Source organism: Bacillus sp. Brlt_9 (genome assembly GCF_051948935.1).
In the GTDB taxonomy this organism is placed as follows: Bacteria; Bacillota; Bacilli; order Bacillales; family Bacillaceae_G; genus Bacillus_A.
In genome coordinates this window covers 748,996-863,481 of sequence record NZ_JAYJLO010000002.1, presented here as the reverse complement: position 1 = coordinate 863,481, position 114,486 = coordinate 748,996, and the positions used below count along the sequence as shown (strand labels likewise).

The following is a 114,486-nucleotide window of genomic DNA, read 5'->3' as shown; positions in this document are numbered from 1 at the left end:
GGCTCACTCCTTTTTATAATAAATCTGCTGCTAGTTGAGCTAAATTAGATCGCTCCCCTTTAACAAATTTCACATGACCACTAATACGTTGCTCTTTAAACTTCTCTACAACATATGTTAAACCGTTATTATACTCATCCAAATACGGATGGTCAATTTGCTGAGGATCTCCCATTAATACGATTTTACTTTTTTCTCCTACCCTTGTTAGTATCGTTTTCACTTCATGCTTCGTTAAATTTTGCGCTTCGTCAATTATAATGAACTGATCTGGAATACTTCTTCCGCGTATATAGGTAAGGGCCTCTACTTCAATCGAACCCATTCCAGCTAAAATAGCATCTAACTCTCCTGGCTTTTTCGTATTAAATAAATACTCTAGATTATCAAAAATCGGTTGCATCCACGGTCTTAACTTTTCTTCTTTTTCTCCTGGTAAATAACCGATATCTTTTCCGACCGGAACAATTGGCCTTGCAACGAGTAGTTTTTTATATAACCCTAAATCTTCCGTTTGCATGAGTCCCGAAGCTAAAGCTAGCAATGTTTTTCCTGTACCAGCTTTCCCCGTCAAGGTTACTAGCGGAATATCTTCACGAAGCAACAATTCTAATCCCATAATTTGCTGCACATTTCGTGGTCGTATTCCCCATACTTGTTCATTGTGAAAAATAAGTTTTTTTACCTTCTTACCTAAATGATCCACAATGCCAAGTGCTGAACTAGATCCCCCTAATGCATCTTTCATTACTACAAACTGATTTGGATAAAAAGGATGATTTGCAATTTCGGATAAAGGCAATTCACCTTTTTCATAAAAATAATCCAATTGCTCTTTTGATATATACCCTTCTAAAAATCCTGAATATATATTGTCTACTTCAATTACACGGTCGCTTAAATAATCTTCCGCTTTCAAACCAATTGCATCGGCTTTTACCCTTACAAGCACATCTTTACTTACTAAAATAACAGACTTCCCGTCCTCTTTTTCTTGTTCTTCTAAAGATAGATTTTTTGCTACAGCTAAAATTCGATTATCATTTGTCTTTTCTACAAAAATATCTTGTAGTTGGACAAATGAGCGATGGTTTAATTCAATACGAAATGTACCGCCGTTTTCTAGCGGAATACTTTCATGCAGCTTTCCTATTTCACGAAATTTGTCTATTAACTTAGATACATAACGAGCGTTTCGTCCTACTTCATCCATGTAACGTTTTTTCGAATCAACCTCTTCTAATACAACTGCTGGAATCACTACTTCATTGGTTTCAAATGAAAAAATAGATAAAGGATCCTGCAAAAGTACATTCGTATCTAACACATAAATTTTATCCAACCTGTTACCCCCTGACTCCACTTTTAAATTTGTAGAACAAGGGTTTCATCCATAAAATATGGACGAACCATTGTTATAATTATATGTACCGTATAAACGAGGTAGAATCGAAATTTATAGCCATTAAACCTTTTACTTATTTTTTATTCATTTCTATTCAATATATTACTTTTAATTATAATTATTAACATAAAATCACAATAACTGATTAAAAAAGTTTATAACTGCCTTTCTTACTTATCACTTTGATAATTCTTTTATCCCTACTAACACTTGGTTATCCAGCTTTTTCGCTGCACGAATATCATATGTTTTTTCATACGTTGGTTCAGTTGCAAGTTTCGCTCCATAAAACATAACATCACGTACTTCTTGTACATTTACTTCTATTACAGTTAATTTTAGAGGAATGCCTTCCATTCTATCAGTCAAAATTTTACCTGCACCACTTATGGAAAATACGGATTCATTCGCCATTATAGTCAATACCACCCCAGTACTATGCCGTATATTTTCCACAATACGTGAACGTTGATCTACTGCAAATCGAATACTAGTTTCACTCACTGCATATACCCAAGAAATAGCACTTACGTTAGGAACTTGTTTTTCAAAATCTGTTGTTGCTACCATAACAATACACTCTTTACGTAACGTTTGTACCAAATCATCTGTTAATGTAGGCTCTACTACATTCGCCATATTTCCACCTCCAAATATACTTAATATATCCTTATCATAACTTATTTTTCGAATTGCGAAAATATTATTTTTTCCCACTATTATTCAAAAACATTATACTTCCATGATATACTTATACTGATAGAATTCGTATTGAGGTGACGAAATGAGAGTCAAATGTATGATTTGTGATAAAAAAGATATGTTAGATGATGAAAATCCTATGGCAAAAAAACTGCGTAATCGCCCTATTCATACATATATGTGCATGGAATGTTCGGAACGAATTGCTGAGCGTACTATAGAACGCCATGCGAGTGGTAATTTCCGATTATATCGTGATAAAAAAGTAGAAGACGATTGGTAAAACTCAAATAAGTCCTTATCTATATGATTAAGGACTTATTTGTATTTTTCTGGTTCACGATTCATTTGGTCCAAGAAACAATCAATAGCTTCTAATGGAAACCTTGCAGATTTTCTTTCCCCATTGATTTCATATGAAATCAAATACATTTCTTCTTTCTTTTCAACTTCCACATTCTTTAATTTGTGCTCTTCATATATCATATTTTGAAATAGTAAATACGTTTCTCTTGCTGCGTTATCATCTGGACGTGCTTCGGCAACTGTTTTAATTGTTAACCAATTATATAATGCATCTTGTACTGAACGCATAAAACTCCGCCTCCTCATCCTGCTTTTTGTTGTCTCGCTTGATGTAATCGCAACCTATAAATCCCAAGCACAACTGCCGCTACAACAAGCCCCTCTCCAACAGGTAAAAAAACTGCAAAGAAAGTTAAAACTGTACATCCAATCGCTAACGATATATATATCACTATATTTTTTACTATTGATAGTTTTCTTGCAAAACCTAAATTATACACAAGTGCACTTAATATAATAATAACGCCATACAGTAACCACATCCCTAGTTCTGGATTTTCATCAACTTTACATAATTTTGCAAAAAACGACATCCTTTCTAACATCATTCATCCCCCTTTCTCACAAAAAACAAATTTTATTTATGTACTTAATACAAGAGTAACCCGCAAAAAAAATACTGTCCACAAAAAAGAGTAAATATTCCAAAAATAAATACGATAAAAAAAACAGCTACCCCTCAAAGGTAGCTGTTTTAACATTTTACGCTTCTACAGATTTCTTTTTCTTAGCAGCTCTTTCGCGCTCGCTCTTATCAAGAATCTTTTTACGTAAACGAATTGATTCTGGAGTTACTTCACAGAACTCATCATCGTTTAAGTACTCTAGTGACTCTTCTAAAGTCATTAAGCGTGGTTTTTTCATTGTTGAAGTTTGATCTTTCGTTGCAGAACGAATGTTAGTTTGTTGTTTCATTTTTACAACGTTAACTGTTAAGTCATTCTCACGAGTGTGTTCTCCAACAATCATACCAGCATATACTTCTGTACCTGGTTCAACGAAGATTACACCACGGTCTTCAACTTGCATAATACCGTATTGTGATGCTTTTCCTGTTTCAAGTGAAACTAGAACACCTTGGCGACGTCCACCAACTTGTCCAGCGTGTACTGGTTGGTAGCAATCGAATGTATGGTTTAAAATACCGTAACCACGAGTTAATGTTAAGAATTCTGTTGTGTAACCAATTAAACCACGTGCTGGAACCATGAAAGTAAGGCGAACTTGACCGTTTCCGTTATTCACCATATCTAACATTTCACCTTTACGTGCACCCATAGATTCCATAATAGAACCAGTGTATTCTTCAGGTACATCGATTTGTACGCGCTCTACAGGCTCACATCTTACGCCATCAACTTCTTTAATAATTACTTCTGGCTTAGATACTTGTAGTTCATAACCTTCACGACGCATGTTTTCAATTAGGATAGATAAATGTAATTCTCCACGTCCAGATACGATCCAAGCATCAGGAGAATCTGTATTATCTACACGTAAACTTACATCTGTTTCTAATTGTGAACGAAGACGCTCTTCAATTTTACGAGATGTGATGTACTTACCTTCACGACCTGCAAATGGACTGTTATTTACAAGGAAAGTCATTTGTAGTGTTGGCTCATCAATACGTAATAATGGTAACGCATCTTCATGCTCAACTGGACATACTGTTTCACCAACGTTAATGTCTTCCATACCTGAAACGGCTACTAAGTCACCAGCTTTTGCTTCTTCAATTTCTTGTCGTTTTAATCCAATGTAACCGAATAATTTTGTTACACGGAATTGTTTTACACTTCCGTCAACTTTCATTAAAGCAACTTGTTGTCCTACTTTCATTGTACCGCGGAATACACGGCCAACCCCAATACGTCCAACATAGTCATTGTAATCAAGAAGTGCTACTTGGAATTGAAGTGGCTCTTCGCTGTTATCGATTGGCGCTGGAATATGTTCAATAATTGTATCAAATAATGATTTCATATTCTCTTCTTGATTTGCTGGGTTTGAATCTAAGCTTGCTGTTCCGTTCATTGCTGATGCAAATACAACTGGGAACTCTAATTGATCTTCGTTTGCACCAAGTTCGATGAATAAATCGATTACTTCATCAACTACTTCATCAGGACGAGCGAAGTCGCGGTCAATTTTGTTTACAACTACGATTGGAGTTAAGTTTTGCTCAAGAGCTTTCTTTAAAACAAATCGTGTTTGTGGCATACAACCTTCATATGCATCAACAACAAGTAAAACACCATCAACCATTTTCATGATACGTTCTACTTCTCCACCGAAGTCAGCGTGACCTGGTGTATCTAAAATGTTAATTCTTTTATCTTCATAGTGAATCGCTGTATTTTTTGCTAAAATTGTAATACCGCGTTCTCTTTCTAGATCATTTGAATCCATTGCGCGCTCTTCAACGTGTTCGTTCGCACGGAAAGTCCCCGCTTGACGTAATAACTGGTCAACAAGTGTTGTTTTACCATGGTCAACGTGGGCAATAATTGCTATATTACGTAAATCTTGTCGTTTTTTCAACATGTCCAACTCCTAATGTCTTTTTAATCCTTCTCTATTATAAGAGCGAAGGGGATACAATAGCAATTAAAATAAAATCAAGAATGAAAATATAGTTGTATTCTTACTTTTGTGAAAGTAAAATGAGATTGGAGGGTGAAGAAATGGAACACATTCAATATCGCTTTTTATTAACTGCAATTATCGGTGTTATCTTCTTAATCGGTATCGGCATTATGGTTGCTGAAAAGAGTCCAATCGGTGTTATTATTTGCATTATCGGCACATTTGTTACAGTTGGATACGGTTTTGTAACAAAAAGAAAAATGCGTAAATCGCAATAACGTCAAAAAGTAAGAAGCGTGTATACAGCCTCTTACTTTTTTTATTACTCCGATATAAACGATAACACCTCTTCATACACCCCTGGTTTCGCAACTAATACGCTGCTCTTCTCTATAATAGAAAGCGTTTCTCCAGAGAATGTTGTCACCTTGCCTCCAACTTCCTCCACTATTATCTGTCCCCCACCAAAATCCCATGGTGATAATCTTGGCGTTACATATGCATCTATTCTCCCTGTTGCAACATATACCATCTCTAATGCGGCACAGCCATATGACCTTGTGCCCCTTGCTTTCTTAACAAGTGCCATCATACTCTCCATATTAAGTAATGGATTGTCGGTAAGCCATATCGCATTTAAAGCTACAATCCCCTGCTCTACAGTCCCTTTTTCTAATAAAGGTATTGGTACTTCATTGCAAAAAGCTCCAGTCCCTTTTAGCGCATGATATAATTCATCATGAACTGGATCATAAATAAGTCCAATTTTTCCGATACCGTTCTCATAAATTCCAATTGAAATTGCAAAATTTCTCTTTTGATGAACAAAGTTCATCGTGCCATCAATTGGATCAATTAACCAAACAACCCCATCAGAAGAAGTTACCTCATCTCCATAACCTTCTTCCCCTAAAATATTATGATTCGGGAATGTCTCTTTAATTTTCCCAATTAAAAACTGTTCTATTTCTCGGTCCATATTTGTTACTAAATCAGCTGCATTGGATTTCGTTTCTATAATAAGTGCTTTTTTCATTGATGCCATTAAACGCTCTCCCGCATCTCGAATCCACTGTTTGGCGTGTGCATCGATGTCTTTCCATACTTCTTGCATGTTTAAACACTCCGATCTATACTGTTCACAGAAAAAACGAACCCTTTATAAGGTTCGCACCAACTAATTTTTTATACATATACTATTATTACGCTTCTAAACGAATCATTTCAAGTCTTAACACTTCTAACTTTTGTACACACTCTTCTTTTTTCTGTTTATCATCTTCCATCATCGCATCATATAAAGTTGCTAATTCATAATCTAGCTCCAAACGTAGCACCGGAATTCTCTTTTCAGCATCTGTTCTCTTTAACGCATTAATCACCTGTCTCATATTATTTGCCTCCTCCCAATATTCGTCTGCCCTCGGACTAGAATTGATTCAATTTTCTGATTTTTTGTTTTATACTATACTATGTTGGATAAATCATCTATGCAACAAAATTATATTTTTTTATTTAAATTTTTTTGTGCTGTTTTTTTTATGAATAGTACAAGCTATGCTAAAATAAAAGCAAAATAGGAGTTGGAGGAACAATCATGACACTACAAACATTCAAATCAACTGATTTTGAGGTCTTTACAGTTGATGGTCTCGAAGAACGAATGAGTGCAATTAAAACGAACATTCATCCTAAGCTAGAAGCTTTAGGGGAACAGTTTGCAGCATATTTATCAAAACAAACTGATGAGAACTTTTTTTATCATGTCGCAAAACATGCACGTCGTAAAGTCAATCCACCAAACGATACTTGGGTTGCTTTTTCAACAAATAAACGAGGATATAAAATGCTGCCACATTTCCAAATTGGATTATGGGGTACTCATGCCTTCATATACTTTGGTTTAATCTATGAGTGTCCACAAAAAGTGGAGACGGCTCACGCCTTCTTAGAACATTTAAATGATTTAAAAACAAATATTCCAAATGACTTCGTTTGGTCCATTGACCATACTAAACCAAGTGTAAAATTACATAAAACACTTGGAACAGAAGACTTACAAAAGATGATTGAACGTCTAGCTACTGTGAAAAAAGCAGAATTATTAGTTGGTATCCATATATCACCAGAGGAGTTTTCAGCAATGACCAACGAACAATTCCTTGCTAAGATTGAATCTACGATGCAATCACTCCTTCCTTTATATGCGCTTTGTAATCGATAGTAGAAAACGGACAATTTATATTGTCCGTTTTTAGTTGTTATCACATTATATCACTTCAGTTTTTATTTTTCAAAATATTTTTTATACTTTCACAAGCTTTTGTTCTTCAGTTTCTTTCGCCCTTTGAATCGCACGGTATATTGAATATCCACTTACTTCTTGAAATTCCTTATCAATTTTCTTTTCTTCTGCTTTCGATGGAACAATCTCTTTAAAACGACGATATAATCCCATTAATTCTTCCCTTGTAATTCCTTTTTCATATGCTTTCTCAATCGCTTCATAAAACTTCACAATTGCAACCATTTCCTCATTTGACCAATCATAATCTAACGGATATTGATATTCCATTTTGCACCTCATTCATCATTTCTTCTTATTTTCAATATGCTATCTTAAAGGGGTTTTTTATTCTTCACTATAGCCACTTTGCATTATACACTATTTATTCTTTATGATGGAATTCTCTTCCTCTGTACGTAAGTTCGAAATAACTATTTAACTTATCCACTGTAAAAATATTTTTTTCTATACATCTATAATTATTGGTGATATAATGCTTTTGTTTTATAAAAAATAAAGTGAACCTACCATCTCAAAAACACTTTTGTGAATGGCAGAAAAACAAGTCTCATACTAATAAGGTCTTAACTTTTTTAGTACAGGATTATATAAAACAAATTATACTAAATATTAAAAAGAAGAAGGGGTGTATAGATTGTCCCAATACGAAACACCATTGTTTACCGCTTTAGTTGAGCACAGTAAGCGAAATCCAATTCAATTCCATATTCCTGGTCATAAAAAAGGACAAGGCATGGATCCTACATTTCGCGAATTTATTGGGCATAATGCATTAGCAATTGATTTAATTAATATTGCGCCACTCGATGATTTACATCATCCAAAAGGTATGATTAAAGAAGCACAAGATTTAGCAGCCGCTGCATTCGGTGCAGACCATACTTTTTTTTCCATTCAAGGTACAAGTGGCGCAATTATGACAATGGTGATGAGCGTTTGCGGTCCTGGTGACAAAATTCTAGTACCACGAAACGTGCATAAATCAGTAATGTCAGCTATTATTTTCTCAGGTGCAAAACCGATTTTTATGCATCCTGAGATTGATCCAAAACTTGGTATTTCACATGGAATTACAATTCAATCTGTCAAAAAGGCACTTGAAGAGCACTCAGATGCGAAAGGCTTACTTGTTATTAACCCAACATACTTTGGCTTTGCTGCGGATTTAGAACAGATTGTACAATTAGCACATTCTTACGATATCCCTGTACTCGTTGATGAAGCTCATGGTGTTCATATTCATTTTCACGATGAATTGCCGATGTCAGCGATGCAAGCTGGAGCTGATATGGCAGCAACAAGTGTTCACAAATTAGGAGGATCTTTAACACAAAGTTCTATTCTTAATGTGAAAGAAGGCCTTGTGAACGTAAAACATGTTCAATCTATTATTAGCATGCTTACGACTACATCAACTTCTTACATCTTATTAGCATCTCTTGATGTTGCTAGAAAACGTCTTGCTACAGAAGGAACTGCACTCATAGAACAAACAATACAATTAGCAGCACAAGTTCGTGATGCTATAAATGATATTGAGCATCTTTACTGTCCTGGGAAAGAAATGCTAGGTACGGATGCTACTTTTAACTATGATCCTACAAAGATAATTGTATCTGTAAAAGATTTAGGTATTACAGGCCATCAAGCTGAAGTATGGCTGAGAGAGCAATATAATATTGAAGTAGAACTCTCAGATTTATACAACATACTATGTCTTGTCACTTTCGGGGATACAGAAAGTGAGACGAATACACTTATTGCAGCATTACAAGATTTAGCAGTAACATTTAGAAATAAAGCTGATAAAGGTGTTCAAATACAAGTAGAAATTCCCGAAATACCAGTGCTAGCACTTTCTCCTCGGGACGCTTTTTATTCAGAAACAGAAGTCATTCCATTTGAAAATGCAGCCGGTCGTATTATAGCTGATTTCGTTATGGTTTATCCGCCAGGGATTCCAATCTTTACTCCGGGGGAAATTATTACACAAGATAACTTAGAGTATATTCGTAAAAACTTAGAAGCAGGTTTACCTGTACAAGGTCCTGAAGATATGACATTACAAACATTACGTGTAATTAAAGAGTACAAGCCTATCAGTTGATAGGCTTTTCTTTCACCCTTTTTTCCTTTTCTCATACGATATTATGTAATGTAACGTATAGGTGGGGATACTATTATGATTGTAATAGGCCGTTCTATTGTACATCCTTATATCACAAATGAATATGAGCCATTTGCAGCTGAGAAACAACAAATTTTATCTATAATGGCAGGAAATCAAGAAATCTATTCCTTCCGAACATCTGATGAACTCAGCTTTGATTTAAACTTGCGCGTTAATATTATTACTTCTGCATTAGAACTTTTTCAAAGTGGATTTCAGTTTCGCACATTTCAACAATCCTTTTGCAACCCTCAGTATTGGAAAAGAACGTCACTTGGAGGATTCGAGCTCCTTCCAAACATACCCCCTTCCATTGCCATACAAGATATTTTCAAAAACGGAAAACTATATGGAACTGAATGTGCCACCGCGATGATTATTATTTTTTACAAAGCTTTACTATCATTATATGACGAAGAAACTTTCAACCGCCTCTTTGCAAACCTTTTACTTTATACGTGGGACTACGATCAAGATTTAAAGCTCATAACAAAAACGGGTGGCGATCTTGTGCCAGGTGATCTCGTTTATTTTAAAAATCCACAAGTGAATCCAGCTACAATTGAGTGGCAAGGAGAAAATACAATCTACCTAGGAAATTTCTTTTTTTACGGACATGGCGTAGGTGTAAAAACAAAAGAGGAAATTATATACTCGTTAAATGAACGACGAGTCCCTTACGCTTTTATTTCAGCTTTTTTGACCGATACTATTACCCGTATTGATAGCCGTCTCATGAGCCACTACGCTTCTCCTAAAACTCCACAGACATCCATAGGGTTTATTCCAATTAGAGATGATGCAATCGTTGCAACAGTTGGTAATACAACTACAATTTATTAAAAAAAGCGCCTACATATGTAGGCGCTTTTTCTTATTTAAGCTTTTGCATGTTCTTTATGGTCACACTCGCAATGAGATCCACATTTTCCGTAAAGTACTGTTGATTTTTCATCTTCAAAATGTCCGATTGTTCCTTCACATACTTGGCATACGATTGTCCCCATTTTTATTTCCCCCTGAGTTTTAATAATAATTTTCTTATTTATAATTAAGCTTTCGCCTTATCTTTATTAGCACAGTCACAATTTGTACCGCATTTCCCGTAAAGCACTGTCGTTTTTTCATCTTCAAAATGTCCGATTGTTCCTTCACATACTTGGCATACGATTGTTCCCATTTTTCATTTCCCCCTAAGTTTATGGTCCTAAAAACTTTTAGCTGTCCATTTCCTATCAATTATTGGGCTTTTGTATGCTCTGTGTGATCACATCCGCAAGATCCACATTTCCCGTAAAGTACCGTTACTTTTTCATCCTCGAAGTGTGCAATTGTACCTTCACAATCTTGACATACGATCGTTCCCATTTTTCATTTCCCCCTAAGTTTATAATCCCAAAAACTTTTGTAACCGCTTAACTTTCTGTCTTTATTTTAATATGTTATACTTTTTACGTCAATAGGTTTTTAGTATAACACATTAAATATTTCAAATTTAAATTAGTATGCGATATTCAAACAAAAAAACAGCCATATTTATAAGTACGACTGTTTCAGATTAATTATTCTTCATATTCAGCATGTAAAGAAGTAGATGGGACTAAAAATTTGAAGAACTGAGCTAGCTCTGCCGCTTCCTTTTCTGATCCTAATTTGAAAATTTCCTGTATATGTTGAACATTCTCTACATCATCTCGTCCAAGCAAAGTAGACTTTCCTGTTTGCATGCAAACAATGAGTGGCTTTCCAAAAAACATATTTGTATAAATAACACCAAAATCATAACGAGTATCATGTGTCATAAACCCCAAAAATCGTACCTTCACACTTTCATGCTCATCATACAATTTTTCAAACATCGATTTCCACCTTTCTCCATCACCTTTTATTTAGTATATTAAACAAAAAAAGTAATACTCCTTTTAATTGTCAAAAAATTCAGTAGGAGGTAGAATGATAGTATTCTACTAAGTTAGGGGGAACTTATATGCAACATGCCTTTATTACGCTTGTACCTAAATCCAATCTGCAATCTGTTTCAATAGATGATATAAAACAACTTTTTCATTACTATCAAACAATTACTTCCAAAACCGGTGTTCAAATTAATTACGCTTATACAAATACCGCTTTTCCTTATGAAATTTTAGATACATCAGCAACAACATTAAAACTACAATCTACTCACGATCGATATGACTCCATTTATATTGGTATCGGTATAGAAAAGGAACAGTCTTTTATTCAGATTTCTTTACCACCTAATGCAACATTTGGTGATAAAGGAAAAGCAAATGAATTTTGCCGTTTTCTAGCGAAGAAATTAGAAGGAGAATTACGATTATTTAATGGAAGAACAATGTATTTTTATAAACGTTAATTTAAAAAATAGAAAATATGATTAAGAAAAATATGCAATTTGAACACGTAAGGAATAATGCCTGCTTTCTAATTTGCAATACAAAATATGCGATCACATATGCTAAATAAAGAAATACAAAAAATAGAATTACTTTATAATGCAACTTATCACCATTTGACAACGATAATACAACCGAAAAACCACTCCATAATAAAAAATGATAAAATATAACATGTAATCTTCTCATGGAACCTTCTCCTTTGACATGCTCTATTTTATTAATATATGGGATTATGTTTGAATCAATTACATATTATACGAAAGCATATGTGGCTTTTGAATTAATATATGTTCTAATCATTCAATTAAAGTATTATATATTCATTCGACAACTACATATAAAGACCTTGCAAGCCATTTTTACTAAAATAAAAAATAGCCCATCTCTTTAAATAAGAGATGGGCTATTTTCATTACTTAAATTATTTTACAATGTGAATTGGCATTCCAAGAGCAACTTCAGCTGCTTCCATTGTGATTTCACCTAATGTTGGGTGAGCATGGATTGTTTGAGCGATATCTTCTGCAGTCATTCCTGCTTCGATAGCTAAACCAATCTCAGAGATAATGTCAGAAGCGCCTGCACCTGCAACTTGAGCACCTACAAGAAGACCGTCTTCTTTACGTGTTACAAGTTGTAGGAAACCGTCAGTGCTGTTTAATGATAACGCACGACCGTTTGCAGCGAATGGGAACTTAGATACAGCTACTGTCATTCCTGCTTCTTCTGCTTGTTTCTTAGTGTAACCAACAGATGCTAATTCTGGATCAGTGAAGCATACTGCAGGAATTCCGATATAATCGATTGCTGATGCATGGCCACTAATTGCTTCAACAGCTACTTTACCTTCGTAAGAAGCTTTGTGAGCTAATGGTGGTCCAGGAACGATATCACCGATTGCATAGATGTTTGGTACGTTTGTACGACATTGCTCATCGATTTCGATGATGCCGCGGTCAGTCATTTTAACTCCAACTTGCTCAAGACCGATTTCTTGAGTGTTTGGACGACGACCTACAGTTACTAATACGTAATCTGCTTCTACAGTTTGGATTTCACCTTTAACTTCAAAGCTAACTTTTACGCCAGTTTCTGTTTCTTCAACGCCTTTAGCCATAGCTTTTGTATGGATATTAACGTTACCTTTCTTTTGAAGAGCACGTTTAACAACAGAGCTCATAGCTTTTTCGAAACCAGCTAAGATTTCGTCGCCAGCTTCTACTACAGTAACTTCTGTACCGAAGTTAGCATATGCAGTACCTAATTCCATACCGATGTAACCGCCGCCGATTACAACAAGTTTTTTAGGAATTTCAGGTAAGCTTAAAGCGCCTGTAGAGTTGATAACACGTTTAGAGTATTTGAATCCTGGAATTTCGATTGGTGTAGAACCAGTTGCAAGAACAGCATTTTTAAACGTATACGTTTGAGCTGCCTCTTCAGTCATTACGCGTAATGTGTTAGCATCTACGAAGTAAGCTTCACCGCGAATGATTTCAACTTTGTTACCTTTAAGAAGGCCTTCAACACCGCCAGTTAATTTCTTAACTACGCCGTTTTTCCATTCTTGAACTTTTGTAAAGTCAACTTTTACGTTCTCTGCAGTGATACCCATGTCATCAGAATGCATTGCATTCTCATAACGATGACCTGCATTGATTAACGCTTTTGAAGGAATACATCCAACGTTTAAGCATACGCCACCAAGGTTAGCTTTTTCAATAATTGCTACCTTTTGACCTAATTGTGCTGCACGAATTGCCGCAACGTATCCACCAGGACCTGCACCAACAACGACTGTATCTAATTCAATTGGGAAATCTCCTACTACCATTGTTATTACGCCTCCATTACTAATAATTGTGGGTCATTCAATAGACGTTTAATTTGGTTTAATGCTTTTTGAGCAGTTGCGCCGTCAATTAAACGATGGTCAAAGCTTAGAGATAATGCTAATACTGGAGCTGCAACGATCTCACCGTTTTTCACAACTGGCTTCTCAGCGATACGGCCGATACCAAGAATTGCTACTTCTGGGTGGTTGATAACTGGAGTGAACCATTGTCCACCTGCAGAACCAATGTTTGTAATTGTGCAAGAAGCACCTTTCATTTCAGCCGGAGCTAAACGACCTTCACGTGCTTTACCAGCAAGATCATTGATCTCGTTAGAAATTGTGAAGATAGACTTGCGATCTGTATCTTTAACAACTGGTACTAATAGACCTTTGTCTGTATCAGCTGCGATACCGATATTGAAGTAATGTTTATGAACTACTTCTTGAGAAGCATCATCTAAAGAAGTGTTTAACATTGGGTATTCACGTAATGCAGATGTTAAAGCTTTAACAACGTATGGAAGGTAAGTTAATTTAATACCTTTTTCAGCTGCAACAGCTTTGAACTTCTTACGGTGAGCAACAAGCTCAGTTACATCAACTTCATCCATTAATGTTACGTGAGGAGCTGTGTGCTTAGAGTTAACCATTGCTTTCGCAATCGCTTTACGGATACCACTCATTTTCTCACGAGTTTCTGGATATTCACCAGCTGGGATTGGTTGTGCTTTTGGTGCTTCTTCTTTCGCTGCTGCTGGAGTAGCTTCTACTGCTGCTGGAGCCTCAGTTGCTTCTACTGCTTGTCCACCATTTGCAAATGCATCGATGTCAGCTTTTACGATACGGCCGTTCTTACCAGAACCAGCTACTTTATGAATGTCTACGCCGTTTTCACGAGCATATTTACGAACAGATGGCATAGCGATTACGCGCTCATTTACTACTTCTGCAGTTGCTGCTGGAGTAGCTTCCGCTGCTGGAGCTTCTACTGCTGCTTCTTCAGCTTTTGGAGCTGCATCATGATCGTCACCTTTAAATTTAAGGTTTTCGTATCCAGGAGCATCAAATTTAATTAATGTATCTCCTACGATTGCAACTGTTCCTTCTTCTACAAGTACTTCAAGTACTTTACCTTTAACTGGAGAAGGGATTTCTACTACTGCTTTATCATTTTGTACTTCAAGAAGTACATCGTCTTCGTTTACTTCATCGCCTGGTTTAATAAACCATTTTACGATTTCACCTTCGTGGATACCTTCACCGATATCTGGTAGTTTAAATTCAAATGCCACGGAATTCAGCCCCCTGATTCATTTCATTATTATAGAATATGTACAAAAGAAACCAGCATGTGCTGATTTCTTTTGCACATGAAAAGCTAAAAATTAGAAGTTCATTACTTTGTTAACAGCTTCAACAATATCTTTATGGTTTGGTAACCATACGCTCTCAGCTTGAGAGAATGGGAATACTGTATCAGCAGCTGCAACACGTACAACTGGAGCTTCTAAGTTTAAGATTGCACGGTCGTTAATTTCCGCTACAACGTTAGCTGCAATACCAGCTTGTTTTTGTGCTTCTTGAACTACAACTACGCGGCCTGTTTTTTCAACAGAAGCGATGATTGTTTCGATATCTAATGGTTGAACTGTACGTAAGTCAACAACCTCTAAAGAGATACCTTCTTTTTCAAGTTCTTCAGCAGCTTTTAATGCAGCGTGAACCATAGCACCGTAAGCGATAACAGATACATCTGTACCTTCACGTTTGATATCAGCTTTACCTAAATCAATTGTGTATTCGCCTTCTGGTACATCTTGACGGAATGAACGGTACAATTTCATATGCTCTAAGTAGATAACTGGATCGTTGTCACGAATCGCAGAGATTAAAAGACCTTTTGCATCGTATGGAGTAGATGGAATAACAACTTTTAGACCAGGTTGTTGAGCCACTAATCCTTCTAAGCTATCAGCATGTAGTTCAGGAGTATGAACACCGCCACCGAATGGAGAACGAACTGTTACTGGAGCAGTCCAACGTCCACCAGAACGGTAACGCATACGAGCTAATTGACCAGAAATTGAATCCATTACTTCATATACGAAACCGAAGAATTGGATTTCTGGAACTGGACGGAAGCCTTCTAGTGCAAGTCCAACTGCAAGTCCACCAATACCAGACTCTGCAAGTGGAGTATCCATTACACGATCTTCACCGAATTCAGCTTGTAAACCTTCAGTAGCACGGAATACACCGCCGTTTACACCAACGTCTTCACCAAACACAAGTACGTTAGGGTCATTTTTCATTTCAACGCGTAAAGCATCAGTGATTGCTTGAATCATTGTCATTTGAGCCATGGCTTACTTCGACTCCTTTTCTTTGTAAATTTCATATTGTTCAGCTAAGTTGTAAGGCATTTTTTCGTACATGATTTCCATTAAATCAGTAACTTTTTGTTTTGGAGCTTGGTCAGCCTTAGCAATTGCTTGTTTGATATCTTCTTTTGCTTCTTCGATTACTTTCTCTTCAACTTCTTGAGACCATAGGCCTTTGTTTTCTAAGAATGCACGGAAGCGTACGATTGGATCTTTTTGTTCCCATTCGTTCTCGATATCTTTTGTACGGTAACGAGTTGGGTCATCACCAGCCATTGTATGTGGACCGTAACGGAATGTTAAAGTCTCGATTAAAGTAGGGCCTTCACCGTTTACTGCGCGCTCACGAGCGAAAGCAGTTGCTGCGTATACAGCTAATGGATCCATACCGTCTACTTGAATTCCGTAAATACCTGCTGCTACTGCTTTTTGTGCTACAGTTTTAGCTGCAGATTGCTTTTCTACTGGAGTAGAGATTGCATAACGGTTGTTTTGTACAACGAAGATTGCTGGAGCTTTGAATGCACCCGCAAAGTTCATACCTTCGTAGAAGTCACCTTGTGAAGCACCACCGTCACCAGTGTAAGTAATTGCAACAGATTTTTTGCCACGTAATTTCATACCTAACGCAACACCAGCAGTTTGGATGATTTGCGCACCGATGATGATTTGTGGAGCAAGTGCATTTACATTCTCAGGCATTTGGTTACCCATGAAATGTCCACGAGAGAATAAGAATGCTTGGTATAATGGTAAACCGTGCCATACTAATTGTGGCACATCACGATATCCTGGTAAGATGAAATCTTCTGCTTCAAGTGCGAAATGACTTGCTAATTGAGAAGCCTCTTGTCCAGCTGTTGGTGCGTAGAAACCTAAACGTCCTTGACGGTTTAAAGAAATAGAACGTTGATCTAGTACGCGAGTATACACCATACGGCGCATTAATTCTTTTAATTGATCATCAGATAATTCAGGCATAGCTGCTTCATTCACAACTTCGCCTTTTTCATTTAAAATTTGTAATGTCTCAAATTGAGCTGCGATAGCTTTCATTTGCTCATCAACATTAAATAGGGTCTTTTTTGTTTTAGTACCCATTCCGTTCACCTCTTCCTCTCTTGAACCATATTCTGAAACGCTTTCACTATCCATTGGCTAGACTGAAAACGCAACAATGTAAACCAACAAATTTATTTGTCGGTTGAGAATAATTTTGTGTACCTAACAATCTGTACTAATGTTTTTTCAGAAACATATTAATACAATCTTGATCACGTTTTTTAGTTTACAACTATTCTAATTACGATGTCAATTACTTTGGATACGTTTTTTTATAAATAATCTGCAGGTTTCTTCTACACAAACGTGTTTTTATTTTTCACATCTGTATTAGTAAGCATTAACCTACTGTTATATTATTCCCTTTTCAACTTGTTTTTTCTCTTAGAATAATATGTAAACGATTTAATTCTCTTTAGTTTTTCTCTCTTCTTAGCAAAAATATACAAACTCTTCTTCCTTTTATAGGTAATTACCCATACATTTCTACACTTCCCTCCATACATTATAGTAACCGCAGTATTAGCGGGAAATGATAAAGGAGGTCATCTCATGTACGGATATTCATATTGCTATCCAACTTGTTCATATCCTTCCTACGGTTATGGCGGTTCTTGTGGTGGGTCTGGACGCGGCTTCGCCTTAATCGTTGTGTTGTTTATTCTTTTAATTATCGTTGGTGCTGCTTGCATTCGCTAATGTAAAATGAAACAACTATGGAAAGAAACAGACGGCTCTGCCGTCTGTTTCTTTTTATTCCTACATAACCAATCTAGAATAAAATGCTTTCCAAAGTGCTTCCCCTTACTTGCCGATGACTTTTTCCAACTCCTTTGGTAGACTAAAGGAGAAAGGAGAGATTACATATGCTTACAATGAAAGATGTAATTCGCGAAGGAGATCCTATTTTGCGAAACGTTGCAGAAGAGGTAGTAATACCAGCGAGCGAAGAAGATACAAATACCCTTAAAGAAATGATTGAATTTGTAATAAATAGCCAAGATCCTGAAATGGCTGAAAAATATAGTTTACGCCCTGGAATCGGATTAGCGGCTCCGCAAATCGGTATTTCAAAGAAAATGATTGCGGTTCATGTAACAGATACGGACGGTACGTTATATAGTCATGCATTATTCAATCCAAAAATCATTAGCCATTCTGTTGAACGTACATATTTACAAAGTGGTGAAGGCTGTCTATCAGTAGACCGTGAAGTACCTGGTTATGTCCCTCGTTACACAAGAATTACAGTGAAAGCAACTTCTATCAACGGCGAAGAAGTAAAATTACGTTTAAAAGGTTTACCAGCAATTGTATTTCAACATGAAATTGACCATTTAAATGGTGTTATGTTCTATGACCACATTAATAAAGAAAATCCATTTGCCGCTCCTGACGATTCAAAACCTCTGGAGCGATAATAAAAAAGGCGGAAGATACTCTTCCGCCTTTTTTATCATCTGAAATAGATTCCATATTCACTTATAGTAATCCAGCCCATTTTAAACCATGGTATATACCATCTTCACTAACATCCTTTGTCACATGATTCGCAAGTTTTTTCAAGTCTTCATGACCATTCCCCATCACAATACCTGTTCCAACCGCTTCAATCATTTCTAAATCATTTAAGCCATCCCCAAATGCATACACTTGTTCACGGTTAAATCCCAATTTTTCAATGAATTTCTCAATCCCTTTTGCCTTAGAACCACCATTTGGAATAATATCCATTGAATACGCATGCCAGCGAATAAAATGAAAGTCTGGGTACTGATTTATAAACTTTTCTTCTTCATTTACTTCACAGAAAAGAAGTGTTTGATAAATATTACGCTTCTCATAAAAATCAGGTTCATATGCCGGATGCTCAAAGTTCAAGCTTCCAAAACCTTCTTTCACATAATCATGATATTCTACTGACGCCCTCATTTCTTGATGATCAAGATATACAAGTGGATACCCTTCTTGATTTGCAAACTGAGTAAACTTATGTAGAGCAGCTGGATGTAATGGGTTATTAAATACTACCTCATCTTCAAATACAACGTACTGTCCATTAAAACTAACATAATTATGGATATTAAGTTCCTTACGAATATCTTCAAACATAAATGGCGCACGCCCTGTCGCAATTGCTACATGCACACCTTTTTCTTGTAACTGTCTTATTGCATCTCTTGTAGATTGAGGTATCTTCTTATCATGATCTAATAATGTTCCATCAATATCAAAAAAGACAATTTTATCATTCATTTGTCAAAATCCTTTCTTTTTCTCTATATTCCTATTTTGATTATCGCTTTTCAAATTCTAAAAAAAAGTATAACATATTAAACATCTGTGAAGAAAGCGTTCACTTTCTGACCTTATTTATGAAACCTGCATATATATATTAGTAAAAAATGTGGATACTTGTTCGTATGAATTTTCTTTTCTATTCTTTCTCATACTATACCTATAACTAACGGCTACTAATCGTTACTATAGAATAACTTTCCCTGTATGAGAAAAGACAAGATTCAACATTCACTTTTGTCTTCTTTCTTATATCAGAGACGGTGTTTTCACTAGTACTATGCATGTTTTAAATAAGGAAAGGAAGGAGTAATCATGCTGAAGAAGCTGAAGAAAAAGCTCAAGCGTTATTTAAAAGATTTAGTCCGTAAAAAGACAATCGCTTAAATTGTGCCCATTTCGGGCTTTTTCTTCATTCTCATTCGAAAAAACATGAAAATCGTGACTGTTTGCTTTATAATAAGTAACAGATAATGCAAAACATAGACAAGGAGAGGTTTTCCAAATGATTTTTAAAGTATTTTATCAAGACAAATTGACTGAGGTTCCAGTACGTGAAAATACAAAAGTTTTATATTTAGAGGCTACGTCTGAAAAGGATGTTCGTAAGAAATTAAATAAGTTCGCATATAATATCGAGTTCGTTCAGTCTGTTACTGGCAATCATCTTGAATATGAAAAAGAAAACGCTGATTTAACATTAGCGGAAATCGTATAGTCATATGAAATTTCTAAAGAATGATCAAGCAGCCGTTTTTGCTTTAGGTGGACTTGGTGAAATCGGTAAAAATACATATGCTGTTCAATTTCAAGATGAAATTATTATCATTGATGCTGGAATTAAATTTCCAGAAGACGAACTCCTCGGAATCGATTATGTAATACCAGATTACACTTATTTTGTGCGAAACGAAGATAAAATTAAAGGATTATTCATTACACATGGTCACGAAGATCATATCGGTGGAATTCCTTACTTATTACGTCAAGTAAACATCCCGATTTATGGCGGAAAATTAGCAATTGCACTAATCAAAAACAAATTAGAAGAGCACGGATTACTTCGTAAAGCAAAGCTTTATGAAATTCAAGAAGATGATGTTATTAAATTTAAAAAGACATCTGTTTCCTTCTTCCGTACAACTCACAGTATTCCAGATTCATACGGAGTTGTTGTGAAAACACCTCAAGGACAAGTTGTTCATACTGGAGATTTCAAATTTGATTTCACACCAGTTGGTGAACCAGCAGACTTAACAAAAATGGCTGAAATCGGAAAAGACGGTGTACTCTGTCTCTTATCTGACAGTACAAACAGTGAAGTTCCAAACTTTACAATGTCTGAGCGCCGTGTTGGTGATAGTATTCAAGATATTTTCCGCAAAGTAGAAGGTCGTATTATCTTTGCAACCTTTGCATCAAATATCCATCGCTTGCAACAAGTTGTTGAAGCGGCTGTTGAAAACAATCGTAAAGTGGCTGTATTTGGCCGAAGTATGGAAGCAGCGATTGAAATCGGACAAAACCTCGGTTATATTCGCTGTCCGAAAGATACATTCATAGATACAGCTCAACTAAACCGCCTACCAGCTAATAAAGTTGTTATTTTATGTACAGGTAGTCAAGGTGAGCCAATGGCAGCACTTTCACGTATTGCCAATGGTACGCATCGTCAAATTCAAATCATTCCTGGCGACACAGTTGTTTTCTCTTCTTCACCAATCCCTGGTAATACAATTAGTGTAAGCCGTACAATTAACATGTTGTATCGTGCTGGTGCGGATGTAATCCACGGAAAACTGTCAAACATTCATACGAGTGGACATGGCGGCCAAGAAGAACAAAAACTAATGCTTCGCTTAATCAAGCCGAAATATTTCATGCCAATTCATGGTGAATATCGTATGCAACGCATGCATATGAAGTTAGCAAATGATTGTGGTATTCCAGAAGAAAATTGTTTCATCATGGATAATGGAGATGTTCTTGCTCTTCGTTCAGATGAAGCAAGCGTAGCTGGTAAAATCCCATCTGGCTCTGTCTATATTGATGGAAATGGCATTGGAGATATCGGTAATATCGTATTACGCGATCGTCGTATTCTTTCTGAGGAAGGACTTGTAATTGTAGTTGTAAGTATTGATATGAAAGAGTTTAAAGTTGCAGCAGGACCTGATATTATCTCACGTGGTTTCGTGTATATGCGCGAAAGTAGTGATTTAATTAATGATGCTCAAACATTAATTACAACTCATTTAGAAAAAGTAATGGAGCGCAAAACAACACAATGGTCTGAAATTAAAAATGAAATTACAGACACATTAGCACCATTCTTATATGAAAAAACGAAACGTCGTCCAATGATTTTACCAATCATTATGGAAATATAAGAAAAAGGACAATACCTTCATGGTATTGTCCTTTTCTCTTATCTTAAAAAGTGTTTAAAACGATCTACTTCATCGTCATGACCAATTACAATTAATATATCTCCCGCTTGAATATTTTCCGTAGCTCGAGGAGATACAATTACTTCTTTACCACGTTTAATTGCTACAATATTCAATCCAAACTTCGCACGAATATCTAATTCGATTAAAGAATGACCATCAATTTTTTTATTTGCAATAATCTCTACAATACTATGCTCATCTGAAAGCTCCAGATAGTCTAATACATTACTTGATGCAATATTATTAGCGATCCTTTTTCCCATATCACGCTCTGGGTGCACAATGTGATCTGCCCCTATTTTACTTAACACTTTTTCATGGTAATCATTTTGAGCTTTTACAGTAATATTTTTTACACCTAACTCTTTCAGAATTAATGTTGTTAAAATACTTGAATTTAAATTATCTCCAATAGCAACGACTACATGATCAAAATTACGAATACCAAGACTTTTTAATACCATCTCATCTGTTGAATCTGCAATTACAGCATGTGAAGCTATATTTGCAAACTCATTAATTTTATCCTCATCCGAATCAATTGCCATTACTTCCATACCTAATTGAGCGAGTTCTCGGCAAATACTTCCACCAAAACGTCCAAGCCCGATGACAGCAAATTCTTTCTCTTTTTCACCCACAGGAATTCCTCCAATAATATCGAATACTAAGTATTTTTATTGTAACATACTTTAGATTTGCTTCAAAAACCCGTATATGATTCTTATTTTTGTTTTTGCATATAAAAATACTGTTGTAAATAAAATGCGATACTGAAAATTAACATACCAAATACAAATATGTTTCCAAATGAACTAAATGTTTCAAAAACGAACAATAACGTTTCTTGTCCGAAGAAAGCAAATAATAGTTGGATAAACGCGAATAACAATGCCAATATGTAATGATGTTGATGGAATAAATAATGCGTTGCACCTAAAAAAGCGATAAACGAAATGATGAAAATCCACCAACTTTCCAAAAACAGTTGCCAATTCGTAAATTGATATCCATTTACTAATATCGCAATAATTCCTATAACCGCCATTGTCGGCACGCTCCATAACAATGCACGCCCTCTAAAGAAACGCGTACCCTTTACATCTCCTTTTTCATTTGCAATGTATGTTAGCACAACAGTACTTATATACAAAACAGAGAGTATTGTTAATACAATAATGAGCCAAAAATGTAACTGATAATATTCATGTTCTATATTCGTCACAATAGCAGCTAGCATGCATGGAATGAGCATTCCCGTCCAACCATCTACTTTTCTTTCATTCCAAAACACGGTGTTACCAATCCGTATACCTAACAACATAAAAATAATGATACCTAGTACAAATAATGTTGTTTTATTCCCTACTAAACTCGTCGAGAAAGCAATTAACCCAATAAATAAAAAGAGCACAAATCCATTCATAATTTCTAATACAGGTGATAAATATCTCTTCACCCATTTATATGTCTCGTCATATTCGTGATTATCTACTAAACGGTAGGCATAAAAACTTATCCCAAAATAAACCGCCGCAATAATCACATACGCATATAAGACGAAACACAATATCGCACTGCTAATTTGCACGTAATTCCCCACCCTTTTTTCTATGTTTCACCTTGATTTTACACACTTTCTACACAAAATGTAAACATATATAAGCTAGTTAACTAATCATCTTCTCAATAAGCGATAATGAATAATGAGCAGTGGCTCAAAACCACTGCTCATTATTTTATCCATTTGTATGCCGCTGTGCATCCAAAACAAATGTGAAAGACCTTTCCATCCTTGAACTAATAAGTACCCACTTTAAATTGTTGCAAAGTTGGCAAGCGAGTTCACTTTCTAGTTCCCTTCCACTTCACATATTGATCTAAAAATACGATAGCTTTCTCGATCGCCTCTTCATCTGGTTTTAATTTCGCGTGATGTAAACCATATTCTGAATTTACCCCAAGCCAAAACATAAATCCAGGAATCTCTTGAAGCATATAACCAAAATCTTCACCTGTCATTGCCTCAGTACATGTAATGACATTCATATCAGTTTGTTCACTTACGAACTGCATAAACTCTCTCGTTAATGCTTCATGGTTATATACTTGATGATACATCGCTCCGTAGTCAATCACCGCTTCACATTGGAAGGAAGCTTCTATACCTGCAACAATTGCCTCAATCCTACTTTTCACACGACTCATTGATTCCACTGATAACGTTCGAATCGTTCCTTCTAACCGAGACTTTTCTGCTATGATATTTTGAACTGTACCACCTGTTATTTTTCCGATTGTAATTACTGCACTATCAAGAGGATTCACATTACGACTAATAACGGATTGCAGTTGTGTAACAAGATGACTTGCAGCAACAATCATATCATTGGCAGTATGAGGGTAGGCTGCATGTCCACCTTTCCCTTTTAAATCAACATATAACTCCGATGTATTCGCAAATAATAGCCCCTCTTTTGTGGCGATTGTTCCTACAGGGTATTCAGGTGCAATATGAAGGCCGAGAATTACATTTGGCTTCCATTCTTTTAACTCTTCGCTCTCTAACATAGGAAGAGCCCCTCCTGGCCCTTCTTCAGCTGGCTGGAATAGAAACACAAGGTCATCATCTATTCTTTCTGTTACAGCTGCTGTTAGAAGGCCTAAACCGATTGTTGTATGTACATCGTGTCCACATGCATGCATCATTCCTTCATGAATAGAAGCAAATTCATATCCAGTTTCTTCTGTAATTGGTAAACCATCTATATCTGCGCGATAACCGATAATTTTTTCTGGATTTTTTCCATTTACTTTAACAATGACACCCGTTTCCCATACTTTCACTTCTACATGTTCATTCGAAAGCGTTCCTATGTAATCTAAAATATACTGTTGTGTTTTCCACTCTTCAAATCCAATTTCCGGTATTTTGTGTAAGTCTCTACGAATTTGAATGAATTTGCTTACTACCATTTTTGCACCTCTATCTATAAAAAGCGTAAGAGCCCGTTTATGCCCTTACGCTTTTTTTGTTTTTATTTCTCTGGGTTTAATTGACGAAGCTCTTGCTTAATTTCAGTTTTCGCTTTTGTCTTCTCATCAATCTCTTTAATTACACGTGCTGGAGTACCCGCAACAACTGTATATGGAGGTACATCTTCTGTTACAACAGCTCCTGCTGCTACAACTGCACCTTTACCTACTGTAACTCCCTCTAACACAACTACGTTAGCACCAATTACAACATCATCTTCAACGATAACTGGTTTTGCTGAAGGTGGCTCAATAACACCTGCAAGTACTGCACCAGCACCTACGTGACAGTTCTTACCAACAGTTGCACGTCCACCAAGAACTGCGTTCATGTCGATCATAGAACCTTCACCAATTACAGCACCGATATTAATTGTAGCATTCATCATAATAACAGCGTTGTCGCCGATTTCAACGTGGTCACGAATGATCGCGCCTGGCTCAATACGAGCTTTAATACCTTTTAAATCAAGCATTGGAATTGCAGAATTACGACGGTCATTTTCAACAACGTAATCAACAATGTTCTTGTTATTTTCATCAAGAATTGTCTTAATTTCAGACCATTCTCCAAATAATACACCAGACTTTTTATTTACAAATGCTTGTACCGTTTCAGGGAATGTTACTTCTTTTAAATCCCCTTTTATGTATACCTTTACAGGAGTTTTCTTTTCACTTTTTTGAATAAACGAAATAATTTCGTTAGCGTCCATCATTTTCATTCTTGTTGCCTCCTAAATCCATTTATAATGTTACTCTACCAAACGATAGAGCGAGTAGCAAGATAATAATCCTATTTTTCCATTTGAATTTCTTCTATAATTTCTAAAAATGCTTGCACTTGCTTCAATTGTCTAGCTGATTCACTCGTCAATAACCATGTTTCTCTCGTTAATTGCACAGGTGTCTTATACATATTTTCCTGCACTTCTTTTAAAACAGTAGAAGGTAAAAGAGCATAACCTATACCATTTAAAACGAGTTGTTTACAAGTCTCAATTTGATCAACGACAATTGTTCTCTTAGGTGGATTAGAAAATAATCCATACCACCAATTCTGTATTTGTCCATAATAAGTGGAATCACTTTTAAATTGAATAAAGGGTCTATTTGTTTCTTTTAACATCGAAATATCTTTTATTTCTTTATCCACTAAATAAAGTTCATCTTCAAATAATTGTTGCTTCTGACCTTTATATTCTTGTGTGCCCCTTAATATTGCAACATGAACGTCTCCTTCATAAAACTGCTTTTGTACTTCACTACTCCAGCCAGTAAACAGTGATATTTTCACAGAAGGATATTTATGCACGAACTTCTTCAAAACAGGAGGAAGCCAATATTGACCAATAACTGATGCAACAGCTATTTTTAACGTTCCGTGAGTTTCTGTTCTAAAAATAGCTAACTCACTTTTAATTTCCTCTTCCTTTTGTAGCATTTCTTTTGCATAATTTGCGACTTTTTCTCCTTCAGGTGTAATTGTCAATCCTTTTTGCGAACGAATAAAAAACTTCATTCCCCATTGTTTCTCCATAGATTGTAATCGTTGACTAAGCGCAGGTTGTGAAACAAATAAACGTTCCGCCGCTTTTCTCATATTTGATTCCTGTGCTAACACAACCATCATTTGAAAATCATCAATTTGCAACTTTCTCCCTCTTTCCTTAGCTTCCATACACCTTATCTCAATAAGCTTTTCATCCTTAATTTAACTACTTACTCTTATATTTTTTATCTTTTTAAATATAATACATACACAACTGATATGCACGAAAAAAAAAGTGACTTCTCCGCTTCTATGAAGTCACTTTTCTCACATTATCGATTATGTTGTCTTACTTTTTTATTCAACAATTTTAAAATCGCTCGACGTGTTAAAATCCCCTCAAAATATCCCTCTTCATTTACAGCGCAAATAAAAGGATGATCAATTGTCATTTCTAATGCTTTTGCAAAGGAATCTTCTAACTTAAGAACCGGAATATCTTCCTTCATCACCTGTTCTACCTTCATTTCGTCAAGTCTTTCAAACTCAATGCGTTCTAACCCTAACATACCGTCTAAAATCATAGCAGTACTAATTAACCCATGTAATTTGTACATCGGGTCTAAAACAGGTATCGCCGAATATCCAGATTTCACAAGTACGAGTAAAGCATGCTCTAAGCCATTCCCTATTTGAACGTGTGCTACTTTTTCTGATGAAATCATTAAATCTTTCACAAAAATTTGTTGAAACTCGTCTTTTGGAATACTAATCATATTACATCCCCCATTTTCCTGCTTATAATCACCGGCTCTATTCACATTTTATGACAGCGTTTTCATATTATTATTTTGTCCTTACATTATTTCAGGAAAAAACAAAATTACACAGCTATTTTAGCATACAACACAAAAAAAAGACTACCATTCAGGTAGCGCTTAATACCCTTTATTTTTTAATCTGTAAAATAACCTTGTGATTTTTTTATATTGCATCACATCTGTCTTTTTTAAACCATTCTCAATATCTGTAAGTTCCACAGCTAAAATTTCACTCGCATAATTTTGCTGAAATAAAATATCTAGTAACAAACTTTCCTCTTCTTCTGTTAAAACAAAATCCCTTTTCATATACCCCTCTCCTTATACTCGCATCGTTACCCTTATTATATAAAATTTTCAGCCTATTTAATAGATGTAATATTCAGTTTTTAGTGAGAGATATATAAAAATTATTTTTATTTCGTATATCGATTTGCATAACTAAACGCAGCATAAGCATCTGGCTTAATTTTTGCAGTTAATCCCATCGCTTGAATTTTCGCTGTCATATCTAGAATAAATTCTTTTGTTAAACCATCATTTCCGATATCTAAGTGAATTTCCATTATAAATCCAGCCCCATCTTGGGCGTATGGATGCAATAAATCCCATATTGTTTGTATATGATTTGGAGTAAATAAGCAGGCAATTTCTTGACTAAACTGCGTTTCTAAATATATCTTCTCACGTAAAGTTGCTGGCTTATCTTTTACTGATTGATGGTGTAAACATCCCCAGGCTCCTTTTCCAACGCGATGAATATGAATTGCCGTAATAAATCTCGTATCCTTTTGATGTGCTTGTGAGTCTGTCCCAATGGATAAGCGATATAAATTTCGTGGATCCTTTTCAATGAAATTACAAATACGGGTAAAGACCATATCAAAATTTAAATGTCTCTCTGAAACATTATAAAATTTATGTTCACCGGCCACATAGTCACGTCCTTTCAATTAGACAGACTTTTCGTATTCTCATTGTATGGGACAAAAATAAAAATTATAACTTCCTATCCTTTATTCGTTTCAATATTCCGAATTGCATAACGGCAAACTTGGCACGTATAAATTACATTTTGATTTGATTGAGCCGTTAATACGTGAATAATCTCAGCAGCATTGTGACAATTAGGACAAATGACAACTGGTAAACGTTCCATACAACACACCTCCTCATTATGTTTGTCTCCCAATTTACTATCCGTAAACATCAAATTGGTGATAGCTACTATATCAGTGTGGAAATAAGAATCTCTACTGATTACAATTTCACTTTATTACCATTGTAGGAAAAATGAAAACTCCCTATACATATATGCTAAAAAGTAATAGAACTAAAAAAGGTGCTGCCATATGGCAACACCTTTTTTATATGTATCAAGAAATGATATCGTAAATCTCAATTGCAACCATGTCGATATTATCGAATTGATACACTTGAGGTTTTTCACCTTGTTGATACACTTCTAACTCATACATTTCACTTTTATCGAAAAATTTCACGCTACATTTGCGCTCACCGTTCACTTCAAAATAGCGTTGTGCTACTTCACCGCTTTCAGCTTGTTCTTGTAGACTAACAAGTCGAGTTAAAATTCCTTGGAGTAGAGACATGAAATCTCTCCTTTCTCTGATCTTCCTACCAATAGGTTTTACAGCTATACTCATTCTATCCGTCATAACAGAAAAAATGTTCCACACTCTAGGATAAAGGTTATTGGCCAGAAACTCAACTAAAAATTTGTCGAAATACGAAGGAAAAAACAGAAAGAACATCTTTTCCCTTCTTTATTGCGATTTTTATACTGGAAGAATATAATAAAAAACAGTAAAAAGGAGGAATTACAATGAAAAAAATTGAGGTTTACACACAACCTGATTGTCCGCCATGTGTCATTGTGAAAGAATTTTTAAAACATAATAACGTTGTATATGAAGAATTTGACGTAAAAAAAGACGCCGCTGCACGCAATCGTCTTTTATATGACTATGATTCTTATTCAACTCCAACGGTTGTAATTGACGGAAAAGTTGTTGCTGGTTTTCAAATTGAAAAATTACAACAACTCCTCAATCTAGAATAGGAATAGGTAAAGACCTATTCCTATTCTTATCCCGCTATTTTTTAGAAGTAAACATCCAATTGTGGCGGGTTAATACTCAGCGTGATACGTCCTCTACTATTGAAAGTTTCACTTTATAACTGTTGTAACCTTTTTATTTCACTTAAAAGTTCTTGGGTTTCATGATATCCAGCCAATTTCCATTTCCCTTGATCTCTTTGCAATGTAACAATTTGATATTGTCCACTTTTCGCCCGCTCATATACATATAAAATTTTATGCTCTTCATCATATGCCATTTTCGTTTCTGAATTAAAAGAAAATGGTGCTTCTTTTGCTGGAAGTAAATATTCACTACTTTGTTTATCACTTCTACTATTTTCATCTGTAAATACTTGAAGGAAATTCTCTGTAAAATATGGTGATAATGTTTCTATCATCTTATTCATCGGCAAATGCTTCCCACGAAGTGAAAATTGGGTTTCATATCCCTTTTGTATCGTTGTATACACTTCTTTCCGATCGACTTTCACTTCCTCTTTTCCTAAAACAGTTGTAACACTATAACCAACTAGAAAGGCAACGCATACAAATAGAACTAACCATATTCCATATTTCCTCATTTTTTCACCTTCCTTTTAAGAAAACTTGTCTTTGTAGTATTCATTGTAACAATGATTATGCAAAGAAAGGGCTGATTTCGTTCGTAAAATCTTTACAACGATAGACAGCATTTTTAGCACCATTTTCACTATTACCAATTTATGATAAAAACAAACAAAAAATGCACGAATCTCTTCGTGCATTAAAATAAAACATCCTCTTCATATAAATATTCATACGATAAATCTATAAATAAAAAGTTTTCATCATCAATCGGGAAAGAAAATGTTCGTACCATCTCACCGGTTTCAATATCAGCATATAAATCTGAAAGTCTTGCCTTATTCTCAAAGCGCATTTTCATAATATTTTCTAGAAAATACGGACGCCAACTCCAGTTCTTCATATAATACTCAGGCATCACAATCCATTCCCCATCTTTTTTCATAACGTTTCCTGATTGTTGAAAACCATCTTCGTTACAAATAAATATGCGAAAACTACATTGTGATACACTTTGGCTAAATTGTAATAACCAATCATTTATATCTTCATTCTTTTTCTGTTTCGCTAAAACATCACCGATTCGGTCACGTAACATTTCTGTTAAATTATAAATTTTTTGTAACTTCTTCTTCTCATGTTGAATAAATTGATGGCACTCATTACCAAGTCGTTCTTTCAAAACGTTCTTTTCAATAAAATCAGGTAAGCATTCTTTCAAATAATTCCCTTGATAGTATCTACCACCGTTTTTCCAAGCGTATTGCAGTTGGTAAAAAGCATCTATTTCTTCATATAACAATGTTGCACCAATTCTTCTAGCAAGTAATGATAAAGAATATAAAATATCTTGATAAGATTGTAAAAGTGCGGTTTGCCTTAAGTTTGTTAAATCTACTTTTAAAATATCCGGTGCTAACACGCTAATTCGTTCTAAATTACTTGTACCCGTTCCGACTTTATTAATCGAAATTTGAATACCATATGTACGATAATACATAAGCAAATGATTAAATTGCTCTATATCTTCTTTACATTCATGTTCTGTAATCTCTAAAACAATGTGTTTCAAATTTAATCCTTGCTCTTCATACATCAATAAAAGTTGCAGTAAACTTTCATCATCATCGTTCATTAATACATTCGCATTCCGATGTATAAATAATAATAATTTTTGATCACTTTCCAAATAACGATTTAAAGCTTTTTCTACTATAATGTTGTCCGCTTCCAGTTGAAACTCACTTGGAATAGAATCATCATGAAAGAAAGAAGCTAAACTTTGTATGCCCTCTTCTGTTTGAATACGCCCTACTACTTCATATCCAATTACAGTATGCTCATCAGCACTAAAAATAGCTTGATAATAAGGAAGGACTTTATCCAAGTTACTCATTACATCTAATGCATCTATCAACGTGCTTCCCTCCCTTTACTTTTCAAAAATTATAACATGATATTTACGGAAAAATAATAAAAAATCCCTTCAGTTTTCCTGAAGGGATTAGAGGGGTAAAATGCTAAGGGGAATTAGCAATTCTACTATGAAGAAAAAAGAGGTCTTAAATATAACTTATATATGACCTCTTGTAAACACTTTTCTTTCATATGTCACAATTCCGTCACATTTAACCGTAAAAAAACGAATCAAACATTTATTCTCTCATCCCTTTTAAAATGGATATTGATGTAAATGTTGTCCTCCATCCATTGTCATGCAAGTTCCATTTATGTACGCAGCTTCATCTGAACATAAATAATAAGCTAGACCTGCAATTTCTTCTGGCGTACCCAGTCTTCCAAGCGGAACACTTTGTATCGTACGCTTAGCCATTTCTTCTGAAATCCATAATTTATCAGCACCGCCCGTACGTTCAATCGGTCCTGGCGCGATCGCGTTAACTCGTATTCCATATTTACGTCCCCACTCAACAGCGAGTGTCTTCGTCATTGCTAATACTCCAGCCTTTGCTGCAGCCGAATGAATAACTCCCGGACCCGCATCCCATGCATATGTTGCTACCATGTTAATGATATTTCCTTTTATACCTTTTTCAATCCAATATTTCCCGACAGCATGGCTACAGTAAAATGTACCGTTTAACACAATATTAATGACTGAATTCCAGCCATTAACAGATAAATCTTCTGCTGGACAAATAAAGTTGCCAGCTGCATTGTTTATTAAAACATCAATTCGACCAAACTTCTCATCAATCTGTTCTATCATTTTCTGAATTTCATCCGTATTTCTTACATCCATTTGTACAGGTAATATTTGCCCTGGAAATTGTTCAATTTCCAACTTTGTTTCCTCTAGCTTTTCCTTTGTACGTCCTGTAATAACAACTCGTGCCCCTTCTTTTGCAAAACGAGTTGCCATTCCTTTTCCCATTCCGCTCGATCCACCTGTTATAATAACTACCTTTTCTTTCACATACATCCCCTCCAAAAAATGAATACACATTCATTTTATCATTTTATTTAATAGAAATCTTTATATTTTTAAACTTTTCTGATATTTTAACGTAAAGAGGTTTCTTTTCACTCGTTTTTTCGTAATCTATACTACTTTTATATTATTTAAAATATATTTTAAATAAACTGAAAGGAGATTTGAGTAACCTATAAACGAAACGAACATATGTAATATAAATCAAATAGGTATACTCATATTTTTATGAAGAAAATTACAAGAAGAGATTTTTTAAAAACTGGCATACGCACTTGTTTATATTCATTTATAACAACTAGCATCGGATACTATTACGCTAAATATATTGAGCCTCATTTACTTTCTTTTACAGAACATACACTTAAATCACAACTCATACCAAAAGGTTTTCATGGTATGAAGATTCTTCAGTTTAGCGATTTACATCTCGGATACTATTTCTCTCTTCAACATTTATCTCACATCGTTTCTAAAATTAATGCTGTAAAACCCGATATTGTTCTTTTTACTGGTGATCTCATTGATAATTACCAAACATATACTGACACGCCTTTCGTTGCATCTATTTTAAAAAATATACAAGCACCCTTCGGTAAATTTTCTATTTATGGTAACCATGATCACGGCGGATATGGAACAGAATACTACGAGCACATCATGCGTGAATCTGGATTTGAACTATTACTAAATAGCGAAAAGAGAATTCGTCTACTGGATAATAGTGAAATTTCAATTTTCGGTCTTGATGATATACTACTAGGCAAACCAAAAATAGAGAAGACACTACAGCACGCGAAGCAAAACACTTATAACATTGTTCTTGTTCACGAGCCAGATATCGCACCGCAAATTGCTAAATATCCAGTTCACTTACAGCTTTCTGGTCATAGCCATGGCGGACAAGTACAAATTCCTTTTTTAGGCGCTATTATTACCCCCTCACTTGCTAAAAACTATGTTGAAGGTTTCTATACGATTCAAGATTTAGCTCTCTATGTCAATCGAGGTCTTGGAAGAACACGTGTCCCATTCCGATTTATGTCAAAACCTGAAATTACGATTTTCACGCTCCAACATTCGTAATAATTCGCCTATTTTCTTACATAACCTTTCTTGTACGCGCTCATCCACGTTTCATTTACCATATGATAAAAGTGAGTCCAATAAAGGAGGTTTGTTCATGTATCCATATTATCAACCAATCCCAGTCCGTTCAGCACCTATTGGTCCAGTAGGCGACTCACGCTTTTTGCCGTTTTTTGGCGTCCCATTTCTAGCTGGTATTGCTGGCGGACTACTCGGCGGAGCATTAGCTTTCGGTCCTAGACCTTATTACCCACCATATCCACCACCTTTCCCACCGCCAACACCTTATCCTTGTTATGGTGGACCTTGTCAACAACCATACTATTATTAATGTACCGCAACAATTCTACCAATGTTATTTCCTTTCTTAACCGATTCATGATCCATTAACATGCTTACAATAAAAACTATTCTCTCTACGCATCATTTATAATAAGTAGAGAACAAAGTAAAAAACCTCTTAAAAAAGAGGTTTTTTACTTTGTTCTTATTATTCGGCATCCGTGTTTTGATACGCCATCTTAAATAACTTCACTTGGCTATCAATCTCTTCTGCCCCATTATTAATAACATAATAATAGTCACCGTCTTTATTTTGTTCACGCGTTTTCACATTATCAGCTAAAGTAAGCTGTAAAATTGCCTTAATTCTCGCCTTCATTTCAAAATCTAATATCGGGAAAGATATTTCTACTCGCTTCTCCATATTTCGTGTCATCCAGTCAGCTGAAGATAAGTATATTTTCTCTTCTCCATTATGATGGAAATAATAAATTCTACTATGTTCTAAATATCTCCCAACAACACTAACGACACGAATATTTTCACTTACATTTGGAATACCAGGCCGTAGGCAGCATGTTCCTCGAACGATGAGCTCTACCTTTACTCCAGCTTGTGATGCTTCATACATTTTTTTTATTAATGGTTTATCTGTTAATGAATTCATCTTGGCGATAATATATCCATTTCCATATTGTCTATGATAACGAATTTCTTCATCTATTAAATCGATAAATTGCTCTCTTATATCAAATGGCGCAACCGATAAATGGTGAAAATGCGGTTTTGTTGTATAACCACTTAAATAATTAAAGAAATTTGTTGCATCAACCCCAAAGTCTTTTCGTGATGTAATATAACCGAAATCAGTATATAACTTTGCTGTTGCGTCATTATAATTTCCAGTCCCAAGATGTACGAACCTTTCAATTTTTCCGTTTTTTCTCCTTACAACTAACGTAATTTTACTATGTGTTTTCAAATGACTTACACCGTAAATAACGTGACAGCCTGCCTTTTCTAATTCTTTAGCCCAATGTACATTGTTTTCTTCATCAAATCTTGCCTTTAACTCAACTAATACCGTCACTTGCTTTCCTTTTTCAGCCGCTATCTTGAGCGCCTGAATAATCGGCGAATCTCCACTTACTCGATATAATGTTTGTTTAATCGCAAGTACATTCGGATCGTCTGCTGCATCACGTACAAAATCAACTACCGGCTGAAACGATTCAAACGGATGATGCAATAAAATATCATGCTCAATTGCTTTTTCAAATACATCTTCCGCATCCCCTAAGTCTTGAGGTCGTTGCGGAATAAGAGCCGGATATACTAAATGTTCATATAATGGAGCTAGTTTTTTATATAAAGAGAAGAGACATGTTAAATCTAGCGGTCCATCCATTATATATACATCTTCATCTTTTACTTCCAACACCTCATATAATAATGCTAAAACTCTTTCATCAATATGCTCTTTGCCAACTTCTAAACGTACAGCAGCTCCCCACTTACGCTTTTTTAATTCTTTTTCAATTACCTTTAATAAATCTCTCGCACCTTCTTCATGAATCGTTAAATCCGCATTGCGTGTAATACGGAAACGAGTAACAGACGACACTTTATATCCTGTAAATAATTTATGAGTAAAACCACTAATTACATCTTCTAATAAAATAAATTTATGCTTTTGCCCTTCACTCGGCAAAAATACGAAACGTTCAAGTAATGAAGGAACTTGTACAATTCCTAATTTCGTGCGGTTTTCTTCCTCCACTTGTTTCTCATCATATAAAAGTGTAGCTAAATTCAAACTTTTATTTAATAACATCGGAAATGGACGATATGCATCGATAGCTACAGGTGTTAAGACCGGGAAAATTTGTTCATCAAAATACTCTTCTATAAATTCTCTCTGTTCTTTCGTCAAATCATGGAATGTTAAACGCTCAATCCCCTCTAGCTCCAGCGCTGGCAATACATAATTTTTAACCGTATCATATTGTACAGTCATTAATTCATGGGCCTTTATCGCAATTTTATTTAATTGCTTTTTTGGTGTTAAGCCAGCCTTATTTTCTGGTTGGTTAAACCCAGCACTCACTTGATCCTTCAATCCTGCTACGCGTACCATAAAGAATTCATCTAAATTTGAGCTGAAAATGCTAATAAACTTTAATCTTTCCAAGAGCGGATTCGTTTCATCCTGTGCTTCTTGTAGTACACGTTCATTAAATGCTAACCAACTTAACTCTCGATTATTATAATAAGCTGTATCATTTAAATTTACTATGTTCCCCTTCGATAATCCCATTCTCTTCACACTTCCCCTTGAAACTTTTTTACTATAATTTAGTTACTCTCATTTTAGCAAATTACAATATTATAAAGTGTAAATTTTTCGTAAAGACATCCGTACAACTTAGCGTTTTGCTTCGAAGAATAAGTTAATAGTTGTTTTCAATACTCTTTCCAGCTGCTTTTTTTGCTTTTCAGCTTGCACTTTTTCCGCTAATGCAGCTTGCTCACATACAATTTTAAATGTTAATCCTTCTTTACTTTCTGTTACAGATATCGATTCAATAAGCGATCTTTTTCTTATATTTAGAGCTGCTGAAAATTGTAAAACAGCCCCTAGTAAGCGAATTTTTTTTTGTTCGTTTTTATCAAACCATCCTTCAAACGGGGACAAATGTTGTTTGAATAACATTTTTGATTTATAAGACGCAATAAGCGCTAATCTAACTCGATCTTTATGCATCATACCATCAATTGTTTTATTCGCTAATAAATAAAACGTATGTAAGCGGCTCGCTTCATCGTCTATATATTTTCCTATATTAAATACTTTCGCTGCTTGCTGGAATACTTCCCAGTCTTTTTCTGACATAGAAATCAGCCCTGTTTCTTCAAGTTGTTGACAAATGAGTCTCCCATGTTTAATAAGCTGCATTACAAATCCCATATCCATTTCATATTCATGTGATAATAAATATAAACTTTCTTCGACTACGTTCGGATAATATGAAATTCCCAAATCTTTTGTCAATTCTTCATAGAAAACGCCTTCTCGTAATCCTTTTCTACTTAATACAAATGCCGGTGCCTCTATAACGTTAACAAGCGTATGAAATACTTCGACTGCTGGAATAATTGTATCTGCTCGATCTTTTGCCAATCCTTCCAATTTTTGAAGTTCTATGAACGACAATGCTTCCAATTCTTCTTTCACATTTTTAATATCTTCTTCCTTCATCTTGTATAAATGTAATCCTGCTATCGGATAACAAATTATATTTTGATGTATTTTCGCTAAGTTCCTCGCACTACCACCAATTGCAATAAGAGGCAATTTCTTGTCAATTAACCATGGTAATGTTCGAAATTGATATTCTAAGTAGGTTTGAATCTTTTCCAACTCTTCTTTAGTAGGTATATCCTCTTTAATAAATTGTTGCTTTAAAGAAAGTGCTCCAAAAGGAAAGCTATGATACTCTAAAACCTCTCTATTTCGAAAGTATGTAACTTCCGTACTTCCTCCACCAATATCTACTGTAATTCCTTCAGAGAACGAAGTTGAATTCATAACTGCTAAATAGCCATAACGCGCTTCTTCATATTCTGATAATACTCTAAGAGTAAAGTCTGTTTGTCCTTCAACAAGTTTTTTAATTTCCTCTTGATTCTCAGCCTGCCTAATTGTTGCTGTTGCGACACAAAGTACATGATGCAACTGGTGGAATCGTGTACTTTCTTGAAATTGAAATAATGTTTGTAACAATATTTTTATTCCTTCTTCAATCAACATACCATCGACTAAGTAATTCCTTAATCGCGCAACCACTTTCGTATTTTCAATCTCTTTATAAAAACCTCCGTTTTGCTTTTCATAAATAACTAAACGCATTGTATTAGATCCAATATCTATAATGGCATATTGCTGTTTTAATATTTCTTTCAAACTTCTCACTCTTTCATTATCAAATTTCTAAAACACATTCTATTACTATTATACAAAATAGTTGTTTTTTGTAACAATATTGCTTTAATATTGAAAATATATACAATCACTTTTTGCATATAATAAAAACCTCTTTTATTTATGGTATAATAATGAAAAATTGAAAGGAGATTCAATATGAAACCTTCACAACCACAATCTCAATTACAAAACCAACATTCTATTAACCGACTAGCTCAATCTATTTTCGTTGTGAATCGTCATGCTAAAGCTGCAACTAATCCAAAGTATTTATACTGGTTAAAAAAGACGGCTTTAGAACACTTAATCGCTGAAAAAAAAGCTATTAAAGAAGGATTACATTTTTCTAGAAATCCACGTTTTAGCCAACAACAATCCGATGTTCTTATACGTTTAGGTGATTATTTTTTCCATATTCCTCCTACCAAAGAAGATTTTCGAATCCTACCACACCTTGGTCATCTTGAATCCTCCTATCGAAATCCGAAAACAACCTTATCTTTAACAGTAGCAAAAAAGACACTTCAAGATTATATTGGTCCTGAAGCGCTGAAACAAGAAAAAAAATTAAGTGAACCTGTCCCGTGGTATAGTCGTACGTATACAAAAAAATAAAACAGTTTGGCCTACAATTGGCCAAACTGTTTTATTTTTTCTCTTCTTTAATTTTAATATTTGCTTGTTTATAAAAAGCTATTTTTTCTGTATTATAAGATTTTGTAAATTCATTAAACTTGTCTTTTTCTGATTCAATATCTTTATAAGACTGATTTACTATTTTTACTTTTTCACTAATATCTTTTAATTTTGTACCTTTATCTTGTAGCATTGTATATAATTCTTTTTCTTGTTTTAACGATTTACTATAGCTATCATACATTTTGTTAAATGAATCATGTCGTTTCTCATATGTGCTTTTCACTTTATCCGCTTGATCTTTCAATTTCTTATCTTCAATTTTTTTCACATATTTATCTGCTGACTTCACTTCTTCTTGTGCCTTATTTAAAGATTCTTTTTCTTTTGTCAGCACTTTTTCTCGTTCATCTGTATTTTTCACTGCTTTGTTCAGTTTTTCCTTAACAGTTTGATTATTATCTTTTCCTTCTTGAACGATCTGGTTATATAATTCTTGTCCCTCTTTTTCTAAAGTTTCAAGTTTCTTTGCATCTTCAAACATTGTTTTTTCTTGCTTTGCAGCATTTTCAAACGCAACGTATAATTCTTCTTCTGGTTTCGGCCCGAAACAACCGGCTAATAAAGTCATTGATAATGCAGTTACAATTGCTAATTTACTATACTTCAACATCATTTCCTCCTACTTATATACGATCATCGTGTAAAAAGCTATGAAATTATATATCCTTCTATAAACTCCACACTCGCACCTTTTTTACGAAAATCATTCATATTGTTTATAATGCTTGTACAAATTGTATTACTCAAAATTACATTCTTGAACAAAATAGCAGTTTCATATCTTCCTTTTACTTGGCACTTTTAAAGCCTGTTCATACTATGTATTACATAAAAGTACAACGGAATTCATCACAGCCATAATAATTTGAAGAACAACAGTAATAATTCACCTGATAAAAGATGTTCGTTGTTCTGTCACGTCTATCATTCTATCATTCCCTTTCCGGTTTCTATCAAATAATTTCTTTGTTCATTTTACACAGTTTAAATGCTACCTTGCAACAACTTACAATTATTCTTGCCATTCCCTAAAAAGGAAAAGTGTAGAGCATGCTTTCCTCTACACTTTTAAAATGGAACACATTGTGCAAAATGCATTGACACATCCATCATAATTATATGCTTATTCCATATATTTTTAAAGACTTTTATTACAAAAAAAGTTCATTTTGTAATAAAAGTCAAAAGAACGTTACATTAAAAACTTCTTCATCTCATATTTCTTCAAATCAAAGTTTTACTTACTTTCTTACAAATCCCTATGCTGATACAATTGATTTTGTGCTTTTCTTAACAATTCTTCAAAAGTTTTCCCTTCTATTGGATAACTAGCAGCTCCAAATAATAGAGTCATACTTAACAAGCCATTTTCTATTTCACTTTCAATATTTTTCATTAATCTGTTTGTTATGGTCGACTTTTCATGTCCGTTATCAATCGCCACAATAACATACTTATTTTCATCCCATCTAGTAACGACATCCCCTTTACGAATTGTCTTTACAATCGTGCTCTCCAGTTTTTGTACTAACGACTCCAATTTTTTTTCTTGCACTGTTTCTTTTAGTCCTTTCCATTCTTTCACAGAAAGAATATACACTGTAATATTATGAGAATCCCGTTCTGATAAAGCAGCTACTTTCTCAAAGAAATCAACTACAAAATCATTACTTGCCATTCCTCCTACTTCCGTATCCATATGACCACTCGCTCTTTTATCATACCAATGCCCAAAATAATAACTGAGTACCATTTGCAATATATAAATAATAAAGACGGTATAAAATGATCGCGAATCCAGTTTTGTAATTACATCCTGAAGCGCAATCCATTCTGTAACTGCCACTGTATTCCCAAGTAATAATCCACTAATTTTCCCTTTATGTTTCATATTTCCCCTCCTTTCTATACCAATATATGTTTCTATAACAATTATGTTTTTCTACAAAATAAAAAATGTACATATTGAGTGTACATTTCCGCTTAAGCTTGTCTACCATCTCTATTCTATTTCATATATATACTATATATCGTTTTAGAAAGGTGGTGACCTATATGCTACAAAAAGAAAATCTATCAGATATTATACGTTTACTAGCCGGTTTTCTGTTATCGTTAAAATTACTATTTAATTCTTTCGGAGTGAACTTTATTACAAACGATCAAATCGACGCTATTGTAAATGTTGCTTCGTTTTTATTTATTCTATACTTTGGCTTCAAAAATAACTATGTAGGGAAAAAAGGAATAGAACAAAAGAAAGTACTCAAAAAGCACAACCTTCACTAAAAAAAAGGAACCTTTCATACAGGTTCCTTTTTTTCATTGCCGCACAACAACTTCATTTGTTTGCAGTGGACCATATGATACTCCGTTATATTGAAATGTATATGTAGCCTGAAACAATGCGTTTTTGAGTGCTTTATTTTTATTTGCTTTTATTTTACAAATTAATTCTACCTTTTCATTCGGTAATAAATTATCGATTCGCCATCTTACAAGTTGGAATAGAAACTCACTTATCCCCTTATCTGCCTTTAATGAATTGGGGATATATGCAAAATAATCGCGAATCATATGACTTACTACAACTCGTGAAATCATTTCTATTCCTTTATTTTCAACTTCAATTCGAATAATAAGTATGTCGTTTACATCATAGGTCAGTTCATATGAAAATTTTTCTTTATACATACTACGGATTTGCAATGTAACTGCTACATTAGGACATTCGCTTTCCTTTTTTGAGCCATCAATCCATAATACCGGTTGTAGCGGTATTGAATGCCTTCCTTGATCCGAAAATCGTTTCCATATTTCCACAATAATATTCACCCCATTTCAGATGCATCATTCATACGACCTTATTCTGCCTCTCTGCACAATATTAATAAGGCTTGTTACAAACGATATATAGTTATTACTCTTCCTTTTATCCTATTCGACAATATAAAGAAAAAACCATTTTTCCTCTGTTAACTGAAGGTATTCTTGCTGAAATATTTTTTTACAATTTCCTTCATTGACTTTATACCAATATTAAGTATTACTCACTCTTTCGCAGTCCATACAACAGAATATTTTGACGGATGAAAAAGTTTGCCTTTTAGTCAAATTTGACTATAATATTCTTTATGACTTGTGCACTTGTGTAAAATGATTTGAAAGAACTATCCTTTACATTTTTATGCGTTGCACTCAAAACTTAATATAGTTTACTTATTTTTAAAGGAGGGTTATATTTGGAATCTCAATTATCAAAAAAAGACTCCAACAAGACAAAATTTGTTGTTGCTAGTTTACTACTTGGTATTTTAATGGCGGCAATGGATAATACAATTGTTGCAACAGCAATGGCAACGATCGTTGGAGACCTAGGAGGATTTGACAAGTTCGTTTGGGTCACGTCTGCATATATGGTTGCAACAATGGCAGGTATGCCTATCTTCGGAAAACTTTCTGATATGTACGGGCGGAAACGTTTTTATATCGGTGGCCTCATTCTATTCTTATTCGGTTCTGCACTTTGCGGAACAGCATCTAGTATTGAGCAGCTAAGTATTTATAGAGCAATTCAAGGGATTGGCGGGGGCGCTCTTATGCCTATTGCCTTCACAATTATGTACGATATATTCCCACCAGAAAAACGCGGAAAAATGACAGGGCTATTCGGTGCCGTTTTCGGGACATCTAGTGTGTTCGGTCCTTTATTAGGTGCTTATATTACAGACTATATAAGTTGGCACTGGGTCTTCTATATTAATATTCCATTAGGGCTTATCTCCTTCTTCTTCATTACTAAATACTACAGTGAATCTCTAGAATTTAGAAAACAGAAAATTGATTGGGCTGGCGCTATTACGCTTGTTATTAGTATCGTTTGCTTAATGTTCGCCTTAGAACTTGGTGGTAAAGAATATGCATGGAATTCCACTGTAATTATCGGTTTATTTACAACAGTTGTTATTATGCTCATTATTTTCTTCTTCGTAGAACGAAAAGCAACCGAGCCTATCATTTCTTTCCATCTCTTTAAAAAACCTTTATTCGCAGCTAGCCAAGGCGTTGCCTTTTTCTATGGTGCTGCTTTTATTATCTGTACAGTTTATATTCCAATCTTCGTTCAAGGTGTTCTAGGCGGTTCGGCCTCCAATGCTGGATTAATTTTAACACCTATGATGGTTGGCTCTGTAATTGGAAGTCAAACAGGTGGACAGTTAGCTTCACGAACAAGTTATCGTAACATCATGATCGTATCTGGCGTTTTCTTTGTAATTGGTATTTATTTACTAAGCACTTTAACAGTGGATACACCTCGTCTACTTGTAACACTATTTATGGTTCTCACTGGACTTGGAGTTGGTTTCTCATTCTCAGTTTTAAGTATGTCTTCTATCCACAAGTTAGAAATGCGAGACCGTGGTTCTGCTACATCAACAAACTCATTCTTCCGTTCACTCGGTATGACTCTTGGTGTAACAATTTTCGGTACCATTCAAAATCATATTTTTACTAATAAATTAAGCACGGTGTTCCCTCCTGAACTAGCTAAATTAGCTCCACAAGGCGGAGACACAAGTTTCTTATTATCACAAGGTGCTACCGAGAAGATACCAGCTGAAATATTAACTGGTATTAAAGAGGCTCTAGCTACATCTATTGCCAGCACATTCTTCTGGGCACTTATCCCGGCTGTACTAAGTATTATTTGTATTTTACTTATGGGAAATGAACGACTCTTTACAGGTCCAAAAACGAAACAAAAACAAAAGCAAGTAAGTTAGTATAGAAAAAAGAAACGGCATACCCTTTATGAAAAAGGGTATGCCGTTTATAATATATTAAGTAAATCTTTGATCAGTAAGGAACCATTCCCACTGGTTATTATCCCTCACCAATCGGGATAAAGTTTCTATATACAGGAGAAAGAAACAGTAAACAAAAACATAGACAAAAGTGTGCATATATAGCAAAAAAGTAATTATGAAACAATATAAACCAAAAGAATTTTCAGAAATGCTTAATGTCTCTGTTAAGACATTGCAAAGGTGGGACAATCAAGGTGTTTTAACTGCTTACCGAAACCCGAAAGGAAGAAGATATTATACAGAAGAACAGTATAAGGAATATATGGGTATTCAAGAAGAACTTGTTCAGGATTTAATATCTATCATTCATGTATTTAGCTGTAGAATATATGGGTTGAGAAAATACAACTGTAAAAAGTGGCGCAGTATATCAAAGAGCAGGAAGATATTTTGTATCTGTACTTTGCGAATTGGAAGAAATGGCAACAAAGTTAGCACTCAATAAAATTGGTCTAGGGATTGATTTAGGAGTGAAGGATTTTGCTACACGTAGCGATGGTATCGTTCATGAAAACATCAACAAAACAATAAAAGTAAAAAAGATAGAAAAACGGTTAAAACGTGAACAACGCTCTTTAGCACGTAAATTTGAAAATCTAAAAAAAAGAGGTGAAAAATCTGTTACTAATAAAAGAGTGAATATAGATAAAAATGTTCTTAGAGTGCAAAAGTTGCATGCTCGATTAGCGAATATTCGAATAGAGTATGTAAAGTCTATTGTAACGAATGTGGTGAAAACCAGGCCAACGTTTATTACAGTGGAAGATTTGAATGTGAAAGGTATGATGGAGAATAAACATTTATCTAAAACAATTGCCAAGCAGTGCTTTTATACATTTAAAACATGGTTATTGATGAAATGTGGGAATATGGAATCGAACTACGTCAAGTAGATACATTCTATCCCTCGTCAAGGTTATGCTCATGTTGCAGTCAAAAGAAAGCGGATTTAAAGCTATCTGACCGAGTATATACATGTGAATGTGGCAATGTAATGAATAGAGATTTGAACGCAGCGATCAACCTTTTACAAGCAAAAGAATATACAATACTAACGTAAATAGTTTGTATATATGTACATCGGAATTTACGCCTGTGGAGTGTCACAGCAAACTGTAGTAGCAAGTAATTAGCGAGGCAGAGCACGTAGAAGCAGGAATACTCTAAGAATATACATTTGTCTATATTTTTAGTAGCAGTTGAGACAGAATGAGCATGAAATTAGTCATTCTCGGTTTGCTACTCGAAGGGGATAAACATCCATATGAAGTGCAACACATCATGAAAGAAAGACAAATGGATTGTTATATTAAATATGCAAAAGGATCACTTTATTACGCCTTCGAGCAATTAGAAAAGCAAGGTGCAATTAGTATTACAACTATTGTTCGAGATACGAATAGACCAGATAAAACAATCTTTCATATAACAGAAGAAGGTAAACAATTATTTCACAAGTTACTATTAAAACAATTCGAAGCAAAAAATCAAATATATAAACCAATTTATTCGGCACTCTCTTTCGCTCATTTTGGTGATGACCAAGAGTTAGTTCCGATTTTAGAAAAAAAGAAAAATGATACCATTCAATATTTACATAAAATGCAAACTATTTATGATTGTAGCAAAGAACAAATTCCACGTGCACAACTATATATTTTACAAAGTGTTATTGAACATATCTCAGTTGAATTACAATGGTTAAACACCCTCCTTACAGATGCAATTGCAGGGCGACTTTCAGAAATTGATATAGATGCCGAGTGAGCTTATAAAGAAGAAACGGTAAAAGGACGATAAAGTTATTTCATTTTAAAACCTAAAACAAGCATCCCCCATTCTAATTTAGGACGGGGTTATGCTTGTTTAATTTTCGCTATAAGATACTGCACTCAAAAATTTAACAAATATCTATTCATCACCAGCATCCCATAATGGAATATTATTTCTTAAAATTCTATATAAAAAGGTTGTTGATTTTCATCCAAACTGTATTCAATTCTTTGTCTAAAATTCATAAAACTCACCATTTCTAACGCCTGCTCAATCGGATAGAACCCCACTTCCAAACTTTCTGGTGTAGTCGTTAATTTACCTCCAACTGGCCTAGCTAAAAACAACGTATTACATATTGAATGGTTCACATTTTGAAATACTCCACAAAATTTTAAAACCTCAATATCAATTCCTGTTTCCTCTTTCGTTTCCCTTATTGCAGCTTCTTTCAAAGACTCTCCTTCTTCAACTTGTCCACCTGGCATTTCCCATCCTCTTCTAGGTCCTTTAATTAATAGGATTTCATTTTGTTCATTCATTACAATTGTCGCTGCTGAAACTATATGTTTTGGCGGTGAATATGTATTTTGTGTACTTTGTTCCAATTGAAATTCCCCATTTCTATAAACTTAGTTTATGTATCTTTATACCGAAACCTTGTTCTTTCTTGTGATAACTTACTATTTCAAAATGAACCCTCCAATCCCCTTCCTTATTCCAAAATATGGACGAATTTTCAAATAACATAACTAACATCTTACCTCTGTACAAGTACATCCTTCTTTGTATGTTTAATCGCGATTCACCTCTAAAAAATCAAAATAATATGAATAATCAAAATAAAAAACTTTAGAATTTTCTTATTTTAAAACAGTAGACAAAATTCCAAAAATTGTGTTAGAATTTGTTTCAATATCATATCGCTTGTTAACTTCCTTTCAAAAGGAAAATAGGTACACGAAAATTTCGTTTCGTGTTTAAAAGGGAAGCTTGGTGAAACTCCAACACGGTCCCGCCACTGTAAATGCTGAGATTTCTTTTTAGTGCCACTGTGAAAACGGGAAGGTGAAAGAAATTATATGAAGCTTAAGTCAGGAGACCTGCCTGTTTTAACAACACTGATAGATTCACGGATGATGATGAGGTGTTAAAACAAAAAGGAAGGCTTATTCTCTATGCCTTTATACTTTTTGTTATAGGTATTTCCTAGTAAACGGAAATGCTTACTTTCAATTAGGGAGGAATTTGAAATGGCAATTCAAACAAGTAATTTAGGTTATCCACGTATCGGACTACAAAGAGAGTGGAAAAAAACATTGGAAGCTTTTTGGTCCAATAAAATCGATGAAGACCAATTTTTAACTACGATGAAAGAAATTCGCCTTCAACACGTTAAAGTACAGCAAGAAAAAGGGATTGAGCTCATCCCAGTTGGCGACTTTACATATTATGATCACGTTTTGGATACTGCTTATATGCTAGGATTTATCCCATCACGTTTTTCTGAGTTTACATCTTACCTTGATGTATATTTTGCAATGGCGCGTGGCTCTAAAGATCACGTAGCTTCCGAAATGACAAAATGGTTTAACACAAACTATCATTATATCGTTCCTGAGTATGAAGAGGGATTACAAATCTCTTTAAAAGATAATCGTCCACTTCGCTTATATGAAGAGGCGAAACAAGAATTAGGAGTAGATGGAAAACCTGTTATTTTAGGACCATATACTTTCTTGAAATTAGCTAAAGGCTATACAAAGGAGCAATTTACTACTATTTTAAAACAGTTAGTTGCCCCTTACGTACAACTGCTTTCAGAGCTACATGCAGCTGGTGCACAAGTCATTCAAGTTGATGAACCGATTTTCGCTTCTCTAACAAACGAAGAAATTCAACAAGCAAAAGAAATTTATGAAGCTATTCGTAAAGAAGTTCCAAATGCGAATCTTCTTTTACAAACATATTTTGATAGTGTAGAAGAAAACTATGAAGAAATTATTACATTCCCTGTATCCGGTATTGGCTTAGATTTCGTTCATGGTAAAGAAGGTAATCTACATGCTATTTCAAAATACGGATTCCCAGCTGATAAAACTTTAGCTGTCGGTTGTATAGATGGCCGTAACATTTGGAGAGCTGACCTTGATGAAGTTCTTACGTTATTTACAACGTTACAAAAACAAGTCCAAACGAAAGATTTCATCGTTCAGCCTTCTTGTAGCTTATTGCATACACCAATCGATAAAACAGAAGAAACTCACTTATCAACTGAGCTATTTGATGCGTTAGCATTTGCAAATCAAAAATTAGAAGAGTTAGTTCTTATTCATTCCGCTCTGACTCAAGGTACAGAAAGCATTAGTAATGAGCTGGAAACATATCGAAACGTACATCATACAATTCGTTCATCTGCTGCACGTAACCGAGAAGATGTTAAAGCAGCACGAACAGCACTAAAAGAAGAAGATTTTTCACGTCCTCTTCCATTTGAAAAACGTTACGAATTACAACAGGTTGCCCTAAAGTTACCGTTGTTACCAACAACAACAATCGGTAGCTTCCCGCAAACAACTGAAGTTCGTCAAACGCGAAAAGAATGGCGTAACGGTGTTATTTCAAATGAACAATATGAACAATTTATTGAAAAAGAGACAGAAAAATGGATTCGTTACCAAGAAGAAATTGGCCTTGATGTCCTTGTACATGGTGAATTTGAAAGAACTGATATGGTCGAATATTTTGGTGAACGCCTTGCTGGTTTCTCATTCACTAAAAACGGTTGGGTACAATCATACGGTTCTCGCTGCGTAAAACCACCTGTTATTTATGGTGATGTAGCCTTTATTAACGGAATGACTATTAAGGAAACTGTTTATGCACAAAGCTTAACAGAGAAAGTTGTAAAGGGAATGTTAACTGGACCTGTTACGATTTTAAATTGGTCCTTCGTTCGAAATGACATTCCAAGAAAAGAAGTTTCGTATCAAATTGCATTAGCTCTTCGTCACGAAATTGAACTACTTGAATCTTCCGGAATTCGAGTAATTCAAGTCGATGAGCCAGCACTTCGCGAAGGAATGCCGTTAAAAGAAAAAGATTGGGACGCTTATATTACATGGGCAGTACAATCCTTCCTTTTAGCAACTTCTTCTGTAGCAAATGAAACACAAATTCATACTCATATGTGTTACAGTAACTTCGAAGATATTGTTGATGCGATTCGCGCATTAGATGCAGATGTGATTTCTATCGAAACATCAAGAAGTCACGGAGAATTTATTGATACATTAAAACATACAACATATGAAAAAGGTATCGGTCTAGGGGTATATGATATTCATAGTCCGCGTGTACCGAGTAAAGATGAAATGTATAAGATCGTAGAACAATCTTTACAAGTATGCGATCCTAAATATTTCTGGATTAATCCTGATTGTGGTTTAAAAACGAGAAGAACAGAAGAAGTTATTCCAGCTTTAGAGCACATGGTGCAAGCAGCAAAAGATGCTCGCTCCCTGCTAAAAACAAACGCATAACAAAAATGGGTTATCCTCGTTGAGGATAACCCATTTTTTATTCTTTACTTTCAAAAAAGAATTCATATTGTATTTTATATAATTCATCATCCGTTGGTTCTTCAAGAGGCGTTGCTTGTAATACAACTGTATACTCACCATTTGGAATAGGGATTTGAAATTTATTTGAAAGGATACTTGTTACAACGATACATTCATTTTCAACTGTAAAAGGAACTGTAACTGTTCTAATCACTTCTTCTTTCTCAATATGTTTCCCTGGGGTCACTTTTACTTCACAAGTATAATCAGAGAGTGCTTCAAAAATAACAGTTCCATCCGCCTTCGCATAACCTCTTTCAAAATCTTCATCCGTCCAGTCAACGTAAGGCTGATCACCTTCATAGTTCATCAACATTAATTGCGAATACGAAATTGTTAACTCCATAGTTCCCTTCTCCTTCATTATGAAATATGCAACTACTACTTCACGTCAAATTTCACACGCGTACCATCTGGATATTTATCTAACTTATTTCCTACCCAAGAGCCTGCCCCACGGTTATCGGCTGGACTTATATATTCAATATGTGCTCCTTTTCCACCTTCTTTACACATCGCCATTGGCCATTCATCACGATCATACCCCTTTTTTGATGGATATGGAGCTAACGATAATTTTCTTCTATCCGCAGCGCCACCACGGTCGATTGTACAAACTTCTGAGTGCCCTTCTTTTATCGCATCCGTAATATGTTTTCCTGTCTCTGGATATCGCTCTTTCGGAAATTCTAGAACTTGATCATACGCATTTGTTTTTTTGATACTTGTTTCCTCTGGAACAAGTACTTCATACACCGCTACTACAATAGAAAGAATTGCAATAATTGAAATGATAATACCTTTTAATTGCTTCATGTATACCTCCATGATTCTACCAGTTTCTTTTCCTCAGTTATTATAACAAACTTCTTCTGTATATGTTTTCAGACATTATTTTAGCTCTTCTTCGCCATTCCGCCAAAAACCCTCATTTTTCTTCATCTTTTCACTAATGCTGTAGAAAACTAATAACCTTCCGACATTCTTTTTCAAAGGAAGTCCTCATAAAAGATTGAAATGATATATACGATACTTTTTGGGGAGGAAATATTATGGAAGCTACCTATAAAACGAAAGATGTCACGAGTAAAACAGGCATCCCAAAACATATAGTTCGCAAATATAGTCAACTGTTAGAGGAACATGGTTATATGATTTCCAAAACAGCTGATGCCCGTATTTATAAGCTGGATGATTTAAAACTATTGAAATCTATTCATGAAAGAGCTGCTACATTGCAAGAAGATATTTCAGAAACGATACCAATTATTTTAAAAGAAAAAGAGGCCCGACCTGTACCAGTTATACAAGATAAACAAGAAATACAACCGAAAGAAAAAGAAGATGGGCGTAACTTCGAGGAGTTCATGTTAAAACTTGAAATGCTCGCTCAATTAAATGAAGCAATTATTCATCAAAATTCTACCCTTATTACTCAAAATCGTTTAAAAGATGAAAAGCTAGATGAATTGATGCAACAAGTTTATGTAAAAGAAGGATCTCAAGAAAAAATGCTACAAGAGTTAGTCGATCATGCCGCTCAAACAGATGCCTTGCAAAAAGAAAAGATGGACTTATTAATGAATCATATGTATAAACGAGAATCTAAGCAAGAAGAAAAGATGAATAAACTCGTAAATCAAATTTATAATAAAGACAGTAATCGTGATGCACAACTTATGCAAGTAATTCGCGAAATTCAAGAAACAAAAAGACTGGTCGCCGCATCAAAAGAACAAAGCTTTTTCCAATCATTTAGAAGTTTATTTAGCCGAACAAAACAAGAAAAAACAACTGAATAATATAATAGATTTTTTCTAATATAAAATAAAAAGTTACCTTCCAACGGTAACTTTTATTCCTTATTTCGTACAGCTGGCAATATAATAATCGCTTCAGTCCCTTTCCCACTTTCACTTTTATATTCCAGCGTACCATTATGCGCTTGTAAAATACTAAATGTTACCATAAGCCCTAATCCTGTCCCTTTTTCTTTTAAAGAATAATACGGTTGTCCGAGCCTTGCCAACTGTTCTTTCGTCATTCCAACACCACTATCTTTAACTCTTATTACAATCGTTTCATCTTTTTGCATAGCCGTTACTTTTAAATATCCTTTATTTCCTTGAATTGCTTCAATACCATTTTTAACAACATTCATAATCGCTTGCTTCAATTTCGTCTTATCACCAATCGTATAAAGACTTTCAGAAATCTCAACTTGCAAATATACACCTTGCATCGCTGCAAATGATGACATAAGAGTTGTCATTTCTATTAATTGAGCGGATAAGCAAATATGTTCTTTTTTTTCAATTTGTGGCCTTGCCAAATTCAAATAATCCGAAATAATTTGTTCTGCCCGGTCCAATTCAGCTAATACGAGACGCATATAATCCTTATTCTTCACATCTTCCGTACTTTCTAGCAATTGGATAAATCCACGAACAACAGTGAGCGGATTTCGAACCTCATGTGCAACACTTGCTGCTAACTCACTTACAATATTAAGCTTTTCTGACTTTTGCATCTCTGTACGCAGTATTGCATTTTCATTTAAATATTCTGTTAAGTACACCTGAAACACCATTGTCATAACCATAATAAGCGAAGCAAATATATATCCGCTATATAGTTGGGAAACATACGGTGTAAACCCCGTTTCTAACAGAACGTTAATCATCCCAATCACTAAAGTAACAAGTACGTACAATGATGAAATCATAAATGCCAGAATTAGCTTCTTATCCCTTGAAAATAGAGACCATTTCTTTGATAAAAATAATGGAACTATCAATAGAAATATTATTTCTATGACTGGAAGGAGGTTTACCCCCTTTAGCGCCCATTCATATGCAACAAAAATAACGGCCGGGATTAAACCAACAATTCCACCATATAGAAAACCACTAACAATCGGGATTGGGTGAAAGTTATACCCACAAACGTCACCAAAACAAATAGAGTATGTCATGGAGAGAACGAGTGTAATGCTAGATAAGAACATAATAAAGTAGCGATTTGGCTTCGGAGGCATTTCTTGATAACGATTTAAACGAATCGCTTCATATAAAAATAGTGGCAAAATTATGATGGCAATTTGGATCATTAAATCACGGATAAGCTCCATAGCCTCTCATCCCCTATATGTATTTTGATATGATTATATCATTTTACCGACGTATTTGTTGTAAGATTTTGATTTTTCTTAACATATTTGTTAATTCTTTGTTAACAACGCATAATAATTGTTACAGATTTTCGAAATGAATGTAAACCCTGTACCAAATTTCTGCTGGGCAGTATACAATGAATACGGATTACAAAGAAAATAAAAAATACTTCATGAGACGGACAACTATAGCAAAATACAGCATATAATCCATACTATCTATGTTTACAAATAAGTGATCATTATTTTAGTAGGAGGAAGATAAATATGGCGGGTACTACGCTTGTTTTAAAAGAAGAAAATTTGGTCGTTCTAGAGAATGTTGAAAAATCAGTATATGAAGAGTTGCAGCATAAAACAGGAGATGAAAATTGCACATGTGCTGTGAATGAATCAGTTGTTCACTTTGGCAAAGTATCCTCTGTACTTTGGAATGAAGATGAAATAGATTGGGAGTACGGATATTAAAAGTCGCTTACAGCGGCTTTTTTTCTATTATCCCTCCTCTTTCTACCTAACATATACGCAAGCGAAATTATAGAAAATATGTTAAAATGAACTTAATTTTCAAACGGAAGAAAGGGAGATACAATGGAACAATTCATTAATCCTAGAGTGAAGGACATCCAGATTTCTGGAATCCGTCAATTCTCTAACATGATTCAAAATTATGATAATCTTATCTCTTTAACAATTGGACAACCTGATTTTCCCACACCTTCTCTCGTAAAAGAAGCGGCAAAACGGGCTATTACAGAAAATTATACGAGCTATACACATAACGCTGGTTTACTAGAATTACGCAAGGCAGCTTGTAATTTTGTAAAAGATAACTACGATTTACAGTATTCACCTGAAAACGAAACCATCGTTACAATCGGTGCCAGTGAAGCAATTGATGTTGCATTCCGAACGATTTTAGAGCCAGGAACAGAAGTCATTTTACCTGCCCCTATTTATCCAGGATACGAGCCGATTATTCGATTATGCGGCGCAACACCTATTTTTATCGATGTTCGTGAAACTGGCTTCCGATTAACAGCTGAAGCACTAGAAAATGCTATTACAGAAAAAACAAGATGCGTCGTACTGCCGTATCCTTCTAATCCAACTGGTGTAACTTTATCAAAAGAAGAACTACAAGATATTGTAGATGTTTTAAAAGATAAAAATATTTTCGTCCTTTCTGATGAAATTTATAGCGAACTTGTATATGAACAAAAGCATACATCTATTGCCCATTTCCCAGAAATGCGTGAAAAGACTATCGTCATTAACGGTTTATCAAAATCTCATTCTATGACTGGCTGGCGTATCGGTCTATTATTCGCACCAAGCTATTTAGCAGGACATATATTAAAAGTTCATCAATATAACGTAACTTGTGCTACTTCAATCGCTCAATACGCTGCAATTGAAGCATTAACAGCTGCTAAAGATGCACCAAAAATGATGCGTCATCAATACATAAAACGCCGTGATTACGTATATAATAGACTCATTCAAATGGGCTTAACAGTTGAGAAGCCCACAGGTGCATTTTACTTATTCCCATATGTTGGCCATTTAACATCTTCATCATTTGATTTTGCACTTGACCTTGTGAAAGAAGCTGGACTTGCCGTCGTTCCTGGAACAGCATTCTCTGAATATGGTGAAGGCTACCTTCGCTTATCCTATGCATATAGCATCGAAACTTTAAAAGAAGGCTGTGACCGTTTAGAAGCCTTTCTACAACAAAAAGCTAAGAGTTAAACTCTTAGCTTTTTGTTATGCATAATGGTCGCAAGTTTGACGCTTCAGTAATTTATGCGGAATAATGATACACTTTGCAGTAGACTCTGCATTCTCTACTTTATCAACTAAAGCTTTTGCAGCTTCATATCCTAGCTGATATATATTCACATCAACTGTTGAAAGTGGCGGGCTTGCAATTTCTGATAATAAAGCATTATTAAAGCTTACAATAGAAACATCCTTCGGTACAACAAATCCTTTTTTAGAAAGTGCACTTAACACACCAAGTCCAATTAAGTCATCCGTTGCCATAATTGCTGTTGGTGGTTGCTTCAGCCCCATTAATTCCTCCACGGCTTGTTGACCACTTTCTCTTGAAAAATCAAAATGTAAAATATACTCTTTCGGTAATACAATGTCTGCTAATTTTAAAGCATCACTCATACCAGCCAAACGATCCCTCGTTACAAGTAAATCTGATCCGCCGCCGATGAACGCGATTTGTTTATGACCTAATGAAATCAAATATTCTGCTACTTCTCTTGCAGCTGTATAATTGTCATTATCTACATATGTAATTTCATCTTTTCGATCATATGGTTTCCCAATTAAAACAAACGGGAAATTTTGTTCATGCAAATATTGAATAATCCGGTCATTCTCTCTTGAATATAAGAGAATAATGCCACCAATTTGGCGTCCCTGCACCATCTTTACAACACCATTAAAAATTTCATCTTCCGTTTCACCTGTCGACATATAAAGCGCATACCCTTCCACATGTGCAAATGAACTAATCCCTCTTATAACTTCTGGGAAAAACGGATTTTGAAAAGCTTTACTTGCAGAACTTGGCATAACAAGGCCAAGTGTTTTTGTTGTTTGGTTAGCTAGGTTTCTTGCGTTTAAATTTGGATGATACCCTAGTTCACTCATTACTTTCCGAACACGACGCTTTGTTTTTTCACTTATACTTGGATTATCAGCAATTACACGAGAAACGGTAGATGGTGCTACATTCGCCTTCTTCGCCACATCTTTAATTGTAACTGTCATAAAAATCCCCCTCCTTTCACTTCTCTGCCATTTTATATATATTTTTAATCTTGCACCCGTTGCAAGTAATAGGAGAAGTCATAAACTTTCATTGATTCTATCTTGCAAAACCTATCATATTCTCCCTCTCCATGTATTGTAAGGGATATAGCTCTTTTTTCCTATACTATAATATACTATTTATTTCACTTCTTTTCACATGTGATGTCAAATCTCTTTTCATCTCCCTATAAAACTTTTTATAGGGAGATGAAAAGAAAAATGGGACGTAATGTCCCATTTTTCATCCTTTCGTACCTCCAGCAGTTAAACCAGAGATAAAATATTTTTGTAGTGATAGGAATAAAATTGAAATTGGGATTGCAATTAATACTGAACCCGCTGCAAATGTTGTAAATTCATTACCAAATTTCTTCGCTACCATTTCATATAAACCAACTGCTAACGTATAATTTTCCGGTGTGCGCAAAATAATACTCGCTAAAATGAAATCTGTAAATGGACCGATAAAAGTGAATAACGCTACAACTGCTACGATTGGCTTTGCAAGCGGCATAATGATTTGCCAAAAAATACGGAAATGTCCTGCCCCATCCATACGAGCTGATTCATCCAATTCTTTCGGAATCGTATCAAAATATCCTTTCATAAGCCACGTATTCATCGGGATTGCCCCGCCCACATAAATTAAAATTAATGCAAGGTGCGTATCAATTAATCCTGTTAACTGTGCTAATACGTATAGAGCGATTAACGCTGCAAAGTTTGGAATCATTTGCAGAATTAAAAATGTTAATAAACCATTTTTTCTTCCAACAAAACGGTATCTCGAAAATGCATAAGCAGTAAAACTAATTGCTAATACTGAGAAAATCATCGTTAAAACACTTACTTTTAATGTGTTTTTATACCATAGTAAATAATTACTATTCTCTAAATCTAATAACTTACGATAATGATCTAACGTTGCATTTTGCGGAATAATACTTGATCCTGATAAACTATCACCCGGATTAAACGATGAGCCAATAATCCATAATAATGGATAGAAAATGATGGCACACATTATGAAAATAACGAGATAACTTAATGAGAGACGTAACATCTTTTGTCTTTTAATATTCATTTACATCATATCCTCTTCTTGGAATGATTTTGTTCTCTTAAATTGCCATAACGCAACTGTAATAACGATTAACGATAATATCATTGTAAGAGCTGCTGCTTTACCGTACTGCGCCGAAGTCATCGTTAACTTATAAATCCATGAAATTAAAATATCTGTTCCACCTGCGTCTTGTCCAGCTACAGCAGGACCTCCGCCGTTAAATAGGTAGATGATACTAAAGTTATTAAAGTTAAACGTATATTGCGTAATTAATATTGGTGCTGTTGCATATAAAACAAGTGGCAATGTAATTTTACGAAACTGTTGCCAAGCTGTAGCTCCATCTACTGTAGCTGCTTCATATAATTCTCCTGGAATCGATTGCAGTATACCTGTCGTCATTGCAAAGACGAATGGGAATCCAAGCCATGTTTGAATCATAATTAAAGCAATCTTCGCCCAAAATGGATCTGTCATCCAAGCGATCTTTTCAATTCCGAATAAAGCTAATACTTGATTGTTAATTGCTCCAAATGTTTCATTAAACATACCAGAGAAAACGAGAATAGATACGAATGCCGGAACCGCCCACGGTAAAATGAAAATTGTTCGAATGATCGCCTTTCCTTTAATACCAGGCTGGTTTACGATAATTGCTAAGAAAATACCAAGCGCAACTTGTAATGTCGTTGCAACGAATGTCCAAATGACAGTCCAAGAAAATACACTTAAAAACGTCTCTCTCCACATCGGTAATGTAAAGATATCAATAAAGTTTTTAAATCCTACCCAATCTACTAATTTAGCTGGAGGAGAATGATATAAATCATAGTTCGTAAATCCAATTAAAATTACGAAGATGATTGGAAATACAACTACAAAGATAAGTAATAGAAAACCTGGTGAAACCATTAAATACGGAAAACCTTGATCTAGCAAATTACGGTATTGCTCTTTTACAGAGTTTAACGGTGTTCCTATATCACGTTTCTTCCCGTTTTGGTATGCATCATATAAATTAAATGCATATATTCCAAGTCCAAACACGATGACGATGAGTGCCAAGATTCCTTCTACTAATAGAAAGACAGAATGGTCACGTGGAACTTCTGTACCAAGCGTTACAATTCCCCATAATCCCATATTTAATAAATCAGCAAAGGCTACAATAAATGAACCTGTTAATACTAGAAAAATAAGACCTTTTACAAATTGTTTATTATACATTTGGCCCATGCCTGGAATGATTGATAACATGGTTGCCATTTTCCTATGCTTTGAACCATTTAAGCCGTTTGCTGGTTCCATAGATGTTTGCATGTTCCTTCCCCCTTTTTTCTGGGAGAGAATTCGTGCCTCTCATGTTAGAGGCACGAATTTCACCTTATTTTTGCTTACTATGATTTGCCTCAATATTACCTTTAATTTGCTTCACTGCATTATCAAGTGCTGCTTTTGGTGCCTCTTTCTCCGTAACAACTAATTGAAGCGCATCTCCAGCTGGTTTCCATACTTCTTGCATTTCTGGAATATTCGGCATTGGAATTCCATTTTCAGATTGCGTTGCAACTGCTTTTGCAGCTTCATTATCTTTAATAATTGGATCTTCCATTACCGCTTTGACTGGAGGAATTTCTTTTGTTTTCTCAAATCGAATTTTTGCGTTCTCTTCATTTGTTACCCATTCAGTGAACTTTGTAGCTAAATCATTTTGTTTAGAGAAACTTGTTACATGCCATCCTTTAACCCCAACAAACGTTTTCATTGGTTGACCATTTGGTAATTTCGGCATTGGAGCAACACCATAATCAATTCCGTTCTTTTCCATTGCTTGGAACGCCCATGGACCGTTCATGATAGATGCTGCTTTTCCTTCGTTAAATAGTCCATCAGCAGCAGGTCCACCAGATTCACCAATAATACCTTTCGGGAATAACTTTTCTTTGTACCATTTCTGAAGGTATTCCGCCCCTTGTACTGCTCCGCTATTATTTAATCCAACATCACTTGCATTTGGCTTTCCATCTTTTTCACCAAACACATAACCACCCATACCTGCCATAAATGCATTCGCAAAGTAGAAATTATCTCCTAGTGTTAAAAATCCGTACTTGCCATCCTTCGTAAATTCTTTTGAGAAGTTAAACAGCTCGTCCATCGTTTCTGGTGCTTTTGGCATTAATTTTTTATTGTAAATAAAGATTGGTGTCTCAATTGCTTTTGGTAAACCATATAATTTTCCGTTATATGTCTGGGCTGCTATTGATGAGTCAGTAAATTTACTCTTTATAGCATCATCAGCTTTCACTTCAGAAAGTAAACCTTCTGTTACTGCGTTTCCGATTTGATCATGTGGCAATGTTACAACATCTGGTCCAGTCCCCGCTGGTCCATCAAGGCGTAACTTCTTCACTTGATCTGTCATTTGCATTTCAACAACTTTTACTTTTACTTTATATTTTTCCTCAAAGCTTTTCACTGCTGGTTCTAAACCAACACCTTTTTTATCATCTTCCCAAACGAGAAGATCGTAATCTTTCTTTGCTTTACTTTCTTCTTTTTTCCCTGAATCTTTCGGTCCACATGCAGATAACATACCAATTGATAATACTGAAACCGTTAATAATGATAATGCTTTCTTCATCCCAAAAACCTCCCTAAATTGTATATGTACCTTACTAATTGAAAACGTTTGCATTGGATGGTTTAATAGAAGCGCAAACAATATCTCAATCTATGAAAACGTTTGCGCTATTTGTCTATCATTATACATTCTTTTATTCATTTTGCAAATATTAATTTTAAAATATTATTCCTACATTCTTTATACATTGACTTTATATGAAATGAATACTACTCTTATAAACAATATTAAAGCTATGCAAAAAGCAATCGTTTGCAACATAGACTTTATTATTATACTTAAGGGAACAATATGCATGGAGATATTAAAGGGGGATTTTCTATATGCTTAAAGAAGCCATTTATCATAGGCCAAAAGATAATTATGCATACGCTTACGATGAAAAAACGATTCACATCCGAATACGTACGAAAAGAGATGATGTTCAAAGCGCCACTCTTATTTATGGTGATCCTTATGATTGGAAAGACGGGAAATGGATTACATCAAGTACACCGATGAAAAAAACTGGTTCTACTGCATTGTTTGATTTTTGGTCCATTTCCATCGAACCGAAATTTAAGCGCTTACGTTATGGATTTGAATTAAAAGCGGAGACAGAAACACTTATTTATGCAGAGCGAGGATTTTTTTCCAACATTCCAAATGATGACGTTGGTAACTTTTTCTGTTTCCCATTTATTCATGCGCATGATGTATTCAAAGCACCTTCCTGGATTAAAGATACTGTTTGGTATCAAATTTTCCCGGAACGGTTCGCTAATGGAGATCGTGCACTAAATCCAGAAAACACCCTTCCTTGGGGTAGCGCTGAGCCAACTCCAACTAATTTCTTCGGGGGAGATTTTGCTGGTGTTATTCAAAATCTTGATTACCTTGTGAACCTTGGAATTTCGGGAATATATTTCACCCCTATTTTCAAAGCACATTCCAACCATAAATATGACACAATTGACTACATGGAAATCGATCCGCAATTTGGCACAAAAGAAACGTTCAAAGAACTCGTTCAGGCATGTCATACACACGGTATAAAAGTAATGCTCGATGCCGTATTTAATCATAGCGGATACTTTTTTGATAAATTTCAAGATGTACTAGAAAATGGTGAGCAGTCAGCATATAAAGAATGGTTCCATATTCATGAGTTCCCAATTCGAACTGAGCCATTTCCAAATTATGATACTTTCGCATTCACACCGTATATGCCTAAATTAAATACAGCACACCCAGATGTAAAAGAATACTTACTTGAAGTAGGACGTTATTGGGTAAGAGAGTTCAACATAGACGGTTGGCGCCTTGATGTAGCAAATGAAGTCGACCATAGCTTTTGGAGAGAATTCCGAAGTGAGATCAAGGTATTAAATTCTGAAGTATATATTTTAGGAGAAATTTGGCACGATGCACTTCCATGGCTACAAGGAGATCAATTTGATGCTGTAATGAGCTATCCCGTTACAAATGCTCTACTGTCTTACTTTGCTAACGATTCCATTAAGGCAAATGAATTTATGAAACAAATTACAGAATCTCTACATTCCTACTCTATGAATGTAAATGAAGCAGCATTTCATTTATTAGACAGCCATGATACACCAAGAATATTAACAACATGCAACGGAGATAAAAATAAATTAAAGTTACTTTATGTATTCCACCTTTCTTTCATCGGCTCCCCTTGTATTTATTATGGAGACGAAATTGGTATGGACGGTGGTATGGACCCAGCTTGCCGCAAATGTATGGTTTGGGATACGAAAGAACAAGATCATACATTATTTACACATGTACAAACATTAATTTCATTACGAAAGCAGTATAAATCATTTGGAGGACACGGCACTTTCCAATTCATTGAAGCAAATGATGAGCATAATTATATTACTTATACGAAAACGTATGAAGATGAAACGATCTTTTTCGTTTTAAATCCGACTAATAGTGACATTACAGCTTCACTCCCTCTCCATGTTACTGGAAAGAAAATCATTAATATTTATACTAACGAAGAATTTTCAGCGGAAGCAAGTGTATTACAAGTTACACTTCCTCCATATGGATTCTCCATATTAAAATGGTAATCAAAAAATCCTTATACCGAAGTGGTATAAGGATTTCTCTTATTTCAATTTGAATACCATTGCTTCATACGGACGTAATGGCATACTTTCTATCGGTCCATTCTTAGCCGCTTCATAATTGTGTATGAATAGCTCTACTTCACTATAACTAATGTCCTCTGGCAATTCGAATACACATTCTTCCCCAGTAAAGTTTGCAATAACAAGAAGTTTTTCTTCTCCATATGTTCTTACGTATGCAAAAATAGAAGGATTATTCTCTAATATTAAATCATATGATCCATACACAATAATCTCATTATTTTTACGTAACTCAATTAATTTTTTATAGTAATAAAAAATTGAATCTTTATTTTGGATCGCTTGTTTCACATTGATTTCTTTATAGTTAGGATTTACCGTAATCCAAGGCTCACCTGTTGTGAATCCGGCATGATCTTCATCATCCCACTGCATCGGTGTTCTAGCATTATCTCGCCCTTTTATATAGATAGACTGCATCACTTTCTCTATATCTTCACCGCGCTCTATAACTTTTTCCTTATACATATTTAATGTTTCAATATCTCGATATTCATCAATCGATTCGAATCGAACGTTCGTCATTCCGATTTCTTCCCCTTGATAAATATACGGTGTCCCTTTCATCATATGAAGCACCGTTGCTAACATTTTCGCAGATTCAATGCGATACGTTTCATCATTACCAAAACGAGATACCACGCGCGGCTGATCATGGTTATTCCAATACAGACTATTCCAGCCCGTATGCTCTAACGCTTTTTGCCACTTCGTTAAATTCTCTTTTAAAGTAAGGAGTGAACATGGTTTTACATCCCATTTCCCGCCTTCTCCTGAGTCTAAATCCATATGTTCAAATTGGAATACCATCTGCAGTTCTTTTCGTTCTTCCCCAGTATACAATTTCGCTTCTTCTGTCGTTACACCAGGCATTTCACCAACCGTCATAATATCATAATGAGACAATACTTCTTCATTCATTTCATGTAAATATTTATGAATGTTTGGACCGTTCATAAAATGCTTATGACCTGAAACATATCCCTCTTCTTCTGTTTCAACAGTTGGTAATCCCTCTTCTTTAGAAATAAAATTAATAACATCCATACGGAAGCCATCAATTCCTTTCTCTAACCAAAACTTCATCATTTCATAAACATCTTGTCTTACCTTTTCATTATCCCAATTTAAATCTGGCTGTTTTTTAGAAAACAGATGTAAATAATATTCATCTGTCATTTCATCATACTGCCATGCTGATCCACTAAAAGCTGCTCCCCAGTTATTCGGCTCTTTTCCTTCTTTTCCAGGACGCCACATATAGTAATCTCTATATTTATTATCTTTTGATTTACGTGATTCAATAAACCAATTATGTTCATCAGAAGTATGATTAACAACTAAGTCCATCATAAGTTTCATATTACGTTCATGCATTTCATGTAATAGCTCATCCCAATCTTCCATTGTTCCGAACTCATTCATAATTTTACAATAATCACTTATATCATAACCATTATCGTCATTTGGAGATTCATAGACTGGCGATAACCAAATTACATCAATCCCTAATTCTTTTAAGTAATCTAGCTTTGAAATAATGCCACGAAGATCCCCAATACCATCACCGTTACTATCCATAAAGCTACGAGGATAAATTTGATATACTACACTTTCTTTCCACCACTGTTTTTCCATTATGCTACCCCATTTCATTAATAATTCGATTTTCTTTTTTAAGGCGCAAACGTTTTCACTAATGAATGATAACAGATTCTATCTTAATTTAAAATAGCGCTTACAACTTTTATTCTTATTTCCCTATGAAAACATACGAAAATTACTAATATTCCTCTCATGTATGAAAACGTTTTATTTTTTTGTTTATTTTTTGAATCTATTAGTTTATAATGAACTCAAAGAAAACGTTTGCATAATTATTTCTAGGAGGAAATACCATGGCAGAACTGAAATTAGAAAACATTTATAAAATATATGATAATAACGTAACAGCTGTAACAGACTTCAATTTACACATTCAAGATAAAGAGTTTATCGTATTTGTCGGTCCTTCTGGATGCGGAAAATCTACAACATTACGAATGGTTGCTGGACTTGAAGATATTTCAAAAGGAGAGTTTTCAATTGATGGTAAGCTAATGAACGATGTCCCTCCAAAAGATCGCGATATCGCAATGGTCTTCCAAAACTATGCTCTATATCCACATATGAGTGTGTATGATAATATGGCATTTGGATTAAAGCTTAGAAAAATACCAAAAGATGAAATCGATCGTCGGGTGAAAGATGCAGCAAAAATTTTAGGACTGGAACAATATTTAGATAGAAAGCCGAAAGCATTATCCGGTGGACAACGTCAACGTGTTGCGTTAGGTAGAGCAATCGTTCGAGACGCGAAAGTGTTCTTAATGGATGAGCCTTTATCTAACTTAGACGCTAAATTACGTGTTGCAATGCGCTCAGAAATTTCTAAATTACACCACCGTCTTGGAACAACAACAATTTACGTAACACATGATCAAACAGAAGCAATGACAATGGCTTCACGTCTCGTTGTTATGAAAGACGGAAAGATTCAACAAATCGGAACCCCAAAAGAAGTATATGAAACACCTGAAAACATTTTCGTTGGTGGATTTATTGGCTCTCCAGCGATGAATTTCTTCCGTGGTAAATTAACTGAAAGCGATTTCGTTATTGACAATGCAATAAAAATTAAAGTAACTGAAGGAAAAATGAAGATGTTACGTGAACAAGGCTATGTAAATAAGGAAATTGTTTTAGGTATTCGCCCTGAAGACTTGCATGATGAACTATTATTTTTAGAAGCTTCACAATCTACTGCCTTCACAACAAAAATCGAAGTTGCTGAATTGTTAGGTGCTGAATCTATTTTATATATGAAACTTGGAAATCAAGATTTTGCAGCACGTGTTGATGCAAGACATACATTCTCACCTGGAGATCAAATTAAACTAGCATTTGATATGAATAAAGCACATTTCTTTGATAGCCAAACTGAACAACGTATTCGTTAAAAAATAATTTTCTACTATATAACATACAAAAAAACCGTCCACATATATTGAGGGCGGTTTTCATTATTATACGAGGGCTTCTACTGTATGAAATGATTGTCCTTTCGTGCCAATAACACCGAAAATCGGTAAGTCACTCAGCACCACTTCTTCTTGCTGTTTCATAAAAGATGACGTTAATTGTTTTATCTCTATCCAAACGTCATTAATACAAAGTACATTGGAATCGTTCTCTTGTTGACGTGAAAAAATAGAATCTATTTTATATAAACCAGCATTTTGAAAAAGCATATCAATGCGACTGAATGCATTCAAAGTAATGCTGATTACGCGTTGCCAATCACCTTGCTTTTCCATATCATAGGATACAAAAAGTGCTTCTCCGCCTAGATTCGTAATTTCCTCCACTGTTGCTTGTCCACTTTCTTGATCAATGTCCGTCACAATTACTTTTGCGCCTTGTTTAGCCAACAAAAGAGCTGTATTACGTCCAATACCGATGCCACCGCCAGTTACGATAGCAACTTTTCCTGCAAGCTTCATTTTCATTACCCCTTCTATAAGTCTTACCGTCATTCAGTATACTCCTTTATGAGATTAGTCTGCAAGCAAGAAAAGTTGCCGATTTATTTGTAAACGGTTACTTTTTTACTCCTTCTTTTTTCTTACTATTACGCTGATCAAAAACTAAACCGATGAAAATTAAAATCCCCCAAAAGATTACACTACCTCCAGTCATTTCAATTTCCCCCTTATTATACAAAGATATTATTTTAATTATTATAACATTTTCTTAATTTTCAATCTATTAAAACCGAAAATGATATTATTATATAAATGTATTTGTATAACAAAAAAGACCTTCTTATTTTATGTATAAAAAGGTCTTTTTTCATTATACAAGACTTATTACTTTCGTTTTTGTAATTAAATCCTGAAAACCACAATTATCTTTGCGGAATAACATCATATATACGTTACATAATATCGGAATTCCAAGTAGTAATATGTTCGGTAATAACAATACAAAAAATCGTATCGTTAATGTTTGTAATGTTAACTTTTCACTCTTCAATGAAATTAATTTTATTCTCGTTACCTTTTTACCAAGTGTTACACCGTTCCAAATAAAGGGTACTAAAATAAAATATATCGCCATTAATATAAATACTACTGCGAGATCATATCTATAATCACCAAAACTAATATTAAAGCGATCAAAAATAGCACCATAATTTCCAGTCATAACAGCTACTACTGCACCATACATAACCGAGATTAAAAACATGTCAATTAGGGAAGCACCTATGCGATTCATTACAAGCGCTGGACGATGCATCTTTAACTTCATTTTTATGTCGACTCCTTCATATCCTTCTTTACCCGTCTCATCGTACCACTTCTAAAAAACATTGTAAACTAGCGTTTCTCTTACTTTTCTTGTACAATGTGTTACAACAGCATTGTAAAGGAGGTTCCCATATTGAAAAAATGGATAATCCTATTCGTCGCATTCCTATTAGCCGGTTGTGCTGGAAATACAAATCATATAACTTATACGATTAACGATGAATACGAACTCATACGTACTTCTGGAAATGCATTTGAACTTTTCCCATCGCAAGATGCTGTCTATGCCACACAATACATTCCTGCAAAAGTTACAGACATAGCCTGGGATGATAAATACATTATTGCAAAACAAACTGAGGAAAAGTCAGATCCAAATAACCCTGACGGAGCAATTGCAAATAAAAAAAGTGAGCATTATTGGATTATTGACGTGAAGCATAATAAACGTTTTGGCCCCTATAATGAAAAGCAATTTAACGAACAAAAAGATGCGTTTAAAATTAAGGTGCCTTTTCAAAGTGTAGATTCATACATAGAAGAACAGAAAAAACAGTCAGCATAATATTTTAAGTGCTGACTGTTTTTTCTTGCATATATTTAAAAACAACTTACTCAGAAAGTGAGATGTTAAAAGTTTGTGGCTCTTTTACAACATCTTGCGTTTCTGTATCTGCTGCGATTACATTATCTGTTGTAAATTTAATATCCTTTACCTTTTCTTTTCCATCATCAAGTATTAAGCCGATAATACCATCTCTTGTTTCACCAGGCTTATAGTCTTCTCTTGATACATTTTTTGTACCAACGAGCGTATCTTCATCATATAAAAAGTTTTGAGTTGCTACTTTAAAATGTTGTTTATCATTAATCGCAACATCATTCATAGAGAAAAATTGCATATTTTTATTCCCGCTATTTTCCACCTTATATGTAATTTCAACGTAACGAATCGTATCACTAATCTCTGTTCCACTTAGCGATGCATATAACTCCGCATCTTCTTGATTTACTTTATCTCCTAATCTACGTTTTACTTCTTCAGGAGTTAATGCTGTATATACTTTTAATGTATTTTTTGCATCTTTACTCATCTGTGATAAAGAGATTACTTTCACATCTTGTACGTGAATTTTCATTGGTGCTACTTCAAATGTTTGATTCACTGAATGAATCTGCTCTAACTTAAAAGTACCCCATCCTGTTTCTTTCACTTTTTGTCCTACTTTTTTCAGCTCACGCCCACCATATTCTTTCGTCTCAGGAATAGATTCTTTCTTCTTCGGTTCAACTTTCTTTTCTTCTTGATGGAAGCAACCACTTAACATAAGAAGAAAACTACATAAAACAAAAATACTTTTCCATGCTTTCATCATATAATTCTCCTAACACTATCATTCATTAATATTAATTAGTCCTTTGCTTTGTAAACTATAGAAACTATGAGTAGTCCACAAAACGAACTTGTCAGTCCAGATACTATTATACCCCCTATTTGGAAAATATGAAAATAGGGATCTACGAACGCGTGAACGATAAATATAAGAGCTGCCACAATGATTGCCGAAACCCAATACTTCCTTTTTTTTGAAGCTATAATTATATCTTTCCCTGTTTCATCTTTATACTTCCATAGTACGTATAATAGTAATAAGAAACCAACACATGTACTCCCGTGTTGCATATATTTATACACTGGGATACTATGTAATTCTCTTTGTAAAAATGGTATTTTCGTAACAAAATATCCTGTATTATGAGTAAATGCATCCCAAACGACATGCGTAAGCATACCAAATAAAGCAGAATAGCAAAATACAAAGAAATCCTTCCATGTATGAAGCCCCCACCTCTCATCTACTGCATAAGTATAGTAGCCAGCAAATGGTTTAGGTAAATGCGTTATAAACGGCTTTTTTAAAATGTAATGATACATATATGCGAGCAGAAATACAAGTGGTAAATTTAAATATAAGAACCCAAACCATGTATGGCCAATAATACCATACGGTCTAAAGTGTAAAAAATATTCAAAATCAGGCGCCATACTCCCTAATATAAGAGCCGTTACTGAAATATATTGAGAACGCTTCTTCACAAAAGGGAGAACTGCTGCTGGATGTGCAAATGTAAACGGCATGTTTTAACTCCTTTTCATAATTACAATAGAATACATACTATCATAACGACATGAATAATCTCCATGCAATATTTATTTTCACATTGGAATATGATAGTTTACATGTTATAATCCACATGAAATATTCAGAAAATAAGGCATTGCATATTCTTAACACTTGGCTTTTTTCTATGGAAGTATTTTAAAGTAGTAGTATACATTCCGGCCTTAGTCAGTTTCATTATTACCCTTGTATTTGCTACTTTTTTAGAATCAAAATCCGTTATGAATTGAGGTTTATATATTGATTGACGTGCCCTTTTTAAAAAATGTCACATTAAAAAAAGAAAATATCCCTAGTTTTTCCACATATCCTTACTGTCTACCCGCTATCCGAACATTACAATCACTAGCTTTCCATCCAAATGTAACATTCATTATTGGAGAAAACGGAACGGGTAAGTCTACATTACTCGAAGCGATTGCAATTGCTTTAGGATTTAATGCAGAAGGTGGAACGAAAAACTTCCGATTTAGTACAAACGATTCACATTCGTCTTTACATGAATACCTTCGAATTTCCAAAAGTTTCAATACACCAAACGACGGTTTCTTTCTTCGTGCTGAATCATTTTATAACGTTGCTTCTTATATTGATGAAATGGATGCCGATCCAGAAGCTCGTGGAAATCCAATTATTGACTCCTATGGTGGTACCTCACTACACAGCCAATCACACGGTGAGTCATTCTTCTCCTTATTTATGAATCGTTTTTCAGGACAAGGTTTATATATTTTAGATGAGCCCGAGGCCGCTCTATCACCAATGAGACAACTTTCTATGCTCATTCGAATGCACGAACTAGCGGAACAAGGTTCACAATTTGTTATCGCGACGCATTCTCCTATTTTAATGGCTTATCCTGAATCTACTATATACTCTTTAACACAAGAAGGAATTCACGAATCCACACTAGAAGAAACCGAGCATTATCAAACGACGAAACTTTTCTTTGAAAATCGCGATCGATTATTTCATCATTTATTTGATTCTTAAAAAAAAGAAGCAGCGATTGCTGCTTCTTTTTATAGTGCTTCTATAAATAATGCTACCCCAATACCGCCGCCGACGCATAGAGAAGCAATTCCTTTTTCTAATCCGCGTCTCTTCAATTCATGAATTAAGCTTACAGTGATACGAGCTCCTGTACAACCAATTGGATGTCCAAGTCCTACACCACTACCGTTTACATTCACCTTTTCACGATCTAAACCTAATTCTTTCTCTACAGCTAAGTATTGTGCAGCGAAAGCTTCGTTAATTTCCAGTAAATCAGCATCTTCTAATGACCAATCTACTTTTTCTAATCCTTTACGAATTGCTGGTGCTGGTCCAATACCCATAATTTTCGGATCTACTCCAGCTACTGAATATCCAACAATTCTAGCTAACGGTTGTAAGCCTTTTTCTTTCGCTTTTTCTTCGCTCATTAATACTAGAACCGCACTTCCGTCATTCAGGCCAGATGCATTACCTGCAGTTACTGAACCGTCTTTACGGAACGCTGGTTTTAATCCAGCTAATTTTTCTGCTGTAATATCAGCACGTGGATGTTCATCCTTCGAAAATACTACTTCTTTTCTACGTTCTTTTATTGTAATAGGAACAATTTGATCGTCAAAGTATCCAGACTCGATTGCCTTCAGTGCCAATGTATGACTGCGAAGCGCTACTTCATCTTGTTCCTCTCTTGTAATTTCATATTGTTCAACTAAATTTTCCGCTGTTTCCCCCATCATAATATGATGAATCGGATCTTCTAACACTTCCCATACCGTATCACGAATTTCTCCGTGTTGTAGACGTTGTCCCCAGCGGTGCTGTTTTAATGCATAAGGGCTTGAACTCATTGCTTCTACTCCACCTGCAATAACAACATCACTTACACCTAATTGAATTTGCATTGCAGCTGACATAATTGCTTGCATACCTGAAGAACATTGGCGTTGGATTGTATACCCTGTAACTGTGTCAGGAAATCCTGCCGCTAATGCAGCTGTTCTTGCCGTATTTGCTTCATCAGTTCTTTGAATACAATGACCTAAAATCACTTCATCAACTTCGTGTGGTTCTACCCCGCCTCGTTTTACAGCTTCCTGAAGTACAGGAACAGCTAATTCTACTGGCGTTACATTTTTTAGCGCTCCCCCAAAAGTTCCAATTGGCGAACGAACTGCAGCTGTAATAACAACATTATGCATTTTGCACTTGCCCCTCTCTTATGTACACTAGTCAGTTTTTAGGTGAAATTCCATAAGATGTATGTCTACAACTATCATACTATAAACATACTAAAAAATCAAAATATTTAATATAATAAAAATAGAAGGAATTACCCTTCTATTCTGTTAATGCGTATAAAAATTTTTGTAAAATTTTCTCTGTCGTTTCATTCAATTTCGGTAACTTATCTACTGGAAAATATTGAAGCTTCAATCCCTCATGATCGAGACTTAATTCTCCACTCACATGATGCCCCTGATACAGATGAATGACATTAAAAATTTCATCGCCATTAGGATAACGGAAATATACTTCTTTTCCTGAAAGGACACCAAGAAATTGCATAATTTTTGCTTGTAGCCCCGTCTCTTCGAATAATTCTCGGCGAGCAGTTTCTTCCGTCGTTTCTCCTAGTTCCATCGCGCCGCCAGGTACACCCCAATCATATGTATCTGAACGATATTGAAGCAATACTTCTTGACTATCATTTAATATAATTATTGCTGACCCAACGAGAATAAGTGGCCTTGTCCCAACGACTTTGCGTAACTCTTCAATATACCCCAATATGTAAACTCTCCTTTCCTCACCCTCCCTTATCATAACAAAATTTTTCTCCTTTTGTTGATGTAATTTCCAAGAAAAAAAAGGAAGTTTTCGCTTCCTTTTTTCCCATTTCTATTTCTTAAAACTTTCATATTTTACCGCTTCAAAAGCTTCTTCAATTTCATCATTACGATAATGGACGTATGTAAAACGCCCTAATTCTACTAATCTTGCTATTTCTTGTAACGCTTTACGTTGCTCATATGTTTCTTCCAGCTTAATATGTACATAAAACTTCATCAACGGATGTTCATATAAAGGTTCTCCCACCTCAACATATACATCTTCAACCCCTTGCACAACTCTTACATAACTTGCAAATTGATAAAGAGCTTCTCTGTCTGAAACGATTTTTAATGTATACATATATTCTCCCCCCTTTCCTTTACTATATCAAAAAGATGATCACACTACGTTATAGAACTATGAAATTTTTTCGACTTGTAATAAACAAGGCTTTTATCCATACATAGGGTCTTTTCCCAACATATATTATAGGAAGAATTTTTTCAGTTGAGGTGTTCCTTATGGATCCATACGTCAATATATGTATTTGCATTACTCCAGGCGCCAATATTTCTGATGACCGTATCGCAAAAGATTTAGCAGTTGCAGAGTCAATCTGGCACCCGATTACATTTCAAATTAAAGAAGTAATTATTTTAAATGAACTTTTCCGTTTTTCTGACCGTGAAATTAGTTATAAAAACTCTATTCAAAGTCAGGAAAAATTATCATCCTTTTTCCAAACATGTGTAAATGAAGCTCCTGCATGCGACCTTTACATTTGTTATATTGGCAGTGATTATTTCAAAGAAACAGCCGTAATTGCCTGCGCTTACTCTTTAGCAAAACAACAGCAACTTACTGGTTATATCGTGTTAACAAATTCGGCTGCTCCTATGAAAAATATATATACGCTCGCTCACGAAATTGGTCATATTTTATTTACAAGACGTGTTCACGGAAAACTTACTCACGCAGATCCTCATTCTCCAACCGGTTCGGAGCACCACCCTTCTCCAGCAAATCTTATGTATCCGATCGTACCTCGCCCTGAAAATGTCCATATTCAGTCCCTATTAACGAACGAACAAAAAGCACTCTCTTTACAAAGCTCTTTATTACAAAGAAAAAAACAGTAACTGTCATGTTACTGTTTAAAACACCTTATTTAATCAATAAACCCATTCCCGGCTGCTAGAAATACAAATAACCAACTAAACATAAATGTAATCCTTCTAAAAATCAAAATATAGTATTTCTTTGGAAATAATTTTTGTATATTCAAGGCAGCCTTTTTTCTATGGAACCCTAGTTTACACTTTTTCGTTCTTCATTTTTGAAAGACCATCGCATTAATACATATAAACTTCCATACAGAAGTAAAGGCTCTAGCATTCCCCAATATGGGTTTTGTTTCCCTAATTCCTTAAATACAAACATAATTAATAGAGGTATGATAACAGCTAATATTCCAATCCATCCAAGTATAAATGCTTCAGCAACTAACAGCACAATTAAGATAGTTCCAGCTAATATATAACTTTGCATAGTAGTTAATTGTAATACAGGTGTCCCGTACCATTTATTCATAAACATTAATAATACTAGTAATAAAATCGGTAGCAAAGCTGCTACATAAATAATGCTAAATTCTTTTATTTTGCTCTTAAATGATGACATTTTAAAAGCAAATATAATTCCTGCAACAGTAACCATTAATACAATTGGATATCCAATCAACTGCACATTCGTTAATACAAATTCATGATTAGGACTTTCAAATAAAATATTTGTAAGTAACCAATATCCCCCTATCCCAATTATCATTCCTAAGATACTTTTTATACTCCCACCTTTATCTTTCTCCATCTCTTTCGCTAATTCTTCCGCATACTCTTTTGGCGAATCACCAAATATATCACTTACCGTTTTTCCTTCTTTCTCACCTTCAATTAAATGAAGTTCTGCATCTTCTAAAAAAGCGTCAACATCTTCTTCTTTAATTCCTTTCGTTATTAAATACACTTTCGTATCAATTAAAAACTTTTCTCCTTCTTTAGAAATCTTCATGATAATCCCTCCCTTATTAAACCGTCTCTCTTCTATTCGTCTTCATCATAATTTCAAGGAAAATTAAAATAAACAAACTTCCGTATAAACATATAATTTGAAATAACATTGGAACAAGGTCTTCTGATGTAAATGTTTTAAACAATAACATAATCGAAAGTGGAATAATTAAATATAAGTTTTTAAACCATCCATCAAAATATATATTGATCGCTACTGTAATGATGAAAATACCACCAGCTAATATATAACTTTGCAACTCGGTGAATGTAAACATTTTTGTAGGATATATCACATCTAATACCGTAACAACCCCCATTAAAAACATTGGCGCGATCATAACTAAAAACCACATAGAAAACCACGTTTTTGTAAAGCTTGTTACGAAAGTCATTTTACGAAGTAGAAAATTAGGACCTATAACAACTAAAATCAATGACAAGCTATACCCAACGCACTGAATAAGTGACATCTGTAATAATCCGTTATTCACTATTAGGATAGAAGCAATAATCCAAAACGATACGATATTCATTACTGTAAAACCAATTTGCTTCCACGTTTCCTGTCTATCCCTTTCCATCACTTTTACAAGTTCATTTGCGTATTCTTTCGGTGAGCTTCCGAAAATTTCTTCAACACTTTTCCCTTCACTCTCACCCTCAATTAAATGGAGTTCTGCATCTTCTATAAAATTTTCAATATCGCTTTCTTTCACACTCTTTGCAGTCAAAAACAATCTCATATCTAATAAAAACTTTCGTGCTTCACTTGATAGCATTATTTTCTTCTTCCCTTCCCTTCAAGTAGACGCTCTACACTACTTTGCATCGCTTCCCAGCGATCCATAAATTCATCCAGTGCATCTTCGCCATTTTCTGTTAACGTGTAATACTTCCGTTTTGGACCAGATGGAGATTCCTTCATTACACTTGTTATGAATCCTTCCTTTTGCATTCGTATTAATAACGGATAAATACTTCCCTCACTCGCCATTGTAAAGCCATACTTTGCTAGCTTTTCACTCATTTCATAACCGTATATTTCACCTTCAGAAATAATAGCAAGTAAGCATCCTTCTAAAATCCCTTTCAGCATTTGACTTGTCGACATAATTCAAATCCTCCTACTATCTTGTTTTACAAGATAGATAAGCGTAAGTATCTTGCTTTACAAAATAGTATAACAAAGACTATTTTGCAAAACAAGATAGCTAACAATATTTTTCCAAATGTTTGCAGGAATTTTATTATACCCTCTCTAAATAGAGCAATATGAGAACTTTATTACGAAGGGATGTTTTTCGTCATGGTTACAAATCGAGTTGTCTTTTTAACAGGTGCTGCAAGTGGTATTGGTTATGAAATGGGGAATGCTTTTGCAAAAGAAGGCGCAAAAGTTGTTATTACCGATCGGCTTGAAGAGCGTGCGAAAGAAGCTGCTGAACAATTACAAAAAGAGGGATTTCAAGCAATTGGTTTAAAATGTGATGTTACATCTGAGGAAGAAATTGCAGCAGCAATTTCTCAAACTGTTACTCATTTCGGTTCATTAGACATATTAATTAACAACGCAGGAATGCAACATGTTTCACCGATTGAAGAGTTTCCAACCGAAAAATTCGAGCTACTCATCAAAATCATGCAAATCGCTCCATTTATCGCCATTAAACATGCCTTTCCGATTATGAAAAAGCAAAAGTATGGCCGAATTATTAATGTAGCCTCCATTAATGGCCTCGTTGGATTTGCAGGAAAATCCGCCTACAATAGTGCGAAGCATGGCGTAATTGGATTAACAAAAGTCGCCGCTTTAGAAGGCGCTACCGATGGTATTACTGTAAATGCCCTTTGCCCTGGTTATGTCGATACTCCTCTCGTACGTAATCAATTACAAGACTTAGCTACTACACGAAATGTACCACTTGAAAGTGTTTTAGAAGATGTTATTTATCCACTTGTACCACAAAAACGCTTATTACAAGTACAAGAAATTGCTGATTATGCGATATTTTTAGCGAGCGAAAAAGCGAAAGGTATAACTGGTCAAGCTGTCGTTATCGATGGTGGTTATACTGCTCAATAAAAAATAAAGTTTGCTCTTTGTGAGCAAACTTTATTTTTTATCGCGAGGACCTTCCTACTTTAGTAATTGTTTAGGGAGTTTCTCGATTGCAACAATTACCCCATCTAATTTACTTTCAATGCGGTGGAGTAAATATAATGTTACAACAATCGGAAACCCTACATTACCTACCATCCTGATCCACTCTTCCATCTTTTACGCCTCCTTCCACTATATAAATAAGAGAAAAGAAAACATTTAGGCATAAAGTGAAACTTTAATCAGTGGGGGTTTTGTTCACCCCCCCCACTGATTATTAGTTGAACCAATCGGGCTTTTACGGGCAGTTGACCCCCACCTAACTTCTTTGCTTCCGCTGAATTTTGAGGTGGGGACCTTACTGCCCGTTAATGCGGGATAAAAAAAGACAAGCCATTATGTATTAGCTTCTCTTTCAAATAATGATGCAATTTCCTGTTTATAATTTCCTCGTATAATACCTTTCTCAGTAATAATACCTGTAATTAATTCATTCGGTGTTACGTCAAATGCAGGATTATAAACATCAGTTCCAATTGGCGCCACTTGTTTCCCAAAAATTTTCGTAACTTCTGTTTCGTCTCTTTCTTCAATAACAATTTCAGCACCTGTTTGTTTCGTAATATCAAATGTCGATAACGGAGCTGCAACATAGAACGGGATATCGAAATACTTTGCTAATATTGCTAAATTCATTGTTCCGATTTTATTTGCAGTATCTCCATTTGAGACAATTCGGTCCGCTCCTACAATAATCGCGTTTATTTCCTTCGTTTGAATAGCATGCGCTGCCGTATTATCTGTAATAAGAGTTACATCAATATTGGCCTGTTTCAATTCCCAAGTCGTTAAACGCCCGCCTTGTAAAACCGGTCTCGTTTCACACGCATACGCATGTAACCGTACACCTTTTTCTTTCCCAATATAAAACGGCGCTAATGCAGTACCATATCTAGCAGTTGCGATACTGCCAGCGTTACAAATTGTTAAAATGTTATCACCGTCTTTAAAGCATGTTAATGCATGTTCTCCAATACTCCGGCATACCGCTTCATCTTCTTGTTGAATGCGAAGCGCTTCTTCTTCTAATATTTTTTGTGCTTCTTTTGTTGTAGTAATTTCTCGAATCGATTCTCTCATTCGATCGATTGCCCAAAATAAATTGATTGCTGTCGGGCGTGACGTTCCTAAATAATTACAATCTCTATTAAACTTCTTTTGAAATTCTTCAATATGTAAAGTAGTATATTTTTTGGATGCAAGCGCCAAACCAAATGCAGCTACAATTCCAATTGCAGGCGCTCCTCGCACTTCTAGCATGACAATACTTTTCCATACCTCTTCAATCGTCGTTAATGTTTTGTATTCTGTGCTGTGCGGTAACTTTGTTTGATTTAATACTGCAATGGCATCACCTTTCCAACTGACAGACCTCGGAATAGTAACAATTGTACTCATGCTTTTACGCCTCCAGAAACTGTCCGTTGAAATAATGTTCGAAACAGTTGAATATCAGCACCCTTAGATTCATATTTTATTAGTTCTTTCCCTAAGGATAGTGCATGTTTCTTCGCTTGAATTCTCGTTTCTTTATTTGCTATTTCATCTAAATCAGCTACATGCGCTAAACCAATTGTTCTACGGATAAGCTCACATCCAGCGAATCCAACAGCATCCGTAAAAATATTTTGCAAAATAATCGGCAACCATTGTTTCTCTTTCGTATATGCTTCTACACCTTCTCCAATCCATAACTTCGTAAAAGCTTCTACAAAATAACTCCATGTTTTCTCAATATGGAAAAATAGCACATTTCTTTTTTCCTCTTCACGTGATAACGCATTTAATAATAAATTGGCAATAAATTGACCAAGATCAAATCCAAATGGGCCATATGTTGCAAATTCCGGATCAATCACGTTCGTTTCAGAAGGCGATGAAAAAATACTACCAGTATGTAAATCACCATGAATAAGCGCTTCTTTTCTCGTTAAAAATTTATATTTATACTGTGCGACTTTTAACTTTAAAGTTTTGTCACTCCACAATTCATCAACTGCTAGTTGTAACTCTGGCTCATAATCATTCGTATCGTAATGGCCAAACGGATCTGTAAACACTAAATCTTCTGTAATTTTGCAAAGGTCCGGGTTTACAAATGTACCTTCTAGTACCCTTTTCTCTTCTGACTCTAACCCGAAGTCTGAAGTATAAAACAACACATGTGCTAGAAAACGACCAATATGTTGGGATAAAAGTGGGTACTCTTCTCCATCTATTAATCCTTTTCTAGCAATTGTTAGCCTTGATAAGTCTTCTATTACTGTTACTGCTAACTCTTCATCATGACTGTACACTACCGGCACGTATTCCGGCACATACTTCGCAAAAATTTGTAATGCTTTACTTTCAATCGTCGCTCTTTTTATAGACAATGGCCAGCTCTCACCAACTACTTTCGCATATGGCAATGCTTGTTTTATTATAATAGACTTCTCTCCATCACCTAATTTGAACACGTAATTTAAATTTCCATCTCCAATTTCATGACAAACTACATTTGCTTTCTTTTCAAAATAACCATGTTCTTTCGCATATTGTATAGCTGTCGTTTCAGTTAATGAATAATATCCCATCGTCTTCTCCCCCTTTTTTTAATTCAGAGGTTTTTCTGACGTAGAAAAACCTCTTTCCACTAAGAAAGAGGTTTGAAGTTTATCTTCTCCCCTCTTATCTGCCAGAAAGTAAACTTTCTGCTGGAATTAGCACCGTGCCTTTTGGCGTAAATAAACGCCCCATTTCACAATGGTATTACGGTCGGTTGCTGGGCTTCATCGGGCCAAATCCCTCCACCTGCTCTTGATAAGAGTTTTATAATTTTTTTGAATTTTTAACTTTATGTTGAAGACTATACCAAGAATAAAAATCACTTGTCAACATTTTATTTGTATAATTCTGGACGACGATCTGCAAAAACTGGAATTCCTTTTCGTACTTCTTTAATTTTTTCAAAATGAAGCTCTCCAAATAAAATTGATTCTTCTTCATTCGCTTCTACAACAACTTCGCCCCAAGGATCGACAATTAAAGAATGACCGGCAAACTCATTATTCGGATCCTTTCCTGTCCTATTACATGCAACAACATAACATTGATTTTCAACTGCTCTTGCTTGTAATAGCAAACGCCAATGTGCTAAACGAACCAATGGCCATTCTGCTACAACAAATAAAACTTTTGCACCTTTCGCAGTATGAACGCGCATCCATTCTGGAAAGCGAATGTCATAACAAATTGTGCCGGCGCACTCTACATTATCTAGCTTAAATTCACCTGTACTATTTCCAGCTATTAAATATTTATGTTCATCCATAAGCTGAAATAAATGCACTTTACTATATTCTTTGACTAGTTCTCCTTCCTTGTTTACCACATACATTGTATTTGTAACACCTTGCTCTGTTTGCTTCGCAATAGAACCACCGACAATATGTACACCATATTGTTTCGACCATTCTTTCAGCTTTTCTTTCGTTTCCAATCCATCCCTATCTGCAATTTCAGAAAGTCTCGTTAAATCATATCCTGTTGTCCATAGTTCTGGTAAGACAATAACATCTGGTCTTTCCTTCATCGCTTCGCTTATTTTATTTTTAGCATTCTCAATATTTTTTTCTACATCTCCAAAGACAATGTCCATTTGAATACATGCGACTTTCATTTTGTCAGCCCCATTCATAATTTTTTCTTTACAAAATACTGGAAAGATTATATCATTTGTCACTAGAATTGTAACAACTTTCAAAAGAGGTGGAAAGTATGAAATTATTTCAACCTTCTGAGATAGTAACATCATTGCCAAAACAATTTTTCGCTTCACTTGTTGCAAAAGTTAACAAAGTCGTAGCAGCTGGTCACGATGTTATTAATCTAGGTCAAGGTAATCCAGATCAACCAACACCGCAGCATATCGTAAAAGCGTTACAAGATGCTGCAGAAAAGACCATTCATCATAAATATCCGCCATTTCGCGGACATGAAAGTTTAAAAGAAGCCGTGGCAACATTCTATCAACGTGAATATGATGTAGTAGTAAATCCAAAAACAGAAGTTGCTATTTTGTTTGGCGGAAAGGCTGGATTAGTAGAATTACCAGTTTGTTTTACAAACCCTGGTGATACGATTCTCGTTCCAGATCCAGGCTATCCAGATTATTTATCAGGAGTTGCTTTAGCAAAAGCACAATTTGAAACAATGCCGCTTATTGCAAAAAATAATTTTTTACCCGATTATACGAAAATTGATGACTCTATTGCCGAGCGTGCAAAATTAATGTTTTTAAACTATCCAAATAATCCGACCGGTGCTACTGCATCAAAAGATTTCTTTGATGAAACCATTCATTTTGCTAATAAACATAATATATTAGTCGTTCATGATTTTGCTTACGGCGCTATTGGATTTGATGGTCAAAAGCCCGTGAGTTTCTTACAAGCAGACGGTGCCAAAGATACAGGAATTGAAATTTATACTCTATCGAAAACTTTCAATATGGCTGGGTGGCGTATCGCTTTTGCAGTAGGGAATGAAAGTGTCATTGAAACCATTAACTTATTACAAGATCATATGTATGTTAGTATTTTTGGTGCAATTCAAGATGCTGCCCGCGAAGCACTATTAAGTTCACAGTCTTGCGTAATAGACCTTGTAAATAGTTACGAATCTCGACGAAACGCTCTTATTTCAGCTTGTCACTCAATTGGTTGGAATGTAGACATTCCAACAGGATCATTCTTTGCATGGCTTCCTGTTCCAAAAGGGTATACCTCTGAGCAATTTGCTGATATTTTACTAGAAAAAGCACATGTTGCAGTTGCTCCTGGTGTTGGATTTGGTGAACATGGCGAAGGGTATGTCCGTGTTGGTCTCTTGCATACAGAAGATAGATTACGAGAAGCCATTAATCGAATTGATAAATTGAATTTTTTCAAAAAGTAATTGACAACATGAAAAATATCTGACAAAATTCAGTTATCTTAAAAATTTAAACATTTCTAAATACTTCTTATCAAGAGCAGGTGGAGGGACGAGCCCGACGAAACCCGGCAACCGATCTACAATTGTAGACACGGTGCTAATTCTCGCAGCATTACGCTGACAGATAAGGAGCTGGTTGTAAAAAAACCTCTCCTTAGCTGAGAGGTTTTTTTATTTAACTAGGAGGTTATAACAATGAGCGGAATTATAGCGACATATTTAATCCATGATGATTCACATAACTTAGAAAAAAAGGCTGAGCAAATTGCACTCGGTTTAACAATTGGCTCTTGGACACATTTACCACATTTATTACAAGAACAATTAAAACAGCATAAAGGCAACGTCATTCATGTTGAGGAATTAGCTGAACACGAACATACCAATTTGTATTTACGTAAAAAAGTAAAACGCGGGATTATTAAAATCGAATATCCATTATTAAATTTCAGTCCAGACTTACCAGCAATTTTAACAACTACATTCGGAAAGCTATCACTTGATGGCGAAGTGAAATTAATTGATTTAACTTTTTCAGACGAGTTAAAAAAACATTTTCCTGGCCCAAAGTTCGGCATAGATGGTATTCGAAACCTTTTACAAGTGCATGAACGTCCTCTTTTAATGAGTATTTTTAAAGGGATGATTGGACGAAATATTGGGTATTTAAAAACGCAATTACGCGATCAAGCAAGTGGTGGTGTAGATATCGTAAAAGATGATGAGATATTATTTGAGAATACATTAACACCACTTACGAAACGCATTGCATCTGGAAAAGAAGTTTTACAATCCGTATATGAAACATACGGGCATAAAACGTTATATGCCGTAAATTTAACAGGACGAACTTTTGATTTAAAAGAAAATGCGAAACGTGCAGTGCAAGCTGGGGCTGATATTCTATTATTTAACGTATTTGCTTACGGACTAGATGTACTACAATCACTTGCAGAAGATGATGAAATCCCGGTTCCTATTATGGCACACCCTGCTGTAAGTGGTGCTTACTCAGCATCCAAGTTATATGGAATTTCATCTCCATTATTACTCGGAAAGCTATTACGTTATGCTGGCGCTGACTTTTCATTATTCCCCTCTCCATACGGGAGTGTTGCGCTAGAAAAAGAAGAAGCCCTTGCTATCTCAACATATTTAACTGAAGACGATGCATTTTTCAAGAAGAGCTTCTCTGTTCCATCTGCTGGTATTCACCCTGGTTTCGTTCCCTTTATTGTACGAGATTTCGGTAAAGATGTTGTTATTAATGCTGGCGGCGGGATACACGGACATCCGAATGGGGCGCAGGGCGGCGGGAAAGCTTTCCGTACTGCGATTGATGCTACTTTGCAAAATATACCTCTTCATGAAGTAGATGACATAAATTTGCATAGTGCACTACAAATATGGGGAAATCCCTCTCATGAGGTGAAATTATGAGTATTCAAGTATTTTGTGATTTCGATGGCACGATTACAAATAATGATAACATTATGTCCATTATGGAAAAATTCGCACCACCAGAAGCTGAAGAAGTAAAGAATAGAATATTATCACAAGATCTATCTATTCAAGAAGGTGTTTCTCAATTATTTCAATTAATACCTACTAATCTACACGATGATATTATTCAATTTTTAATAGAGACTGCTGAAATCCGTAGTGGTTTTCATGAATTTATACAATTTGTAAATGAGAATAACATTTCTTTTTATGTTATATCAGGTGGAATGGATTTCTTCGTCTATCCACTCTTGCAAGGACTTATTCCAAAAGAGCAAATTTACTGTAATGAAACAGATTTTTCAAGTGAATACATTACCGTTAATTGGCCTCATCCTTGTGATCATCATTGTCAAAATCATTGCGGATTATGTAAATCATCTTTAATCCGTAAATTAAGTGATACGAATGACTTCCATATTGTAATTGGAGATTCCATTACCGATTTACAAGCTGCGAAACAAGCTGATAAAGTATTTGCTCGTGACTTCCTTATTACAAAGTGTGAAGAGAATCGTATCGCCTATACACCTTTTGAAACATTTTACGATGTTGAATATGCATTAAAACGTTTGTTGGAGGTGAAATTATGAAACAACTTTTTCGTCAATGGTATGACTTAAGCGAGATAAAAAAAGAATTAACAATACGAAATTGGTTTCCTGCAACGAGTGGTAATATTTCTATAAAGGTTAGTCATGAACCACTCACTTTTCTCATTACAGCAAGTGGTAAAGATAAAACAAAAACTACTCCAGATGATTTTATATTAGTAGATCATCTAGGGGTTCCCGTATTAGAGACTGAATTGCGTCCTTCAGCAGAAACAATATTGCATACACATATTTATAACAATACGAATGCCGGATGCGTACTTCATGTTCATACAACTGATAACAATGTCATCACAAATTTATATAGTGATGCAGTCACCCTTCAAAATCAAGAAATTATTAAAGCTCTTGATATTTGGGAAGAAGGTGCAACAATTAACATTCCTATTATCGAAAACCATGCCCATATCCCAACGCTTGGAGAAAACTTCCGAAAGCATATACAGGGCGATTCGGGAGCAGTATTAATCCGTAACCATGGTATTACCGTATGGGGCCGAGATAGCTTTGATACAAAGAAAAGATTAGAAGCTTATGAGTTTTTATTCCAATTTCATATAAAACTATTATCAATTCAAGGAGGCGTTTCTAATGGCGCAAATTCGTATTCATGAAGTAAATACTCGCATTGAAAATGAGGTGGAAGTATGTAAATTTCTACAAGAGGAAGGTGTTTTATATGAGAAATGGAACATCTCTAAGCTTCCTACTCATTTAAGTGAAAATTATTCTTTAACAGATGAAAACAAAGCTGAAATATTAGCTGTGTTTTCAAAAGAAATCGCTGATGTTTCAACGCGCCGAGGTTATAAAGCACATGATGTAATTTCACTTTCAAATAGCACACCTAACCTTGACGAATTATTAATTAATTTCCAAAAAGAACACCATCATACTGATGATGAAGTTCGCTTTATTGTTAGTGGCCATGGCATCTTTGCCATTGAAGGAAAAGATGGAAAATTCTTTGACGTTGAACTTGAGCCAGGCGATCTCATATCTGTTCCTGAAAATGCGAGACATTATTTTACCTTGCAAGATGATCGTCAAGTTGTAGCTATTCGTATTTTTGTTACAACTGAAGGCTGGGTTCCAATCTATTAAGGTAGTCAGTTGAATAAAAGGTCTTGGATCCCCTTTTCCAACCTTTTATTCACTCTACATATATACATCCTCCTATGGAACAGGCTTATTTCAAAAATGAAATAAGCCTGATTTTTTATGGCTCTAACTGTATGTTCCCTTCCGTTCAACACAATCTATCCCTTCAATTTTTCAAGTATATTTTTTAATACTTTTTGAACATTTATTGAACTTTTTTTGAACTTTTTCTGAAAATTCTGTTTTGTATATGATATACTACAATTAACTAAGAAGGAAAAGAATATCGCAAACAGAGGGGGAGAATCATGAGTTTACTTATCGCACTTATACTAGGGGTTACATGTGGAGCACTTCCTGTTATTTTAGGAGCTATTATGGAAGAGTTAGAAGTTGGTGTTTTAGGTTTTGTCGCATCTTGTGTAAGCGCTTTATTTTTTGGCTTGTTCGGTGCTATTCCTGTTTCAATTCTCTGTGCATTTTATATAATACGCCATGCTCGTACAAAACAATTTGGTCCTAATCACACCGCGCAAGTGATTCCATTCCCAATTGAACGTTGCCGCCGTGCTTCTAGCTTATAATTATAAAATTAAGTATACCTAAATAAATAAAAGTCCTCACATGAGGACTTTTATTTATTTTCTTCTAGAAATTGAAACAATTCTTGTAAATGCAGGGCATCTTTACTATAGCTAACAGATACGTGACTTATACCATCGATCTCTGCTTGCATATAAAGGTCAACTCCATCTCGATCATATTTCAATGCCAAATAAAATTCCATTTCTTCCAGCATCTTTTTTGAAGTTCGAATAACGTAATGCCCTTTTTCATCTTTTCCATATTCGAATTCCGGTTCAAAATCATATTTTTGTTTAAAAGCTTCTTTTTGCTTTTCATTAATTTGTATACAAGCTGCTCGTTGCACAGCATCAATCATCTCATCAAATTTTTGAAGATCCATTTCATTTACCCCCTTATGTATTTTTTGTATAACACTTGTGTTCCGCTATTCTCTTCCCCATCTTTTATTAGCTCTTCATACAATTCCTTCGCCAAACTTAAACCTGGTACTGGTAATTGCAATTTTTCAGCCTCATCTAAAGCAATCTTCATATCTTTCATAAAATGCTTTACATAAAACCCTGGTTCAAAATCTCCCTTTAACATTCGAGGAGCTAAATTACTCAATGACCAGCTACCTGCTGCTCCCGTTGAAATGCTCTCTAATACTTTATCAGGATCTAATCCAGCCTTTTTCGCATAAGCAACAGCTTCACATACTCCAATCATATTAGAGGCAATTGCAATTTGATTGCACATTTTTGTATGTTGTCCACTTCCAGCTGGCCCTTGCAACTGAATATTTGTTCCTAGTTTTTCAAATAACGGTAAACATTTTTCATATATTTCTTTCTCTCCACCGACCATAATTGCGAGTCTTGCTTCTTTCGCACCAACGTCTCCTCCAGATACAGGTGCATCTAACGTATATACATTCTTACTTTTACCAGTTTCATTAATACGTTTTGCCAATGTTGGTGTAGATGTCGTGAAATCAATTGCTATCGTACCTTCATTTGCATTCTCTAAAATTCCATCTATTCCAAAGTACACTTCTTCTACATCATGTGGATATCCAACCATAGTCATTACAACATCCACTTGCTTTACTAACTCTTTCGGTGTATCACACCAATTTGCACCATCTTGCACTAAAGAATCTGTTTTCGTTTTTGTTCTATTATATACATATACTTTATAGCCGTCTTGCATTAAATGACGCACCATACTTTTTCCCATTACACCAATACCGATGAAACCTATTGATACATTTTTACGTTCCATTTTCTCATCCCCTTTGTTCTAATAAATCATTTACCATCTTTCGAAACTCATTATTAAAATCATCATCTATACTATTTTTCACATTTGAAAATAAAATAACAAAAGTGCCTTTTTCTTTATTAAAATTATTGAAAGTGTTCCAACCAGATAGTACACCATGATTATGAAAATAATCCGGATATATGTAAAAACTAAATGCATATTTTCGTTCTGTTGAAGGTGAAAACATCGCTTGTATACTTTGTTCAGAAAGAAGTTTCCCATTTATAATCGCTTCATCTAACTTCTTCATATCACCAACTGTCGTATACATCTCACCGCATCCGTATAACCAATCCATTAACAATTTTTGTGCAGGTTCAAGTACATTCTCTTTCTTTACATATCCTTTAGTAAAATGTTGATCTCCCTGAGCCATATTGCCCATACCAGATTCATGCATTTCTGCTTTAGTAAATATATTTTCCTTTATGTAATCTCCTAAAGGCTTTTTTGATATGCTTTCTATAATATAGGCAAGCACCATATAATTATAATCTGTATATCTCCAACCTGCGCCTGGTGGAAATTCTAATTTTTGGATTCCAATCCAATTTACTAAGTTTATACGAGAAGCAGCATTCACTTTCCCTTTTCCGCTTTCTGGTAAACCTGATGTGTGTGTTAACAAATGATATAAAGTAATATTTTTATCTACTGGAAAAGAAGGAATATATTTATTTACATTATCTTGAATATTTAGCTTCCCTTGATCCTGCATCTGTAAAATAGATGTAGCCACAACTGTTTTCGTAATAGAACCGATACGATATTTTGTTTGAGGCGTATTCTCTATCTTATTTTGAACATCAGCATACCCATATCCTTTATTCAATATAACACGCTCTTTATCTGTTACTAAAACTGTTCCATTAAATTGCTTTCCTATTAAATATTGATCTAACTTTTGAGATATACTAGCATAATCAATTTGTTGTCCTTCTTTTTTTTCTATATTCTCTTGTACTTCTGATTCAATAGTAGGACTCACCTTAGTTGTTAATACAGTGCTTTCCTTTATATTGGGATTATAGAAAAAATAGTATACTCCACCACAAACTAAAGCGGACAGCGAAGCCATTGTCATTATTTTTTTTATCATGTTGCTCCTCCATAATTCCTTCGTTCAAAATCCCCCTCACATTCTATTATCGAACAATAAAAAAAAATCGCAACAATTTGTTGCGAAAAATCACTTTTTTTCTTTTCTATATATGCACACTTGATTTTTCCCATTTTTTTTCGCTTCATACAATGCAATATCCGCGCGTTGCATTAATTCTTCTCTTGTGATCCCTTTTTCATATAATGCAACTCCAAAACTCGCTGTTAATTTCGAGATTCCTGAGAATTGCTTTGTTTCAATGAAAAATCGTAATGATTCCGCAACCTGAAATGCTTCTTTTTCTACTGTATTCGTTACTAAAATGATAAACTCTTCTCCGCCCCACCTAGCAAATACATGTTGCTCCTCCACTTTAGATTTCATAAGATCTGCAAGCTGAATTAATGCTAAGTCACCAAAATCATGGCCATACGTGTCATTTACTGCTTTAAAATTATCTATATCAAATAAAATAAGTGCTATGTTTTCATTATTACGCATCGCATTATCCCATTCTGACTCTAGTATTTGTTGGAACTTCAAACGATTATAAATCTCTGTTAATGAATCTATCATAGCGAGCCTTTCTTGTTCTTGATAGATTTCATCTAATTCTGTAATCTCTGTACACTTCACAATAAATCTTGATAAATCTTCTGGCAATGGTGTCGCACGCAATAAAAAAGTTGACACTTCCCCTTCATAGTTGGACATCTTAATTCTTCTATCATATGATAATGTGTCATCTAACCATGTTATATCATGAGTTGTTGAATAGTATCCATTTTCTCTAATAAAATGTTCAGCAAATACTAAATGTTGCTCACGATAGGCAAACAAATTTCCATATCCGAAAAACTCTAAAAAATTTGTATTACAATCAACAATCTCATCGTCTTCTACTATGAATAATAGATCATTTCGAAAATCAAACATCATTTGAAGTAATTCTTGTTGCAAACTTACTTGTCGCACTAAAGAAAGCTGATACAAACTTTTATTCACTTCCTCTAACACCATTTGTGGAGTAACAGGGGCTATCACAATATTACGTATCCCTAACGTAAGCACCTCTGTAAACTCACTTGTTATTTGTTGATCCCAAATGACAATAAACGTACTCTGTGGATTATACATATTCTTTATATATTTTATTTGAGAAAAATCTGTTACATACATAATTACAATATGTGGTTTAGTCCTCTGAAACAACAATTCTCCTTCTTCAAAACTATTTGCTATAAACATACATTTTGGATGGATATTTTCTATCGTTTGTTGATGTGTGCATCCATTTTCTATATAAAGGACATTTAACTGAAGATCTTGTAATACATTTTGGAAAACCGTATTCTCTAATAAAAAATGTAGTATGTTCATCACTAGTCTTCACTCACTTCATATATCTTGTTCTACTGAATTCCTCACAAACATTTTATAAAAGACTGTTCTCTAAAAACTTTAATGAGTGAGGGATACATGTTAACAAGCTAATTGAGAATGTTATCTTCGCTTTTTCACTCTATAAATTCCTTTTTTAGTGTATGATTATAGGAATTGTATCGTTTGTATGAATGCCCTAGCTTCCGCTTTAAAACTTGACAATTAAAATAAATATATTATATTCTTAAATTCGATAACTTACAAAATGTAAGTAGAATATATTACATGTATTTTTTCATTATTTGATATGTAATTTGGAGGATATATAATGACAAACGATAACTTTTTTAATGTTCTATATGAACGCACATCTACACGTGCATTCAACCCAGAGAAAGAAATTTCATCTACAGAGTTACACGAGATTTTAAAGGGAGCTGCTCAAGCACCTTCTGCTTGGAACTTGCAGCACTGGAAATTCCTTGTATTCCAAGGTGAAGATGTACAGAAACGATTACATCCAATTGCTTATAACCAGCAACAAATTCTTGATGCTTCTGCTGTAGTCGCTATTTTAGGTGATTTAGAAGCTTATAAAAACGTTGAACCAGTTTATGGTCCAATTGTAGAACAAGGATTTATGAAAGAGGAAGCAAAAGAGCGCTTAGCTAAAAATATTGAGTCTGCATATGCTCGTGAGCAATTCCCAAGAGATGCAGCCTTCTCAAATGCATCTTTAGCAGCAATGCAACTTATGCTTGCTGCTAAAGCAACTGGCTGGGATACTTGCGCTATTGGTGGTTTCAACCCACAAGCACTTACAGAAGAATTTAATGTTTCATCTCGCTACGTACCAATTATGCTTATTACAATTGGTGAATCAACTTTAAAAGGTCACCCTGCACCACGAATGAGCGTAGAGCAAGTGAGTGAATGGGCAAAATAATAAAGTGAAGCTTTAATCAATGTGAAGGTCTCACTACTCTTTAATACGGATAAAAAAAACGAAGGTAATTTCATTACCTTCGTTTTTTTTATTCTGTCACACATCCGTAATATTACAATGTATAATTCGACATCTACACATAAAAAAACAGTAAGTTTTATACTATTTTCATATACATAAATGGCGTTTCATGTCGAATTTTGTTAAATCATCGAAATATAACCGTGTGTTTTTGTTACAATTATGATACAATAATAACAAATAGATAACAAGAGAGGGATTTTCATTGAGTTCATACGGAAGCTTTATTGCACTTTTATGTTACATAGTAACTGTACTGCTTCTATATTTTATTGGAGATGCTGCGAACATTTCAGTATTACAATTTCCTAAAGAAGAAGCGTTCCAATTAGAATCAGAAAAACATACTGCTCGATCCATCGTACCACTACTCCTAGCTCTTCCTGTATATATCATCGTTTTATATAAAAGCAAAAAAGTGTAAAGGCTACCTATTTCATTCATTTCGGTGGTCTTTACATTTTTTTGTGGTATCTATCCTATTTTAAACATCATCCCGTAGTAAACACCCAGCTAGTCATTTAAAATGAGAAAATCCCCTAGAAAAAATTCCACTCTCTGTCCAGTCACTCACTACCGAACTTACATAGATTATAAGTGTGAAGGGGGTGATGAGGATTATGTTTGGATCATTTGGATGCTGTGATAACTTTAGAGACTGTCATCATCATGAAAGAGAGTGTGACCGTCGTGACCATCGCGAGAAAGAGAAAGAGGTAAAACCACAACAACCAGCTGTATGTAACGTACTTGCTAGCATTTCAGTTGGAACAGAGCTTTCTCTTATAAGCATTAAAGGTATCGGATCTTTCAACGATGTAATTTTTGAAGGTTTCGCTAACGGTGTTGCTCTTTTCTCTGCTTTAGCTCGTAATAACAATGACAAAGATAATAAAGACGACAACAAAGATGATAAGAACCGTCAACGTAATACTTTTAATGGTATTTTACGTGTATGCCCAACTGATATCGTTGCTATCGCTATCTAGTTCTGTTTCTTATCCTCTATAGTAAGAAAACAAGATTTACTTTTCTTATAGAAAAAACCTGAGACCGATTTCAAATCGACTCAGGTTTTTTTATTACTTATATGCTTTTAACTAGTTCAACAACTTCTTCAGCAGTTGACATCATTAATGCTTTTTCTGCTAATGTTTCCATTTCTGCTTTTGACAACTTGCTTAGTTGTGTTCTTGCAGGAAGAATAGATGTTGCACTCATACTGAACTCATCTAAACCTAATCCTAATAATAATGGGATAGCAAGTGAATCGCCCGCCATCTCACCACACATACCAGCCCATTTGCCTTCTTTATGAGCAGCATCGATAACCATTTTTACAAGACGTAAAATTGATGGGTTATATGGTTGGTATAAGTAAGATACTTGTTCGTTCATACGGTCTGCAGCCATTGTGTATTGGATTAAATCATTTGTTCCAATAGAGAAGAAATCAACTTCTTTTGCGAATTGATCTGCTAATACTGCTGAAGCTGGGATTTCAACCATCATACCAACTTCAATAGAATCAGAAACAGTTGTACCCGCTTCTACAAGTTTCGCTTTCTCTTCTAACAAGATTGCTTTCGCTTGACGGAACTCATCAAGAGTTGCAATCATTGGGAACATAATTTTTAAGTTACCGTATACGCTAGCACGAAGTAATGCACGAAGTTGTGTACGGAACACATCTTGCTCATCAAGACATAAGCGAATTGCACGGTATCCTAAGAATGGGTTCATTTCTTTTGGTAAATGTAAGTATGGAAGCTCTTTATCTCCACCGATGTCAAGTGTACGAACAACAACAGGTTGATCTTCTTTTACACCTTCAAGAACTGCTTTATACGCTTCGAACTGCTCTTCTTCTGTTGGAAGATTGTCACGGCCCATGTATAAGAATTCTGTACGGTATAAACCAACGCCTTCTCCGCCATTGTCGATAATACCTTGTACATCATTTGGTGTTCCGATATTTGCAACAAGCTCAACGTGATGTCCGTCACTTGTTACAGTAGCTTGGTCTTTTAATTTTGCCCATTCAGTTTTTTGCTCTTCAAATTTCGCTTTCTTTTCTTCAAACGAGCGAAGAGTTTCTTCTGATGGGTTTACAATTACTTCTCCATCTAAACCATCGATGATTACGATATCGCCGTTTTGGATTTTCTCCATAACAACTTTCGTACCAACAACAGCTGGAATTTCCATAGAACGAGCCATAATTGCAGAGTGAGATGTACGTCCACCGATATCAGTTGTAAAACCTTTTGCATACTTACGGTTTAACTGAGCTGTATCAGATGGTGTTAAATCTTCAGCAATGATGATTACTTCTTCAGAAATTGTACCTGGATTTGAGAAGTTAATACCTAGTAAATGTGCAAGAACACGCTTTGTTACGTCACGAATGTCCGCAGCACGTTCTTTCATATATTCGTTATCCATGTTTTCAAACATAGAAATAAACATTGATGCAACTTCATCCATTGCAAATTCAGCATTTACTTTTTCGCTATTTACTTTATCTTTTACTGGGTTTACTAGTTCTGGATCATTTAACACTAATAAATGTGCTTCAAAGATCGCAGCTTTGTCAGCACCTAGCTCAGCAAAAGCGTGGTCCTTAATAGCTTCTAATTCAGTTTTTGCTTTCTCAAGCGCAGCGTCTAAGCGTGCAATTTCTGCAGCTTCGTTTGTAATTGATTTCTTTTCGATGTTAAATTCAGGATTCTCAAGTCTGAAAGCCTTTGCAATAGCAATCCCACTTGATGCAGCGATCCCTTGAATGTTAAGAGTCATTATTCTCCTAATCCTTCGTTTTTCATAGTTTCTTCGATAGCTGCTAGTGCTTGAGCTGCATCATCACCATTTGCAGTGATTTTAATTTCTGCGTTTTGTTGAATGCCTAAAGACATAACGCCCATGATTGATTTTAAGTTAACGTTCTTTCCGTTATACTCTAAGTTAATGTCAGAACCAAATTTGCTTGCAGTGTTTACAAGTAGTGTTGCTGGACGAGCATGAATTCCTGAGTCGCTAGTTACTTTAAAGATTTTTTCCATGATAATTTATCTCCTTTAAATTACAGTATTTTTTAGTTGTATAGACGTGAGTACTACATCATCTATTGTATATAATAGGCGATGTTCGGTCAACCACATCGCCTATTATAATTATAAACATTTTGCGTCAAATTCTTACTGAATGTCAATAATAGCGTTTTCGCCCTTCTTAACATTTCCATCTTTTTTCAATTCGACTTGTTGCCCTTGTTGTAAATTCGTAAAGACAATTGGTGTAATGATAGATGGTGCATTTTCTTTTACAAATGCAAGATCTACTTTTAATAATGGTTGTCCTTGTTTCACTTTGTCGCCTTGTGCTACAAGTGCTTCAAAACCTTCACCATTTAATTTTACAGTATCAATACCGAAGTGGATTAAAATTTCTTTTCCGCCTTCAGATTGAATACCAATCGCATGCTTTGTAGGGAATACGTTAACGATCTCACCGTTAACTGGAGAAACTACTGTTCCTTCTGTTGGCTCAATTGCAAATCCGTCTCCCATCATTTTTCCTGAGAATACTTGATCAGGTACTTCTGTAATCGGTAAGATTTTTCCTTCAATTGGTGAAACGATTGTTTCGTTTTCATCAACTTTTTGAGGAGCTTCTTCTACTTTTACAGGCTCTTCTTTTTCAACATGAGGTGTACGACCTGACATAATATCATGAATTTGTGATTTTAACGTGTCAGATTTCGGTCCGAAAATAGCTTGAATGTTATTTCCAACTTCAAGTACACCAGCTGCTCCAAGCTCTTTTAAACGATCTTTGTTTACATTCTTTTGTTCGTTAACTTGAACACGTAAACGAGTAATACAAGCGTCTAAAGAAGCAATGTTTTCTTTACCACCAAGTGCAACTAATACTTCACGTGGAAGTTCACCAGCTTCTGCTTTTCCTGCGCCGTCATTCGCATTTGCTACTTCACGACCAGGTGTTTTTAAATTCCATTTACGGATTGCAAAGCGGAATCCGAAGTAGTAAATAACTGCTAGTACAAGACCAACAATAATTACCCACCACCATGCTGTACGGCCTGGTAGTACACCGAATAGCATAAAGTCGATTAAACCACCAGAGAATGTCATACCAATTTTAACACCTAAAATTTGCATTGTCATAAATGATAGACCAGCGAATACGGCGTGAATTCCGAATAATACTGGCGCTACGAATAAGAATGAAAATTCAAGTGGTTCTGTAATACCTGTTAAGAAAGATGTTAATGCAGCAGAACCTAAAATACCAGCTGCTAATTTTTTGTTTTCTGGACGTGCTTCGTGGTACATTGCTAACGCTGCTGCTGGAAGACCGAACATCATGAACGGATACTTACCAGTTGTAAATGTACCTGCTGTTAATTCTACACCGTCTTTTAACTGTGCCATAAAGATTTTTTGGTCACCACGGATTAACTCGCCAGCCGCATTTGTGTACTGACCGAATTCGAACCAGAACGGTGAATAGAAAATGTGATGTAATCCAAATGGAATTAATGAACGTTCAATTAAACCGAAAATAAATGCTGCGATCGTTCTATTTGCATCAATCATTTGATGTGAGAACGTATTTAAGCCGCCTTGAATGTATGGCCAAATGAAGCACATGATAATACCTACTACTAAAGAGAATGTTGCAGTTGCGATCGGTACGAAACGCTTACCTGCGAAGAAACCTAAGTATGATGGTAATTCAATGTTGAAGTATTTATTGTAGCAATATGCCGCTACTATACCGACAATAATACCACCAAACACTCCAGTTTGTAGCGTTGGAATTCCTAATACATTTGCATATGCTGGATCAGCAAATCCAATTTTTACTGGGTCTGCTCCAGAACTTGTTACTTTCACTAGCTTATCTACTTCTAAGAACACACTCATCGTTTTGTTCATAATTAAGTAGCCGACGAATGCTGCTAAACCAGCTACTCCGTCTCCACCAGCTAAACCAATTGCTACCCCAACTGCGAATAATAATGCAAGGTTAGCGAAAATAATATCACCAGATTGTTCCATAATTTTGGCTACCATTACGAACCAATCAGCTTTTAAAGCAGGAATAACATTTGTTAACTGTGGATTTTGAAATGCATTACCAAATCCAAGTAAAATACCTGCTGCCGGTAAAATCGCAACTGGAAGCATAAGCGCTTTTCCGACTTTTTGAAGAACACCAAAGATCTTCTTAAACATGGAAACCCTTCCTCTCTTCTCTATATTGATACCTTTCGACAAACGCCAAAAAGACATGAGGAAAAAAAGATAGAACGATAGCTATACAAAGGGTAGTATATCCCTTTCTCAAGCTTACATTCCTTACTTTTCTCCACTCATGCCTGATCGAATCAGTAACACGTGTCAAAAATAGGTTTACGTATAAGTTCACTATAATTAAGGCAAACGTTTTCGTTATTTACCTTAATGTGTTTGTCGAAATTTGTATAACTTTGCAATAGTTATTATACATAACTATTGTAAGCGATTCAATCATTTTTTTTAACGTTTTCATTTTAGACAAAAATATATGTCTTTTTACACATGCTCTGCTTTCACTAAGCGCTGCAAATGCATCGTTAAATATATGCTCTCTGCTTCATAAACAGGAAGTTGCAATTCTTTTTGCATGACCTTAACTAGCTTCCAAGCTAAATTATAACAGACGGGATATTCCGCCTTTAATAAATCAGCAAAACTTTGTGATTCCTCTACTTTCTCCCCTTTTTTCACCCGTTCAATAGCATATTGCAAATGACGGATAAGGCGCAAATAGTGGATACTTTCTTGGTCTAATGTAATTTGTAAGTTTGTCTCAATTAAAGATACAAGCTGTGCAATGAGACGGGAGTTTTGATTAACTGAAGATAAATCTGAATTTGTAAGTGAACTGTAAATATGGAGTGCAATAAACCCAACTTCTCCTTCTGGCAATGTAATTTGCAAACGAGAGTTTAAAAGTTCTACAACACCTTCAGCAATTTCATATTCCTCTGGATAGAGCATTTTCGTTTCAACTAAAAAAGGATTATCAATGGTAAGTCCTTGTTTTAACCGCTTAATCGCAAAAGAAATATGATCTGTTAAAGCGATATGAATATGTTCATTCAATGGTGATTTTGCTTTTTCTTGAATATAGAACATAATATCATTCATTAATTCAATTAATTTTTCACTCACATGTGGCACTAACAGTTTGTATTGTTCACGATCACGTTCATTTTTTAAAACAAACATTTTTTCAATTTGTTCTTGCTCCAATACGTCTTTCGCTTTTTTCCCAAAGCCAATTCCTTTACCAATCACTACTACTTCCTCGTGTTCAGGATGGCTAGCAATGATAACATTATTATTTAAAACTTTTTTAATTTCTAGATAATTACTCATATAACACCACCCTCGTACTTAAATAGCCTGCTTTTATGTTACAGAATATTCTTCTTTGTCGTCAATGTAAAACATCTACCATTTCATAAAAATTCATTTTTTAGACATGTTTATATATGATGCGTATAATGTAAGAGCAACTGTACATAAGAAAGGAGATAACAACATGATTAAAATGTTTGTAAGTGATATCGATGGTACAATGATGCAACACGGAGGATTCATTGACGAACAGGATATTGCAGCACTTCGCAGTCTTGCTAAGCAAAATGTGATTCTTTGTTTCGCTTCTGGCCGACTGGATAATGAAATTGCAAATTTAATGCAAGCTGTAAATACAAATTTCCATCGTATTAGTGTAAATGGTGTTTTCGTATACACGCACGAAAACAAGCAACTACTATCGGCAACATTCGATTCAAGTATTCTACCTGATCTATTAGCAATGACAAATGAAGAGCCTTATTTTCGTTATGTAAGTGATGAACATAATTATTACATTGAAGAGAAAACACCGTTTATTCATGAACTTGAACAACAAGTAACGATGACTTCCGTTGAAGAACCGCATCTATTAGAAAAGATTGATGATACTATTTTCCCAAATAAAATCTCAGTCGGCGGAACAAAGGAAAGCTTACAACTTCTTCAGAAAAAAATTGATGAAAAATTCCATGGAAAAGTTAGTACCTTCATTTCAGCAGAACAATGTTTAGATGTAATGCCACCTAATATTAGTAAAGGTTCTGCTATTTCTGTTTTATTAAAAGAGTTTCAATTACAACCAGAGGAAATTGCTTGCATAGGAGATTCTTATAATGATATTCCAATGTTTTCTTTAACTCCTCACAGTTTTGCTATGTCTCAAGCTGATGACGCAGTAAAAGAACACGCTCACTATGTAGTAAATACAGTTAAAGATGCTGTTAACCATGTAATTGCTCATAATAAAAATACGACTCACTCCTTGTAAGGATGAGTCGTATTTTTTCTTTACATGTTAAACAATTTGACATTTACTGTACTTCACAAGCTGAAATATATTATTTGTTACGTGCGATGTTTGTAATAAATTTATAACGATCCCCACGATAAATACATTTCACGTACTCTAACGGTACTTCACCTTCTGAATATGACCATTGACGCATTACAAGTACTGGCGCCTTTTTAGGAATATGCAGATGTTCCGCTTCATTATCCGTTGCAATTGAAGCTTCAATTGATTGAGTAGCGCTAACAAGTTTAAAGCCCAGTTTTTTCTCTAAATGTTCATATAAAGATTGTTGCAATATTTCTTCGTTAATATCTTTTACAAGAGCTGGCGACAAATATGTCGTCTCAAAAGCAATCGGTTCATCATCAGCTAAGCGAATACGCCTCACTTCATAAACCGACTCTCCCTCCTGTATTCTCAGCCGGTCTGCTATTTTCGCAGTAGCTGGAACGAGGCGGAAACTTAATAATTGACTACTTGGGTTCATCCCACGAGAAATCATGTCTTCTGTGAATCCCGTCATTCCTTGCAATTTTTGTTCCACTTTCGGAAGTTGGACAAACGTACCGATTCCACGTTTCCGATATAAATAACCTTGTTCCACTAAATTATTAATCGCCTGTCTGATTGTCATACGACTCACTTCGAACTTATCGCAAAGTTCATTCTCAGATGGGATTTTATCTCCCGGCTTCCATTCGCCGTCCTCAATTAGCTGTTTCACCCACTCTTGAATCTGATAATAGATCGGAAATGGTGAATACTTGTCGATGTTCATCAGCAATCGCCTCACTGCATAAAGATAGAGCTTCTTGATCAGCGATTACGGTTACATTCGGATGACGTTGTAAAACTGTAGCAGGACACGCTTCACTATATTCACCTTGCAATAATTCTTTAACAGCTTCTGCCTTTTTAGCACCCATAGCAACAAGTAGAATTTGTTTTGCTTTCATAATGCTTCCAATTCCCATTGTAATTGCATGAGTTGGCACATCTTCTTCTTTCTCGAAGAAGCGAAGGTTTGCTTGGCGTGTAGATTCTGTTAATTCAACAATGTTTGTTGGAGAATTAAACGGTGTTCCTGGCTCGTTAAATCCGATGTGACCGTTTTCACCGATTCCAAGAATCTGTAGGTCAACTGGGTTAGCAGCTAGAATGCCCTCATAACGTTTGCACTCTTCCTCTAAATCACTTGCCATCCCGTTTGGTACATAAGTTTGTTTAAATGGAAGATGATCAAACAACTGTTCTTGCATGAAATAATGATAGCTGTTTTTATCTTCATGTGGTAAATTTACGTACTCATCTAAGTTTACAGTGGTTACACGGCTTGTATCAAGTTTATTTTTTCGCATTTCTGCATAAATACCTAATGGAGAGCTTCCTGTAGCCATTCCTAATGTTGGATTTTCTTTTGTTTTTACAACTTCTTCAATTAATTTATAACCTGCTTCTGCTAGTTCTTCTGGAGTTTTTACAACAAGAATATTCATTTAATTACTTCCCTTCCTTCATATGAATTCCTAAACGAACCGTATCATATACATGTAAATCTTCATTCATCACAACAAAGTCTGCATCTTTTCCTACCGCTAACGCACCTTTATTATTTAATCCAAACTCTTCTGCTTGGTTAACTGATGTCATTAGTACTGCATCTTCGATTGAACAACCTGTAAATTCAATTACATTTCGGAAAGCTTGATCCATTTTTAGAATACTACCAGCTAACGTTCCATCTTCTAATCGAGCACTACCATCTTTTACATGTACTGGCTGTCCGCCAAGCTCATATAATCCATCTTCAAGACCTTTTGCACGCATTGCGTCAGTAATAACACTTACTTTTTTCGGGCCTTTTAATTTATATGCTAATTTCACCATATCAGGGTGAATGTGAATACCATCTGTAATTACTTCAACCATTACATCTGGATTTAATAACACATGACCAACAACTCCTGGTTCACGGTGATGTAATCCACGCATTTGATTGTATAAATGAGTTGCATGTGTAATGTTTCTATTTTTTAGTTGTGCATCAATTGCATCTGTATGTCCCATTGTGCCAACAACACCAGTTTCAGCAAGATACTGCTCAAACTCTAACGCACCTTCTTCTTCAGGTGCATATGTTACTAATTTAATTAAATTCCCGCTTGCTTCCTGCCATTGTTTAAATTGTTCAATATTCGCAGGAACAATATGTTCAAGTGGTTGTGCACCTGCACGTTTTTTTGAAACATACGGTCCTTCTAAGTGAATGTATTCGAAATATGCTCCTTTTTCTTTCGCTTCCTTCGCAGCATGTAATGCCGCTTCGATTGCTTCTGGAGCTTGTGTCATTGTTGTTGGGAAGTAAGTTGTAACTCCTTCTTTTAACATTTCTTTACCTAGAGTTACTAACCCATCGCTATTTGCATCCATCGCATCAATATCGTATCCACCATGAATATGAACATCAATCATACCTGGAATCACAATTTTTCCTGCTGCATCTAAAACCGCTTCATTTTCTTGTGATACATATTGAGCCATCAAACCAATTTCTTTAATTGTTTCTGCGTAACGAATAAATCCGTTTTCTACTACTTCTTGACCTGTATAAATTTTGGCATTGATGACAACTTGCGTTTTCATTTTCATCGATCCTTTCCCATGAAATACCTACTTGTTATTATTACCTTATTCGCCTAATTCCATCTTAATATATGCACGAGTAGTTGTCTATACATTCGAATGAAATTTCCTCTTTGTTTAACAAAAAGGAAGCTTAGTACATCTCTCGCAATTATAATATATGTTATTCATTTTTTCCAAAAAGGAACAATATCATCTATCGTATAAATCACTTAAGTAATGGCATTAACCCGCTAGACCCGATTGTAATATGTTCGCCGTCTGTTTCCATTTCTACTGTACGTCTATTTGTTCCATATATCATTATACCATGCTGTTTTAATCGTCTCACTACACTTTGGTGCGGATGTCCATACGGATTTTTGCTCCCATATGAAAGAATTGCAAACTGTGGTTCTACCTTCTTTAGAAACATTTCACTTGTTGAAGTATAGGAGCCGTGATGTCCTACCTTTAATACATCTGCATGTACATCAAATTGCTTTAATATTTCAGTTTCCGTCCGCACATCCGCATCACCCATTAATAAAAAATCTGCTTTTCCGTATCGTACCTTTAACACAATTGAAGATTCATTATTTTCATCTTTTGATTTCCCATTATTTAATACTTGTATGGAAACATGCGGATCTAGCGGGATGTATTGTCCTTCTTTTACTGAAACGAAAGGAATCCCTCTTTTTTTAATATGATTCCGATACGTATGATAAGTAAAAGAACTATATGTTTTTCCGCTATCTAATATAAGTGAAACCGGCATTTGCTCTACAATCGGAATGAGCCCTCCTATATGATCCATATCAGGATGAGTACTGACGATAGCATCTAAATGATCAATCCCTTTTTCAATTAGTTTTTGGATGATAACCTCACCAGCTTCATAAGGTCCCCCATCAATTAACATCGTTTGTCCATTTGGCAATATAATAAGTGTTGCATCACCTTGCCCTACTTTTAAGAAACTCACTTTCATTTTCCCAAAATGTTGCCGTTGCATATGTATTGGAGACGCAGTATGAATAGACATCATATACCTTTTGGCCGATGCACTATTTAAGGAAAAGCATAACAAAACAGCAACTAATAACAAAACACTTCGCATACCTTTCATAACTCGTCTCCTTTTTTCAATTAGTATGGCACGGTATATAATTGATATACAAAAAAAGCTTAGCAAAATGCTAAGCTTTTATTTCGATATCTCTTGTAAAGAACCGAAGAATAAATCCGCCTCATTCATTTGTTCGTTTTCTTCAGAAAGCGGAGGTAAATCATCTAATGTTTTTAATCCAAACGTGTCCAAAAATTCTTTCGTCGTTCCATATAAAATAGGACGCCCTGGTCCTTCTGCTCTTCCCATTTCTTTTATAAGTAAGTGTGACACTAACGTTTGTAACGCCTTATCAGTTTTTACTCCTCTAATCTCTTCCATTTCAGTTCTTGTAATTGGTTGGCGATATGCAACAATCGCTAACGTTTCTAGAGCAGCCTGAGAGAGTGAAGCAGCTGTTGGAATATCTATTAATTTTTGATAGTAAGACGCATGTTCTTTCTTTGTAGCAAAACGATATACTTTTGCATACTGTACAATTTGCAGACCGCGGTGTGCGCTTTCACATTCTTTTTGCATTTCTTCTAAAATATCGATTACTTCGTTTCCTTCGATTTCAAGGACTTTCGCTATTTGTTCTGGATAAATTCCTTCATCACCAGAAACAAATAAAAGCCCTTCAATGATTGATTTCTGTTCTGTTCTATCCATTTTATGAGCTCCTTCCTCCTATTTTCTCCATAAAAATACACATCAAAAAACCGAATCACAATCAATGCGTTCGGTTCAATATTTTTTCTCTTGTTCCAAACGATACATTCAAACTTAGCATGAGATATAATATTTCTATCCCATTTTCCATACTAGATCTATGCCGATTTAATAGAGCTTGATACGAAAATTTCATCAAAATTATGTTCTTGTTCAATTATGATTTGTTGATTTTTCATCAGCTCAAGAACCGCTAGAAATGTTACAACCATTATTTCTCGTTCATCATCAACAAACAAATCATAAAAACTTTGACGACCACCTTGCATTTCTAACTGTTTTAAAATATCAGTCATGCGCTGTTCAATTGGTATTTCTTGACGAGTAATACGTGTTGTTACAGGTTTCTTTGCTTTTTTTCGGCGCATTAATTTTTGAAATGCCGCTAGCATATCATATAACGTAACATCAAGAGGTAAGTTCGTCTCCTCTTCTTGTTGCAACGATGTAAAATCAATTGGCGGACGTGTATATAGCTGTGCTCTTTCTTGTTCTCTTTCTTTTAGCTCAGTAGCAACTTGCTTATATTTCTTATATTCAATTAACCTCTCCATCAATTCTTGACGAGGATCATCTATAAAGTCATCACCGTTATCAAGTACATCTTCTTCATGTTTCGGCAACAACATTTTACTTTTAATTTGTAATAACGTTGCAGCCATTACTAAATACTCACTTGCAACATCTAATTGTAGTTCCTTCATCGTATGAACATAAGATAAATATTGCTCTGTAATTTCCGCTACAGGAATATTATATATGTCAATTTCATAACGATGTAGTAAATGTAACAATAGATCTAAAGGCCCTTCAAAAGCCTCTACTTTAAAATTATACTGCACAAAGCATCCCACCACATTTTTTCTATAACAACATAAGTATAGAGCATACTCATGTTCTATCCAACCTTTTTAAGAAATTTAATTAAAAATAGACCGATGCCCATGTCATCATGCCCACCACTTCATATGATAACAGTGTAGTAAGAACAATGTAGGAGGTCAAAAAACTATGGGTCACGTTGATTGCGGTTTTAGCGGTGGGTTCGCATTACTTGTTGTATTGTTTATTTTACTGATTATTGTAGGGGCAGCTTGCTTCTGCTAATATGAACAATAACGGCTAGGGAAAACCCCCTAGTCGTTTATTGTTCATATTTCTATGATACACTTGTATTTATAACCGTTAAACAGAGGTGAAGAAAATGTATCCTAACGAATACATACAATTTTTAATTCATTTTCACGGAGATTATGATTATTTTGAATGTCACGAAATACTAGAAGAATATTGGAAAACAAAACCAAGAGGACATCGTGATGATTACTTAGTCGGTCTTATTCAAATTGCAGTTTCTTTATACCATCAAAGACGCTCTAATTGGAATGGCTCAGAGAAGATGATGAAAAGCGCCATAACGATTTTAGAAAGAAACAGTGCACCTTTACTACGTTTAGGAATAAATCAGACACAACTTCTATCTTCACTTAAGGATAGATTACAATCTATACAGAAAGAAGAAGATTTTACACCATTATTTTTACCATTATTAGATACAGCATTAGAAAAGCACTGCACAGAATTATGTCAGAAACAAAACCTCCCTTGGAAAGATGTGAATGCTACTTCTAGTGAATATATCATACATAAGCATACATTACGTGATCGAACAGAAGTCATTACTGAACGAAACGAACAATTACAAAAAAGAAAGCAGAGATAATAAACTACTTATCTCTGCTTTCACGAATGTATATTTTGTTCAAGCTCTTTACACTTTTTGCAAAAACTTGCTGTTTGCTCATTTCCGCAAATTGTAAACTCAAGAAATTTACTCTTTAACTCTTGTACCATCTTCGTCCCAATACCCATATGACGGTGAGATGGGTTCACACTCAAATGCTGAATTTCCAAAACTTGATTCTCTTTTTTTACAATCCCCATTATCCCAACAAAATCTTCGTTTTGTTTCCACAAATACAATTGCCAATCATCCTTTGCTTCATAATCTTTCATAGTCAATTGTAATGTTTTCACATCTTTTTCCGTTGGCATAAATGAAAGAAGCCCCATTGCAATCTTTTCATAACTTTTTTTAAAACGAATTAACATAACCCTTATCCCTTCTTACAAAAGTTACAAACTATTAATCCCCTCAACCACTCTTTTCATATCACATTCATTTTACAATATTTTCAACAGAGTGAGAAGGGCTTAAAACAACTTGATAATCATACAAAGCAAAAAGAAGAAAGTCAAATATATGTTTCAGTACTATTTTTCCTAAGTAGATAAAAGAAAAAACACTGTTATATGAAAGTGAAAAGAAACATTCACCGCTCATTATCACTTCACTATTCATCACCTGAGAGCAAATGAATTCTAGCAAAATGAATGTAATAAAAAATATTTATTGAAACATGTAATCTAATGTATTCTATGTAATTTGTTAAATTTTTGTTCTCATAAGCAACATATTTTCACTGCAATAACAGTACTACTTGTATCATGTACTGTAAACGACATACACATTCCTATTAAAAAGCAAAAAAGAGAGCAATCGCTCTCTTTTTCCATTACTTTATTCTTCCCAAACTTTAACTTCTTTCATTACATCACCTTGACGCATGTTTAATACTGTTTCAATACCGCTTGTTGCTTTACCGAATACAGTATGTACACCATCTAAATGCGGCTGTGGTTCATGAACAACAAAGAATTGGCTACCGCCTGTGTTACGGCCAGCGTGAGCCATAGAAAGTGATCCTACAAGGTGTCTATGAGGATTTCCATCAGTTTCACATGGGATAGAGTAACCTGGTCCACCCGCACCTGTTCCTGTTGGATCTCCACCTTGGCTTACGAAGCCAGGAATAACGCGGTGGAATGTCACACCATCATAAAATCCTTGCTCTGCTAGTTTTTTAAAGTTTTCTACTGTTTTTGGTGCCTCTTCTGGGAAAAATTCTAAATCGATTTTTTCACCATTTTCCATTAATATGTATCCTAAAGTTTTCATACGTATATGTCTCCTTTCAACTATCTCAGCACTATATTACCACATTCATGACTAGAAACAAAAAGAATCCGACAATCTACATACTTCTTTTTTGAAATGTGGAAAAAGCTAGGTGACAAATAAGAAATATATACTATAATAACTGTGTTGCCCGAAAATTTTAGAAAGAGAAAGGGAGCGATTTTTCGTGAAAACGAAATTACTAGCTCTGCTATTAGCTGTAACGGTATTTATGATGCCAACAGCTTCTTTTGCAGACATCATCGAAGGAGAATCAATTGTTACACTAGGAGAAAACTTGTCTGAACAACAAAAACAAGATCTGTTAAAAGAAATGAAAGCACCGAAAGATGCTACAATCATTACTGTGTCTAATGCGGAAGAACATAAATTTCTAGAAGGGATTGTTCCAAAAGCACAAATTGGTACGAGAGCAATTTCCTCTTCTATGATCACATATACAAAGCCAGGTTCTGGCCTTATTGTACGTTCAAAAAACATTAATTCGATAACAGATGCAATGTACACAAACGCACTTATTACAGCAGGTGTGAAAGATGCAGAAATTCAAATTACCGCACCATTTAAAGTTTCAGGAACCGCTGCTTTAACAGGTTTAATGAAAGCCTATGAAACAACATCGAACAAAACAATTCCTGAGGAAGTAAAAAAAGTAGCCAATGAAGAAATGGTGCAAACAGCCCAGCTCGGTGATAAAATTGGTGAAGAAAAAGCAGTTCAACTTGTTGCAAAAATTAAAGAAGAAATTGCCAAAGAACAGCCAAAAACGACTGAAGATTTACGTTCATTAATAAAAAAAATTGCGGATCAACTTGGTATTACATTAACGGATGAACAGTTAGATAACTTAGTTGCGCTATTTGATAAAATGAAAAATCTTAATATCGATTGGAATCAAGTTGGCAGTCAGTTAAATAAAGCAAAAGAACACGTTTCTGCCTTTTTAGGATCTGAAGAAGGGCAAGGTTTCCTAGATAAAGTGAAAGATTTCTTCTCAAGTATCATTGATTTTGTTAAATCGTTATTCAAGTAAAAAGAAGCTCGCTACTAGCGAGCTTCTTTTTTATACAAGTAACGGCAATTTCATAACAGCTTCTTCAACCGAACGAACAATATGATTTGCCTTCTCCTTCACATAAGGATGAGCATGATGTAGAGTAAAGGAATGCGGGGTTACTTCAAACATAGAAATATCATTGAAAGAATCTCCAATACATGCAACTTCATTTGCCTCAATTTGCAAATGTTCCATTAGTCGCCTTAAAGCACTCCCCTTACTTACTCCCCTTGGCATAATGTCAACATAGCGTTTACCAGACATAAAAACTTCCGCTTCACTCTGAAATGTATCTCGTAATTCTTGATCTAATGCTGCAATTGTCTCTTCTTCCCCAAAAACAAACAATTTCGCAGGATGTACAGTCTTACCAAATTCCTCTTCTAATGCTTCTATCTCAGCAATATGCACGCCCATATATGTTTCAAAATTATGATGATGTTCATTCTTTCTTTTTGTATACCGTTGCTCATTTGCACAAACAATATCTGCTAGTCCCTTTTTATGGATATATCGATATATTTCCTGGGCAATCCCATCTTCAAAACTTGATTCATGAAATATTTCCCCATCCGGCAGTAACATTGTCGCTCCATTTAAACTAGTTGTATAATACGGGAATGCGAACCTATTTACGACTTCATCAATTCGATGAGTAAAGCGGCCAGAGGCAAAACAAATATTTGTCCCTTTTTCAGCTAACCAACAAAGTGCACGTTCATCTTCTTTTTGCATATGATTCACATTGTAAACGAGCGTATCATCTAAATCACTTACAAATAATTTAATCATGTCCTCTTCCCCTTCCATACACAATATCTACTCTAAGTGTACACAAAAAATGTTTGATTTTTGTTAAAAAACAATAAATTTTTGCTAAAAAAATAAACGGGTGTATAATCCCGTTTATTTTTGTCTTTTTACATTTTGAGGTTTTACAATACTTGGGCGTACTTTTAAACTAGACATCGTTGGACGGAGTAGAATTTTTGTTAATGCGCCCCAATCAAATGGTAAAAACGGCCATAAATAAGGTGTTTGTAAACTTTTTATAGACGTTAAAAATAAAATCAATATCGTCATACCAATTACAAATCCCATTTCATGAAATATACCTGTCAAAATAATGACAAATAGCTTTCCGATTTTATTCCCAAGCCCTAGTTCATAACTCGGTGTTGCATATGCTCCAATCATAGAAACTGCTACGTACAAAATTACTTCTGGGACAAACAAACCTACATCAATAGCAATTTGACCAATTAATATGGCAGAAATTAATCCTGCTGCAGACGACAATGATGTCGGTGTATGAATGGCAGCCATCCTTAAAAATTCTAGTCCGATTTCGGCCATCAAAATTTGTAATAAAATTGGTAAATGCGTCATCTTGTTCGGTCCAATGAAAGCAAGACTTTCCGGTAAAAGAGTGGGATCAAAAACAAACACTAACCAAAATGGCAGTAAGAACAACGAAAATATAACACCTAAAAAACGTACCCAGCGTAAAAATGTACCTACAGCTGGATTTTGTCTAAACTCTTCTGCATGCTGTAAATGATGAAAATATGTTGTTGGAGTAATCATAGCACTCGGTGATGTGTCAACAAGTACTAACACATGTCCTTCTAGTAGATGATTTGCTGCTACATCTGGTCTTTCTGTGTATCGAATAAGCGGGAAGGGATTATATCCTTGTTTAACTACAAATTCCTCTACCGTTTTATCCGCCATCGTAATCCCGTCTATTTCAATGTTATTTAATTCTTGTTTTATAATCTTAACTAAATCCGGATTTGCAACATCTTGTACATATGTAATACAAATATCCGTTTGCGATCTATCTCCTACTCGAATCATTTCATTTCGAAGACGTGGATCTCGGATTCTCCTACGAATTAACGCTGTATTTACAACGATATTTTCAACAAATCCATCCCTTGCACCACGTACTACCTTTTCTGTATCTGGTTCTGTCGGCGTCCGGCCCGGATAACTACGAACATCTATTGCAAATGCTTCCGTTTCACCTTCCACAAATATAACGATGAGTCCTGATAATACTTGGAGCATTACCTCATCCATCGTTTTCACTTTACTTACTTGTTGATGAATTAAACGATTCTCTAGAAGCTTCACTGTATCTTCTTCTACATCCCTTATTTCATTTGTATCCACTGCTTCTTCTAAAATAGGGATAATATAATTCGTATCACAAAGTCCATTTACAAACAACACGCCAATTTCTTTATTTAAAATTTGAAATTTACGAATGCCAACATCATATGTAACACCCAGTCCAGCTGTTTGCTTTAAGTAATTTTCATTATCACTTATGAAAGATGAAATTGGGATATCCACTTTTTTAGGCTTCGTCATAAAATCCACTCCTTTCCAAAATTAACTGAATTGCTTTTTTAGTAATTGGTGATCCTCTCTCCCATTCATCATTTCCACACATCTTACCAATATCACCAATTCCAACGATGACAGGAACATTCAAATCGTCTAAACAATAAATTGTATCTCCGCTAATTCTGCCAATTTCTCCATCTGGAAGTCCAAATTTATCAACACCATATTCGGTTAAGTTCCCGTTCCGATCTACATTGACATCTACGCGTGCCCATTCCCAATGATGTGTATTAGACGCTACTGCCAAAATCCCGAGTACATCAATTTGCTTATGCGTAGCTACATATTTTAAAGCTTTTTCACCAGATCCTTCTCCAATAAATCCGCTGTCATCAAACATAACAAATACAGGGTCATATGGCGTTTGCATAATAAGCTCAACAACTTTCTTCCCTGTCAATTTGGTTGGATTACTTTGTGATGCTGAAATACACCTTCCCCCAAATTCCTCCGTCAAAAGCTCAATTGTTCGCTTTGCATATTCATCTCCATCTGTGACCAAAACAACCCTTCGTCTCATTTGATTTATCCTTTCGGTTTACATATAAGTGCTACAAAAAATGAAAATAATATCGCTGCTGAAATGCCTGCAGACGTTAAACTAAACATACCCATACCAATCCCTACATATCCGTGTTTTTCTGCCGCATGCATTGCTCCGTGTAATAGTGAATGTCCAAAACTTGTAATAGGAACTGTCGCGCCAGCACCAGCAAACTTTATGAGCTTATCGTATAATCCGAAGCCATCTAACACTGCTCCTATGACTACAAAGGTAGCCATCAAATGGGCTGGTGTTAACTTCGCGAAATCTAACAATACTTGTCCAATTACACAAATAGCGCCTCCTACAAGAAATGCATATATAAAATCCACAATTCACTCTCCCTTCACTCTCTCAAATACGACACCATGTGCAATGGTTGGAATTGTTTCTTTCTGCTGCATCATCATCGGACTTAATAACGCGCCAGTAGCAACGACAAAAATTCGTTGTAAATTCCCTTTTTGCATCTCACTTAATAAATGACCATATGTGACAACAGCTGAACAAGCACAACCGCTACCACCAGCAAACACTTCTTCTTGACCGGAATCATAAATCATTAATCCGCAATCATTATATATATGCCCAAGATCATAACCTTCTTCCAGTAACAGTTGTTTCGCGATTGGTGTCCCAATAGCTGATAAATCACCGGTAACAATCAAATCATAGTCATCGGCACTTCTCTTCAAATCTTCAAAGTGTTGTTGAATTGTATGAGCAGCAGCAGGCGCCATCGCTGACCCCATATCTAAAGGATTCGCAATTCCTAAATCTTGCACTTTTCCAATCGTAGCTGCCGTAATTTTAATGGCACTTTTTTCTTTACTAATTAATATGGATCCCGCACCTGTAACAGTGGAATTTGCTGTTCCTGGCTTTTGGCCCCCATACTCGGTTGGATAACGGAACTGTCTTTCAGCCGTTGCATTATGACTACTTACCGTCGCTAAAACACGATTTGCGAATCCACCGTCTATAAAGGCGGATCCGACCGCTAAAGTCTCCATTGAGGTCGCACAAGCGCTGAACATCCCTAAAAAAGGAATCCCCCACTTACGCGCAACATAATTTGCTGTCACTGTTTGATTTAATAAATCACCCGCTAAAAAGAAATCAATTTGTGATGTTTCTACATTTCCTTTTTGCACGACTTGCTGAATTGAATCTGACATTAATCTCCGTTCAGCAAGTTCCCAGTTCTCCTCTCCGCAATGTAAATCATCATATGAAATATCAAAATCCTTTCCAAGAGGACCCTCAGCTTCTTTCGGACCGACAGCAGTACCGGTTGCATTCACATAAATATCATTTTGAAATACCCACGTTTGTTTTCCAGTCAACCTCATACTAGCCCTCCTTTAAGACATAAAAATGTTAAAAGTATATCTTATTAACCCAATAACGTATGCCCCAACGACCCCAAAAACGATAACACTTCCCGCTAGCTTAAACATGTTTGTAGCAATCCCAAGCACAATTCCTTCACTTTTATGTTCTAACGCAGCGCTCGCCATAGAATTCGCAAATCCCGTAACAGGTACGGCCGATCCTGCCCCAGCAAATTGACCGATTTTATCATATACACCACAACCTGTTAAAATCACCGATAATAATACAAGAGTTGCAACTGTCGGATTCCCTGCCTCTTGTTCACTGAAATGAAAATAATGTATATAAAATTTCATCAATACTTCTCCGACAGTACAAATGAATCCACCTACAAGAAATGCCTTGACACAATTTATGAAATAGTTTGGTTTTGGATGGTACTCCTTCACTTTATTTACGTAATCATCCTTTAGTTTTCTCCCTGTCATTTATATATTGCCTCCTACTTTACGAAATAAATCCAGTGAAACAATGAGCCTATTACCTTGCCAAGTACAAGAGCAACGAGTAAAACAACGATTTTCCCTTCTACCCCCACTCGTTTCGCTAAAATAGGTAAAACGTTTAACACTTCTGTTAATGCGGCTGCAAGCATTCCAATGAATGTACCACAAAATATTCCTAATATAACAAGCCAATATTGCGACGTTTGAAATGTAATGTTTTTCAAACTACACCAAGCTCCTGTTAACGTACCTGCAATAACGGCCCACTCAAAATATTGAATGTGCTTTCCACTTCTCGTTAATTGAGCTAGCCGGGGGATTATACCAAGTACAGCTAAAAACGCGACATATCCGCTACCTACTGCAATTCCTCCCGCTAAACCAATTAGAATAACAAACCCAGACTCAATCATCGGCAAGTTGTTTCATATTGTCCTTGTTTTCATGAACAATTACATATTGGTCCAGTGATTGCTGGTATTGGAACATCTCTACTTCTAACGGACTCGGCTCTTCATTAATTCGCTTTTGAAATACATGATTAAAAAATAAGACCATACCTAACCCAAGACCTAATGAATACGGAATTTGAAATAAAAGTGGCTGCGCCTTAAATTCTCCCGTAATCATGTAATATAGCCTTTGGTGCACTTGTTGCATGCTTACATCTTCATGAAAATAAATAATCGCAAGGGCCGCTCCAATAAAAAGTAACAACCATACAAGTCCGAAGAAAATTGGATGTACTCTCTTTTTTTCATATATAATTTCAACTAGAGTTTGTCCAGAACCGAGTAAATTAATTTGTATATGAGCCGCTTTTCGCCTAATAATCTCAATAATTTTCATAACATCAATTACAACATGCGTCTTATCATGCGCTGTTATTTTGTAAACTACCTCATCCTGTAACGACTGAACTACCACAGCATCTCCGGCAAGTTGAGCAACATCCCCCAGCTTTACTTCATATGCAGGAGAAACTTTTAATCGATTACGCATTTTAATATAAATTGTTTGTTCCAATTTTCATTCACCTCTTCACTCTTCCTCGTAGTTGTAGTATGGTTATTGAATTTTTTTCTAATACAATTTTTTCATAAAAAAACATCTGTACCATTTCGGTACAGATGTTTTTTTAGTTTATGCCTTTTTCTTAAATAAATTTGCAATACTTAATGCGAGTCCTCCCCAAATGACTACCATACCAATAACCATCATCATAATCGCTGATCCACTCATTATGAAACACCCCGATCTTTCCATTCTTTTTCAAGCTTAGCAGAATCTGAATGTATTTGTGCATTCCATTTCTTTAGACTAATGATGAGCGCAACAATAAGGAATGCTGCTGCAATTGACCAACCATATGTTACGACAAACTCCGTTGGATAATCTCCGTAGTTCTTTTTAATATTTTGGATTGTACCATCAATTAACATGTACCCTAACATAAGCGGGGTAATAACGAGTAAGCTCACTCTCCAAAATGTCCCTAACTTAATATCAGATACGAAGTTTGCGTGATTTTGGTAAACTGGTAAACGGCGTAAAATGAGCCCTATCGTAACGACTTCCACTAATGCAATTGAAATTAATCCAAAGTTATTAGCGAAATAATCCACAACATCTAGGAACATAAGCCCGCCACGTGTTGCAAAAACAAGAGAAACGAGTACGAGAAGCGTCCCCATAATTCCAATTGTTTTTTGGCGGCTTAAGCTGAACTTTTCAGATACGGCAGCAAAACATACTTCCGCAAGCGAAATGAGGGATGTAATTCCAGCAACTGTTAATGATAAGAAAAATAATACGCCAAATAACGGTGACATCGGTAATTCATTAATAATTTGCGGGAACACTACGAACGCAAGACCTACACCAGCACTTGCTACTTTATCAACCGGTACTCCCATATTGTTTGCCATAAATCCAAGAGCCGCAAAGACCCCAATACCTGCTAATAATTCAAAACCTGAATTTGCAAATCCAGTAATAAAGGCATTATTTGTTGTATCAGAGTTTTTCGGTAAATAACTAGAATACGTAATCATAATTCCAAATGCTAAAGATAAGCTAAAGAAAATTTGACCATAAGCAGCAAGCCATACCTTTCCATCGAAAATGCGACTCCAATCTGGTTTAAAGAATGCATCTAATCCTTGCATCGCACCTTCCATCGTCACTGCACGAACTACGATAATAAGGAACATAACAACTAGTAAAGGAATGAAAATACGGTTAACAACTTCAATTCCTTTTTTTACTCCTTTGAATGCAACGCCAAGCACAATAATCCAAACGAGAGCTAATGGAATTAATACTTCCGGTACGAGTCCTCCAAACTGTCCAGGCTTATCTGCAACATGTAAATACTCTTTAAATAAAAATGATTGCGTGTCTTTCCCCCATGCTCCAGTAATTGCAAAATACGTATACGAAATAGACCAAGCAATAATTACTGCATAATATGTTGAAACGATAAACGTCACGCACATTTGCCACCATCCGATGAATTCAGCACGTGGACTAATACGGAAGAACGTAAGTGGCGCGGAACCACGGTGACGATGCCCAAGAGCAAATTCAAACGCCAATAATGAAATACCAGTCGTTAATAATGCGAATAAGTACGGTAAAAAGAATGCGCCTCCCCCATTTTCATACGCTGTATAAGGAAAACGCCATATGTTTCCTAATCCAACGGCAGAGCCGACCGCTGCGAAAATAAATCCAGCCCTCGTTCCCCATTGTTGCCTCGTTTCCATATTTCCTTCCCCCTTTGTGACAAGTTCATACTTGGATTATATTTTAAATTTACTAAATTATCAATAAATTCTGTTAATTTTTAAGAAAGTTTATAATCCCTTCCTACTAAATTCATAAAAAAGATCGAATAGATAGCTATTCATCTATTCGATCTTTCATCTGCTTTAATATTTTCTTTTCAAGTCTTGAAACTTGTACTTGCGAAATGCCTATTCGTTCCGCTACTTCTGATTGAGTTTGGTCTTTATAGTAGCGTAAATACACAATTAAACGTTCTCGATCATCTAATTCTCTAATTGCTTCTTTTAAAGCAATTTTATCAAACCATTTCGTTTCAGATTGATCAGCAATTTGATCTAAAATAGTGATTGGATCCCCGTCGTTTTCATACACCGTTTCATGTATGGATGAAGGAGCACGACTCGCTTCTTGTGCCAGAACGACTTCTTCTGGCGTCAGTTCTAACGCTTCGGCTACTTCATTAATCGTTGGGGCTCTTCCAAATTCTTTCGAAAGCTCATCTCTCATCTTTCGTATTTTATTTCCTGTTTCTTTTAAAGATCTACTTACTTTCACTGATCCATCATCACGTAAAAATCGCTGTATTTCCCCAATAATCATTGGAACTGCATATGTTGAAAATTTCACGTCGAAAGATAAATCAAATTTATCTACCGATTTTAAGAGCCCAATACATCCAATTTGAAATAAATCGTCTGGTTCGTATCCTCGATTAAGAAAACGCTGCACAACCGACCATACGAGACGCATATTGCTTTGAACGATTGTATCTCTCGCTTGTTGATCTCCATCTTGACTTTGTCGAATTAACGCTTTTAGCTCGTGGTCCTTTAACTGAGGTTTCTTCTTCTCATTTTTGACCTCTATGTCCATAGGCTATTCTCCTTAATTGCATAGAGCGTTACTATTTGATAAGTATTTTGTCAAATGGATTGTTGTCCCGAAAGATTCGTTTGAAATAACTTCTACTTCATCCATAAAATTTTCCATGATAGTAAATCCCATTCCGGAACGCTCTAATTCAGGTTTAGTTGTAAAAAGGGGTTGTCTTGCTTCATCTAAATCAAAGATGCCAATCCCTTCATCTCGAATCGTGAGTTTCACCATTGCTTCTTCCAAAATTACAGAAATATAAACAACACCTTCTGCATTTCCTTCGTATCCATGAATAATTGCATTTGTAACTGCTTCTGACACAACTGTTTTAATCTCTGTAAGTTCTTCCATCGTTGGGTCTAGTTGCGCAATGAAAGCAGCTACTGTAACGCGAGCGAACGATTCATTTTGACTTAATGCTGAAAATTGAAGGTTCATTTCATTTCTCATTTATGCCACCCCCAACGTCGCGAGCGCATGCGCTTCACTTTCTTCTAAACGAACAATTTTAAATAAGCCCGACATTTCAAATAGACGTTTAACAGGCGGGGAAATTGCACAAACAACCATTTCTCCACCTAATCCCTTTACATGCTTATATCGGCCTAATATAACCCCTAAACCAGAACTATCCATAAACGATAAGTTCTCTAGGCTCAAAACAATATGATGAACACCACGTGTCTCAATCATATCTGTTACTTTCGTTCGCAACTCTTCAGCAGTATGATGATCTAATTCACCCGCTAGTCTCACACATAGGACGTCACGTTTTACTTCTAATTGCATGGAAAGACTCACACGATTTCCTCCTTATGCTCAAACTTTACTCATTTACATACATAAAGATTTTCGTGATACAACATAAGAATCCTTCCTACTGACAAAAGAAGAACTATTTCGCCATAAAGTGAAATCATTCAGCAATTATTTACTTACATACGAATAGAAAAGCGGCAAAATATTTGCCGCTATTTTGATGTTGAAAACATCCCAAAACTTCTTTTAAATAGCTCCCACCAGCTCGCTGCAGCAACATCATCTTTTGCTACAATTGTTTGTTTTAGTAAAACATCTTTATCTTTTTTAATAACAAGTGTACCAAGTGCATCACCCTTTTTAATTGGTGCTTTCACTTTCTTTTCAGCAATAACTTCTTGCTTTACTTTGTCCATATTTTCGCCCTTCTTCATAAGAAGAGACACATTGTCTGACGCAACTAAATCTACTTTTTCTTTTTTCCCTTTTCCTACTTGGACAGTCTTAATTTTTTCGCCTCGTGTATACAATTTCTTTGTCATATATTGACCAAATGCATAGTCAAGAAGCTTCGTTACTTGATTGTTCCGTTCTTTCGATGTAGGTGCTCCCATAACAACTGAAATAACACGCATCCCATTCTTTTCAGCCGATGCTGTTAAACAATATTTTGCTTCTGTCGTAAAGCCCGTTTTCACACCATCTACTCCAGGATAAAAGCGTACTAACTTATTCGTATTAACGAGCCAAAACTTCTTATCCGTATCTTCACGTAAATAATCTTCGTATTTACCTGTGTATTTGCGAATAAGTGGGTACTTCATCAGTTCTTTCGCCATTATAGCCATATCATTCGCTGTAGAGTAATGGTCTTTAGCCGGAAGACCTGTTGGATTTTGAAAATGAGTATTTTTCAGTCCTAAGTCTTTCGCTTTTTTGTTCATCATATTTACAAAACCTTCTTCTGAACCAGCGATATGCTCCGCTACTGCAACAGACGCATCATTTCCTGATGCAATTGCAATCCCCTTTAACATTTCATTTACAGTCATCTCTTCTCCAGGCTCTAAAAAGATTTGTGATCCACCCATTGAAGCTGCATGCTCACTTGCTCTAACTTTATCGGTCAGTTTTAGTTTTCCTTTTTCAACTTGTTCCATAATTAATAGCATTGTCATAATCTTCGTCATACTAGCAGGTGGTAACTTCTCATTTGGATTTTTATCAAACAAAACTTTACCTGTATCTTGTTCAATTACAATTGCTGATGACGCTTGTTCCGCTAACTTCGGCGTTGTTTCTTCTGTTTTCTCCTGCTTCGTCTTCTCAGATTGTGCGAAACTAACTGAAGTACCAGAAAGCAATAACATGAAACAAACAAGTATTCCAAAA

The 114,486-nt window shown here is 35.2% G+C and carries 131 protein-coding genes, 2 pseudogenes and 3 riboswitches (1 of these 136 only partly in view); of the genes and pseudogenes, 42 read left to right on the top strand and 91 right to left on the bottom strand.

Features of this window, described 5'->3' with window-relative positions:
- Positions 1–13 precede the first annotated feature (13 nt).
- Entirely contained in the window at positions 14–1,342 is a 1,329-nt protein-coding gene (locus VF726_RS10870) for a PhoH family protein (protein ID WP_000358079.1), read from the bottom strand.
- 240 nt (positions 1,343–1,582) lie between these two features.
- Positions 1,583–2,044, bottom strand: a complete 462-nt coding sequence (locus VF726_RS10865; RefSeq protein WP_440167976.1) for a pyridoxamine 5'-phosphate oxidase family protein — start codon at positions 2,042–2,044, stop codon at positions 1,583–1,585.
- A gap of 145 nt (positions 2,045–2,189) precedes the next feature.
- On the opposite strand from VF726_RS10865, the gene VF726_RS10860 reads away from it, so the two are divergent.
- Positions 2,190–2,390, top strand: a complete 201-nt coding sequence (locus VF726_RS10860) for a YlaI family protein (RefSeq protein WP_033662466.1) — start codon at positions 2,190–2,192, stop codon at positions 2,388–2,390.
- 35 nt (positions 2,391–2,425) lie between these two features.
- Here VF726_RS10860 and VF726_RS10855 read toward each other — a convergent pair whose 3' ends face one another.
- From VF726_RS10855 to typA, 3 genes are all read right to left on the bottom strand, one after another.
- Entirely contained in the window at positions 2,426–2,701 is a 276-nt protein-coding gene (locus VF726_RS10855) for a hypothetical protein (protein WP_440167974.1), read from the bottom strand.
- A 14-nt stretch (positions 2,702–2,715) separates the two neighbouring features.
- A complete protein-coding gene (locus VF726_RS10850; protein WP_440167972.1) occupies positions 2,716–3,018 on the bottom strand; it encodes a YlaH-like family protein in 303 nt (100 codons plus the stop codon).
- A gap of 157 nt (positions 3,019–3,175) precedes the next feature.
- Complete coding sequence (gene typA / locus VF726_RS10845) at positions 3,176–5,020, bottom strand: translational GTPase TypA (RefSeq protein ID WP_000914759.1); 1,845 nt, start codon at positions 5,018–5,020, stop codon at positions 3,176–3,178.
- 140 nt (positions 5,021–5,160) lie between these two features.
- On the opposite strand from typA, the gene VF726_RS10840 reads away from it, so the two are divergent.
- Complete coding sequence (locus tag VF726_RS10840) at positions 5,161–5,340, top strand: DUF5325 family protein (protein ID WP_440167969.1); 180 nt, start codon at positions 5,161–5,163, stop codon at positions 5,338–5,340.
- A 44-nt stretch (positions 5,341–5,384) separates the two neighbouring features.
- Here the strand turns inward: VF726_RS10840 and VF726_RS10835 are convergent, their stop codons facing one another.
- Entirely contained in the window at positions 5,385–6,176 is a 792-nt protein-coding gene (locus VF726_RS10835) for an inositol monophosphatase family protein (protein WP_440167968.1), read from the bottom strand.
- Positions 6,177–6,264: 88 nt separating this feature from the next.
- Positions 6,265–6,453, bottom strand: coding sequence for a hypothetical protein (locus VF726_RS10830; protein ID WP_001250164.1), 189 nt, complete (start codon positions 6,451–6,453; stop codon positions 6,265–6,267).
- Positions 6,454–6,659: 206 nt separating this feature from the next.
- Between VF726_RS10830 and VF726_RS10825 the strand changes: the two genes are divergently transcribed.
- On the top strand, positions 6,660–7,286 hold the full coding sequence (locus VF726_RS10825) for a YktB family protein (RefSeq protein WP_429599640.1): 627 nt from the start codon (positions 6,660–6,662) through the stop codon (positions 7,284–7,286).
- 81 nt (positions 7,287–7,367) lie between these two features.
- Here the strand turns inward: VF726_RS10825 and VF726_RS10820 are convergent, their stop codons facing one another.
- Positions 7,368–7,637, bottom strand: coding sequence for a UPF0223 family protein (locus VF726_RS10820; protein ID WP_440167965.1), 270 nt, complete (start codon positions 7,635–7,637; stop codon positions 7,368–7,370).
- A 367-nt stretch (positions 7,638–8,004) separates the two neighbouring features.
- Between VF726_RS10820 and speA the strand changes: the two genes are divergently transcribed.
- Complete coding sequence (gene speA, locus VF726_RS10815; protein WP_440167963.1) at positions 8,005–9,477, top strand: arginine decarboxylase; 1,473 nt, start codon at positions 8,005–8,007, stop codon at positions 9,475–9,477.
- Positions 9,478–9,552: 75 nt separating this feature from the next.
- Entirely contained in the window at positions 9,553–10,383 is an 831-nt protein-coding gene (locus VF726_RS10810) for a protein-glutamine gamma-glutamyltransferase (protein ID WP_440167961.1), read from the top strand.
- Between the two features lie 35 nt (positions 10,384–10,418).
- Here VF726_RS10810 and VF726_RS10805 read toward each other — a convergent pair whose 3' ends face one another.
- From VF726_RS10805 to VF726_RS10790, 4 genes are all read right to left on the bottom strand, one after another.
- On the bottom strand, positions 10,419–10,547 hold the full coding sequence (locus tag VF726_RS10805; RefSeq protein ID WP_048530698.1) for a GapA-binding peptide SR1P: 129 nt from the start codon (positions 10,545–10,547) through the stop codon (positions 10,419–10,421).
- Positions 10,548–10,591: 44 nt separating this feature from the next.
- A complete protein-coding gene (locus VF726_RS10800; protein WP_000536800.1) occupies positions 10,592–10,720 on the bottom strand; it encodes a GapA-binding peptide SR1P in 129 nt (42 codons plus the stop codon).
- A gap of 59 nt (positions 10,721–10,779) precedes the next feature.
- Complete coding sequence (locus tag VF726_RS10795) at positions 10,780–10,908, bottom strand: GapA-binding peptide SR1P (RefSeq protein ID WP_000536778.1); 129 nt, start codon at positions 10,906–10,908, stop codon at positions 10,780–10,782.
- Between the two features lie 194 nt (positions 10,909–11,102).
- The gene (locus tag VF726_RS10790) at positions 11,103–11,399 is read right to left on the bottom strand and encodes a DUF3055 domain-containing protein (RefSeq protein WP_440167958.1); all 297 of its coding nucleotides are present in this window, start codon (positions 11,397–11,399) and stop codon (positions 11,103–11,105) included.
- Positions 11,400–11,527: 128 nt separating this feature from the next.
- On the opposite strand from VF726_RS10790, the gene VF726_RS10785 reads away from it, so the two are divergent.
- Entirely contained in the window at positions 11,528–11,920 is a 393-nt protein-coding gene (locus VF726_RS10785; RefSeq protein WP_440167956.1) for a DUF1885 family protein, read from the top strand.
- 1 nt (position 11,921) lies between these two features.
- On the opposite strand, the gene VF726_RS10780 is transcribed toward VF726_RS10785, so the two are convergent.
- From VF726_RS10780 to pdhA, 5 genes are all read right to left on the bottom strand, one after another.
- Complete coding sequence (locus VF726_RS10780) at positions 11,922–12,149, bottom strand: hypothetical protein (RefSeq protein WP_440167954.1); 228 nt, start codon at positions 12,147–12,149, stop codon at positions 11,922–11,924.
- A gap of 235 nt (positions 12,150–12,384) precedes the next feature.
- Entirely contained in the window at positions 12,385–13,797 is a 1,413-nt protein-coding gene (gene lpdA, locus VF726_RS10775; RefSeq protein ID WP_166701960.1) for a dihydrolipoyl dehydrogenase, read from the bottom strand.
- Between the two features lie 5 nt (positions 13,798–13,802).
- On the bottom strand, positions 13,803–15,092 hold the full coding sequence (gene pdhC / locus VF726_RS10770; RefSeq protein ID WP_440167953.1) for a pyruvate dehydrogenase complex dihydrolipoyllysine-residue acetyltransferase: 1,290 nt from the start codon (positions 15,090–15,092) through the stop codon (positions 13,803–13,805).
- A 93-nt stretch (positions 15,093–15,185) separates the two neighbouring features.
- Complete coding sequence (gene pdhB / locus VF726_RS10765; protein ID WP_000068166.1) at positions 15,186–16,163, bottom strand: pyruvate dehydrogenase complex E1 component subunit beta; 978 nt, start codon at positions 16,161–16,163, stop codon at positions 15,186–15,188.
- A 3-nt stretch (positions 16,164–16,166) separates the two neighbouring features.
- On the bottom strand, positions 16,167–17,282 hold the full coding sequence (gene pdhA, locus VF726_RS10760) for a pyruvate dehydrogenase E1 component subunit alpha (protein WP_000536893.1): 1,116 nt from the start codon (positions 17,280–17,282) through the stop codon (positions 16,167–16,169).
- 513 nt (positions 17,283–17,795) lie between these two features.
- On the opposite strand from pdhA, the gene VF726_RS10755 reads away from it, so the two are divergent.
- Both VF726_RS10755 and def read left to right on the top strand, forming a co-directional pair.
- Positions 17,796–17,942, top strand: a complete 147-nt coding sequence (locus VF726_RS10755; protein WP_000274562.1) for a YjcZ family sporulation protein — start codon at positions 17,796–17,798, stop codon at positions 17,940–17,942.
- Between the two features lie 167 nt (positions 17,943–18,109).
- On the top strand, positions 18,110–18,664 hold the full coding sequence (def, locus tag VF726_RS10750; RefSeq protein WP_000957055.1) for a peptide deformylase: 555 nt from the start codon (positions 18,110–18,112) through the stop codon (positions 18,662–18,664).
- A gap of 61 nt (positions 18,665–18,725) precedes the next feature.
- Here def and VF726_RS10745 read toward each other — a convergent pair whose 3' ends face one another.
- Entirely contained in the window at positions 18,726–19,499 is a 774-nt protein-coding gene (locus VF726_RS10745; RefSeq protein WP_440167948.1) for a Cof-type HAD-IIB family hydrolase, read from the bottom strand.
- Positions 19,500–20,046: 547 nt separating this feature from the next.
- On the opposite strand from VF726_RS10745, the gene VF726_RS10740 reads away from it, so the two are divergent.
- Together VF726_RS10740 and rnjA are read left to right on the top strand one after the other, a co-directional pair.
- On the top strand, positions 20,047–20,259 hold the full coding sequence (locus VF726_RS10740; RefSeq protein WP_440167946.1) for a DNA-dependent RNA polymerase subunit epsilon: 213 nt from the start codon (positions 20,047–20,049) through the stop codon (positions 20,257–20,259).
- A gap of 4 nt (positions 20,260–20,263) precedes the next feature.
- On the top strand, positions 20,264–21,931 hold the full coding sequence (gene rnjA / locus VF726_RS10735; RefSeq protein ID WP_000670370.1) for a ribonuclease J1: 1,668 nt from the start codon (positions 20,264–20,266) through the stop codon (positions 21,929–21,931).
- A gap of 38 nt (positions 21,932–21,969) precedes the next feature.
- On the opposite strand, the gene VF726_RS10730 is transcribed toward rnjA, so the two are convergent.
- The 10 genes from VF726_RS10730 to VF726_RS10685 form a co-directional block, all read right to left on the bottom strand.
- A complete protein-coding gene (locus VF726_RS10730) occupies positions 21,970–22,635 on the bottom strand; it encodes a potassium channel family protein (RefSeq protein WP_000504032.1) in 666 nt (221 codons plus the stop codon).
- A gap of 83 nt (positions 22,636–22,718) precedes the next feature.
- Positions 22,719–23,585: a cytochrome C oxidase assembly protein gene (locus VF726_RS10725; protein WP_097840552.1), complete on the bottom strand. Its 867-nt coding sequence runs from the start codon at positions 23,583–23,585 to the stop codon at positions 22,719–22,721.
- 254 nt (positions 23,586–23,839) lie between these two features.
- A complete protein-coding gene (locus tag VF726_RS10720; RefSeq protein ID WP_440167942.1) occupies positions 23,840–24,970 on the bottom strand; it encodes an N-acetyldiaminopimelate deacetylase in 1,131 nt (376 codons plus the stop codon).
- A gap of 62 nt (positions 24,971–25,032) precedes the next feature.
- Positions 25,033–25,755: a 2,3,4,5-tetrahydropyridine-2,6-dicarboxylate N-acetyltransferase gene (gene dapD, locus VF726_RS10715; RefSeq protein ID WP_048530722.1), complete on the bottom strand. Its 723-nt coding sequence runs from the start codon at positions 25,753–25,755 to the stop codon at positions 25,033–25,035.
- Between the two features lie 71 nt (positions 25,756–25,826).
- Positions 25,827–26,711, bottom strand: coding sequence for a LysR family transcriptional regulator (locus VF726_RS10710; RefSeq protein ID WP_002003406.1), 885 nt, complete (start codon positions 26,709–26,711; stop codon positions 25,827–25,829).
- A gap of 143 nt (positions 26,712–26,854) precedes the next feature.
- On the bottom strand, positions 26,855–27,298 hold the full coding sequence (cbpB, locus tag VF726_RS10705) for a cyclic-di-AMP-binding protein CbpB (protein ID WP_048530727.1): 444 nt from the start codon (positions 27,296–27,298) through the stop codon (positions 26,855–26,857).
- A 162-nt stretch (positions 27,299–27,460) separates the two neighbouring features.
- A complete protein-coding gene (gene abbA / locus VF726_RS10700; RefSeq protein WP_000817428.1) occupies positions 27,461–27,652 on the bottom strand; it encodes an antirepressor AbbA in 192 nt (63 codons plus the stop codon).
- 107 nt (positions 27,653–27,759) lie between these two features.
- The gene (locus VF726_RS10695; protein ID WP_000896650.1) at positions 27,760–28,278 is read right to left on the bottom strand and encodes a ribonuclease H-like YkuK family protein; all 519 of its coding nucleotides are present in this window, start codon (positions 28,276–28,278) and stop codon (positions 27,760–27,762) included.
- Between the two features lie 74 nt (positions 28,279–28,352).
- Positions 28,353–28,502, bottom strand: coding sequence for a hypothetical protein (locus tag VF726_RS10690; RefSeq protein WP_440167938.1), 150 nt, complete (start codon positions 28,500–28,502; stop codon positions 28,353–28,355).
- 217 nt (positions 28,503–28,719) lie between these two features.
- Complete coding sequence (locus tag VF726_RS10685; RefSeq protein ID WP_000055151.1) at positions 28,720–28,956, bottom strand: YkuJ family protein; 237 nt, start codon at positions 28,954–28,956, stop codon at positions 28,720–28,722.
- A gap of 233 nt (positions 28,957–29,189) precedes the next feature.
- On the opposite strand from VF726_RS10685, the gene VF726_RS10680 reads away from it, so the two are divergent.
- Complete coding sequence (locus VF726_RS10680; protein WP_440167935.1) at positions 29,190–29,426, top strand: glutaredoxin family protein; 237 nt, start codon at positions 29,190–29,192, stop codon at positions 29,424–29,426.
- 113 nt (positions 29,427–29,539) lie between these two features.
- Here VF726_RS10680 and VF726_RS10675 read toward each other — a convergent pair whose 3' ends face one another.
- The 3 genes from VF726_RS10675 to fadH all read right to left on the bottom strand — a co-directional run bounded on the left by VF726_RS10675 (position 29,540) and on the right by fadH (position 32,448).
- Positions 29,540–30,028, bottom strand: coding sequence for a DUF3993 domain-containing protein (locus VF726_RS10675; RefSeq protein WP_440167933.1), 489 nt, complete (start codon positions 30,026–30,028; stop codon positions 29,540–29,542).
- A gap of 182 nt (positions 30,029–30,210) precedes the next feature.
- Positions 30,211–31,428 carry an EAL domain-containing protein gene (locus VF726_RS10670; protein WP_166701954.1) on the bottom strand — a complete coding sequence of 406 codons (1,218 nt, stop codon included), beginning with the start codon at positions 31,426–31,428 and terminating at the stop codon, positions 30,211–30,213.
- 255 nt (positions 31,429–31,683) lie between these two features.
- Positions 31,684–32,448, bottom strand: a complete 765-nt coding sequence (fadH, locus tag VF726_RS10665; protein ID WP_440167930.1) for a 2,4-dienoyl-CoA reductase — start codon at positions 32,446–32,448, stop codon at positions 31,684–31,686.
- A 243-nt stretch (positions 32,449–32,691) separates the two neighbouring features.
- Here fadH and VF726_RS10660 point away from each other — a divergent pair, with 243 nt between their 5' ends.
- Both VF726_RS10660 and VF726_RS10655 read left to right on the top strand, forming a co-directional pair.
- Positions 32,692–33,549, top strand: coding sequence for a metallophosphoesterase (locus VF726_RS10660; RefSeq protein ID WP_440167928.1), 858 nt, complete (start codon positions 32,692–32,694; stop codon positions 33,547–33,549).
- 97 nt (positions 33,550–33,646) lie between these two features.
- Positions 33,647–33,883 carry a hypothetical protein gene (locus tag VF726_RS10655; RefSeq protein WP_076539903.1) on the top strand — a complete coding sequence of 79 codons (237 nt, stop codon included), beginning with the start codon at positions 33,647–33,649 and terminating at the stop codon, positions 33,881–33,883.
- 159 nt (positions 33,884–34,042) lie between these two features.
- Here VF726_RS10655 and VF726_RS10650 read toward each other — a convergent pair whose 3' ends face one another.
- Both VF726_RS10650 and ppx read right to left on the bottom strand, forming a co-directional pair.
- Positions 34,043–36,151, bottom strand: coding sequence for a polyphosphate kinase (locus VF726_RS10650; protein ID WP_440167926.1), 2,109 nt, complete (start codon positions 36,149–36,151; stop codon positions 34,043–34,045).
- A gap of 108 nt (positions 36,152–36,259) precedes the next feature.
- Positions 36,260–37,798: an exopolyphosphatase gene (gene ppx, locus VF726_RS10645; protein WP_440167924.1), complete on the bottom strand. Its 1,539-nt coding sequence runs from the start codon at positions 37,796–37,798 to the stop codon at positions 36,260–36,262.
- Positions 37,799–37,975: 177 nt separating this feature from the next.
- Between ppx and VF726_RS10640 the strand changes: the two genes are divergently transcribed.
- Positions 37,976–38,434, top strand: coding sequence for a YkyB family protein (locus VF726_RS10640; RefSeq protein WP_440167923.1), 459 nt, complete (start codon positions 37,976–37,978; stop codon positions 38,432–38,434).
- Positions 38,435–38,465: 31 nt separating this feature from the next.
- Here VF726_RS10640 and VF726_RS10635 read toward each other — a convergent pair whose 3' ends face one another.
- Positions 38,466–39,128 (bottom strand): YkyA family protein, encoded by a 663-nt coding sequence (locus VF726_RS10635; protein WP_166701949.1) that lies wholly within the window; start codon positions 39,126–39,128, stop codon positions 38,466–38,468.
- 639 nt (positions 39,129–39,767) lie between these two features.
- Positions 39,768–40,409 (bottom strand): diguanylate cyclase domain-containing protein, encoded by a 642-nt coding sequence (locus tag VF726_RS10630; RefSeq protein WP_440167920.1) that lies wholly within the window; start codon positions 40,407–40,409, stop codon positions 39,768–39,770.
- 164 nt (positions 40,410–40,573) lie between these two features.
- Here VF726_RS10630 and VF726_RS10625 point away from each other — a divergent pair, with 164 nt between their 5' ends.
- Positions 40,574–40,807: an SPP1 phage holin family protein gene (locus VF726_RS10625; RefSeq protein ID WP_440167918.1), complete on the top strand. Its 234-nt coding sequence runs from the start codon at positions 40,574–40,576 to the stop codon at positions 40,805–40,807.
- A gap of 33 nt (positions 40,808–40,840) precedes the next feature.
- On the opposite strand, the gene VF726_RS10620 is transcribed toward VF726_RS10625, so the two are convergent.
- Positions 40,841–41,341, bottom strand: coding sequence for a hypothetical protein (locus tag VF726_RS10620; RefSeq protein WP_440167916.1), 501 nt, complete (start codon positions 41,339–41,341; stop codon positions 40,841–40,843).
- A 419-nt stretch (positions 41,342–41,760) separates the two neighbouring features.
- Here VF726_RS10620 and VF726_RS10615 point away from each other — a divergent pair, with 419 nt between their 5' ends.
- The 4 genes and pseudogenes from VF726_RS10615 to VF726_RS10600 all read left to right on the top strand — a co-directional run bounded on the left by VF726_RS10615 (position 41,761) and on the right by VF726_RS10600 (position 45,153).
- The gene (locus VF726_RS10615) at positions 41,761–43,302 is read left to right on the top strand and encodes an MDR family MFS transporter (protein ID WP_440167914.1); all 1,542 of its coding nucleotides are present in this window, start codon (positions 41,761–41,763) and stop codon (positions 43,300–43,302) included.
- A 199-nt stretch (positions 43,303–43,501) separates the two neighbouring features.
- Positions 43,502–43,678, top strand: a pseudogene (locus tag VF726_RS10610) (MerR family transcriptional regulator); the annotation flags it as partial.
- Positions 43,679–43,724: 46 nt separating this feature from the next.
- Positions 43,725–44,446: pseudogene (locus VF726_RS10605) on the top strand (RNA-guided endonuclease InsQ/TnpB family protein); the annotation flags it as partial.
- Positions 44,447–44,595: 149 nt separating this feature from the next.
- Positions 44,596–45,153 (top strand): PadR family transcriptional regulator, encoded by a 558-nt coding sequence (locus VF726_RS10600; RefSeq protein WP_440167912.1) that lies wholly within the window; start codon positions 44,596–44,598, stop codon positions 45,151–45,153.
- A 182-nt stretch (positions 45,154–45,335) separates the two neighbouring features.
- Here the strand turns inward: VF726_RS10600 and VF726_RS10595 are convergent, their stop codons facing one another.
- Positions 45,336–45,767 carry an NUDIX hydrolase gene (locus tag VF726_RS10595; protein ID WP_440167910.1) on the bottom strand — a complete coding sequence of 144 codons (432 nt, stop codon included), beginning with the start codon at positions 45,765–45,767 and terminating at the stop codon, positions 45,336–45,338.
- A gap of 329 nt (positions 45,768–46,096) precedes the next feature.
- Positions 46,097–46,284, top strand: a riboswitch (cobalamin riboswitch).
- A gap of 128 nt (positions 46,285–46,412) precedes the next feature.
- Here VF726_RS10595 and metE point away from each other — a divergent pair.
- Positions 46,413–48,701, top strand: a complete 2,289-nt coding sequence (gene metE / locus VF726_RS10590; RefSeq protein ID WP_440167908.1) for a 5-methyltetrahydropteroyltriglutamate--homocysteine S-methyltransferase — start codon at positions 46,413–46,415, stop codon at positions 48,699–48,701.
- A gap of 37 nt (positions 48,702–48,738) precedes the next feature.
- Here metE and comJ read toward each other — a convergent pair whose 3' ends face one another.
- A complete protein-coding gene (comJ, locus tag VF726_RS10585; protein WP_440167906.1) occupies positions 48,739–49,128 on the bottom strand; it encodes a competence protein ComJ in 390 nt (129 codons plus the stop codon).
- A gap of 35 nt (positions 49,129–49,163) precedes the next feature.
- Positions 49,164–49,598: a DNA-entry nuclease gene (gene nucA / locus VF726_RS10580; RefSeq protein ID WP_000811502.1), complete on the bottom strand. Its 435-nt coding sequence runs from the start codon at positions 49,596–49,598 to the stop codon at positions 49,164–49,166.
- 236 nt (positions 49,599–49,834) lie between these two features.
- Between nucA and VF726_RS10575 the strand changes: the two genes are divergently transcribed.
- Entirely contained in the window at positions 49,835–50,584 is a 750-nt protein-coding gene (locus VF726_RS10575; RefSeq protein ID WP_440167904.1) for a DUF3967 domain-containing protein, read from the top strand.
- Between the two features lie 53 nt (positions 50,585–50,637).
- Here the strand turns inward: VF726_RS10575 and kinB are convergent, their stop codons facing one another.
- The gene (gene kinB / locus VF726_RS10570; protein ID WP_440167902.1) at positions 50,638–51,912 is read right to left on the bottom strand and encodes a sporulation sensor histidine kinase KinB; all 1,275 of its coding nucleotides are present in this window, start codon (positions 51,910–51,912) and stop codon (positions 50,638–50,640) included.
- 309 nt (positions 51,913–52,221) lie between these two features.
- Here kinB and VF726_RS10565 point away from each other — a divergent pair, with 309 nt between their 5' ends.
- Positions 52,222–52,422, top strand: coding sequence for a hypothetical protein (locus tag VF726_RS10565; RefSeq protein WP_440167900.1), 201 nt, complete (start codon positions 52,222–52,224; stop codon positions 52,420–52,422).
- Between the two features lie 123 nt (positions 52,423–52,545).
- Positions 52,546–53,709 carry an aminotransferase A gene (locus VF726_RS10560; protein WP_440167898.1) on the top strand — a complete coding sequence of 388 codons (1,164 nt, stop codon included), beginning with the start codon at positions 52,546–52,548 and terminating at the stop codon, positions 53,707–53,709.
- Positions 53,710–53,724: 15 nt separating this feature from the next.
- Here the strand turns inward: VF726_RS10560 and malR are convergent, their stop codons facing one another.
- The 4 genes from malR to VF726_RS10540 form a co-directional block, all read right to left on the bottom strand.
- A complete protein-coding gene (malR, locus tag VF726_RS10555) occupies positions 53,725–54,747 on the bottom strand; it encodes a maltose operon transcriptional repressor MalR (protein WP_016086486.1) in 1,023 nt (340 codons plus the stop codon).
- Positions 54,748–55,030: 283 nt separating this feature from the next.
- On the bottom strand, positions 55,031–55,873 hold the full coding sequence (malD, locus tag VF726_RS10550) for a maltosaccharide ABC transporter permease MalD (protein ID WP_001022602.1): 843 nt from the start codon (positions 55,871–55,873) through the stop codon (positions 55,031–55,033).
- Positions 55,874–57,175, bottom strand: a complete 1,302-nt coding sequence (malC, locus tag VF726_RS10545; protein ID WP_071713149.1) for a maltosaccharide ABC transporter permease MalC — start codon at positions 57,173–57,175, stop codon at positions 55,874–55,876.
- Between the two features lie 64 nt (positions 57,176–57,239).
- Positions 57,240–58,499: an extracellular solute-binding protein gene (locus tag VF726_RS10540; protein ID WP_440167895.1), complete on the bottom strand. Its 1,260-nt coding sequence runs from the start codon at positions 58,497–58,499 to the stop codon at positions 57,240–57,242.
- 323 nt (positions 58,500–58,822) lie between these two features.
- Here VF726_RS10540 and VF726_RS10535 point away from each other — a divergent pair, with 323 nt between their 5' ends.
- Positions 58,823–60,583, top strand: coding sequence for an alpha-glycosidase (locus VF726_RS10535; RefSeq protein ID WP_440167894.1), 1,761 nt, complete (start codon positions 58,823–58,825; stop codon positions 60,581–60,583).
- 39 nt (positions 60,584–60,622) lie between these two features.
- Here the strand turns inward: VF726_RS10535 and malL are convergent, their stop codons facing one another.
- Positions 60,623–62,302, bottom strand: a complete 1,680-nt coding sequence (malL, locus tag VF726_RS10530; protein ID WP_440167892.1) for an oligo-1,6-glucosidase — start codon at positions 62,300–62,302, stop codon at positions 60,623–60,625.
- Between the two features lie 260 nt (positions 62,303–62,562).
- Between malL and VF726_RS10525 the strand changes: the two genes are divergently transcribed.
- The gene (locus VF726_RS10525) at positions 62,563–63,663 is read left to right on the top strand and encodes an ABC transporter ATP-binding protein (protein ID WP_440167890.1); all 1,101 of its coding nucleotides are present in this window, start codon (positions 62,563–62,565) and stop codon (positions 63,661–63,663) included.
- A gap of 66 nt (positions 63,664–63,729) precedes the next feature.
- Here the strand turns inward: VF726_RS10525 and VF726_RS10520 are convergent, their stop codons facing one another.
- The 3 genes from VF726_RS10520 to VF726_RS10510 all read right to left on the bottom strand — a co-directional run bounded on the left by VF726_RS10520 (position 63,730) and on the right by VF726_RS10510 (position 65,014).
- A complete protein-coding gene (locus tag VF726_RS10520) occupies positions 63,730–64,239 on the bottom strand; it encodes an SDR family NAD(P)-dependent oxidoreductase (protein ID WP_440167888.1) in 510 nt (169 codons plus the stop codon).
- A gap of 64 nt (positions 64,240–64,303) precedes the next feature.
- Entirely contained in the window at positions 64,304–64,402 is a 99-nt protein-coding gene (locus VF726_RS10515; protein ID WP_000145657.1) for a hypothetical protein, read from the bottom strand.
- A 156-nt stretch (positions 64,403–64,558) separates the two neighbouring features.
- Positions 64,559–65,014, bottom strand: a complete 456-nt coding sequence (locus VF726_RS10510) for an RDD family protein (protein ID WP_440167886.1) — start codon at positions 65,012–65,014, stop codon at positions 64,559–64,561.
- A gap of 132 nt (positions 65,015–65,146) precedes the next feature.
- Here VF726_RS10510 and VF726_RS10505 point away from each other — a divergent pair, with 132 nt between their 5' ends.
- The gene (locus VF726_RS10505) at positions 65,147–65,578 is read left to right on the top strand and encodes a DUF3997 domain-containing protein (protein ID WP_440167884.1); all 432 of its coding nucleotides are present in this window, start codon (positions 65,147–65,149) and stop codon (positions 65,576–65,578) included.
- A 46-nt stretch (positions 65,579–65,624) separates the two neighbouring features.
- On the opposite strand, the gene VF726_RS10500 is transcribed toward VF726_RS10505, so the two are convergent.
- Both VF726_RS10500 and VF726_RS10495 read right to left on the bottom strand, forming a co-directional pair.
- Positions 65,625–66,389 carry a hypothetical protein gene (locus tag VF726_RS10500; RefSeq protein WP_440167882.1) on the bottom strand — a complete coding sequence of 255 codons (765 nt, stop codon included), beginning with the start codon at positions 66,387–66,389 and terminating at the stop codon, positions 65,625–65,627.
- Between the two features lie 35 nt (positions 66,390–66,424).
- The gene (locus tag VF726_RS10495) at positions 66,425–67,153 is read right to left on the bottom strand and encodes a DUF4184 family protein (RefSeq protein ID WP_440167880.1); all 729 of its coding nucleotides are present in this window, start codon (positions 67,151–67,153) and stop codon (positions 66,425–66,427) included.
- Between the two features lie 283 nt (positions 67,154–67,436).
- On the opposite strand from VF726_RS10495, the gene VF726_RS10490 reads away from it, so the two are divergent.
- Positions 67,437–68,189 (top strand): AAA family ATPase, encoded by a 753-nt coding sequence (locus tag VF726_RS10490; protein ID WP_440167878.1) that lies wholly within the window; start codon positions 67,437–67,439, stop codon positions 68,187–68,189.
- 29 nt (positions 68,190–68,218) lie between these two features.
- On the opposite strand, the gene VF726_RS10485 is transcribed toward VF726_RS10490, so the two are convergent.
- The 3 genes from VF726_RS10485 to VF726_RS10475 all read right to left on the bottom strand — a co-directional run bounded on the left by VF726_RS10485 (position 68,219) and on the right by VF726_RS10475 (position 70,388).
- Positions 68,219–69,394: an acetyl-CoA C-acetyltransferase gene (locus VF726_RS10485; RefSeq protein ID WP_002194058.1), complete on the bottom strand. Its 1,176-nt coding sequence runs from the start codon at positions 69,392–69,394 to the stop codon at positions 68,219–68,221.
- A gap of 139 nt (positions 69,395–69,533) precedes the next feature.
- Positions 69,534–69,983: an NUDIX hydrolase gene (locus VF726_RS10480; RefSeq protein ID WP_440167876.1), complete on the bottom strand. Its 450-nt coding sequence runs from the start codon at positions 69,981–69,983 to the stop codon at positions 69,534–69,536.
- Positions 69,984–70,094: 111 nt separating this feature from the next.
- A complete protein-coding gene (locus tag VF726_RS10475) occupies positions 70,095–70,388 on the bottom strand; it encodes a DUF3928 family protein (protein WP_048550614.1) in 294 nt (97 codons plus the stop codon).
- 161 nt (positions 70,389–70,549) lie between these two features.
- On the opposite strand from VF726_RS10475, the gene VF726_RS10470 reads away from it, so the two are divergent.
- Entirely contained in the window at positions 70,550–71,167 is a 618-nt protein-coding gene (locus VF726_RS10470; RefSeq protein WP_440167874.1) for an ImmA/IrrE family metallo-endopeptidase, read from the top strand.
- A 169-nt stretch (positions 71,168–71,336) separates the two neighbouring features.
- Here VF726_RS10470 and VF726_RS10465 read toward each other — a convergent pair whose 3' ends face one another.
- Genes VF726_RS10465 through VF726_RS10455 form a run of 3 tightly spaced genes read right to left on the bottom strand, consistent with a single transcriptional unit; the run spans position 71,337 to position 73,211 of the window.
- Entirely contained in the window at positions 71,337–72,098 is a 762-nt protein-coding gene (locus VF726_RS10465) for a DUF1129 domain-containing protein (RefSeq protein WP_440167872.1), read from the bottom strand.
- Between the two features lie 16 nt (positions 72,099–72,114).
- Entirely contained in the window at positions 72,115–72,879 is a 765-nt protein-coding gene (locus VF726_RS10460; RefSeq protein ID WP_440167870.1) for a DUF1129 domain-containing protein, read from the bottom strand.
- Complete coding sequence (locus VF726_RS10455) at positions 72,879–73,211, bottom strand: PadR family transcriptional regulator (RefSeq protein WP_000107970.1); 333 nt, start codon at positions 73,209–73,211, stop codon at positions 72,879–72,881. Before VF726_RS10455 ends, VF726_RS10460 begins: the two co-directional genes overlap by 1 nt.
- 195 nt (positions 73,212–73,406) lie before the next feature.
- On the opposite strand from VF726_RS10455, the gene VF726_RS10450 reads away from it, so the two are divergent.
- Positions 73,407–74,183 carry a 3-hydroxybutyrate dehydrogenase gene (locus tag VF726_RS10450; RefSeq protein WP_440167868.1) on the top strand — a complete coding sequence of 259 codons (777 nt, stop codon included), beginning with the start codon at positions 73,407–73,409 and terminating at the stop codon, positions 74,181–74,183.
- A 54-nt stretch (positions 74,184–74,237) separates the two neighbouring features.
- Here the strand turns inward: VF726_RS10450 and VF726_RS10445 are convergent, their stop codons facing one another.
- From VF726_RS10445 to VF726_RS10430, 4 genes are all read right to left on the bottom strand, one after another.
- Positions 74,238–74,375 (bottom strand): YvrJ family protein, encoded by a 138-nt coding sequence (locus VF726_RS10445; RefSeq protein ID WP_000393345.1) that lies wholly within the window; start codon positions 74,373–74,375, stop codon positions 74,238–74,240.
- A gap of 222 nt (positions 74,376–74,597) precedes the next feature.
- Positions 74,598–75,659 carry an S-methyl-5-thioribose-1-phosphate isomerase gene (mtnA, locus tag VF726_RS10440; RefSeq protein ID WP_440167866.1) on the bottom strand — a complete coding sequence of 354 codons (1,062 nt, stop codon included), beginning with the start codon at positions 75,657–75,659 and terminating at the stop codon, positions 74,598–74,600.
- Positions 75,656–76,837 (bottom strand): S-methyl-5-thioribose kinase, encoded by a 1,182-nt coding sequence (gene mtnK / locus VF726_RS10435; protein WP_440167864.1) that lies wholly within the window; start codon positions 76,835–76,837, stop codon positions 75,656–75,658. Before mtnK ends, mtnA begins: the two co-directional genes overlap by 4 nt.
- 91 nt (positions 76,838–76,928) lie before the next feature.
- Positions 76,929–77,070, bottom strand: a riboswitch (SAM riboswitch).
- 72 nt (positions 77,071–77,142) lie between these two features.
- Positions 77,143–78,006, bottom strand: a complete 864-nt coding sequence (locus tag VF726_RS10430; RefSeq protein WP_440168296.1) for a carbon-nitrogen family hydrolase — start codon at positions 78,004–78,006, stop codon at positions 77,143–77,145.
- A 14-nt stretch (positions 78,007–78,020) separates the two neighbouring features.
- Between VF726_RS10430 and VF726_RS10425 the strand changes: the two genes are divergently transcribed.
- The 6 genes from VF726_RS10425 (at position 78,021) to VF726_RS10400 (ending at position 83,040) form a co-directional block, all read left to right on the top strand.
- Complete coding sequence (locus tag VF726_RS10425; RefSeq protein WP_440167862.1) at positions 78,021–79,199, top strand: pyridoxal phosphate-dependent aminotransferase; 1,179 nt, start codon at positions 78,021–78,023, stop codon at positions 79,197–79,199.
- Positions 79,200–79,263: 64 nt separating this feature from the next.
- Positions 79,264–79,369, top strand: a riboswitch (SAM riboswitch).
- A gap of 64 nt (positions 79,370–79,433) precedes the next feature.
- Positions 79,434–80,678, top strand: a complete 1,245-nt coding sequence (mtnW, locus tag VF726_RS10420) for a 2,3-diketo-5-methylthiopentyl-1-phosphate enolase (protein ID WP_440167860.1) — start codon at positions 79,434–79,436, stop codon at positions 80,676–80,678.
- Positions 80,675–81,334: a 2-hydroxy-3-keto-5-methylthiopentenyl-1-phosphate phosphatase gene (gene mtnX / locus VF726_RS10415; protein WP_440167858.1), complete on the top strand. Its 660-nt coding sequence runs from the start codon at positions 80,675–80,677 to the stop codon at positions 81,332–81,334. The genes mtnW and mtnX overlap by 4 nt, the downstream gene beginning before the upstream one ends.
- A complete protein-coding gene (locus VF726_RS10410) occupies positions 81,331–81,969 on the top strand; it encodes a methylthioribulose 1-phosphate dehydratase (RefSeq protein WP_440167856.1) in 639 nt (212 codons plus the stop codon). Before mtnX ends, VF726_RS10410 begins: the two co-directional genes overlap by 4 nt.
- Positions 81,947–82,459: a 1,2-dihydroxy-3-keto-5-methylthiopentene dioxygenase gene (locus VF726_RS10405; RefSeq protein ID WP_440167854.1), complete on the top strand. Its 513-nt coding sequence runs from the start codon at positions 81,947–81,949 to the stop codon at positions 82,457–82,459. Before VF726_RS10410 ends, VF726_RS10405 begins: the two co-directional genes overlap by 23 nt.
- A 305-nt stretch (positions 82,460–82,764) precedes the next feature.
- Positions 82,765–83,040 carry a hypothetical protein gene (locus VF726_RS10400; RefSeq protein WP_048530837.1) on the top strand — a complete coding sequence of 92 codons (276 nt, stop codon included), beginning with the start codon at positions 82,765–82,767 and terminating at the stop codon, positions 83,038–83,040.
- 50 nt (positions 83,041–83,090) lie between these two features.
- On the opposite strand, the gene VF726_RS10395 is transcribed toward VF726_RS10400, so the two are convergent.
- The 4 genes from VF726_RS10395 to VF726_RS10380 form a co-directional block, all read right to left on the bottom strand.
- Positions 83,091–83,423 (bottom strand): DUF3909 family protein, encoded by a 333-nt coding sequence (locus tag VF726_RS10395; protein ID WP_440167851.1) that lies wholly within the window; start codon positions 83,421–83,423, stop codon positions 83,091–83,093.
- Between the two features lie 5 nt (positions 83,424–83,428).
- Positions 83,429–84,307, bottom strand: coding sequence for an NAD(P)-dependent oxidoreductase (locus VF726_RS10390; RefSeq protein ID WP_440167849.1), 879 nt, complete (start codon positions 84,305–84,307; stop codon positions 83,429–83,431).
- A gap of 4 nt (positions 84,308–84,311) precedes the next feature.
- Positions 84,312–85,448, bottom strand: coding sequence for a serine hydrolase (locus VF726_RS10385; RefSeq protein WP_440167848.1), 1,137 nt, complete (start codon positions 85,446–85,448; stop codon positions 84,312–84,314).
- 90 nt (positions 85,449–85,538) lie between these two features.
- On the bottom strand, positions 85,539–86,831 hold the full coding sequence (locus tag VF726_RS10380) for a GGDEF domain-containing protein (RefSeq protein WP_440167846.1): 1,293 nt from the start codon (positions 86,829–86,831) through the stop codon (positions 85,539–85,541).
- A gap of 331 nt (positions 86,832–87,162) precedes the next feature.
- On the opposite strand from VF726_RS10380, the gene VF726_RS10375 reads away from it, so the two are divergent.
- The 3 genes from VF726_RS10375 (at position 87,163) to VF726_RS10365 (ending at position 88,850) form a co-directional block, all read left to right on the top strand.
- Entirely contained in the window at positions 87,163–87,780 is a 618-nt protein-coding gene (locus VF726_RS10375; protein WP_000180385.1) for a nitroreductase family protein, read from the top strand.
- Positions 87,781–88,066: 286 nt separating this feature from the next.
- Positions 88,067–88,285 (top strand): hypothetical protein, encoded by a 219-nt coding sequence (locus tag VF726_RS10370; RefSeq protein WP_000100487.1) that lies wholly within the window; start codon positions 88,067–88,069, stop codon positions 88,283–88,285.
- A gap of 196 nt (positions 88,286–88,481) precedes the next feature.
- Positions 88,482–88,850 carry a DUF3915 domain-containing protein gene (locus VF726_RS10365; RefSeq protein ID WP_440167843.1) on the top strand — a complete coding sequence of 123 codons (369 nt, stop codon included), beginning with the start codon at positions 88,482–88,484 and terminating at the stop codon, positions 88,848–88,850.
- 97 nt (positions 88,851–88,947) lie between these two features.
- Here VF726_RS10365 and ptsP read toward each other — a convergent pair whose 3' ends face one another.
- The 4 genes from ptsP to glcT form a co-directional block, all read right to left on the bottom strand.
- A complete protein-coding gene (ptsP, locus tag VF726_RS10360) occupies positions 88,948–90,660 on the bottom strand; it encodes a phosphoenolpyruvate--protein phosphotransferase (RefSeq protein WP_440167841.1) in 1,713 nt (570 codons plus the stop codon).
- Entirely contained in the window at positions 90,660–90,923 is a 264-nt protein-coding gene (gene ptsH, locus VF726_RS10355; RefSeq protein ID WP_000411080.1) for a phosphocarrier protein HPr, read from the bottom strand. Before ptsH ends, ptsP begins: the two co-directional genes overlap by 1 nt.
- A gap of 135 nt (positions 90,924–91,058) precedes the next feature.
- On the bottom strand, positions 91,059–93,122 hold the full coding sequence (gene ptsG / locus VF726_RS10350) for a PTS glucose transporter subunit IIABC (RefSeq protein ID WP_098519969.1): 2,064 nt from the start codon (positions 93,120–93,122) through the stop codon (positions 91,059–91,061).
- Between the two features lie 339 nt (positions 93,123–93,461).
- Positions 93,462–94,310: a glucose PTS transporter transcription antiterminator GlcT gene (gene glcT, locus VF726_RS10345; RefSeq protein WP_440167837.1), complete on the bottom strand. Its 849-nt coding sequence runs from the start codon at positions 94,308–94,310 to the stop codon at positions 93,462–93,464.
- Between the two features lie 166 nt (positions 94,311–94,476).
- On the opposite strand from glcT, the gene VF726_RS10340 reads away from it, so the two are divergent.
- Positions 94,477–95,283 (top strand): HAD family hydrolase, encoded by an 807-nt coding sequence (locus VF726_RS10340; RefSeq protein WP_440167835.1) that lies wholly within the window; start codon positions 94,477–94,479, stop codon positions 95,281–95,283.
- Between the two features lie 70 nt (positions 95,284–95,353).
- Here VF726_RS10340 and phnF read toward each other — a convergent pair whose 3' ends face one another.
- The 6 genes from phnF to scpA all read right to left on the bottom strand — a co-directional run bounded on the left by phnF (position 95,354) and on the right by scpA (position 100,614).
- Positions 95,354–96,085: a phosphonate metabolism transcriptional regulator PhnF gene (phnF, locus tag VF726_RS10335; protein WP_002194085.1), complete on the bottom strand. Its 732-nt coding sequence runs from the start codon at positions 96,083–96,085 to the stop codon at positions 95,354–95,356.
- Positions 96,015–96,803 (bottom strand): glucosamine-6-phosphate deaminase, encoded by a 789-nt coding sequence (gene nagB / locus VF726_RS10330; protein ID WP_048530857.1) that lies wholly within the window; start codon positions 96,801–96,803, stop codon positions 96,015–96,017. The genes phnF and nagB overlap by 71 nt, the downstream gene beginning before the upstream one ends.
- 4 nt (positions 96,804–96,807) lie before the next feature.
- On the bottom strand, positions 96,808–97,950 hold the full coding sequence (gene nagA / locus VF726_RS10325) for an N-acetylglucosamine-6-phosphate deacetylase (RefSeq protein WP_440168294.1): 1,143 nt from the start codon (positions 97,948–97,950) through the stop codon (positions 96,808–96,810).
- A 208-nt stretch (positions 97,951–98,158) separates the two neighbouring features.
- Positions 98,159–99,061, bottom strand: a complete 903-nt coding sequence (locus VF726_RS10320) for a ComEC/Rec2 family competence protein (RefSeq protein WP_440167832.1) — start codon at positions 99,059–99,061, stop codon at positions 98,159–98,161.
- Between the two features lie 78 nt (positions 99,062–99,139).
- Positions 99,140–99,712, bottom strand: coding sequence for a segregation/condensation protein ScpB (scpB, locus tag VF726_RS10315; protein WP_048530861.1), 573 nt, complete (start codon positions 99,710–99,712; stop codon positions 99,140–99,142).
- Between the two features lie 158 nt (positions 99,713–99,870).
- Entirely contained in the window at positions 99,871–100,614 is a 744-nt protein-coding gene (gene scpA, locus VF726_RS10310) for a segregation/condensation protein A (RefSeq protein WP_440167830.1), read from the bottom strand.
- A gap of 169 nt (positions 100,615–100,783) precedes the next feature.
- On the opposite strand from scpA, the gene VF726_RS10305 reads away from it, so the two are divergent.
- Positions 100,784–100,879 (top strand): YjcZ family sporulation protein, encoded by a 96-nt coding sequence (locus VF726_RS10305; protein ID WP_000510194.1) that lies wholly within the window; start codon positions 100,784–100,786, stop codon positions 100,877–100,879.
- Between the two features lie 97 nt (positions 100,880–100,976).
- Positions 100,977–101,495 (top strand): DUF309 domain-containing protein, encoded by a 519-nt coding sequence (locus VF726_RS10300; protein ID WP_440167826.1) that lies wholly within the window; start codon positions 100,977–100,979, stop codon positions 101,493–101,495.
- Positions 101,496–101,515: 20 nt separating this feature from the next.
- Here VF726_RS10300 and ribT read toward each other — a convergent pair whose 3' ends face one another.
- The 3 genes from ribT to VF726_RS10285 all read right to left on the bottom strand — a co-directional run bounded on the left by ribT (position 101,516) and on the right by VF726_RS10285 (position 102,791).
- A complete protein-coding gene (gene ribT, locus VF726_RS10295) occupies positions 101,516–101,884 on the bottom strand; it encodes a GNAT family N-acetyltransferase RibT (protein ID WP_000908396.1) in 369 nt (122 codons plus the stop codon).
- 67 nt (positions 101,885–101,951) lie between these two features.
- Positions 101,952–102,134 (bottom strand): hypothetical protein, encoded by a 183-nt coding sequence (locus tag VF726_RS10290; RefSeq protein ID WP_440167824.1) that lies wholly within the window; start codon positions 102,132–102,134, stop codon positions 101,952–101,954.
- 219 nt (positions 102,135–102,353) lie between these two features.
- Entirely contained in the window at positions 102,354–102,791 is a 438-nt protein-coding gene (locus VF726_RS10285) for a peptidylprolyl isomerase (RefSeq protein ID WP_000853785.1), read from the bottom strand.
- 187 nt (positions 102,792–102,978) lie between these two features.
- Here VF726_RS10285 and VF726_RS10280 point away from each other — a divergent pair, with 187 nt between their 5' ends.
- Positions 102,979–103,845: a DUF1002 domain-containing protein gene (locus VF726_RS10280; protein WP_440167822.1), complete on the top strand. Its 867-nt coding sequence runs from the start codon at positions 102,979–102,981 to the stop codon at positions 103,843–103,845.
- A 30-nt stretch (positions 103,846–103,875) separates the two neighbouring features.
- Here VF726_RS10280 and VF726_RS10275 read toward each other — a convergent pair whose 3' ends face one another.
- The 14 genes from VF726_RS10275 to dacF form a co-directional block, all read right to left on the bottom strand.
- Complete coding sequence (locus VF726_RS10275; protein ID WP_440167820.1) at positions 103,876–104,679, bottom strand: Cof-type HAD-IIB family hydrolase; 804 nt, start codon at positions 104,677–104,679, stop codon at positions 103,876–103,878.
- Positions 104,680–104,775: 96 nt separating this feature from the next.
- Positions 104,776–106,248, bottom strand: a complete 1,473-nt coding sequence (spoVAF, locus tag VF726_RS10270; RefSeq protein WP_440167818.1) for a spore germination protein SpoVAF — start codon at positions 106,246–106,248, stop codon at positions 104,776–104,778.
- Positions 106,235–106,804: a stage V sporulation protein AE gene (locus tag VF726_RS10265; protein ID WP_440167816.1), complete on the bottom strand. Its 570-nt coding sequence runs from the start codon at positions 106,802–106,804 to the stop codon at positions 106,235–106,237. Before VF726_RS10265 ends, spoVAF begins: the two co-directional genes overlap by 14 nt.
- 5 nt (positions 106,805–106,809) lie before the next feature.
- On the bottom strand, positions 106,810–107,160 hold the full coding sequence (spoVAE, locus tag VF726_RS10260; RefSeq protein ID WP_440167814.1) for a stage V sporulation protein AE: 351 nt from the start codon (positions 107,158–107,160) through the stop codon (positions 106,810–106,812).
- Positions 107,161–107,163: 3 nt separating this feature from the next.
- The gene (spoVAD, locus tag VF726_RS10255) at positions 107,164–108,180 is read right to left on the bottom strand and encodes a stage V sporulation protein AD (protein ID WP_166701911.1); all 1,017 of its coding nucleotides are present in this window, start codon (positions 108,178–108,180) and stop codon (positions 107,164–107,166) included.
- A 12-nt stretch (positions 108,181–108,192) separates the two neighbouring features.
- On the bottom strand, positions 108,193–108,651 hold the full coding sequence (gene spoVAC / locus VF726_RS10250) for a stage V sporulation protein AC (protein ID WP_440167812.1): 459 nt from the start codon (positions 108,649–108,651) through the stop codon (positions 108,193–108,195).
- Between the two features lie 14 nt (positions 108,652–108,665).
- Entirely contained in the window at positions 108,666–109,082 is a 417-nt protein-coding gene (spoVAB, locus tag VF726_RS10245; protein WP_000572939.1) for a stage V sporulation protein SpoVAB, read from the bottom strand.
- The gene (gene spoVAA, locus VF726_RS10240; protein ID WP_440167810.1) at positions 109,075–109,695 is read right to left on the bottom strand and encodes a stage V sporulation protein SpoVAA; all 621 of its coding nucleotides are present in this window, start codon (positions 109,693–109,695) and stop codon (positions 109,075–109,077) included. Before spoVAA ends, spoVAB begins: the two co-directional genes overlap by 8 nt.
- A 117-nt stretch (positions 109,696–109,812) precedes the next feature.
- Positions 109,813–109,911 (bottom strand): methionine/alanine import family NSS transporter small subunit, encoded by a 99-nt coding sequence (locus tag VF726_RS10235; RefSeq protein ID WP_000016829.1) that lies wholly within the window; start codon positions 109,909–109,911, stop codon positions 109,813–109,815.
- On the bottom strand, positions 109,911–111,437 hold the full coding sequence (locus tag VF726_RS10230; protein ID WP_000450094.1) for a sodium-dependent transporter: 1,527 nt from the start codon (positions 111,435–111,437) through the stop codon (positions 109,911–109,913). The genes VF726_RS10235 and VF726_RS10230 overlap by 1 nt, the downstream gene beginning before the upstream one ends.
- A gap of 136 nt (positions 111,438–111,573) precedes the next feature.
- On the bottom strand, positions 111,574–112,332 hold the full coding sequence (gene sigF / locus VF726_RS10225) for an RNA polymerase sporulation sigma factor SigF (protein ID WP_440167807.1): 759 nt from the start codon (positions 112,330–112,332) through the stop codon (positions 111,574–111,576).
- Positions 112,333–112,344: 12 nt separating this feature from the next.
- Positions 112,345–112,785, bottom strand: coding sequence for an anti-sigma F factor (gene spoIIAB / locus VF726_RS10220; protein ID WP_001243399.1), 441 nt, complete (start codon positions 112,783–112,785; stop codon positions 112,345–112,347).
- Positions 112,786–113,136, bottom strand: coding sequence for an anti-sigma F factor antagonist (gene spoIIAA / locus VF726_RS10215; RefSeq protein WP_048530890.1), 351 nt, complete (start codon positions 113,134–113,136; stop codon positions 112,786–112,788). It abuts the gene before it with no gap.
- A 170-nt stretch (positions 113,137–113,306) separates the two neighbouring features.
- Positions 113,307–114,486: the 3' portion of a serine-type D-Ala-D-Ala carboxypeptidase DacF gene (gene dacF / locus VF726_RS10210; protein WP_440167805.1), read on the bottom strand. Its footprint extends 11 nt past the window's final position; 1,180 of the gene's 1,191 nt are visible here — the last part of the coding sequence; the start codon falls outside the window, past its right edge; the stop codon is at positions 113,307–113,309.

What these genes read in the sequence shown, in the direction of transcription:
- VF726_RS10865 (WP_440167976.1), bottom strand. Translation starts at nt 2,044, where the DNA reads ATGGCGAATGTAGTAGAGCCTACATTAACAGATGATTTGGTACAAACG.
- VF726_RS10860 (WP_033662466.1), top strand. Translation starts at nt 2,190, where the DNA reads ATGAGAGTCAAATGTATGATTTGTGATAAAAAAGATATGTTAGATGAT.
- VF726_RS10855 (WP_440167974.1), bottom strand. Translation starts at nt 2,701, where the DNA reads ATGCGTTCAGTACAAGATGCATTATATAATTGGTTAACAATTAAAACA.
- VF726_RS10850 (WP_440167972.1), bottom strand. Translation starts at nt 3,018, where the DNA reads ATGTTAGAAAGGATGTCGTTTTTTGCAAAATTATGTAAAGTTGATGAA.
- typA (WP_000914759.1), bottom strand. Translation starts at nt 5,020, where the DNA reads ATGTTGAAAAAACGACAAGATTTACGTAATATAGCAATTATTGCCCAC.
- VF726_RS10840 (WP_440167969.1), top strand. Translation starts at nt 5,161, where the DNA reads ATGGAACACATTCAATATCGCTTTTTATTAACTGCAATTATCGGTGTT.
- VF726_RS10835 (WP_440167968.1), bottom strand. Translation starts at nt 6,176, where the DNA reads ATGCAAGAAGTATGGAAAGACATCGATGCACACGCCAAACAGTGGATT.
- VF726_RS10830 (WP_001250164.1), bottom strand. Translation starts at nt 6,453, where the DNA reads ATGAGACAGGTGATTAATGCGTTAAAGAGAACAGATGCTGAAAAGAGA.
- VF726_RS10825 (WP_429599640.1), top strand. Translation starts at nt 6,660, where the DNA reads ATGACACTACAAACATTCAAATCAACTGATTTTGAGGTCTTTACAGTT.
- VF726_RS10820 (WP_440167965.1), bottom strand. Translation starts at nt 7,637, where the DNA reads ATGGAATATCAATATCCGTTAGATTATGATTGGTCAAATGAGGAAATG.
- VF726_RS10810 (WP_440167961.1), top strand. Translation starts at nt 9,553, where the DNA reads ATGATTGTAATAGGCCGTTCTATTGTACATCCTTATATCACAAATGAA.
- VF726_RS10805 (WP_048530698.1), bottom strand. Translation starts at nt 10,547, where the DNA reads ATGGGGACAATCGTATGCCAAGTATGTGAAGGAACAATCGGACATTTT.
- VF726_RS10800 (WP_000536800.1), bottom strand. Translation starts at nt 10,720, where the DNA reads ATGGGAACAATCGTATGCCAAGTATGTGAAGGAACAATCGGACATTTT.
- VF726_RS10795 (WP_000536778.1), bottom strand. Translation starts at nt 10,908, where the DNA reads ATGGGAACGATCGTATGTCAAGATTGTGAAGGTACAATTGCACACTTC.
- VF726_RS10790 (WP_440167958.1), bottom strand. Translation starts at nt 11,399, where the DNA reads ATGTTTGAAAAATTGTATGATGAGCATGAAAGTGTGAAGGTACGATTT.
- VF726_RS10785 (WP_440167956.1), top strand. Translation starts at nt 11,528, where the DNA reads ATGCAACATGCCTTTATTACGCTTGTACCTAAATCCAATCTGCAATCT.
- VF726_RS10780 (WP_440167954.1), bottom strand. Translation starts at nt 12,149, where the DNA reads ATGAGAAGATTACATGTTATATTTTATCATTTTTTATTATGGAGTGGT.
- lpdA (WP_166701960.1), bottom strand. Translation starts at nt 13,797, where the DNA reads ATGGTAGTAGGAGATTTCCCAATTGAATTAGATACAGTCGTTGTTGGT.
- pdhB (WP_000068166.1), bottom strand. Translation starts at nt 16,163, where the DNA reads ATGGCTCAAATGACAATGATTCAAGCAATCACTGATGCTTTACGCGTT.
- pdhA (WP_000536893.1), bottom strand. Translation starts at nt 17,282, where the DNA reads ATGGGTACTAAAACAAAAAAGACCCTATTTAATGTTGATGAGCAAATG.
- VF726_RS10755 (WP_000274562.1), top strand. Translation starts at nt 17,796, where the DNA reads ATGTACGGATATTCATATTGCTATCCAACTTGTTCATATCCTTCCTAC.
- def (WP_000957055.1), top strand. Translation starts at nt 18,110, where the DNA reads ATGCTTACAATGAAAGATGTAATTCGCGAAGGAGATCCTATTTTGCGA.
- VF726_RS10745 (WP_440167948.1), bottom strand. Translation starts at nt 19,499, where the DNA reads ATGAATGATAAAATTGTCTTTTTTGATATTGATGGAACATTATTAGAT.
- VF726_RS10740 (WP_440167946.1), top strand. Translation starts at nt 20,047, where the DNA reads ATGATTTTTAAAGTATTTTATCAAGACAAATTGACTGAGGTTCCAGTA.
- rnjA (WP_000670370.1), top strand. Translation starts at nt 20,264, where the DNA reads ATGAAATTTCTAAAGAATGATCAAGCAGCCGTTTTTGCTTTAGGTGGA.
- VF726_RS10720 (WP_440167942.1), bottom strand. Translation starts at nt 24,970, where the DNA reads ATGGTAGTAAGCAAATTCATTCAAATTCGTAGAGACTTACACAAAATA.
- dapD (WP_048530722.1), bottom strand. Translation starts at nt 25,755, where the DNA reads ATGAAAATGATGGACGCTAACGAAATTATTTCGTTTATTCAAAAAAGT.
- VF726_RS10710 (WP_002003406.1), bottom strand. Translation starts at nt 26,711, where the DNA reads ATGGAAGCTAAGGAAAGAGGGAGAAAGTTGCAAATTGATGATTTTCAA.
- cbpB (WP_048530727.1), bottom strand. Translation starts at nt 27,298, where the DNA reads ATGATTAGTATTCCAAAAGACGAGTTTCAACAAATTTTTGTGAAAGAT.
- abbA (WP_000817428.1), bottom strand. Translation starts at nt 27,652, where the DNA reads ATGAAAAGGGATTTTGTTTTAACAGAAGAAGAGGAAAGTTTGTTACTA.
- VF726_RS10690 (WP_440167938.1), bottom strand. Translation starts at nt 28,502, where the DNA reads ATGGAACGTTTACCAGTTGTCATTTGTCCTAATTGTCACAATGCTGCT.
- VF726_RS10685 (WP_000055151.1), bottom strand. Translation starts at nt 28,956, where the DNA reads ATGTCTCTACTCCAAGGAATTTTAACTCGACTTGTTAGTCTACAAGAA.
- VF726_RS10680 (WP_440167935.1), top strand. Translation starts at nt 29,190, where the DNA reads ATGAAAAAAATTGAGGTTTACACACAACCTGATTGTCCGCCATGTGTC.
- VF726_RS10675 (WP_440167933.1), bottom strand. Translation starts at nt 30,028, where the DNA reads ATGAGGAAATATGGAATATGGTTAGTTCTATTTGTATGCGTTGCCTTT.
- VF726_RS10660 (WP_440167928.1), top strand. Translation starts at nt 32,692, where the DNA reads ATGAAGAAAATTACAAGAAGAGATTTTTTAAAAACTGGCATACGCACT.
- VF726_RS10655 (WP_076539903.1), top strand. Translation starts at nt 33,647, where the DNA reads ATGTATCCATATTATCAACCAATCCCAGTCCGTTCAGCACCTATTGGT.
- VF726_RS10650 (WP_440167926.1), bottom strand. Translation starts at nt 36,151, where the DNA reads ATGGGATTATCGAAGGGGAACATAGTAAATTTAAATGATACAGCTTAT.
- VF726_RS10640 (WP_440167923.1), top strand. Translation starts at nt 37,976, where the DNA reads ATGAAACCTTCACAACCACAATCTCAATTACAAAACCAACATTCTATT.
- VF726_RS10635 (WP_166701949.1), bottom strand. Translation starts at nt 39,128, where the DNA reads ATGTTGAAGTATAGTAAATTAGCAATTGTAACTGCATTATCAATGACT.
- VF726_RS10630 (WP_440167920.1), bottom strand. Translation starts at nt 40,409, where the DNA reads ATGAAACATAAAGGGAAAATTAGTGGATTATTACTTGGGAATACAGTG.
- VF726_RS10625 (WP_440167918.1), top strand. Translation starts at nt 40,574, where the DNA reads ATGCTACAAAAAGAAAATCTATCAGATATTATACGTTTACTAGCCGGT.
- VF726_RS10600 (WP_440167912.1), top strand. Translation starts at nt 44,596, where the DNA reads ATGAGCATGAAATTAGTCATTCTCGGTTTGCTACTCGAAGGGGATAAA.
- metE (WP_440167908.1), top strand. Translation starts at nt 46,413, where the DNA reads ATGGCAATTCAAACAAGTAATTTAGGTTATCCACGTATCGGACTACAA.
- comJ (WP_440167906.1), bottom strand. Translation starts at nt 49,128, where the DNA reads ATGGAGTTAACAATTTCGTATTCGCAATTAATGTTGATGAACTATGAA.
- nucA (WP_000811502.1), bottom strand. Translation starts at nt 49,598, where the DNA reads ATGAAGCAATTAAAAGGTATTATCATTTCAATTATTGCAATTCTTTCT.
- VF726_RS10575 (WP_440167904.1), top strand. Translation starts at nt 49,835, where the DNA reads ATGGAAGCTACCTATAAAACGAAAGATGTCACGAGTAAAACAGGCATC.
- kinB (WP_440167902.1), bottom strand. Translation starts at nt 51,912, where the DNA reads ATGGAGCTTATCCGTGATTTAATGATCCAAATTGCCATCATAATTTTG.
- VF726_RS10565 (WP_440167900.1), top strand. Translation starts at nt 52,222, where the DNA reads ATGGCGGGTACTACGCTTGTTTTAAAAGAAGAAAATTTGGTCGTTCTA.
- VF726_RS10560 (WP_440167898.1), top strand. Translation starts at nt 52,546, where the DNA reads ATGGAACAATTCATTAATCCTAGAGTGAAGGACATCCAGATTTCTGGA.
- malR (WP_016086486.1), bottom strand. Translation starts at nt 54,747, where the DNA reads ATGACAGTTACAATTAAAGATGTGGCGAAGAAGGCGAATGTAGCACCA.
- malD (WP_001022602.1), bottom strand. Translation starts at nt 55,873, where the DNA reads ATGAATATTAAAAGACAAAAGATGTTACGTCTCTCATTAAGTTATCTC.
- malC (WP_071713149.1), bottom strand. Translation starts at nt 57,175, where the DNA reads ATGCAAACATCTATGGAACCAGCAAACGGCTTAAATGGTTCAAAGCAT.
- VF726_RS10540 (WP_440167895.1), bottom strand. Translation starts at nt 58,499, where the DNA reads ATGAAGAAAGCATTATCATTATTAACGGTTTCAGTATTATCAATTGGT.
- VF726_RS10535 (WP_440167894.1), top strand. Translation starts at nt 58,823, where the DNA reads ATGCTTAAAGAAGCCATTTATCATAGGCCAAAAGATAATTATGCATAC.
- malL (WP_440167892.1), bottom strand. Translation starts at nt 62,302, where the DNA reads ATGGAAAAACAGTGGTGGAAAGAAAGTGTAGTATATCAAATTTATCCT.
- VF726_RS10525 (WP_440167890.1), top strand. Translation starts at nt 62,563, where the DNA reads ATGGCAGAACTGAAATTAGAAAACATTTATAAAATATATGATAATAAC.
- VF726_RS10520 (WP_440167888.1), bottom strand. Translation starts at nt 64,239, where the DNA reads ATGACGGTAAGACTTATAGAAGGGGTAATGAAAATGAAGCTTGCAGGA.
- VF726_RS10515 (WP_000145657.1), bottom strand. Translation starts at nt 64,402, where the DNA reads ATGACTGGAGGTAGTGTAATCTTTTGGGGGATTTTAATTTTCATCGGT.
- VF726_RS10510 (WP_440167886.1), bottom strand. Translation starts at nt 65,014, where the DNA reads ATGAAGTTAAAGATGCATCGTCCAGCGCTTGTAATGAATCGCATAGGT.
- VF726_RS10500 (WP_440167882.1), bottom strand. Translation starts at nt 66,389, where the DNA reads ATGATGAAAGCATGGAAAAGTATTTTTGTTTTATGTAGTTTTCTTCTT.
- VF726_RS10495 (WP_440167880.1), bottom strand. Translation starts at nt 67,153, where the DNA reads ATGCCGTTTACATTTGCACATCCAGCAGCAGTTCTCCCTTTTGTGAAG.
- VF726_RS10485 (WP_002194058.1), bottom strand. Translation starts at nt 69,394, where the DNA reads ATGCATAATGTTGTTATTACAGCTGCAGTTCGTTCGCCAATTGGAACT.
- VF726_RS10475 (WP_048550614.1), bottom strand. Translation starts at nt 70,388, where the DNA reads ATGTATACATTAAAAATCGTTTCAGACAGAGAAGCTCTTTATCAATTT.
- VF726_RS10470 (WP_440167874.1), top strand. Translation starts at nt 70,550, where the DNA reads ATGGATCCATACGTCAATATATGTATTTGCATTACTCCAGGCGCCAAT.
- VF726_RS10465 (WP_440167872.1), bottom strand. Translation starts at nt 72,098, where the DNA reads ATGAAGATTTCTAAAGAAGGAGAAAAGTTTTTAATTGATACGAAAGTG.
- VF726_RS10460 (WP_440167870.1), bottom strand. Translation starts at nt 72,879, where the DNA reads ATGCTATCAAGTGAAGCACGAAAGTTTTTATTAGATATGAGATTGTTT.
- VF726_RS10455 (WP_000107970.1), bottom strand. Translation starts at nt 73,211, where the DNA reads ATGTCGACAAGTCAAATGCTGAAAGGGATTTTAGAAGGATGCTTACTT.
- VF726_RS10450 (WP_440167868.1), top strand. Translation starts at nt 73,407, where the DNA reads ATGGTTACAAATCGAGTTGTCTTTTTAACAGGTGCTGCAAGTGGTATT.
- VF726_RS10445 (WP_000393345.1), bottom strand. Translation starts at nt 74,375, where the DNA reads ATGGAAGAGTGGATCAGGATGGTAGGTAATGTAGGGTTTCCGATTGTT.
- mtnA (WP_440167866.1), bottom strand. Translation starts at nt 75,659, where the DNA reads ATGAGTACAATTGTTACTATTCCGAGGTCTGTCAGTTGGAAAGGTGAT.
- mtnK (WP_440167864.1), bottom strand. Translation starts at nt 76,837, where the DNA reads ATGGGATATTATTCATTAACTGAAACGACAGCTATACAATATGCGAAA.
- VF726_RS10425 (WP_440167862.1), top strand. Translation starts at nt 78,021, where the DNA reads ATGAAATTATTTCAACCTTCTGAGATAGTAACATCATTGCCAAAACAA.
- mtnW (WP_440167860.1), top strand. Translation starts at nt 79,434, where the DNA reads ATGAGCGGAATTATAGCGACATATTTAATCCATGATGATTCACATAAC.
- mtnX (WP_440167858.1), top strand. Translation starts at nt 80,675, where the DNA reads ATGAGTATTCAAGTATTTTGTGATTTCGATGGCACGATTACAAATAAT.
- VF726_RS10410 (WP_440167856.1), top strand. Translation starts at nt 81,331, where the DNA reads ATGAAACAACTTTTTCGTCAATGGTATGACTTAAGCGAGATAAAAAAA.
- VF726_RS10405 (WP_440167854.1), top strand. Translation starts at nt 81,947, where the DNA reads ATGGCGCAAATTCGTATTCATGAAGTAAATACTCGCATTGAAAATGAG.
- VF726_RS10400 (WP_048530837.1), top strand. Translation starts at nt 82,765, where the DNA reads ATGAGTTTACTTATCGCACTTATACTAGGGGTTACATGTGGAGCACTT.
- VF726_RS10395 (WP_440167851.1), bottom strand. Translation starts at nt 83,423, where the DNA reads ATGGATCTTCAAAAATTTGATGAGATGATTGATGCTGTGCAACGAGCA.
- VF726_RS10390 (WP_440167849.1), bottom strand. Translation starts at nt 84,307, where the DNA reads ATGGAACGTAAAAATGTATCAATAGGTTTCATCGGTATTGGTGTAATG.
- VF726_RS10385 (WP_440167848.1), bottom strand. Translation starts at nt 85,448, where the DNA reads ATGATAAAAAAAATAATGACAATGGCTTCGCTGTCCGCTTTAGTTTGT.
- VF726_RS10380 (WP_440167846.1), bottom strand. Translation starts at nt 86,831, where the DNA reads ATGAACATACTACATTTTTTATTAGAGAATACGGTTTTCCAAAATGTA.
- VF726_RS10375 (WP_000180385.1), top strand. Translation starts at nt 87,163, where the DNA reads ATGACAAACGATAACTTTTTTAATGTTCTATATGAACGCACATCTACA.
- VF726_RS10365 (WP_440167843.1), top strand. Translation starts at nt 88,482, where the DNA reads ATGTTTGGATCATTTGGATGCTGTGATAACTTTAGAGACTGTCATCAT.
- ptsP (WP_440167841.1), bottom strand. Translation starts at nt 90,660, where the DNA reads ATGACTCTTAACATTCAAGGGATCGCTGCATCAAGTGGGATTGCTATT.
- ptsH (WP_000411080.1), bottom strand. Translation starts at nt 90,923, where the DNA reads ATGGAAAAAATCTTTAAAGTAACTAGCGACTCAGGAATTCATGCTCGT.
- ptsG (WP_098519969.1), bottom strand. Translation starts at nt 93,122, where the DNA reads ATGTTTAAGAAGATCTTTGGTGTTCTTCAAAAAGTCGGAAAAGCGCTT.
- glcT (WP_440167837.1), bottom strand. Translation starts at nt 94,310, where the DNA reads ATGAGTAATTATCTAGAAATTAAAAAAGTTTTAAATAATAATGTTATC.
- VF726_RS10340 (WP_440167835.1), top strand. Translation starts at nt 94,477, where the DNA reads ATGATTAAAATGTTTGTAAGTGATATCGATGGTACAATGATGCAACAC.
- phnF (WP_002194085.1), bottom strand. Translation starts at nt 96,085, where the DNA reads ATGAACATCGACAAGTATTCACCATTTCCGATCTATTATCAGATTCAA.
- nagB (WP_048530857.1), bottom strand. Translation starts at nt 96,803, where the DNA reads ATGAATATTCTTGTTGTAAAAACTCCAGAAGAACTAGCAGAAGCAGGT.
- nagA (WP_440168294.1), bottom strand. Translation starts at nt 97,950, where the DNA reads ATGAAAACGCAAGTTGTCATCAATGCCAAAATTTATACAGGTCAAGAA.
- VF726_RS10320 (WP_440167832.1), bottom strand. Translation starts at nt 99,061, where the DNA reads ATGAAAGGTATGCGAAGTGTTTTGTTATTAGTTGCTGTTTTGTTATGC.
- scpB (WP_048530861.1), bottom strand. Translation starts at nt 99,712, where the DNA reads ATGGATAGAACAGAACAGAAATCAATCATTGAAGGGCTTTTATTTGTT.
- VF726_RS10305 (WP_000510194.1), top strand. Translation starts at nt 100,784, where the DNA reads ATGGGTCACGTTGATTGCGGTTTTAGCGGTGGGTTCGCATTACTTGTT.
- VF726_RS10300 (WP_440167826.1), top strand. Translation starts at nt 100,977, where the DNA reads ATGTATCCTAACGAATACATACAATTTTTAATTCATTTTCACGGAGAT.
- ribT (WP_000908396.1), bottom strand. Translation starts at nt 101,884, where the DNA reads ATGTTAATTCGTTTTAAAAAAAGTTATGAAAAGATTGCAATGGGGCTT.
- VF726_RS10290 (WP_440167824.1), bottom strand. Translation starts at nt 102,134, where the DNA reads ATGAATAGTGAAGTGATAATGAGCGGTGAATGTTTCTTTTCACTTTCA.
- VF726_RS10285 (WP_000853785.1), bottom strand. Translation starts at nt 102,791, where the DNA reads ATGAAAACTTTAGGATACATATTAATGGAAAATGGTGAAAAAATCGAT.
- VF726_RS10275 (WP_440167820.1), bottom strand. Translation starts at nt 104,679, where the DNA reads ATGGAAGGGGAAGAGGACATGATTAAATTATTTGTAAGTGATTTAGAT.
- spoVAF (WP_440167818.1), bottom strand. Translation starts at nt 106,248, where the DNA reads ATGACGAAGCCTAAAAAAGTGGATATCCCAATTTCATCTTTCATAAGT.
- VF726_RS10265 (WP_440167816.1), bottom strand. Translation starts at nt 106,804, where the DNA reads ATGAGACGAAGGGTTGTTTTGGTCACAGATGGAGATGAATATGCAAAG.
- spoVAD (WP_166701911.1), bottom strand. Translation starts at nt 108,180, where the DNA reads ATGAGGTTGACTGGAAAACAAACGTGGGTATTTCAAAATGATATTTAT.
- spoVAC (WP_440167812.1), bottom strand. Translation starts at nt 108,651, where the DNA reads ATGACAGGGAGAAAACTAAAGGATGATTACGTAAATAAAGTGAAGGAG.
- spoVAB (WP_000572939.1), bottom strand. Translation starts at nt 109,082, where the DNA reads ATGATTGAGTCTGGGTTTGTTATTCTAATTGGTTTAGCGGGAGGAATT.
- VF726_RS10235 (WP_000016829.1), bottom strand. Translation starts at nt 109,911, where the DNA reads ATGAGTGGATCAGCGATTATGATGATGGTTATTGGTATGGTAGTCATT.
- VF726_RS10230 (WP_000450094.1), bottom strand. Translation starts at nt 111,437, where the DNA reads ATGGAAACGAGGCAACAATGGGGAACGAGGGCTGGATTTATTTTCGCA.
- sigF (WP_440167807.1), bottom strand. Translation starts at nt 112,332, where the DNA reads ATGGACATAGAGGTCAAAAATGAGAAGAAGAAACCTCAGTTAAAGGAC.
- spoIIAB (WP_001243399.1), bottom strand. Translation starts at nt 112,785, where the DNA reads ATGAGAAATGAAATGAACCTTCAATTTTCAGCATTAAGTCAAAATGAA.